At 24.1% G+C, this 115343-nt stretch carries 101 protein-coding genes, 5 tRNA genes, 3 rRNA genes and 1 other RNA gene (2 of these 110 cut by a window edge); 80 read left to right on the forward strand and 30 right to left on the reverse strand.

What is annotated here, in order from left to right:
- The 30 genes from CWO85_RS02795 to CWO85_RS02935 all read left to right on the forward strand — a co-directional run.
- Nucleotides 1-963, forward strand: the 3' portion of a protein-coding gene (locus CWO85_RS02795) for an ABC transporter substrate-binding protein (RefSeq protein WP_161554989.1). It extends 564 nt beyond the left edge of the window; 963 of the gene's 1527 nt are visible here — the last part of the coding sequence; its start codon lies off the left edge, out of view; its stop codon occupies nt 961-963.
- Nucleotides 964-1208: 245 nt separating this feature from the next.
- Entirely contained in the window at nt 1209-1373 is a 165-nt protein-coding gene (locus CWO85_RS03655; RefSeq protein ID WP_161554990.1) for a hypothetical protein, read from the forward strand.
- A gap of 621 nt (nt 1374-1994) precedes the next feature.
- Nucleotides 1995-2849, forward strand: a complete 855-nt coding sequence (locus CWO85_RS02800; protein WP_121464127.1) for a hypothetical protein — start codon at nt 1995-1997, stop codon at nt 2847-2849.
- On the forward strand, nt 2830-3027 hold the full coding sequence (locus tag CWO85_RS02805; protein WP_152031107.1) for a hypothetical protein: 198 nt from the start codon (nt 2830-2832) through the stop codon (nt 3025-3027). The genes CWO85_RS02800 and CWO85_RS02805 overlap by 20 nt, the downstream gene beginning before the upstream one ends.
- A 55-nt stretch (nt 3028-3082) precedes the next feature.
- Nucleotides 3083-4438: a pyruvate kinase gene (gene pyk, locus CWO85_RS02810; protein ID WP_236628357.1), complete on the forward strand. Its 1356-nt coding sequence runs from the start codon at nt 3083-3085 to the stop codon at nt 4436-4438.
- A 282-nt stretch (nt 4439-4720) separates the two neighbouring features.
- On the forward strand, nt 4721-5491 hold the full coding sequence (locus CWO85_RS02815; RefSeq protein WP_121464129.1) for a Bax inhibitor-1/YccA family membrane protein: 771 nt from the start codon (nt 4721-4723) through the stop codon (nt 5489-5491).
- Between the two features lie 47 nt (nt 5492-5538).
- Entirely contained in the window at nt 5539-5793 is a 255-nt protein-coding gene (gene rpsP / locus CWO85_RS02820; RefSeq protein WP_121464130.1) for a 30S ribosomal protein S16, read from the forward strand.
- Between the two features lie 4 nt (nt 5794-5797).
- A complete protein-coding gene (trmD, locus tag CWO85_RS02825) occupies nt 5798-6547 on the forward strand; it encodes a tRNA (guanosine(37)-N1)-methyltransferase TrmD (protein ID WP_121464131.1) in 750 nt (249 codons plus the stop codon).
- Nucleotides 6537-6890 (forward strand): 50S ribosomal protein L19, encoded by a 354-nt coding sequence (gene rplS, locus CWO85_RS02830; RefSeq protein WP_121464132.1) that lies wholly within the window; start codon nt 6537-6539, stop codon nt 6888-6890. Before trmD ends, rplS begins: the two co-directional genes overlap by 11 nt.
- Nucleotides 6891-6953: 63 nt before the next feature.
- A complete protein-coding gene (tyrS, locus tag CWO85_RS02835) occupies nt 6954-8210 on the forward strand; it encodes a tyrosine--tRNA ligase (RefSeq protein WP_121464133.1) in 1257 nt (418 codons plus the stop codon).
- Between the two features lie 64 nt (nt 8211-8274).
- Nucleotides 8275-8703, forward strand: coding sequence for a Fe-S cluster assembly sulfur transfer protein SufU (gene sufU, locus CWO85_RS02840; RefSeq protein WP_121464134.1), 429 nt, complete (start codon nt 8275-8277; stop codon nt 8701-8703).
- Nucleotides 8704-8861: 158 nt separating this feature from the next.
- Nucleotides 8862-9527, forward strand: coding sequence for an ATP-binding cassette domain-containing protein (locus tag CWO85_RS02845; RefSeq protein ID WP_236628358.1), 666 nt, complete (start codon nt 8862-8864; stop codon nt 9525-9527).
- 22 nt (nt 9528-9549) lie between these two features.
- Complete coding sequence (locus CWO85_RS02850; protein WP_121464136.1) at nt 9550-10545, forward strand: hypothetical protein; 996 nt, start codon at nt 9550-9552, stop codon at nt 10543-10545.
- A gap of 6 nt (nt 10546-10551) precedes the next feature.
- Entirely contained in the window at nt 10552-11286 is a 735-nt protein-coding gene (locus CWO85_RS02855) for an ABC transporter permease subunit (protein ID WP_121464137.1), read from the forward strand.
- A 117-nt stretch (nt 11287-11403) separates the two neighbouring features.
- Nucleotides 11404-12777, forward strand: coding sequence for a Wadjet anti-phage system protein JetA family protein (locus CWO85_RS02860; protein WP_121464138.1), 1374 nt, complete (start codon nt 11404-11406; stop codon nt 12775-12777).
- Nucleotides 12778-12925: 148 nt separating this feature from the next.
- Nucleotides 12926-13696 (forward strand): hypothetical protein, encoded by a 771-nt coding sequence (locus tag CWO85_RS02865; RefSeq protein WP_121464139.1) that lies wholly within the window; start codon nt 12926-12928, stop codon nt 13694-13696.
- A gap of 358 nt (nt 13697-14054) precedes the next feature.
- Nucleotides 14055-14645, forward strand: coding sequence for a ribosome biogenesis GTP-binding protein YihA/YsxC (gene yihA, locus CWO85_RS02870; protein ID WP_121464140.1), 591 nt, complete (start codon nt 14055-14057; stop codon nt 14643-14645).
- A gap of 104 nt (nt 14646-14749) precedes the next feature.
- Nucleotides 14750-17320, forward strand: coding sequence for a valine--tRNA ligase (locus CWO85_RS02875; protein WP_121464141.1), 2571 nt, complete (start codon nt 14750-14752; stop codon nt 17318-17320).
- Nucleotides 17321-17612: 292 nt separating this feature from the next.
- Nucleotides 17613-20417, forward strand: coding sequence for a cation-translocating P-type ATPase (locus CWO85_RS02880; RefSeq protein WP_201736611.1), 2805 nt, complete (start codon nt 17613-17615; stop codon nt 20415-20417).
- A gap of 38 nt (nt 20418-20455) precedes the next feature.
- Entirely contained in the window at nt 20456-21031 is a 576-nt protein-coding gene (gene pth, locus CWO85_RS02885; RefSeq protein ID WP_121464143.1) for an aminoacyl-tRNA hydrolase, read from the forward strand.
- A gap of 177 nt (nt 21032-21208) precedes the next feature.
- Nucleotides 21209-22741: ribosomal RNA gene (locus CWO85_RS02890) — 16S ribosomal RNA — on the forward strand.
- A gap of 109 nt (nt 22742-22850) precedes the next feature.
- Nucleotides 22851-22927 (forward strand) — tRNA-Ile (locus tag CWO85_RS02895).
- A 79-nt stretch (nt 22928-23006) separates the two neighbouring features.
- Nucleotides 23007-25868: ribosomal RNA gene (locus CWO85_RS02900) — 23S ribosomal RNA — on the forward strand.
- A gap of 43 nt (nt 25869-25911) precedes the next feature.
- Nucleotides 25912-26026: ribosomal RNA gene (gene rrf, locus CWO85_RS02905) — 5S ribosomal RNA — on the forward strand.
- The 16S, 23S and 5S rRNA genes sit together here with 3 tRNA genes alongside, the layout of an rRNA operon.
- 8 nt (nt 26027-26034) lie before the next feature.
- A tRNA-Val gene (locus CWO85_RS02910) sits at nt 26035-26110 on the forward strand.
- 15 nt (nt 26111-26125) lie between these two features.
- Nucleotides 26126-26201 (forward strand) — tRNA-Asn (locus tag CWO85_RS02915).
- Nucleotides 26202-26293: 92 nt separating this feature from the next.
- Nucleotides 26294-28435, forward strand: a complete 2142-nt coding sequence (locus tag CWO85_RS02920; protein ID WP_121464144.1) for a polyribonucleotide nucleotidyltransferase — start codon at nt 26294-26296, stop codon at nt 28433-28435.
- A 430-nt stretch (nt 28436-28865) separates the two neighbouring features.
- Nucleotides 28866-30137, forward strand: coding sequence for a hemolysin family protein (locus CWO85_RS02925; RefSeq protein WP_236628359.1), 1272 nt, complete (start codon nt 28866-28868; stop codon nt 30135-30137).
- A gap of 132 nt (nt 30138-30269) precedes the next feature.
- Complete coding sequence (locus tag CWO85_RS02930; protein WP_121464145.1) at nt 30270-33011, forward strand: cation-translocating P-type ATPase; 2742 nt, start codon at nt 30270-30272, stop codon at nt 33009-33011.
- 86 nt (nt 33012-33097) lie between these two features.
- Nucleotides 33098-33190, forward strand: a tRNA-Ser gene (locus CWO85_RS02935).
- A gap of 305 nt (nt 33191-33495) precedes the next feature.
- On the opposite strand, the gene CWO85_RS02940 is transcribed toward CWO85_RS02935, so the two are convergent.
- Together CWO85_RS02940 and ftsH are read right to left on the reverse strand one after the other, a co-directional pair.
- A tRNA-Leu gene (locus CWO85_RS02940) sits at nt 33496-33580 on the reverse strand.
- 152 nt (nt 33581-33732) lie between these two features.
- A complete protein-coding gene (gene ftsH / locus CWO85_RS02945; RefSeq protein ID WP_121464146.1) occupies nt 33733-35523 on the reverse strand; it encodes an ATP-dependent zinc metalloprotease FtsH in 1791 nt (596 codons plus the stop codon).
- Nucleotides 35524-36020: 497 nt separating this feature from the next.
- Between ftsH and CWO85_RS02950 the strand changes: the two genes are divergently transcribed.
- The 7 genes from CWO85_RS02950 (at nt 36021) to gtfA (ending at nt 43417) form a co-directional block, all read left to right on the forward strand.
- Nucleotides 36021-36248, forward strand: a complete 228-nt coding sequence (locus CWO85_RS02950) for a hypothetical protein (protein WP_121464147.1) — start codon at nt 36021-36023, stop codon at nt 36246-36248.
- A 632-nt stretch (nt 36249-36880) separates the two neighbouring features.
- The gene (locus CWO85_RS02955) at nt 36881-37189 is read left to right on the forward strand and encodes a hypothetical protein (protein WP_121464148.1); all 309 of its coding nucleotides are present in this window, start codon (nt 36881-36883) and stop codon (nt 37187-37189) included.
- A gap of 467 nt (nt 37190-37656) precedes the next feature.
- Nucleotides 37657-39222 carry a ribonuclease Y gene (rny, locus tag CWO85_RS02960; RefSeq protein WP_121464149.1) on the forward strand — a complete coding sequence of 522 codons (1566 nt, stop codon included), beginning with the start codon at nt 37657-37659 and terminating at the stop codon, nt 39220-39222.
- 20 nt (nt 39223-39242) lie between these two features.
- A complete protein-coding gene (locus CWO85_RS02965; protein WP_121464150.1) occupies nt 39243-40016 on the forward strand; it encodes a TIGR00282 family metallophosphoesterase in 774 nt (257 codons plus the stop codon).
- A 60-nt stretch (nt 40017-40076) separates the two neighbouring features.
- Entirely contained in the window at nt 40077-40973 is an 897-nt protein-coding gene (gene miaA / locus CWO85_RS02970) for a tRNA (adenosine(37)-N6)-dimethylallyltransferase MiaA (protein ID WP_121464151.1), read from the forward strand.
- Nucleotides 40966-41532, forward strand: coding sequence for an elongation factor P (efp, locus tag CWO85_RS02975; protein WP_121464152.1), 567 nt, complete (start codon nt 40966-40968; stop codon nt 41530-41532). Before miaA ends, efp begins: the two co-directional genes overlap by 8 nt.
- A gap of 421 nt (nt 41533-41953) precedes the next feature.
- Nucleotides 41954-43417, forward strand: a complete 1464-nt coding sequence (gene gtfA, locus CWO85_RS02980) for a sucrose phosphorylase (RefSeq protein ID WP_121464153.1) — start codon at nt 41954-41956, stop codon at nt 43415-43417.
- A 656-nt stretch (nt 43418-44073) separates the two neighbouring features.
- Here gtfA and CWO85_RS02985 read toward each other — a convergent pair.
- A complete protein-coding gene (locus CWO85_RS02985) occupies nt 44074-45021 on the reverse strand; it encodes a hypothetical protein (protein WP_121464154.1) in 948 nt (315 codons plus the stop codon).
- Between the two features lie 515 nt (nt 45022-45536).
- Between CWO85_RS02985 and CWO85_RS02990 the strand changes: the two genes are divergently transcribed.
- Nucleotides 45537-46787 (forward strand): hypothetical protein, encoded by a 1251-nt coding sequence (locus tag CWO85_RS02990; RefSeq protein WP_152031108.1) that lies wholly within the window; start codon nt 45537-45539, stop codon nt 46785-46787.
- 1125 nt (nt 46788-47912) lie between these two features.
- On the opposite strand, the gene CWO85_RS02995 is transcribed toward CWO85_RS02990, so the two are convergent.
- The 6 genes from CWO85_RS02995 to CWO85_RS03020 all read right to left on the reverse strand — a co-directional run bounded on the left by CWO85_RS02995 (nt 47913) and on the right by CWO85_RS03020 (nt 55340).
- Nucleotides 47913-48686: a DUF2963 domain-containing protein gene (locus CWO85_RS02995; protein WP_121464156.1), complete on the reverse strand. Its 774-nt coding sequence runs from the start codon at nt 48684-48686 to the stop codon at nt 47913-47915.
- A 2379-nt stretch (nt 48687-51065) separates the two neighbouring features.
- Entirely contained in the window at nt 51066-52469 is a 1404-nt protein-coding gene (locus CWO85_RS03005; RefSeq protein WP_121464158.1) for an ATP-binding protein, read from the reverse strand.
- Between the two features lie 1265 nt (nt 52470-53734).
- Complete coding sequence (locus CWO85_RS03825; protein WP_268876791.1) at nt 53735-53857, reverse strand: hypothetical protein; 123 nt, start codon at nt 53855-53857, stop codon at nt 53735-53737.
- A 181-nt stretch (nt 53858-54038) separates the two neighbouring features.
- Nucleotides 54039-54341: a hypothetical protein gene (locus CWO85_RS03010; protein ID WP_121464159.1), complete on the reverse strand. Its 303-nt coding sequence runs from the start codon at nt 54339-54341 to the stop codon at nt 54039-54041.
- Nucleotides 54342-54354: 13 nt separating this feature from the next.
- Nucleotides 54355-54609, reverse strand: coding sequence for a toprim domain-containing protein (locus tag CWO85_RS03890; RefSeq protein WP_121464263.1), 255 nt, complete (start codon nt 54607-54609; stop codon nt 54355-54357).
- On the reverse strand, nt 54546-55340 hold the full coding sequence (locus tag CWO85_RS03020; RefSeq protein ID WP_121464160.1) for a hypothetical protein: 795 nt from the start codon (nt 55338-55340) through the stop codon (nt 54546-54548). The genes CWO85_RS03890 and CWO85_RS03020 overlap by 64 nt, the downstream gene beginning before the upstream one ends.
- 1413 nt (nt 55341-56753) lie before the next feature.
- On the opposite strand from CWO85_RS03020, the gene CWO85_RS03030 reads away from it, so the two are divergent.
- The 26 genes from CWO85_RS03030 (at nt 56754) to CWO85_RS03150 (ending at nt 82778) form a co-directional block, all read left to right on the forward strand.
- Nucleotides 56754-57353: a sigma-70 family RNA polymerase sigma factor gene (locus CWO85_RS03030; RefSeq protein ID WP_121464162.1), complete on the forward strand. Its 600-nt coding sequence runs from the start codon at nt 56754-56756 to the stop codon at nt 57351-57353.
- Nucleotides 57354-57575: 222 nt separating this feature from the next.
- Nucleotides 57576-58421 (forward strand): DNA adenine methylase, encoded by an 846-nt coding sequence (locus tag CWO85_RS03040; protein WP_201736612.1) that lies wholly within the window; start codon nt 57576-57578, stop codon nt 58419-58421.
- Between the two features lie 33 nt (nt 58422-58454).
- A complete protein-coding gene (locus tag CWO85_RS03045; RefSeq protein ID WP_121464165.1) occupies nt 58455-58790 on the forward strand; it encodes a single-stranded DNA-binding protein in 336 nt (111 codons plus the stop codon).
- A gap of 184 nt (nt 58791-58974) precedes the next feature.
- A complete protein-coding gene (locus CWO85_RS03050; RefSeq protein ID WP_121463924.1) occupies nt 58975-59265 on the forward strand; it encodes an HU family DNA-binding protein in 291 nt (96 codons plus the stop codon).
- Nucleotides 59266-59294: 29 nt separating this feature from the next.
- On the forward strand, nt 59295-59582 hold the full coding sequence (locus CWO85_RS03055; protein ID WP_121463925.1) for a hypothetical protein: 288 nt from the start codon (nt 59295-59297) through the stop codon (nt 59580-59582).
- Between the two features lie 2 nt (nt 59583-59584).
- On the forward strand, nt 59585-60205 hold the full coding sequence (locus CWO85_RS03060) for a hypothetical protein (RefSeq protein ID WP_121464166.1): 621 nt from the start codon (nt 59585-59587) through the stop codon (nt 60203-60205).
- A gap of 56 nt (nt 60206-60261) precedes the next feature.
- On the forward strand, nt 60262-61455 hold the full coding sequence (locus tag CWO85_RS03065) for an AAA family ATPase (protein ID WP_121464167.1): 1194 nt from the start codon (nt 60262-60264) through the stop codon (nt 61453-61455).
- 3 nt (nt 61456-61458) lie between these two features.
- Complete coding sequence (locus CWO85_RS03070; RefSeq protein WP_121464168.1) at nt 61459-63081, forward strand: ATP-binding protein; 1623 nt, start codon at nt 61459-61461, stop codon at nt 63079-63081.
- 125 nt (nt 63082-63206) lie between these two features.
- A complete protein-coding gene (locus tag CWO85_RS03075; protein WP_121464169.1) occupies nt 63207-64040 on the forward strand; it encodes a coiled-coil domain-containing protein in 834 nt (277 codons plus the stop codon).
- Nucleotides 64041-64064: 24 nt separating this feature from the next.
- Nucleotides 64065-64409, forward strand: a complete 345-nt coding sequence (locus CWO85_RS03080) for an SVM family protein (protein ID WP_121464170.1) — start codon at nt 64065-64067, stop codon at nt 64407-64409.
- A 33-nt stretch (nt 64410-64442) separates the two neighbouring features.
- A complete protein-coding gene (locus CWO85_RS03830; protein WP_264081092.1) occupies nt 64443-64568 on the forward strand; it encodes a hypothetical protein in 126 nt (41 codons plus the stop codon).
- 24 nt (nt 64569-64592) lie between these two features.
- Complete coding sequence (locus CWO85_RS03085; protein WP_121463808.1) at nt 64593-64979, forward strand: SVM family protein; 387 nt, start codon at nt 64593-64595, stop codon at nt 64977-64979.
- A 174-nt stretch (nt 64980-65153) separates the two neighbouring features.
- Nucleotides 65154-65522, forward strand: a complete 369-nt coding sequence (locus CWO85_RS03090) for an SVM family protein (protein ID WP_121463809.1) — start codon at nt 65154-65156, stop codon at nt 65520-65522.
- A 231-nt stretch (nt 65523-65753) separates the two neighbouring features.
- Nucleotides 65754-67046 carry a hypothetical protein gene (locus CWO85_RS03095; protein ID WP_121463810.1) on the forward strand — a complete coding sequence of 431 codons (1293 nt, stop codon included), beginning with the start codon at nt 65754-65756 and terminating at the stop codon, nt 67044-67046.
- Nucleotides 67047-67123: 77 nt separating this feature from the next.
- Nucleotides 67124-67330 (forward strand): hypothetical protein, encoded by a 207-nt coding sequence (locus CWO85_RS03100; RefSeq protein ID WP_121463811.1) that lies wholly within the window; start codon nt 67124-67126, stop codon nt 67328-67330.
- Complete coding sequence (locus CWO85_RS03105) at nt 67314-67553, forward strand: hypothetical protein (RefSeq protein ID WP_121463812.1); 240 nt, start codon at nt 67314-67316, stop codon at nt 67551-67553. The genes CWO85_RS03100 and CWO85_RS03105 overlap by 17 nt, the downstream gene beginning before the upstream one ends.
- A gap of 2 nt (nt 67554-67555) precedes the next feature.
- On the forward strand, nt 67556-68185 hold the full coding sequence (locus CWO85_RS03110; protein WP_121464171.1) for a YqaJ viral recombinase family nuclease: 630 nt from the start codon (nt 67556-67558) through the stop codon (nt 68183-68185).
- A gap of 77 nt (nt 68186-68262) precedes the next feature.
- Nucleotides 68263-68901, forward strand: coding sequence for a dTMP kinase (gene tmk / locus CWO85_RS03115; protein ID WP_121463829.1), 639 nt, complete (start codon nt 68263-68265; stop codon nt 68899-68901).
- Nucleotides 68885-69034, forward strand: a complete 150-nt coding sequence (locus CWO85_RS03740; RefSeq protein WP_201736602.1) for a hypothetical protein — start codon at nt 68885-68887, stop codon at nt 69032-69034. The genes tmk and CWO85_RS03740 overlap by 17 nt, the downstream gene beginning before the upstream one ends.
- Nucleotides 69035-69071: 37 nt before the next feature.
- Entirely contained in the window at nt 69072-69695 is a 624-nt protein-coding gene (locus tag CWO85_RS03120) for a hypothetical protein (protein ID WP_121463830.1), read from the forward strand.
- 1 nt (nt 69696) lies between these two features.
- On the forward strand, nt 69697-71190 hold the full coding sequence (locus tag CWO85_RS03125) for a replicative DNA helicase (RefSeq protein ID WP_121463831.1): 1494 nt from the start codon (nt 69697-69699) through the stop codon (nt 71188-71190).
- An 11-nt stretch (nt 71191-71201) separates the two neighbouring features.
- Complete coding sequence (locus CWO85_RS03130; RefSeq protein WP_121463832.1) at nt 71202-72527, forward strand: toprim domain-containing protein; 1326 nt, start codon at nt 71202-71204, stop codon at nt 72525-72527.
- Nucleotides 72528-72681: 154 nt separating this feature from the next.
- Nucleotides 72682-73308, forward strand: a complete 627-nt coding sequence (locus CWO85_RS03135) for a phase variable surface lipoprotein (RefSeq protein ID WP_121463833.1) — start codon at nt 72682-72684, stop codon at nt 73306-73308.
- 416 nt (nt 73309-73724) lie between these two features.
- Nucleotides 73725-74663 (forward strand): IS3 family transposase, encoded by a 939-nt coding sequence (locus CWO85_RS03140; RefSeq protein WP_121463834.1) that lies wholly within the window; start codon nt 73725-73727, stop codon nt 74661-74663.
- Between the two features lie 1609 nt (nt 74664-76272).
- Entirely contained in the window at nt 76273-80730 is a 4458-nt protein-coding gene (locus tag CWO85_RS03145) for a hypothetical protein (RefSeq protein ID WP_121464172.1), read from the forward strand.
- A gap of 575 nt (nt 80731-81305) precedes the next feature.
- Entirely contained in the window at nt 81306-82778 is a 1473-nt protein-coding gene (locus CWO85_RS03150) for a leucyl aminopeptidase (RefSeq protein ID WP_121464173.1), read from the forward strand.
- Between the two features lie 174 nt (nt 82779-82952).
- Here the strand turns inward: CWO85_RS03150 and CWO85_RS03155 are convergent, their stop codons facing one another.
- The 4 genes from CWO85_RS03155 to CWO85_RS03660 form a co-directional block, all read right to left on the reverse strand.
- Entirely contained in the window at nt 82953-83192 is a 240-nt protein-coding gene (locus CWO85_RS03155) for a lambda-exonuclease family protein (RefSeq protein WP_236628360.1), read from the reverse strand.
- On the reverse strand, nt 83189-84052 hold the full coding sequence (locus CWO85_RS03160) for an ATP-binding protein (RefSeq protein WP_121463890.1): 864 nt from the start codon (nt 84050-84052) through the stop codon (nt 83189-83191). The genes CWO85_RS03155 and CWO85_RS03160 overlap by 4 nt, the downstream gene beginning before the upstream one ends.
- A complete protein-coding gene (locus tag CWO85_RS03165; RefSeq protein ID WP_121463891.1) occupies nt 84033-84449 on the reverse strand; it encodes a hypothetical protein in 417 nt (138 codons plus the stop codon). The genes CWO85_RS03160 and CWO85_RS03165 overlap by 20 nt, the downstream gene beginning before the upstream one ends.
- A 142-nt stretch (nt 84450-84591) precedes the next feature.
- On the reverse strand, nt 84592-84732 hold the full coding sequence (locus CWO85_RS03660) for a hypothetical protein (RefSeq protein WP_161554991.1): 141 nt from the start codon (nt 84730-84732) through the stop codon (nt 84592-84594).
- A gap of 171 nt (nt 84733-84903) precedes the next feature.
- Between CWO85_RS03660 and CWO85_RS03170 the strand changes: the two genes are divergently transcribed.
- A complete protein-coding gene (locus CWO85_RS03170) occupies nt 84904-85371 on the forward strand; it encodes a hypothetical protein (RefSeq protein WP_121464174.1) in 468 nt (155 codons plus the stop codon).
- A gap of 2106 nt (nt 85372-87477) precedes the next feature.
- Here CWO85_RS03170 and CWO85_RS03180 read toward each other — a convergent pair.
- The gene (locus CWO85_RS03180; protein WP_121464176.1) at nt 87478-87873 is read right to left on the reverse strand and encodes a hypothetical protein; all 396 of its coding nucleotides are present in this window, start codon (nt 87871-87873) and stop codon (nt 87478-87480) included.
- 483 nt (nt 87874-88356) lie between these two features.
- Nucleotides 88357-88797, reverse strand: coding sequence for a hypothetical protein (locus tag CWO85_RS03185; protein WP_152031109.1), 441 nt, complete (start codon nt 88795-88797; stop codon nt 88357-88359).
- A 4-nt stretch (nt 88798-88801) separates the two neighbouring features.
- On the opposite strand from CWO85_RS03185, the gene CWO85_RS03665 reads away from it, so the two are divergent.
- Nucleotides 88802-88951 (forward strand): hypothetical protein, encoded by a 150-nt coding sequence (locus tag CWO85_RS03665; protein ID WP_161554992.1) that lies wholly within the window; start codon nt 88802-88804, stop codon nt 88949-88951.
- A gap of 21 nt (nt 88952-88972) precedes the next feature.
- On the opposite strand, the gene obgE is transcribed toward CWO85_RS03665, so the two are convergent.
- The 14 genes from obgE to CWO85_RS03250 form a co-directional block, all read right to left on the reverse strand.
- Complete coding sequence (obgE, locus tag CWO85_RS03190) at nt 88973-90265, reverse strand: GTPase ObgE (protein WP_121464178.1); 1293 nt, start codon at nt 90263-90265, stop codon at nt 88973-88975.
- A gap of 11 nt (nt 90266-90276) precedes the next feature.
- Entirely contained in the window at nt 90277-90570 is a 294-nt protein-coding gene (rpmA, locus tag CWO85_RS03195) for a 50S ribosomal protein L27 (RefSeq protein ID WP_121464179.1), read from the reverse strand.
- A gap of 24 nt (nt 90571-90594) precedes the next feature.
- Complete coding sequence (locus CWO85_RS03200; protein WP_121464180.1) at nt 90595-90906, reverse strand: ribosomal-processing cysteine protease Prp; 312 nt, start codon at nt 90904-90906, stop codon at nt 90595-90597.
- A 7-nt stretch (nt 90907-90913) separates the two neighbouring features.
- Complete coding sequence (gene rplU / locus CWO85_RS03205; RefSeq protein ID WP_121464181.1) at nt 90914-91231, reverse strand: 50S ribosomal protein L21; 318 nt, start codon at nt 91229-91231, stop codon at nt 90914-90916.
- A 223-nt stretch (nt 91232-91454) separates the two neighbouring features.
- Nucleotides 91455-92387 carry an oxygen-dependent tRNA uridine(34) hydroxylase TrhO gene (gene trhO / locus CWO85_RS03210; RefSeq protein ID WP_121464182.1) on the reverse strand — a complete coding sequence of 311 codons (933 nt, stop codon included), beginning with the start codon at nt 92385-92387 and terminating at the stop codon, nt 91455-91457.
- 198 nt (nt 92388-92585) lie between these two features.
- A complete protein-coding gene (locus CWO85_RS03215) occupies nt 92586-93155 on the reverse strand; it encodes a hypothetical protein (protein WP_121464183.1) in 570 nt (189 codons plus the stop codon).
- A 61-nt stretch (nt 93156-93216) separates the two neighbouring features.
- Complete coding sequence (locus CWO85_RS03220) at nt 93217-93678, reverse strand: hypothetical protein (RefSeq protein ID WP_121464184.1); 462 nt, start codon at nt 93676-93678, stop codon at nt 93217-93219.
- 57 nt (nt 93679-93735) lie between these two features.
- Nucleotides 93736-96435 (reverse strand): PHP domain-containing protein, encoded by a 2700-nt coding sequence (locus CWO85_RS03225; RefSeq protein ID WP_121464185.1) that lies wholly within the window; start codon nt 96433-96435, stop codon nt 93736-93738.
- A gap of 53 nt (nt 96436-96488) precedes the next feature.
- Nucleotides 96489-97997, reverse strand: coding sequence for a lysine--tRNA ligase (gene lysS, locus CWO85_RS03230; RefSeq protein ID WP_121464186.1), 1509 nt, complete (start codon nt 97995-97997; stop codon nt 96489-96491).
- 286 nt (nt 97998-98283) lie between these two features.
- Nucleotides 98284-98711: RNase P RNA component class B (gene rnpB / locus CWO85_RS03235), an RNA gene on the reverse strand.
- A gap of 745 nt (nt 98712-99456) precedes the next feature.
- Nucleotides 99457-99720: a hypothetical protein gene (locus CWO85_RS03240; protein WP_121464187.1), complete on the reverse strand. Its 264-nt coding sequence runs from the start codon at nt 99718-99720 to the stop codon at nt 99457-99459.
- Entirely contained in the window at nt 99708-99848 is a 141-nt protein-coding gene (locus CWO85_RS03670) for a hypothetical protein (RefSeq protein ID WP_161554993.1), read from the reverse strand. Before CWO85_RS03670 ends, CWO85_RS03240 begins: the two co-directional genes overlap by 13 nt.
- 263 nt (nt 99849-100111) lie before the next feature.
- A complete protein-coding gene (locus tag CWO85_RS03245; protein ID WP_121464188.1) occupies nt 100112-101665 on the reverse strand; it encodes an N-6 DNA methylase in 1554 nt (517 codons plus the stop codon).
- 17 nt (nt 101666-101682) lie between these two features.
- Entirely contained in the window at nt 101683-101910 is a 228-nt protein-coding gene (locus tag CWO85_RS03250; RefSeq protein WP_121464189.1) for a hypothetical protein, read from the reverse strand.
- 659 nt (nt 101911-102569) lie between these two features.
- Here CWO85_RS03250 and CWO85_RS03800 point away from each other — a divergent pair.
- Nucleotides 102570-103427, forward strand: coding sequence for a hypothetical protein (locus tag CWO85_RS03800; protein ID WP_236628361.1), 858 nt, complete (start codon nt 102570-102572; stop codon nt 103425-103427).
- A gap of 1351 nt (nt 103428-104778) precedes the next feature.
- Here the strand turns inward: CWO85_RS03800 and CWO85_RS03260 are convergent.
- A complete protein-coding gene (locus CWO85_RS03260) occupies nt 104779-106083 on the reverse strand; it encodes an ATP-binding protein (RefSeq protein WP_121464190.1) in 1305 nt (434 codons plus the stop codon).
- A gap of 191 nt (nt 106084-106274) precedes the next feature.
- On the opposite strand from CWO85_RS03260, the gene CWO85_RS03265 reads away from it, so the two are divergent.
- The 13 genes from CWO85_RS03265 to CWO85_RS03320 form a co-directional block, all read left to right on the forward strand.
- Nucleotides 106275-106670, forward strand: a complete 396-nt coding sequence (locus tag CWO85_RS03265; protein ID WP_121464191.1) for a hypothetical protein — start codon at nt 106275-106277, stop codon at nt 106668-106670.
- The gene (locus CWO85_RS03270; RefSeq protein WP_121464192.1) at nt 106670-107530 is read left to right on the forward strand and encodes a hypothetical protein; all 861 of its coding nucleotides are present in this window, start codon (nt 106670-106672) and stop codon (nt 107528-107530) included. The genes CWO85_RS03265 and CWO85_RS03270 overlap by 1 nt, the downstream gene beginning before the upstream one ends.
- On the forward strand, nt 107527-108114 hold the full coding sequence (locus CWO85_RS03275) for a lambda-exonuclease family protein (protein WP_121464193.1): 588 nt from the start codon (nt 107527-107529) through the stop codon (nt 108112-108114). Before CWO85_RS03270 ends, CWO85_RS03275 begins: the two co-directional genes overlap by 4 nt.
- A 68-nt stretch (nt 108115-108182) precedes the next feature.
- Nucleotides 108183-108455, forward strand: coding sequence for a hypothetical protein (locus CWO85_RS03280; RefSeq protein ID WP_121464194.1), 273 nt, complete (start codon nt 108183-108185; stop codon nt 108453-108455).
- The gene (locus CWO85_RS03285) at nt 108446-108793 is read left to right on the forward strand and encodes an HU family DNA-binding protein (RefSeq protein ID WP_121464195.1); all 348 of its coding nucleotides are present in this window, start codon (nt 108446-108448) and stop codon (nt 108791-108793) included. Before CWO85_RS03280 ends, CWO85_RS03285 begins: the two co-directional genes overlap by 10 nt.
- Before the next feature lie 136 nt (nt 108794-108929).
- Nucleotides 108930-109091 carry a hypothetical protein gene (locus tag CWO85_RS03675; protein ID WP_161554994.1) on the forward strand — a complete coding sequence of 54 codons (162 nt, stop codon included), beginning with the start codon at nt 108930-108932 and terminating at the stop codon, nt 109089-109091.
- A 21-nt stretch (nt 109092-109112) separates the two neighbouring features.
- Nucleotides 109113-109523 (forward strand): hypothetical protein, encoded by a 411-nt coding sequence (locus tag CWO85_RS03290; RefSeq protein WP_121464196.1) that lies wholly within the window; start codon nt 109113-109115, stop codon nt 109521-109523.
- Nucleotides 109513-109839, forward strand: a complete 327-nt coding sequence (locus tag CWO85_RS03295; RefSeq protein WP_236628362.1) for a hypothetical protein — start codon at nt 109513-109515, stop codon at nt 109837-109839. The genes CWO85_RS03290 and CWO85_RS03295 overlap by 11 nt, the downstream gene beginning before the upstream one ends.
- A gap of 28 nt (nt 109840-109867) precedes the next feature.
- A complete protein-coding gene (locus CWO85_RS03300; protein ID WP_121464197.1) occupies nt 109868-110638 on the forward strand; it encodes a hypothetical protein in 771 nt (256 codons plus the stop codon).
- Entirely contained in the window at nt 110639-111535 is an 897-nt protein-coding gene (locus CWO85_RS03305) for a hypothetical protein (RefSeq protein ID WP_121464198.1), read from the forward strand. It begins immediately after the preceding gene.
- Between the two features lie 24 nt (nt 111536-111559).
- Nucleotides 111560-113704 (forward strand): ATP-binding protein, encoded by a 2145-nt coding sequence (locus CWO85_RS03310; RefSeq protein WP_121464199.1) that lies wholly within the window; start codon nt 111560-111562, stop codon nt 113702-113704.
- A gap of 33 nt (nt 113705-113737) precedes the next feature.
- Nucleotides 113738-114370: a hypothetical protein gene (locus CWO85_RS03315; protein ID WP_121464200.1), complete on the forward strand. Its 633-nt coding sequence runs from the start codon at nt 113738-113740 to the stop codon at nt 114368-114370.
- Nucleotides 114371-114972: 602 nt separating this feature from the next.
- Nucleotides 114973-115343, forward strand: partial view of a coiled-coil domain-containing protein gene (locus CWO85_RS03320; RefSeq protein WP_121464201.1) — the start only. The gene runs 1408 nt beyond the window's last position; 371 of the gene's 1779 nt are visible here — the first part of the coding sequence; it begins with the start codon at nt 114973-114975; its stop codon lies beyond the right edge, outside the window.

Consider the following 115343-nt stretch of genomic DNA (forward strand, 5'->3'; position numbering starts at 1 on the left):
ATTATGTTTTATAATAAAGATTTATTAAAATCTATCCATGATAAAATTCCTGAATTAATAAATGACAAAGGGGAAATAGCAAAAGATTCATTGTCATGGGTTCAAATGGATGAAATATCTAAAATATTAAAAGATTCAAATAAAAAAGATTTTATACCAATAGTTGTTGATAGCGAATCTAATTTATTTATAATTTCTACTCAACAAAAAGGAATAAATTACCCATTAACAAAAGAACAAACTCAAGATTTTTTACATAACTCTGAAGTTCAAGAATTACTGCAAGAATTTAAAACCAGATATGATAATAAACATTTAACTTTAGGAAAATTGACTGGCGAAGAAGATAAAGTTCCTGAACTTCTTATTAACAACAATATTGCTTTTTATATTACATCAACAAGAAGGTTAGACAATTTATGCATAGACAATGCTTTTATTCCTAAATTGGGTTATACAAATGTGCCTACTGTTAATTCTGAATCAAATAAAAATATTTTACAAGGTTCAAATGTTAATTTATTTTATTCTAAAAATAAAGACGAGATGTTAGCTTCTTGGTTTTTTTTAAAACATTTAACTTCTGAAGACGTTTATAAAGATTTTTTAAAAGAAAATAAATTTTTTAATATTACACGTCAAGCAAGCATAACACAAGTCAAAGATAGGATAAATGAAATAGAATCGGAAATAAATAAAAAACTAACAGATTCAAATAAAGAAGAAACAAATAAATTAAAATTAAGGAAAGAATTTTTGGAAAAATTTATTTTACAGAATGCAAATAGTCAAGAATCCCAAAAAAATTTTTTTACTATTTATGTTTTTGAAAATTCGGATTTTTTTATAAATATTATAGCAGATTTATTTATAGAAGTTTTAATGATTGACAAAAATTTAAATGATAAAGATACAGATGCACGAATTAAAGAATTATTGACAGAAGCTATCAACAGAATATAGAAATTGACAAATTAAAAAAATCATTTATATATTGATATATTTTCGATAAATATCACTTTTTCATTCAATTAAAATTATAAATTTTGTCAAAATCAAATAATATATAAATAATTCAAAAGTTATGCAAAATAAAAATTATTATTTTTTATATTTTTTTTATTATTAATATTGTATAATTATAATTGCGAAAGGCAGGGATATTAAAGAATAATTTAATTAAATTAAATGATTAATCGGGGATGTTTATGGAATTTGCCAAAACTAAAGAGTTTTTTATGCATATCTTGGTAACGCAAGTAAAAATGTTCGAGGTTAAAATAAATGGCAATACTAAACAAAAAGAAGTTCCTTCTGTAAATATGAATTTTATTCCTTCATTTGAAGGCGTAGGACAATTAGCTTTTGCTTAAAAAAAATTTATTTTTAATTCATTATTTTATTGAATAATCAATATAGATAAAGTTTTATTATAAATCCGAAAGCTAAAATTTTTATTTTTATATAAACTCAATTTTTTTAAATCTTGATATTATGTCAAGAAATTTAATTTATTATTTTATTATATAGACTACTATTAGTAGTTTTATAATTTGATATTATTTTTTATGATTCTAATCAGAATTATATTAATTTTTTTTATTAATTAGTTTGTTTGTTTTGAAAAAACAAAATAAGTATGTAGACATTAAAAAACGAATTAGTTTTGTACAGGGGTTCGAATCCCCTCATCTCCACCAATAAAATTATTAAATTTATTAATTTAAATAAATTTAATAATTTTATTGGTGATTTTTTTGTCAATGATAATTTTTTAAATCATTTTGGATATAATTATTAAATTAAAAATAGACTATTTATTATGTTTATATTAAATCAAAAAATATTTTTGTTTTTATTTTTTGTTTTTCTAACGATAAAAAGTTATAATTTTGAATGATATTTTATTTTTTTAAAATTAAAAAGTTTTCGAAAAGAAAAATTATATCTTAATTTTAATTTAAGAAATTAATTTTTAAGGAGTATAAAAATTGATGTTAGAACAAAATAATAAAAAAATTTTTTCAAAAAAAATTATATTATTATTAATTACTGTAATTTTAGCTTTTGTGGTTTTATTTATATGTAGTAGATTAAATGCTTTTACAGATGAAATAAAAGATGAAGTAACTAGTGTTTCGAAAAATATGAATGATTCAATTAATTCTTTATCTCAAAAATTGAATAGTACAATTGACAAATGGGATACCAAATTTCAAAAAGATGAAGAAGAAATAAAAGAAGAATTATTTAGTTTTTCAAAAAAATTGAATAGTACAATTGAAAAATGGGATACCAAACTTCAAAAAGATGAAGAAGAAATAAAAAAAGAATTATCAACTCAATTAAAAGAAGAAATAACAAAAATTAGCCAAAATTTAAGTAAAAATTTCCAAGATAAAATTTGGGAAATGAAAGAAGAATCATCAACTAAATTACAAAAAGAAATAGAAAAAATTAGCGGAAATATAAATACAATTTTACAAGATAAAATTGGGGAAATAAAAAAAGAATTATCAACTCAATTAAAAGAAGAAATAACAAAAATTAGTAAAAATTTAAGTAAAAATTTCCAAGATAACATTGGGGAAATAAAAGAAGAATCATCAACTCAATTAAAAAAAGAGATCCAAAAAACTAGCGGAAATATAAATACAATTTTGCAAGATAAAATTGGAGAAATAAAAGAAGAATTATCAACTAAATTAAAAGAAGAAATAACAAACAAAATAAAAAATTTTGGTTTGCCAAGTTTACCAAATCCGTTTAAAAATTGTAATCTTTTTGGGGCTAAAACAGATAAAAACACAAATGAAAAAACAGATAAAAATGCAAAAAAAAATAGATGAAAATGCAAATGAAAAAATAGATGAAAATATAAATGAAAAAACAGACGAAAACACAAATGAAAAAATAGATGAAAATATAAATGAAAAAACAGACGAAAACACAAATGAAAAAAAAGATGAATCTGTCATTTCAGGCGTAAAAAATTGGTTGTTTAGTTGGTTTCATAGTAGTCTTTAAAAATAAAAAAAATATTTAATGTTTTTAAAAAAATAAAAGAAAGTTTATTCAAAAAATGATTAATAAAGTAAAATTAGTATCTACATTAGGTCCTGCTTGTGATAAAAAAGAAATTTTAAGTAATTTAGTTAAAAATGGTCTTTGCGTGGCTCGTTTTAATTTTTCTCATGCTAATTATGAAGGTAGCGAAAGAATTTTACAAATTATTAAAGAAATTAATCAAGAAAATAATAGTTATTTAGGAACTATGCTTGACACTAAAGGACCTGAAATTAGAACTCATAATTTTGATGGAGCAGTTCAAATAGAAAAAGATTCTGAAATAAGAATTTGTTTTAATGAAGTTTTAGGAACTAAAGATAAATTTTCTTTAACTTATGATTTATATGATGATATTAAAGAAGGTAATTTTATTTTTATTGATGATGGTTATTTAACTTTAGAAGTGATTAAAAAAAATTCGCAAACGCGTGAATTAGTTGTTAAAGCTAATAATACTCATGTAGTGAAATCACGTAGAGGTGTTAATGTTCCTAATATTAGATTGCAAATGCCTTATATTTCCGAAAAAGATAAAAATGATATTTTATTTGCCTGCAAACATAAATATGATTTTTTAGCTCTTTCGTTTGTAAGAAGAAAAGAAGATCTTTTTGATGTTAAGAAACTTTTAGATTCTAAAGAAGAACATAATGTAAAAATTATTTCTAAAATAGAAAATCAAGAAGGTTTAGATAATTTAGATGATATTATTGAGTTTTCTGATGGTATTATGATTGCTCGTGGAGATTTAGGAATCGAAATTGATAGCGAATTAGTTCCTTCTCATCAAACAAATATAATTAAAAGTTGTTTAAATGCAGGAAAACCTGTTATTGTGGCTACTCAAATGTTAGAATCTATGCAAAAAAATCCTCGTCCTACTAAAGCAGAAACAAGTGATGTTTATAATGCTGTTTTAGAAGGCGCAACTGCTACAATGTTATCAGGCGAATCAGCTTCAGGTCTTTATCCAGAAAAAGCAGTTATGACAATGGCTAAAATACAAAAAGAAGCTGAAAAAAATGTTAATTACGATTTTATATCTCAATTGTATAATTCTGAAAAACTCGAAGATTTTTTAGCTTTTGCTGCGATTCAAATTTCTTTACAATATCCTATATCAGCAATTGTTGTTGATGATAAAAAATATGCTATTGCTTTATCTAAATTTCATTCTATAGCTCCAGTTTTTGTTAAAGTCGAAAATATGAGCGAAGCGACTTCTTTATCTTTAAATTACGCTAATATTCCTTTTTTAAACGAACAAGAGTTAAAAAATAAATTAGAACTTTTACAAAAAGAAAGTGATGATAAGAAGATAATATTAGAAATTAAACAAGATAGTTTAAAAATTATATCAGAAGAATAAAATATTTATTTTTATGTTTAAAGAAAATTAATTTATTTAATAAAATTTAATAATATTTTCATATTAATGATTTTTAATTATAAATTTCATTTAAAATTATAATTTATAATTAAAAAAATATTTTTTTAAGCAAATATTATAAAAAAAATATTATAATTAATATATAAAATAATATTTGTGTATTTTTTTATTTTTAAATTAATTGAAAAATGAATTATTCTTGTTTTTAAATCGGATAATAAAGAGGATTTAAAAATCGGATAATAAAGAGGATTTAAAAAAATGTTAAGAGATAAAATTAAAATAAGTGGTACTTTCGAAAGAATTAAAGATAATTTTTTCTTTACTTCTAAAACAAATATTATTTATCAAAATAGAGTAACACGTGCAGGAATAGCCGCGAAAACAATTATATTATTACTTGTTGTTTCTCTTTTTTCGGGTGTAAGTTGGTTTTTTACAGATTCTTTCAGGGAAGGAATAAAATCTATTATTTTACCATTATTTTTTATTTTTTCATTGATAACTTTTTTCGCTTCTATAATTGGAACTAAATCTGTTGAATTATCCAAGGTATGTTCTTTTGTTTATTCAGCATTTACAGGAATTTCAGTAGGCATTATGTTAAATTTATGCAAAGACACTAATGTTATGCCTATTTGTTTAATGGCTTTATTTGCTACTGCTTCGGTTTTTGTAGTTACATCATATTTGTATTATAAAGGATCTTTATTAGAGATTGACAATTCTCAATTAATCAAAAAAATGAGCTCTATATTTTTTGTATTGTTTATAATAGAACTTGTTGCATTGTTTTGTTGTAAAGATGCATTTTATTATGCTATGATATCTATTCCTATTAATTTATTTATGATTATATTTTCAACGTTGATATTAATTGAACATTTTCGTTATGTTGATAATGTTATTATGAACAGTATGCCTATTAAATATGAATGGCAATTATCTTTAGGTTTTTCAATGCTTTTTATTGCTATTTTTTTAAGAATATTTGAACTTTTAATGTTATTATTTGGTCGTAATAATGACTAGGTAAATAAAATTAAAATTATTAATTTAAGAAAGCGAGTTGTTTTAAAATGGCAACAAAAATACGTTTACAACGTTTAGGGAATCATAAAAGACCTTTTTATCGTATAGTTTCTATGGATTCTCGTAACAAAAGAGATGGTAAATTTTTAGAAATTTTAGGAACTTACGAACCGTTTCGTAATTTAATTGATGTAGATTTAGATAAAGTTCAAAAATGGCTATCAGTTGGTTCTCAAAAAACTAAAACCGTTACTAATTTATTAAAAAGAGCTAAAAGACAAAAAAATATTAATTTAAAATAAAATAATGCAATTCGATATTATTACTATTTTTCCTAATTTTTTTGATAATCTTTTTAATAATTCAATTATGAAAAGAGCCCAAGAAAAAAATAAAGTTCAAATTAATATTTATGATTTAAGAAAATACAGCCAAAATAAACATCATCAAGTTGATGATACTCCATATGGCGGAGACGATGGAATGTTGTTATCTTTTCCACCTTTTTATGAATGTTTACAAAAAATAAAAAGGACGAACAGAACAAAGGTAATTTTATTATCTCCCCAAGGTAATTTATTGAATCAATATAAAGCTATTAAATATTCAAAAGATTATTCACATTTAATAATTTTATGCGGAAATTACGAAGGCATAGATGAAAGAATTTTAAATTATGTTGATGAAGAGGTTTCAATAGGAGATTATATTTTGACTGGAGGAGAATTTGGAGCTATTATTTTAATGAATGTTTTGATTAGGCTTTTGCCAGGCGTAATCAAACAAGAATCTTATCTTCGAGATTCGCATCAAACTGGTTTATTAAAATATCCTCAGTATACTAAACCTAGAAATTATAAAGAACATAAAGTTCCTGAAATTCTTTTATCTGGGAATCATTCTAAAATTGATAAATGGCGCCAAAAAGAAAGTTTAAGAAATACTTTTTTTAAAAGACCCGATTTATTAGAAAAAATAAATTTAGATTTAGAATCAAAAAAATTGTTAATAGAAATTCAAAAAGAAGAAAATAAAGGAAGAGAAAATGAATTTTAAAGGGCAACAATTAATTCATTCAATTAATTCAAAAAATTTAAGAAACATCCCTGATTTTAAACCAGGAGATACTATAAAAGTTTTTGATAAAATTGAAGAAGGAAATAAAAAAAGAATCCAAGTTTTTGAAGGTATAGTTATTCGTCGTAAAGGAAGTCATATTTCTGAAACTTTTACTGTTAGAAAAGTTTATGCAGGAGTAGGAGTAGAACGTATTTTTCCAGTACATTCTCCTTGTTATGAAAAAATAGAGATTGTACGTCGTAGTATAGTACGTAGATCTAAATTATATTATATTAGAAAATTATCAAATAAAGCTATTAAGATTAAAGAAAAAAAATAATTTATTAATTAATTATTTTTTTTCTTTAATTTGTCAAATATATAAATAGATAAGAGGTTTTTTGTGTTTTTATTCCAAGAATTAAAATGGCGTAATTTGATTAAAAATTTGAGCAATGAAAAAAAATTAGAACAACTTTTAAACCAAGGGCAACTTAATTTTTATTGTGGTTTTGATCCGACAGCTATTTCTTTAACTATTGGTCATTTAGTTCAAATTATAACTATTTTATTATTGCAAAAGAAAGGACATAAGCCTTTTATTTTACTTGGGAGAGCTACTTCTTTAATAGGCGATCCGAAAGAAAAAGAAGAAAGAAAATTATTATCTTTAGAAGATGTTGAGAAAAATTTTTTTAAAATTAAAAAACAATTAATGAAAATTTTACCGGAAGATAAAGTTACTTTTGTTGATAATTATGAATGGATATCTAAAATTAATCTTATTGATTTTTTAAGAGATTACGGAAAATATTTTAATGTTAATTATATGATTTCTAAAGACAAAATAGCTAAAAGATTAGATAAAGGCATTTCTTATACTGAATTTTCTTATATGATTTTACAAGCTGTAGATTTTTATTTTTTATATAAAAAATATAATGTTAATTTACAATTAGGTGGTTCTGATCAGTGGGGGAATATTACTGCTGGGTTAGAATTGATTAGAAAAAAAAAATTTGATGAATCATCCGAAAAACCTTTTGGAATGAGTATGTCTCTTTTATTAGATAATAAAGGAGTTAAAATTGGTAAAAGCGAAAAAAATGTCATTTGGTTAGATGAAAAAATAACAACTTCTTATCAAATTTATCAATTTTTTTTAAATGTTGATGACCAAAATGTTATTAATCATTTGAAAATGTTAACCTTATTAGAAGTAGATAAGATTTTAGAATTAGAAAAAGAAGTCAAGATGAATCCTTCTTATAGGTTAGCTCAAAAAGAATTAGCTAAACAAGTTGTTTCTTTTGTTCATGGAAAAGAAATTTTCAAAGAATGTTTTGAAGTTAATAATATTTTGTTTTTTAATAAATCAAAAGCGCTAAATGAAAATGATTTTGTTTTATTAAAAAAACATTTAGTTTTTATAGAAGTTAAAGAAAAAGAAATTTCTTTAGTTGATGCTTTATTAGAAACAAAATTAGCTGATTCTAAAAAACAAGCTAGAACATTGATAATATCTAAATCTATTAAGATTTTTCATAAATCTATTGATAAAGTAGATTATGTTTTAGATTTTGACATAGCTTTATTTTCTAAATATATTTTGTTAACGAAAAAAAATAAAATTAATGCTTTGATTATTTTTAAATTTTAAAAAAAATAGAGATTTTCTTTTGATTTATTTTAATGAATATGCGGAAGGTTTTTTATTTAAAAAGATGAATCAATTATATCGTGATTTAATAGTTAAACATTATCATAATCCTTCTAATAAAGGTTTAATTAAAAATAATGAACTCATTAATTATTGTGTTATGAAAGAAAAAAATATTTCTTGTAGTGACGAAATAATTCTTCAAGTGAAATTCGAAAATAAAAATATTGTAGATATTAAATATGAAGTTAAAGGATGCGCTATTTTAATAGCTTCTGCTTCTTTAATGTCTATTTGCTTAAAAAAAAATGATTTAATATTAGCTATAAAAAAAATAAAACATTTTTGTAATATGTTAAAAAATGAAATTTTTGATCCACAATTATTAGATGACGAATTACTTGTTTTTGAGACGATTAAAGATTTTCCTGGCAGATTTAAATGCGCTAGTATTCCTTGGAAATTATTATTACAAATGATAAATATACAATAAAAAAATAAATAGTTAGTTAAATTATTTGAATTTTATTTTTTTGTATTTTATTTCAATAAAATACAAAAAAATAAAATATTATTTAAATTTCAATAAGAAAGACTTTATTATTTTTAGAAATAATGTTGAGAATAGAAAATCTTTATAAAACTTATTCAATGAATAAAAAAAATATTTCTATTTTAAAAAAAATAAATCTAAATATTTTTGAAGGACAAATTTTCGGTTTAGTAGGTAAAACCGGTTCTGGTAAAACTACTTTATTAAAAATAATGAATGGTTTAGAACAACCTGATAAAAGAAAAGAAACTAAAATTTTTAAAAATTTTACTTATCGTGAAAGTGGTACTATTTGGCAAAATTTTAATCTTTTATCTAATTTAAATGTTTTTGATAATATAGCTTTACCTTTAAAAATAAGAAATTATCCAAAAGAAGAAATTAAAACAAAAGTGTTAGAAATTATAAAATTTGCGGGATTGTCTGATTGTATTGAATTATATCCTAAACAAATTTCAGGAGGTCAGAAACAAAGGACAGCTATTGCTAGGACTTTAGTTTATAATCCTAAAATTATTTTTTGTGACGAACCTACTTCATCTTTGGATGAAACAGTTAACAAAAGTATTTTAAAATTATTTTATAAAATAAATAAAATAAAAAAAACGACTATTGTGATAATTTCTCATGATAGTTCAGTTATACAAACTTTATGTAATTCGGTTGCTATTTTGAATAAAAATCAAATAGAACAAATTATAGATTTAAAACCTTCTTATTATTTTAAATCGTTGTCTTATAAAGAAATTTTTTTAAAAAAATAAAAAATAGTTTGGGTAAAATAAAGTGAATAAAATACAAAAATTTTTGTATTTAAAAATCGGTTTTATTTTAATTATTATTGTTTTGATTATTTTTGGGTGGTGGTTTTTAATAAATAAAAAAGAACAAAACACTACAAAAACATTAAAAATAGCTACTGCTTTACCTAATGTAAAAGATTTTTTGACATTAGATGAGATTAAAAATGAATTACAACAAAAAGATATGGAGTTAGACATAAAATTTATTCCTCATGAATATACACAAACACATAAATTATTAATGAATGATGAAGTAATTGCTAAATTAGATTCTCATTTACCTTATTCTATTGATGAGAATGATACAGGACAATTTTCTGATTCGAAAATAATGGCAGTTCACCCTTTATATTGGGCTCATATTGGATTATATAATACCAAAAATCGCAGAAATAATAAAAATAAAATAAAAAATTGGGAAGATTTTGAGAGAATAAAAGAACAAGTAATCGAACCAATAAAGATTTTGATTTGTGATAATAAAGCTCAAATTAATATTATGTTACGTTTTTTAGAAAAATTAAAAATTATATCGAGAAAAGAAATTGCAAAAGATACTGAACAAAAAACAAAAGATAAAAAATATGTTTTAGACAAGAATGATTTTGATATTCCAAAAAATATAGAAATATGCATACCATCAGGAGTTACTTTATTGAGCAGCGTTCAATTATTTAAAAATAGCGATGAATATGATTTATTTATTAATTATCCCGCTGTCGCAGGAGTCTCAAATGGCGAAATAGATGTTATTCAAAAATACACAAAACCTGAAATTAATGATTTTGCTATAACTAATACAATTTCCTTGATAATAAAAGAAAAATATAAAGATGACGAATTAATAAAAAAATTAAAATTAATTTTAAGTAAACAGAAAATAATTGATCTTTTTCAACAAAAATATGAAAACGGAGATTTTATACCTTCTAACGAGATAGAAAAAATAACAAATAAAATTAATCAATATTTCACATAATTAATTATGAAAAATTTCTTTTTTTCTTTTTTTAAAGTTTTAAGTTATAGTCATAATAGTGATTCTTCTAATAGTAATTATTTAGTTTTAGAAGGGTTATTAGAAACTGTAAAATTAACTTTTTTATCTTGTTTTATTTCTTCTATTTTAGGTTTTTTATTAGCTATATATTTATATTTATTAAAAATAAAAAAGAAAACAAAAACTTATTTTTTAATAAATAATTTAATTAATATTGTTCTTTCTACACCATATTTGATGTTAGTTATTTTAATAACTAATCATTTTTTAGGACCTAATTTTAGATGCTATTATGGATTTAAAGCGGCTCTTTTTTGTTTAAGTTTTGTTTTAATTTTTGTGTTTGCGCGTAATTGTGAACAAATATTTTTACAAATGAATCCGGAAATTTATCAAACAGCTTACACCTTAGGAGCTAGTAAAAAACAATTTATTATATATTTTTTATTAAAAGAATCTAGATCCTTTTTAATATTAAAATTGGTTTCGCTTTTTATTTCTTCATTAGCTTATTCTAGTGTTTTGCATATTTTAGGTCAATCTGGGTTAAGTGGTATAATTTATACATATGGATGGAATAACGGTAATCTTAATTTTAAAAAAGCAGGATTTACTCAATTAGAACTAATTGTAACATATATTATAATCATATTTTTATTAGTTCAAATTGTAAATTTAATTGGTAATTGGATTGCTGATAAATTTGATAAAACGAGATAAATTTTTATCTCGTTTTTAATATATATAATATTTTTTAGAAATAAATATAAAATTATTTTTTACATTTTAATTTTTTTATTTATTTCTAAAAATTTAAATATTTAAGGAGGTAAATATATGTCTTTTTTATTTAAAATTATTCCTTCTAATTTTTTTCAATTATTGTCGTCTGTCAACAAAGATATTTATGTTGACTGTCTTATTCTTTTAGAGGAATTATTTAATGAAGATGATAATTTTGATATTGATAAAAATATAGCTTTAAATGTGTTAGAAAAATATTTCGATGAAAAGTCTGAAATTTTATTTCAAGAAGAAGACGAAAAAGAAATAATTACTAATAATCGACAAAAAGCTTCAAGAGTTATTGCTTTGTTTAATAAAAACGGTTGGTTAAGCGAAGAAAAAATTAGTTATAATATTATTAATTTAAATTTTTTTGATTATAGTTTAGAGATGATTTATTTTTTTAAAAAAACTCTTAATCATATCAATTCGGAATCTATCGGAAATATTTATAGTGTTTATTCTCTTTTAAAATCTTTTCTTACTGAAAAAAAGTATACTACTTTTCAAGAAGCTATTTTAAAAACAAAAAGTCTTGTTGCTAAACTAAAAATTTTAAAATCTAATATTTTTAGATTTTATAATCAATTAATTAATATTAATTTTAATTATAATTTGCAAAATATTTTAGAACAATTATTATCGGATTATAAAAAGAATTTTTTTGATTCTTCTTATTATATTTTAAAAACAACTGATAATTTTTTAAAATATTGTATTCAAATTGATTTCTTTATCGAAGAAATAGAAAAGAATCCTGTTTATTTTCAGCAAATGAAGGAACAAATAAAAAATATAAACAAGAACTCCAAAGAAGATATCAATAATTTAATTCGAAAACAAATTCAAGAAATTAAAACAAATTTATCATCAACAGATAAATTGATTCAAATTATAGATCAAAAGAACGAACAATATTTACAGACAGCTTGTGATAAAATTTTATTTTTTAGCAATCGAAAAAAAAATTTAGAAAATCTTTTGAACAATACTATTAAATTAATTTTAGATGATAAAATAAATTGTTCCTCTTTTTTTAATTTATGGAATATTAAAAATTTAGATGAATTTTCTTTTTATAAACCAAGAGCTCCAAAAAAAGAAATAACTTTATCTACATTGCAAACAATTCCGGAAGAAATAGAATTTAATTTGAAAGAAAAAAAAAGATTATTTTTAGATAAAAAAAATCTTTTTCATATTCAAAATATTAATGTTTTCGTTCAAGAACTTTTAGAGAAAAAAAATTCTTTTAAAGCTTCAGAAATGATTTTGAAAACTAATCAAGATATATTAAGGCTTATTTTGATTTATATTTATGCTCAATCCGATTCAAATAAAAATATTTATCGAATTCAGAAATTAAATATAAAAGCAAATTCTTATAATCTTTCTTTTCCTGATTTTTTAATTTTTAAAAAATAAAATTTTTTGTTGATAAAGAATAAATTTCAAGTTAAAATTGATTTTTATTTTTTTCATATCTTAAAAAGATTATTTTAATATATACTTATGATGGTTTATTTTAGGGATAATCTCTAAAATAAATTTAGAAAATAATTAGAAAGAAAATATGTACTCGAATCTAAAAAAAACTCATCTAAAAAAAACTCATAAATATTTTTTAAAATTTTTTGTCATTCTTATATTTTTTATTTATTTTAATTATAATATTTTTAAAATATACGCTGTTCATGAAAATCAAAATGTTTTTCCTTTTTTTGGCAAAATAAAAGATAATGATGAAAATATTTTCCAAAAAGATTGTTCATGGAATTATAAACCTGTTTTGAGATATAATGATCTAAAAGATAGAATAGAAATTATTTATAATTATGATTATCGAGGAAAAATGAGAGAAAAACATTATACAGATACAAATAAAATACATATTTATAAATATGACGACGAAAATAAAATTGTTTCGATACATGATTTTAAAAATCATGAATTATTAAAAACATTTGAATATAATGATCAAAATCAAATTATTATTTCGAGAGATCATAAAAATAAATTTCAAACGAAATATAAATATAATAAAAAAGGCCAATTAATGGCTAAAATAAAAGTTTTTTCTTTTGAAAATTATTCTTTAAAAAAAAGTATTTTTCATTATGTTTATAATGACGAAGGGCAAACAATTAATAAAATTTATTATGCCGATATTTTTAAAAGAAGAAATAAATTTTTTAGTTTTATAAATGGATTTAAAAAAAGAAATTTTGTTTTATGTACTTATAAATATAATAATGAAGCTCAAAGAATTAAAAAAATTAATCATCAGACAAGTAGTATTCATTCATATAAATATTACGACTTTTCACAAATTTATGAAATATAAAAATAAAAATCGAACTTATTTAAGTTCGATTTTTTTTATAATTTAAAAAATTTTATTTTTTAATAAATAAAAATAATTAGAAATCAAAAATTTTTTTGAATTACTTCAAAATAAATAATAATTTGATAATTACAAAAAAATAATATTATATATTTATCTATGTTGTTTATTTTTATAAATTTGATATAAATTAATTATTTAATAATTTTTTAGCATAAATTATTTTTAAAATAAATTAAATTTATTTTTTTTAATATATTAGTTATAAGAGATGTTATATATTATATAATTATTGATATTGATTAAATTTTATATATTCAAAAAATATTTAAATATTTAAATTAAGGTAAAAATTCGAGTGATTAACAATTCCATTTTTTTAAAAAGTATTACTGATTTAAAATATCGTCCCTTACCTCAACTATCAGAGATTTTTTTAATCGGAAGAAGTAATGTCGGCAAGAGTTCATTTATTAATGCTTTAGTTAATAATAAAAAAATGGCGTTAGTATCAAAAACTCCTGGTAAAACAATTACTTTAAATTATTTTTTATTAAATGATTCTTTTTATTTAGTAGATTCTCCGGGTTATGGTTACATGAAAAAAAGTTTGCAAGTTAAAAAAAGTGTTGTTAAAATGATTAATAATTTTTTACAAAAAAATTTGGATATTAAAATTCTTTTTCAATTTATAGATTTTAAAGTAGGGCCTACTTTTTTAGATATGGAAATATATCGACTATTAAGACAATCTCATTTCACACCTTATTTAATTTTAAATAAAAAAGATAAAGTTTCGTCCAATAAAGTTATAAACAGATTTAAAAAAATTCGACAAATTTTTGAACAATTAGGTTACAATGAAATACCAATGTATTTATTATCTTGTAAAACGAAAGACGGATTAAATAATATTATGGATTTAATTTATTCTAAAATAGATTTATAAATAATTTTGTTTTTTATTTTATAAATACTTAAAATTGTTTTTTATTTTATATAATAAATTTTAAAAGAGCTTAATTAATTTTAAATAGGATAAAAAAATATATTATGAAAACCAAATATTCTTTTCAAACAGTAGAAAAAGGAAGATATCAAAAGTGGTTAAATAAAGATTACTTTAGAACCGAAAATAATTTAACAAAACAAGTTTTCACTATTGTTATTCCCCCGCCGAATATTACAGGAAAACTTCATTTAGGACATGCTTGGAATAATACTTTACAAGATATTTTAGTTCGAAGAAAAAAAATGTTAGGTTATGATATTCTTTTTTTACCTGGAATGGATCATGCAGGAATAGCGACCCAAAATAAAATAAGACAAAAAATCAGAGAAGAAGGAATTTTAGACCAAAATTTAACTAAAGAAATTTTTTTAAAATATGCTTCTTTATGGAAAGAAGATTATTCTAAAATTATTCGTGAGCAATGGGCTTCATTAGGTTTATTTTTAGATTATAAATATGAAAAATTTACTTTAGATCCGCCTTTAACTAAAACAGTGGAAAAAGTTTTCATTAAATTATATAAAGATAATTTAATTTATCGCGATTATAAAATTATTAATTGGGATCCTTTGATGAAGACGACTTTATCTAATATAGAAGTTAATTATCAAGAAATTAAAGGGAAACTTTTTTATCTAAAATATTTTTTATTTAATGATTCTAATTTCTTTTTAGAAGTCGCCACTACAAGACCTGAAACTATTTTTGCTGATCAAGCTTTAGCTGTCAATCCTAAAGATTCAAGATATTGCGATTGGATTGGCAAAAAGGTTTTAATACCATTTACTAATAGAATGATTTCTGTAATTCAAGATGAATCTGTTGATATGGAATTCGGAACAGGAGTGGTAAAAATAACTCCTGCTCATGATGAAAATGATTTTCAAATAGGGAAGAAAAATAATTTAAAATTTGTTTTATGCATCAATGAAGACGGTATTATGAATGAAATAGCCGAAAAATATCAAAATTTAAGTATTTTAGAATGTCGTCGAAAATTAATTAATGATTTAGAAAAAATTAATTTAGTTTCTATGATAAAAGAACATAAACATATGGTAGGTTTTTCTAGCATTTCAGGATCTATGATCGAACCAAGATTATCTTTACAATGGTTTTTGAAAATGAAAGAATTATCTTCTTTTGTTTTAAAAAAACATAACATAAATTTTTTGCCTCAAAGATTTTTAAAAATTTTTAATAGTTGGTTAGTAAACGTTGAAGATTGGTGTATCTCTCGTCAATTATGGTGGGGTCATTCTATTCCTGTTTGGTATAAAAATGAAGAAATTAAAGTTCAAGTTGAAGATCCAGGAAATGGTTTTGTTCAAGAAACGGATGTTTTAGACACGTGGTTTTCTTCTTCTTTGTGGCCTTTGAATACTTTAGGTTGGAATCGAGAAAATAATGTTCTTTTTGAAAGACGTTTTCCAGTAGATGTTTTAGTTACTGGTTATGATATTTTAACCTTTTGGGTTACTAAGATGGTTATTCAAAGTTTTTATTTAACCAAAAAAAAACCTTTTAAAAATGTTTTATTACATGGTTTAGTAAGAGATTCTGAAGGGCAAAAAATGTCTAAATCAAAAGGAAATGGGATCGCACCGCAAGAAGTTATTGATAAATACGGGACAGACGCTTTAAGATGGTTTTTAACCACAAATGTTTCTAATGGTTCTGATTTATGTTATGATGAACAAAAAATAATTAATAATTGGAAATTTATTAATAAAATTTGGAATATAAGTCGTTTAATTAAATTAAATATTAAAACTTTAGAAATTGATTTTGATGAAGAACTTTTATTATTTCCTGAAAAAGCTTTATTAACTCATTTTTCGAAATTAATTAAAAAAATCGATTCTTTATATGAAAGATATGAATTTCATATTATAGGAGAAATGTTATATCACTTCATTTGGGAAGAATTCGGAAATTTCTTTTTAGAATTTTTAAAAGTTTTTTTAAAAAAAGAAAAAGAATATTTAAATACTCAAAAATTTTTATTTTTTATTTTGAAAAATATTTTAAAATTATTACATCCTTTTATTCCTTTTGTAACTGATGCCATTTATGAAGATTTAACTTTAGGAAAATCTATTGTTCATTCTTCTTGGCCGAAAATTGATTATTCGGATTTAAAATCTTTAGATGATATCCAAAGTTTAAAAACTTTAATTATTCAATTTCGTAATTGGAGACATTTACATAAAATTAACAAAAATAATTTGTTTACTTTGTATATCGAAATGATTTCGGAAAAAAATAAAGAGTTAAACATTTTTAGTTCAGTTTTAGAAACTTTTTTTCAAGTGAATAAAGTTCAAATTATTAATAGTTTAGATGATAATTATGTTTGTTTATTTTCTGAAAAAAACATATCCATTTGGATAGATAAAAAAAATTGGCAAAATATTAATAATACAGCTATTAAAGATAATTTAAAACAACAAAAAGAAATGCTTTTAAAAGAAATTAAGAGAAGTGAAACAATTTTAGGCAATAAGTTATTTATAGAAAAAGCAAATCCTAACAAAATCAAATTAGAAAGAGAAAAATATCAAAAATATTTAAATAAATATCAAAAATTAAATAAAAATAATACAAAATAAAAAAAATATTTTTTTGATCAATTAATTTGAATACGTTTATTAATGAAAACATTTCTTATATAGTTTGAAAAACTGTCTCTAAATCTAAAGTTAATGTTATTTTCGATAATTTTTTTATGATATAGAATCTGAAAAGAAATTATTAATTTTTTTATATAATAATAAAGATTAATTTTTTTTATATTTAAAATATTTATTTAATAATATTTTTTATATTTTAATACAAAATAAATTTTTTGTTTTTTAAAAAATTTATGTTTTTTTTAAAAAAAGAGGCAATTAGATAATAATAATGAAAAATAAAGAACTTTTAAAAATAAGTAGTTTATCTTCGGAAGAAGTTTTTAAACATTTTAATACAAATCAGAATGGTTTAAACAATCAAGAAGTAAAAAACAGATATCTTATTCATGGATTAAATGTTATTAAACCAAATAAAAATACAAATATTTTTAAACAATTTATCAAACATTTTACTTCTATGTTTGCTTGTTTATTATGGACAGCGGGTTTGTTAGCTTTTTGTATTAATGATAAACCAGTAGGTTTAGCGATTATTTTGGTTGTTATTGTTAATGGTGTTTTTTCTTTTTTTCAAGAACGTAAAGCTAGCAAGATTTTATCTTCTTTAGGAAGTATGATACCTAATAAAATTCAAGTTTATCGCGATGGCAAAATAGAATTTATTGATGTAATTAATTTAACAATCGGTGATTTAATTTTTTTAGATATAGGAAGTGTTATCCCTGCTGATGCTAGATTAGTAGAGGCTAATAATTTTTATGTTGATAATTCTATGTTAACGGGCGAAATCGTTCCTTTAAATAGAACTTGTGCTCCTAACATTAATAATATTGATGTTATTTCTGAAATTCCTAACTTGGTATACGCAGGAACAACTGTTTCACAAGGAAGTGCCAAAGCTATTGTTTATTCTATTGCTGGAAATACTCAGATTGGAGAAGTTTCTAATTTAGTACAAAATATCGATAAAGGTATAAGCACTCTTGAAAAAGAAATTCATAAAGTTATCAAAGTAATTAGTATTATCGCTTCATCTTTGGCTTTGTTAGTTTTTTTAATTTGTATATGGCGTTATAGTACTGATTCAAATCAAACTTGGACAAATATTTTTAAACAGTCTATGATTGTAGCTTTAGGCATGTTAGTAGCGAATATTCCAGAAGGATTATTGCCGTCTATTAATTTAAGTTTAGCTATCGGTTCACAAAGAATGGCCAAACAAAAAGCTTTAATTAAACAATTATTTTCAGTTGAAACATTAAATTCTACTACTGTTATTTGTACTGATAAAACAGGAACTTTAACAGAAAATAAATTAACTTGTCATAAAATATTATTTCCTGGAGGTTATGTTGATATTACCGGTAATGGTTTTAATAAAAAAGGCGAATTTAAAAATTTAGATAGAGTAAAAAATGATAAGGTTTTAAGCAAATTATTTATTTCTGCTATAATGTGTTCGGAAGCTAATTTAATCAATGATCCTATTAATAAAACAGATTTTCAAATAATAGGTAGTCCTACAGAAGGTTCTTTTTTAATCGCTGCTCGTAAATATAATTTAGACATAGAAGAAATTAGAAATAATTTTCAAGTAGAAAAAATGAATCCTTTTTCTTCGGAAACTAAAAAAATGAGTGTTTTAGTTAAGAATTTATCTCAAAAACATTATGATTCTAATGAAAGATATTTATTTATCAAAGGAGCTCCTAGTGTTTTATTAAAAGATTGTAAATTTCAATATAAAAATAAAAAAGTAATGGAATTTTCTCAAAAAGATAAAGAAGTTTTTGTTAATCATAATGAAGAATTAGCTAGCAAAGGTTACCGTTTATTATCTATTGCTTATAAAAAAATAGAATCTGAAACAGATAATTATGATGAAAAAGATATGGTCTTTTTAGGTTTTGTAGTAAATTATGATCCTCCTAAAATTGAAGTACGTGATTCAATTGAAAAATTATATAAAGCCGGTTTAAAAGTTACTGTTATTACAGGAGACTACGGACCAACAGCGATAGCAATTGGGAAGCAAGTAGGCATCGCAAAAGGCGATCAATATTTAAATGTAGATGGTGAAAAAATTGATAAAATATCCAAACAAGAATTACAAGATATTTTAAAAACTACTAAACCAATATTTTTCTCTCGCACAACTCCGCAACATAAATTAAGAATTATAGAAGCTTATCGTGCTAATGGTGAAATAGTAGGAGTTATCGGAGACGGAGTTAACGATATTTTAGCTATGAAAGCCGCTCATATTGGTATTGCAATGGGTAAATCTGGTAAAGACGTCGCTCGTAATGCAGCTGATATGATTTTATTAGACGATAACTTTTCTACTATTCCTAAAGCTCTTTTAGAAGCTCGTGGTATTTATGATAATATTAAAAAATTTATAACTTATGTATTTAGTTCTAATATTCCGCAAATTTTTCCTGTTATATTTATGGCAATGTTTGGAACTCCTCTTTATTTAACTGTTATGCAAATTTTAGCTATAGATTTAATAACTGATTTAATACCTGCTATAGCTTTAGGAGCGGAAAAACCTGATAAGGATTTATTAAACAAAAAACCTATTACTGCAAACGATCGTTTATTAGATAAAAAAGTATTAAAAAGAGGTTACGGTTTTTTAGGCTTAGTTGAAGGAATTTTAGCGTTAGTATTTTTCTTATCTTTTGTTTCGGGTAAAACTTTAAAACTAGGATTTGAAGAAGTATCAAAAAATGAAAATTTTAAATTTGCTTCTACCATGGCTTTTGGAGCTGTTATTTTTGCTCAGATAGGTAATGTTTTCGCTTGCAGATCTGACAAACTTCAATTTTGGCAAACTGCTAAAAAAAAGAATATTCTTTTATATTTCGGTATTTTATGTGAATTATTTTTATTTGTTCTTATTTCAAGAAAAATTGAGACATTAAATGTTTTTTTTGGAACAGCTGAAATAAAAAATATTTTATATTATATTTGTTTATTTTCTTGTATTTTTATAATATTATTTTTTGATTATATTTATAAATTTATTAATAATAGAAAAAAAGTTAAAAAAAATTTAAACCAATAGTTTAAATTTTTTTATTTTTTTAACGTAAAGGAAAGAAAATGAAACTTATTGTCGGTTTAGGAAATCCAGGTATTATTTATAATAATACTCCTCATAACATAGGATTTATGATGGTTGATTTTTTTTTAGATTATTTAAAAAAAAATTTAATTCCATTTAAATTAAAAAAAGAATTATTTAATTTGGTTTATCATGCTCAAATAAATAAGAAATCAATTATATTATTAAAACCTCAAATTTATATGAATAATTCCGGTTCAGCTATAGAAAAAATTGTTAAAAAATATAAAATTAATACACAAGATATTTTGGTTTTATATGATGATATTTATTTAAAAGCTGGTAATTTTAAATTAAAACATAAAGGGGGGCATGGCGGACATAATGGAATAAAAAATATTATAGAAACATTAAATACGAATCAATTCAAAAGATTAAAGATAGGTGTCGATAATAATTTTTTAATTCCTTTGAATGAATATGTTTTAAGAGTTTTTGAATCACAAATTAAAAAAGACATTCTTAATAATTTCCCAATATTCATTGATATATTGAAATATTTTATTGATGATGCCCCTTTTGAAAAAATTTTTAATTTTTTAAATAAAAAATGATCTTTTTTTAAAAAATATTTTTTTATATGTTATAATAAACGTGTTGTTATTTTTAAGATTTCAGCAAAAAATATTTTTATTTAAAAACTTTTGTTTTTGAAAACTGAAGATGATATTTTAATATTAATTTTTAATTAATAAAACAAGATTTTTGTTATTAAAATATCAAAAATTTTATAAACCAAGAGTTTGATCCTGGCTCAGGATGAACGCTGGCGGCGCGCCTAATACATGCAAGTCGAACGGAGACCCCTCAAAAGGTCTTAGTGGCGAACGGGTGAGTAACACGTAAGTAACCTACCTTTAAGACGAGGATAACAATCGGAAACGGTTGCTAAGACTGGATAGGAAATAAAAAGGCATCTTTTTGTTTTTAAAAGACCTTCTTCGGAGGGTATGCTTAAAGAGGGGCTTGCGCCACATTAGTTAGTTGGTGAGGTAAAGGCTTACCAAGATTATGATGTGTAGCTGGACTGAGAGGTTGAACAGCCACATTGGGACTGAGACACGGCCCAAACTCCTACGGGAGGCAGCAGTAGGGAATTTTCGGCAATGGAGGAAACTCTGACCGAGCGACGCCGCGTGAACGATGAAGTATTTCGGTATGTAAAGTTCTTTTATTGAAGAAGAAAAAATAGTGGAAAAACTATCTTGACGTTATTCAATGAATAAGCCCCGGCTAACTATGTGCCAGCAGCCGCGGTAAGACATAGGGGGCGAGCGTTATCCGGAATTATTGGGCGTAAAGGGTGCGTAGGCGGTTAGATAAGTCTATAATTTAATTTCAGTGCTTAACGCTGTCTTGTTATAGAAACTGTCTTGACTAGAGTGAGATAGAGGCAAGCGGAATTCCATGTGTAGCGGTAAAATGTGTAAATATATGGAGGAACACCAGAAGCGTAGGCGGCTTGCTGGGTCTTTACTGACGCTGAGGCACGAAAGCGTGGGGAGCAAACAGGATTAGATACCCTGGTAGTCCACGCTGTAAACGATGAGTACTAAGTGTCGGGGCAACTCGGTACTGAAGTTAACACATTAAGTACTCCGCCTGAGTAGTACGTACGCAAGTATGAAACTTAAAGGAATTGACGGGACTCCGCACAAGCGGTGGATCATGTTGTTTAATTCGAAGATACACGAAAAACCTTACCAGGTCTTGACATACTCTGCGAAGCTATAGAAATATAGTGGAGGTTATCAGGGATACAGGTGGTGCATGGTTGTCGTCAGTTCGTGTCGTGAGATGTTAGGTTAAGTCCTAAAACGAACGCAACCCCTGTCGTTAGTTACCAGCACGTAATGGTGGGGACTTTAGCGAGACTGCCAATTAAACATTGGAGGAAGGTGGGGATAACGTCAAATCATCATGCCCCTTATGATCTGGGCTACAAACGTGATACAATGGCTGTTACAAAGAGTAGCTGAAACGCGAGTTTTTAGCCAATCTCAAAAAGACAGTCTTAGTCCGGATTGAAGTCTGCAACTCGACTTCATGAAGCTGGAATCGCTAGTAATCGCGAATCAGCATGTCGCGGTGAATACGTTCTCGGGGTTTGTACACACCGCCCGTCAAACCACGAAAGTTAGCAATACCCGAAAGCAGTGGCTTAACTTCGCAAGAAGAGGGAGCTGTCTAAGGTAGGGTTGATGATTGGGGTTAAGTCGTAACAAGGTATCCTTACCGGAAGGTGAGGATGGATCACCTCCTTTCTAAGGACATACATATAAAAATCATCATCTTCAGTTTTGAAAGACTTAGGTTAAAATATAAGTTTTTCTTTTTACAAAAAAAAGTGTTTCTCTTATATAAAAGACCAAAGGGCCTATAGCTCAGTTGGTTAGAGCACACGCCTGATAAGCGTGAGGTCGGTGGTTCGAGTCCACTTAGGCCCACCAATTTTATATCAGGAAATTATTTACTTCGAAGAAAGTTCTTTGAAAAGTAGATAAACATGATTTGCTTAATTCAATTAAAGTTGAAGAAAGTAAGGGCGTACAGTGAATGCCTTGGCACTAAGAGCCGATGAAGGACGCAATTAACGGCGATACATCATGGGGAGTTGTAAATAAATGAAGATCCATGAATTTCCGAATGGGGCAACCTACTACAGTAAAATTGTAGTTTTTTGATTGTAAAATCAAAAAGGGAACGCAGTGAACTGAAATATCTAAGTAACTGCAGGAAAAGAAAGTAATAACGATTCCGCTAGTAGTGACGAACGAACGCGGAAGAGCCTTGGATACTATTAACTAGTTACAAAATAAAAAGCAACTTGAAGTTTCTGGAAAGAAACACCAAAGAAGGTGACAGTCCTGTAAGGGAAAACTTTTTATCTAGAGTATCCTACAAGTACGGCGAGACACGAGAAATCTTGTTGGAAGACAGGAGGACCATCTCCTAAGGCTAAATACTTCTTAGTGACCGATAGTGAACTAGTACCGTGAGGGAAAGGTGAAAAGAACCCCGAGAGGGGAGTGAAATAGATCCTGAAACTGTATGCCTACAATTAGTCAGAGCTCGTTAATGAGTGATGGCTTGCCTTTTGCAGAATGAACCGGCGAGTTATGATATAGAGCAAGGTTAAGTTTTAAGGAACGGAGCCGTAGCGAAAGCGAGTTTTAAAAGGGCGTTTAGTTGTATGTCATAGACCCGAAACTGAAGTGAGCTAGCCATGAGCAGGTTGAAGTTTAGTTAATCCTAAATGGAGGACCGAACCAGGACACGTTGAAAAGTGTTTGGATGACTTGTGGCTAGGGGTGAAATTCCAATCGAACTCAGAGATAGCTGGTTCTCCCCGAAATAGCTTTAGGGCTAGCGTTGATTAACAGTTTTTATGAAGGTAGAGCACTAAATAAGTGATGGCTTCACCTCGAAGTACTGATCTTAATTAAACTCCGAATTTCATAAAAAACAATCAGCAGTCAGACTGTGGGTGATAAGGTCCATAGTCAAAAGGGAAAGAGCCCAGACCGTCAGCTAAGGTCCCAAAATTAATGTTAAGTGGAAAAGGAAGTGAAGACGTTAAAACAGCTAGGAAGTTGGCTTAGAAGCAGCCATCTTTTAAAGAGTGCGTAATAGCTCACTAGTCTAATGACTTCGCACCGAAAATTTATCGGGGCTCAAACATTATACCGAAGCTACGGATATTAACGTAATGTTAAATATGGTAGGGGAAGCGTTCTGATATCAGTGAAGCCATAGCGGAAGCAGTGGTGGAGAGATCAGAAGTGAGAATGCCGGTGTAAGTAACGAAAAGATAGGCGAGAATCCTATCCGTCGAAAACCCAAGGTTTCCAGGGGAAGGTTCGTCCGCCCTGGGTTAGTCAGGTCCTAAGGCGAGGTAGAAATACGTAGTCGATGGCAAGCAGGCGAATATTCCTGCACTAAAAAAACAACTGATGGAGGGACAAAGAAGGCTAGGCATGCCCTTTATATGGATTAGGGTTGAAGGATCAAGTTTGAGAGAACAGGTAAATCCGTTTTCTTATTCCAAAAAATGAGATTCGAAGGTAAGATGACCGATGTCATACTTTCAAGAAAAGCTTCTAGGGTTAATTGTTTTTTTACCTGTACCGCAAACCGACACAGGTGGGTAGGTAGAGTATACTAAGACGCGCGAGAAAACTCTTGTTAAGGAACTCGGCAAAATTGCTCCGTAACTTCGGGATAAGGAGAGCTTTTGTGTAAAAAGCAAAAGCCACAGAAAAGAAGCCCAAGCGACTGTTTATCAAAAACATAGGTCTCTGCTAAACCGTGAGGTGATGTATAGGGGCTGATGCCTGCCCGGTGCTGGAAGATTAAAAGGAGATGTCAGGGTTAAACCGAAGCATTGAATTGAAGTCCCAGTGAACGGCGGCCGTAACTATAACGGTCCTAAGGTAGCGAAATTCCTTGTCGGGTAAATTCCGACCCGCACGAAAGGCATAACGATTTGGGCGCTGTCTCAACAAGAGTCTCGGTGAAATCAAATTATCGGTGAAAATGCCGATTACCCGCGACAGGACGAAAAGACCCCATGGAGCTTTACTGTAGCTTAATATTGAGTTTGAGAAATTAATGTACAGAATAGGTGGGAGACGGAGAACTTTAGACGCCAGTTTAAAGGGAGTCACCTTTGGGATACCACCCTTTAATTTTTTATGTTCTAACCTGCGTAAGTGTATTACGAGGGACAGTGTTTGGTGGGCAGTTTGACTGGGGCGGTCGCCTCCTAAAGAGTAACGGAGGCGTTCATAAGGTTCCTTCAGAATGGTCAGAAATCATTTAGAGAGCGTAAAGGCATAAGGGAGCTTGACTGCGAGACCTACAAGTCGAGCAGAGACGAAAGTCGGACTTAGTGATCTTACGATACCGCATGGAAGGGTCGTAACTCAACGGATAAAAGCTACCCTGGGGATAACAGGCTTATCGCTTCCGAGCGTTCACAGCGACGAAGCGGTTTGGCACCTCGATGTCGGCTCATCGCATCCTGGAGCTGGAGAAGGTTCCAAGGGTTGGGCTGTTCGCCCATTAAAGCGGAACGCGAGCTGGGTTCAGAACGTCGTGAGACAGTTCGGTCTCTATCCGTCGTGGGCGTTGGAAATTTGAAAAGAGCTGTCCCTAGTATGAGAAGACCGGGATGGATATACCGCTGGTGTTTCAGTTGGTTCGCCAGAGCCATAGCTGAGTAGCTATGTATAGAAAGGATAAACACTGAAAGCATCTAAGTGTGAAGCCTCCTTTGAGATGAGATTTCCCTATGAGATCCCTGAAAGACTATCAGGTAGATAGGCTAGAGGTGTAAGAAGAGTGATCTTTTAAGCTGACTAGTACTAATAGATCCATTGACTTTGATTTTATGAAGAATTAAAAAGGTTATGTTTATCTAGTTTTGAAAGATCCTTGGTAATTAATGAAAGGGGAAACACCTGTTCCCATTCCGAATACAGCAGTTAAGTCCTTTCAACCTGAAGATAGTTTTTGATTACAAAAGCGAAAATAAGATTCGCCAAGGTTTACTTTAAGAGGATTAGCTCAGTTGGGAGAGCGTCTGCCTTACAAGCAGAAAGTCGGGGGTTCAAGTCCCTCATCCTCTACCATTTTATTTATAAAAGGCCTATATAGCTCAGTCGGTAGAGCATCTGACTGTTAATCAGAGGGTCCTAGGTTCGAGCCCTAGTGTAGGCGCCATATAGTAATAAAAATATAAAAGTATTTTTTATGTAAATTATTTTATTTCGAAGAGTAGTTTTATATTTTTATTAGAAAAAAAGGAATCTTTAGTGAATTCGCAAATATTTAAAACTGTTTTTGAAAATAATCTATTAACTGTTGAAATAAGTAAATTAGCTAAACAAGCTAATGGTTCGGTATTATTTCGTTATAAGAATAGCGTTATTTTAACTGTAGTAGTTTGTAGTAAAAAAGATACAGTTTTGAATTATTTTCCTTTAACAGTTGTTTATCAAGAAAAACTTTATGCTGTAGGAAAGATACCCGGGAGTTTTACTAAAAGAGAAGGTAAACCGTCTGATCACGAGGTTTTAAATTCTCGTTTGATAGATAGAACTTTAAGACCTTTATTTCCTAAACAATTTAAAAAAGAAGTTCAGATAGTGAATACTATTTTAAGTAGCGATTACGATGGTAATAACGAAATATTTGCTATTTTTTCAAGTTCTTTATCTTTGTTAGTATCAGATATCCCTTACATAGAGTCTGTATCGGGAGTATGTATAGGAAAGATCAATAATCAATTTATTGTTAATCCTAATTCAAAACAAAGAGAAAAATCAGATTTTTTATTGACTTTGTCAGGTACTAAAAACAGTTTAAATATGATAGAAGCCGTTTGTAAAGAAACAACAGAAGAAGTTTTATTAGAGGCTATGATTTATGGTCATGAAATTATTAAAAAACTTTGTTTGTTTCAAGATGAAATTAAAGAAAAAATTAATCCTCAAAAACAGTTTTTGTTAGAATCTTATTGGAATGAAGAGTTATACAATCAAATAGAAAATAAATATCGAATTCAAATAAAAGATATTTTATATATAAACTCAGAGAATAAAAACGATTCTAAATCATTTAAAAATATTATAGATCAATTAAAAGAAAAATTATTAGCAGAATACCAGAATAATAATGATTTTTTATTAGAAAATAGACAAAATTTTCATCATATAGAAGATATTTTTTATGATTTATTACGTCAAGAATTTAGAAAAATGACTATTAAAGATAAAAAAAGAATTGACGGTAGAGAATTATACGAAATTAGAAAAATCGAAAGTCAAATAAGTTTGTTACCTAGAACTCATGGATCAGCTCTTTTCACAAGAGGGCAAACACAAAGTTTAGCTGTTGTAACTTTAGGAACCTTAAGAGAAAGTAAAATGATTGATGATTTAACAGAAGAAGAAGAAAAACGTTTTATTTTACATTATAATTTTCCTTATTATTCTGTTGGTGAGATAGGAAGGTATATGGCGCCTTCTAGAAGAGAAATCGGTCATGGAATTTTAGCTGAAAAAGCATTATTTTATCTTTTACCTTCGGAAGAAGAATTTCCTTATTCTATTAGAGTAGTTTCAGAAATTTTAGAATCTAATGGTTCTTCTTCACAAGCTACTATTTGTGCGTCTTCGATGGCTTTGATGGACGCAGGAGTTCCTTTAAAACAAGCTGTCGCAGGAATAGCTATGGGATTGTTTTTAGATGAAAAAGAATATGTTATTTTAACTGATATCCAAGGTTTTGAAGATAAAGAAGGCGATATGGATTTTAAAATAGCCGGAACTCAAAAAGGAATTACTGCTTTGCAAATGGACATTAAACAAAAAGGTATTAAATTCGATATTTTAAAAGAAGCTTTAAAAAAAGCACGTTTAGGAAGAATAGAAATTTTGAAACAAATGGGCGCTATCATTCCTAAACATAATGATGAAGTTTCTATTTTCGCTCCTAAAGTTCAGGTTATTCGTGTTAAAACTGATAAAATAAGGGATATAATAGGCACAGGTGGAAAAATAATTTCTAGAATTATTGAAAAACATGATAATGTTCAAATAGATATTAAACCAGATGGAAATATTTTTATAACTCATTATAATATTGATATTGTTAGAAAAACAGCTAATTATATTTTAAATTTAGTTAAAGAAATTAAAGTAGGTGAAGTTTTTAAAGTAACTATTTTAAAGATTTTAAGTGATAAACAAGGTCAATCTTTTGGAGCGGTAGCTGAAATTTGTCCAGGAATCGAAGGATTCATTCATATTAGTCAATTAGATAATAAAAAAACAGCAAAAGTAGAAGATGTTTTAAATGTAGGCGATAAATTATTTGTTAAATGTATTGAAATCAATAATAGAGGTAAAATTTCATTATCTTTAAAGGATTATAAAAATAAAATTATAAAATAAATTTAATTTAAGTTTTTTTAAATAATTTATTATTTTTTTAATATATTTATAAATATTATTTTGATCTCTTAGTTATATATATAAAACAAAAGATCTTGATTAAATAAAAAAAATCTTTCACGAAAATAAAAAAATATTTTTTTGATAGTTATTTTTAAAGATTTTTTTAAAAAACAAAAAAAATGTTTAAATTTTCGGAACATTTCACATTTTTTAATATAAAATAGAAAAAATTAATAATTGAATATATAATATTAATATGTTAAAATAATATTAGTTATCATCTAATAGTGTATACAAAATGATATAAATATAATAGGAGATTTAGTAAATTTATAGTTTATGGAAAAAAGTGATCTAGATGATTGTAATCATATAATATTTTGTAATCTGTTTTTTTTAAATTTAAAAAAAGAGGTTACGAAATAAAGTGAGTCCAACAGTTCCCAGTGGTATTATTATTGTTTCTTTAATTTTGTTAAATTCTTTTTTTTCTTCTATAGAAATAGCCTTAGTTTCTTTAAATCAAAATAAAATTGATTTAGAAGTCAAAAAAGGAAAAAAAAAAGCTTTAAAAATTAAAAAATTAAAAGAAAAACCTAATTTGTTTTTATCAGTTATTCAAATAATAATTCATATTTTAACATTTTGCCAAGGATTTTCAATAAATCATGAAAATCATGATTATGTCATTGATATATTAATTGTGGTAAGTTCTATTGTTTTAGGCGAATTAGTTCCCAAAAGAATTGCTTTGGCTTTTCCGCTTCAAACTGCTTATTTTTTTATTAATATTTTTAATATAATTTGTTTTTTAACAAAACCTTTTGTTTTTATTTTTAATCAAATTAGTAATTTGATTTTATTTATACTAAGAATTGATACTAACGTCAAAAAAGATGTCGTAGATGAAGATGAGTTAAGATTTTTATTAACTTCTTCTTATAAAACTGGCGTCATTAATAACAGTGAAAAAGATATGATTCAAAATGTTTTTGATTTCGATGGAACGTTAGTTTCAGATATTATGAGACATAGAACAGAAATTATCGCTATCAATTCTAATATTAGTAAAAAAGATATTATAGAATTTATTTCTCGTGAAAAATATACAAGATTTCCTGTTTACGAAGAGAATCTTGATAAAATAATAGGAATTGTACATGTTAAAGATATCTTTAAAGGGTTATTAGAAGAAGATAAAAAGAAAAAAAATTCTTCAAATAAAGAACAAGATTTCAATATTAATAAATTTTTACGTAAACCTTATTTTGTTATTGAATTCCAGAATATTAGCGAATTATTTAAAGAAATGCAATTGAAACAAAATCATATTGCGATCGTTGTAGATGAATACGGAGGCACTTCTGGCATCGTAACTATCGAAGACGTTATTGAAGAAATTTTAGGCGAAATAGAAGATGAATATGATAAAAAAAATAATGAAATTGTAAAAATTTCAGATAAAGAGTACATAATAAGAGGCACTACGCATTTACACGAAACAGAAGAACATTTAAAAGCTGATTTACCTATAGAAGATTACGAAACTTTAAGTGGTTTTATTTTAGGACAATTAAAAAGAATGCCTGATAAAAATGAAAAAATCAAAATTTTTTATAATAATTGGCAATTCGAAGGCTTAAAATATGACGGATTAGTAATTAATACAGTTCGTATCACTCGTATGATAGTTCAATAATTGATAAATTATTTTATATTATTCGATTATAATTAACAATAATAAATTTATATAGTTAATTTATTATTGTTACAATTTTATATTTAATTAATTTTTTTAATAAAAATTAAAATTAGAAAGATTTAAAAAAAATTGGATAAATTATTTATCCAATCCTCTTTAGAATTATTAGAAAAAGAGTTAAAAACTAATTTTAAAGAAGGATTGACACAAAAAAAAGTAGATCAAAAAATTTTAGAAAATGGTTTAAATAAATTAAAAGAATCCCCTAAAAAATGTTTTTGGAAAAAATTTTTTTATCAATTCGATGATTATTTTGTTTATATTTTATTAACGATTTGTTTAATTACTTTTTTGATAGGAATTATCGAAAACACAAAAGAAGAGTTAGTAGAAAGTTTTTTAATTTTAATAATTATTTTAAGTAACGCTTTTTTAGGAGTTTTCTACGAACATAGTAAAGAAAATTCCTTATTTCTTATTAATAAAAACACAAAACCTTACGCTAAAATATTAAGAGATAAAGAATTAAAATTAATTTTCAAAGAAGAAATAGTTGTCGGAGATATTATTTATTTAGAAATGGGAGATGTTGTTCCCGCTGATTTAAGATTAATAAAAACTAATGATTTAAAAGTTAATGAAGCTATTTTAACTGGGGAGACTTTACCTGTTATTAAAAATAGTTGTATTATTTCGAATAAATTTATTTTAAACAATTCTCCTAATTTAGTTTTCATGGATACTAATATTGTTTCAGGAAATGCTCATGGTGTTGTTATCGAAACAGGGGTAAATACTCAAATAGGAAAAATTACCCAATTGATATCTGTACAAAAAAAAGAAAAAACTCCTTTAGAGAAAAATATTCAACAATTATCGAAAATCTTAAGTTTTATTATTTGTATCTTTGTCATTATTAATTTTATTTTGAATTTATCAAAAAATTTTATATTACAAGGGCAAATAGATTTTTCGGCAATTAAAAAAATTATTTTATCTTCTATGATTTTAGCTGTAGCTGTTATTCCAGAAGGTTTATTAGCCATTATAACTATTATTTTAGCTTCAGGGATAAAAAAATTAATAAAGAAAAACGCTATTGTTAAAAATTTAAAAACTTTAGAAACTTTGGGAGCTATAAATATTATTTGTACTGATAAAACAGGAACTTTAACGCGAAATAAAATGACTATTAATAAATTATATTTAAATTATGAGAAAATAAAAATTAATACGAGTTTGATATCAGATCTAAATATAACAAGATTAGTGACTTATGGCGTTTTATGCAACAATAATTATTTTACTTCTGAAAAAGTAAATTATTCAAATAAGGAAATTTTTGTTTTTGATTCAGTTGATCAGTCTTTTATAGATTTAGGTAATTTATTGAAATTAAATATTCAACAACTTGTGAGAGAACATCAAAAAATAAAAGAATTTCCTTTCGATAGTACAAAAAAATTTATGGTAACGGTTCATCAAAAAGGAAATGATAAATTTTTAATAATCAAAGGAGCCGTTGAAGTTTTATTTAATTTATCTCATTGTATTCAATATAAAAATGAAATTGTTGTTAAAAATAAAAAAAATATTAAAAAAATAAAAACAGATTTAGATTTGATGTCTTCTGAAGGTTATAAAGTTTTAGGAATCGCTTATGCATCGATGAATTCTTATGATTATGATTTGAGCAATTCGAATTTAGAAAAAATATTAAACGAAATAAAATATAAAATTATTTTTTTAGGAGCTTTTGGAATAGAAGATCCGATACGTTCTGAAATTTTACCAACTATTCAAGAATGTCAAAAAGCTTTTATTAAAATTATTATGATAACCGGAGATCATCTTAAAACAGCTGTTAAAGTTGCTTCTGATTTGAAAATTTTTGATCCCTTAAGAGATTTAGCTATTGACGGTGAGTCTTTAGAACTTTTAAAAGAAGAAGAATTTAATATTAAATTATCTTCGATTAAAGTTTATGCCAGAACTACTCCTGAACAGAAATTAAAAATTATTCAATCATGGCAGAAAAAAGGCAAAATTGTAGGGATGATAGGTGATGGAGTTAACGACGCGCCAAGTATTAAAAAAGCTGATATAGGTATTTCGATGGGGATAACAGGAACTGATATTGCTAAAAATGCATCAGACATTATTTTAACTAACGATAATTTTGATACTATTAAAAATGCTATCCAAGAAGGAAGAAATATTTTTGATAATATTAAAAAAAGTGTTATGTTTTTATTAAGTTGTAATATTGGCGAAATAATTCTTATATTATTAAATACTTTATTAGGACATCTTTTTTTTGATAAAAATTTTATTATTTTGAACACTTTACAAATACTTTGGATTAATTTAGTTACTGATTCTTTGGTAGCTATTTCTTTAGGTTTAGAGCATCCTGAAACAGACATAATGCAAAGAAAACCACGTCTTATTCAAAATTCTTTATTAAATAAGAAAATAATTAAGAAAATTTTCAGTGAAGGCATAATGATAAGTTTTTTAAGTTTTTTAGCTGCTTTTATAGGATATCAAATGCATAAAAATAATCAACCTAGTCAATATGGGCAAACTTACGCTTTTATGGTTTTATCATTATCTCAATTAATTCATGTTTTTAATTTTAGAAGTTTTAATAAATCTATTTTTAGTTTAAAACCTAATTTTTATTTAAGAATTTGTTTTATTATTAGTTTTTTGTTGCAAATGACTATTTTAATAATTCCTTTTTTAAGAAGTAATTTCCAAATATCTTCTTTTTTGTATTATAAAGATATTATAATTATTTTTTTATTTTCTATGATGCCTTTGATTATTATAGAATTAAAGAAAAAAATTATTAATAAACTTAAATAAAAAGTAATAATTTTTAAATTATTACTTTTTATTTAAATATTTTAAATATTTATATTATAATTTAATAGTATCTTAATTTATATAAAGGAGTAGTACTCAAGTAGGCTATAAGAGGCGTCCCTGCTAAGGACGTAGTCCAATTTTTTGGTGCAAGGGTTCGAATCCCTTCTACTCCGCCATTTTTAAAAAATAGAAATTATGAATATTATTAAAAATTTTTTCTTTAAATAAAAAATATAATAAAAACAGTAAATAAAATTATATACAAAATTAAATTTTTTCTTTTGTCGTTTTTCGAGAATACAAAAAAAGACATTAATATAAACAAGTTAAAGAAATTAAATATTTTTTTAGTTAAAATAAAAAAAGTTATCTTTTAAAAGATAACTTTTTTTATTTTATAAGATTTAAATATTTTTTTATTTATTTAAAAAAATTAAAAATTTTAATATTATTATGTTTTATAAAAGATAATTTTTTTATTTGGTACTGATGGTCGGACTCGAACCGACATGAGTTGAACTCGTTTGATTTTGAGTCAAATGCGTATACCATTTCGCCACATCAGCCTTAATATAATTAAAAAATATATTTATATTAAATAAAATTAAATTTATTAATATTAAGTATATTTTTATTATATCATAAAATAATAATAACAATTTAAATTTTTATTTTTGAAATATTATAATATTTTTTAATATTTTAAGGAATAAATTAATTAAAATAATTTATCTAATTCTTCTTTACTAATATTTTCTTTTTTTAATAATAAATTAGCAATTTTATTTAATAAAATTTTATTATCAACAATAATTTTTTTAGCTTCTTGATAACATTCATTTATTATTTTTTTAATTTCTTCATCAATTATTTTAGCGTCAGAAAATTCTGTATTTTGAATAACTCCTAAAGAACTCATTCCGTATTTTATGACCATAAATTTAGATATTTCGTTGGCTTTTCTTAAATCTTCAGCAGAACCAGAGGAAATATCATCGAAAAATAATTCTTCGGCTACTATACCGCCTAAATAAGAAGTAATATTTGCTAACATTCTTTTTTTAGAAGAAAATAATGTTTCTTTATCAGGAATCATTAAATTATAACCACCGATAGAACCTCTTGGAATGATGTTAATTTTTTCTACTTTTGGAGCGTTTTTCAATTTTAAACCAATTACTGCATGTCCAGATTCATGATAAGCTACCATTTTTCTTTCTTCTTCATCGTATTTTATTGATTTTTTAGCCGGCCCCATTAAAACTCGATCCACAGCTTCTTCTAATTCTTTCATAGTAATTAATTCTTTTTTATTACGAATTGTTAAAATAGAGGCTTCATTTGCGATCGCTTCTAATTGAGCTCCATTCATCCCTGATGTTCTTTTTGCTAATTGATAAAAATCAATATTAGGAATTATTTTTTTATTTCGAACATGAACTTTTAAAATAGCTTCTCTGGCTTTAACATCAGGAAGCCCAATTTTAAATTTACGATCGAATCTACCTGGCCTTAATAAAGCAGGATCTAACATATCAGTTCGATTAGTAGCTCCTATAATAATTATTCCATTAGAAGAAGTGAAACCGTCCATTTCAGTTAATAATTGATTTAAAGTTTGATCTCTTTCGGAAGAAGAGTCTAAAATATCATTTCCTCTTTTTTTTCCTAAAATATCAATTTCATCAATAAAAATAACACAAGGAATATTTTTTTTTGCTTCTTTAAATAGTTTTCTTAATCTAGAAGCTCCTGTTCCAATGTATATTTCTACAAATTCTGAACCAGAAACAGCATAAAAAGGAACTCCTGATTCCCCAGCTAATGCTTTAGCTAAAAGAGTTTTACCTGTTCCCGGAGGGCCTTCTAATAAAATTCCTTTCGGAATAGAAGCTCCCATTGAAGAATATTTTAGTGGATTTTTTAAAAAATCAATTAATTCTTTCATTTCTTCTTTTTCTTCTTCGTTTCCGGCGATATCTTTAAAATTAAATTTTAATTTTTGTTTATTAGAAATTAAAGGATTGTTTTTCAATTTTCCTGATCGTAAAAGAAAATTATTTAAAATATAAAACATAAAAATAACAGAAGATAAATATCGGACTAAATTAATAAATAAACTTAATATTGGAATTTTATTTATTAATAAAAATAAATAATAAAAATCTGTTTTGTATTCGTATTCTTTTATATTAGGATATGTTTTGAATTTATTAATTATATTAACTGCATTAGGTTCTAAAATTTGTGTTTGAAAGAATATGTTATTCAAATCTTCAGCTTCTAATAAAAAATAATATAAATTAGTTATCGAATTTTTTCGCATTGTATATTTGAATTTTCTAATTAATTGACTATTAAATTTGTCTTGCATTTTTTGAAATGATATTTCTTTTCCTTTTGGAGTCCATTGATAAATATTATTAAAAATAAATAATAAAATTAAAAAAAATAAAATTTTTTTCTTTTTTGTAATTTTAAAAATATTAAAAAAAATATTTTTGGTCATTTATATTTTGTCAAATATCCTTATCTAAATTAAAAATAGTTATATATTCAATAAAATTTTAATTTTTTTTATATTATATTAAATTTAAAAAAATAGTTATTAGTTATTAAAAAAATAATTTAAAAAGTTTCATTTTTGAATCGAAATTATTTTTTTATAACTACTTTTAATTATAATAAGAAAAATTAATTTAATAAATTAATTTTTAATAAAATAAATAGGTATATAATAATGATTATTGTTTATTTAATTTATTTAAAAAAAATATTATTATTCACCAATATTCGTTATTTTTTTATATTTATATTATATAATATTATTTGATATTTATATATTTAATTATAAATATCAAAAGATAATTAATTTTTTTTATTAACGTTTTTATAATTTGAATTTTTGATAAAAATAAATAATTTTAATTAATTTCATTAAAATTAAAAAGTTAATTATATTAAGTTGTTTTAACATATAAACAAAAAGAAAGATATTATAAGAATTTGGACAAAACAAAAAAAATTATTATTTTTGTTTCTAGTTGTGTTTTCTTAATATTGTTTTTTGTTTTTTTGATTTTTTTTCTTAAATCAGATGATAATGAAGTAGTTTCTACAAATAATTCTGATAATTTAATAACAAATATTGAACCGATAGAAGATATAACGGTAAAAACAGAAGATTCAGAATCAATCAATGATAAAGTGCGCAAGTTCGAGCCTTTAATTTAGAGGGTATTAAGGGACCCTTTGGTATTGATAGATAGTATATCACATTATTGGATTCACCTGAGAATGAAAATTTAATAAGGGAAAATAGCATATCCAAAAAGCGTTGAAATAAAAAAATAAAGAATGCGAAATGAAGTTAGTAAAAGCATGAAATTCTAGGGAATTAAAGATATAAAATAATTAAATAATTAACGTTAATGTTATTTTATTTATTTCAAAATTTTTTTTAAAAAAAATTTATCAAATTAAGACTTTGATTATTTTCTTTATCGAATAATTAAACTATCTTTAATTTTTAATAATTTCTTAATTTTATAAAAAAATTTTTTGATAATAATTATTTTACCAATAATATCCATGCAAAATTAACATTTCCCAAATTAAAGAGCTACCTTGGAAAAGCTAAATAAAATTATTGTTATTTATAAATTTTATAATTTTAATTTTATATGCTTGCAGAGTTTTCATAGTACTCGTAAAATTAATATTTTACCAAGGAGAAGTTAATAACTTTTACAAGGGGAAGGAAAACAGAGAGAAAAAAATAATTTTTTTTCTAATTTAATAAAAAAGTATTAATTTTTTATGAATGAACTCGGAAAGCCGTATGCATAGGGATATGCCCGTGCGGTTTGGGCGAGGGTTTTATCAAAAGAATAATATTTTTATTAATTCTTGAATTAACAAAAATAAAAAAATATGATATTTTCTATTCGCATGAAAAAGGTTTGGAAGAAAAACAAAATGATGAAAATCCTTCAAATTTATTAAAAAAATTTACAGAAACAAAAGCTTTTAAAGGAGCATCTGATTCATTATACAAACTAGGAGAAAAAATAGGCGGGAAAACAATAGATAAAGTTGTTAATTCTCTTGCTAATCAACCAACTTTGAAAAAAATCATGAATCCTAAAATTTTAAAAAAAATAATAAAAATATAATTTTATTTTTAAAAACTAAAAATTTAATTTATAAATTTTTAGTTTTTTTTAATAAATAAACAAATATTTATTTATTTAGTCGAATATATATTCAAAATAATATTATTATTTGAATAATATGTAAAATTATAATATAATACATGCTAGATATATATTTTTACAAAAATTAAATATTATATATCAAAAAAATATATTAATTTTCATTATAAGAATTTATTTTTAAATAAGAAAATTATTTTTTATGTCCTTATAATATTTTCGATTATTTTTCTATTTAAAATATTTTTTAAATAAAAAAATAATCGAAAATATTATAAAAAATATTAAACAAATATTAATCGAAAATAAAAAAATTTAAATTAAGATAATAGACAAAATTAATATTAAATAAAAAAATATTAAATTAGAACTGATATAAATATTTTAATATTAAGAAAGGAAGAAATAATTTATTAAAAAAGATGTAAATGAATCATATTGATAACAGTTTCTTGTTTGTTTTATTTTTTATTTTTGCTGGATTAGTAATTTTTATATATTTTTTGTCTAAAAAAAAAATAAGTGAAAAAATAAGACAAACAGACGAAAGTATTGAAAAAAAAATATTAAAATCTCAATTACTTTCGGCTCAAATTATTTCAGAAACCGAAAAAAAAATTTCTTTATTAAAAAAAGAAACAGAAAACGATTTAAATCAAAGAAGAAACATAATTATTAATTTAGAAGAGAAAATTATTCATAAAGAAGAATTATTGGCTTCTAGATTTAAATATCTACATGAAAAAGAAGAATTTTTATATAATAAAGAACAAAAAATAAATATTAATAAAAAATATTTAGAAGAACTACAAAATAAAATCGAAAAAATAATGATACAACAACAAAACAAATTAGAACAAATTTCTTCTTTGACTCAAATAGAAGCCAGAGAAATTATTTTGAAACAAGTTAAAGAAAATTCTTATCAAGAAATAATAAATTACGAAAGAGAACAAGAAAAAGAATATAAATTTAAGATCAAAAATAAAGCAAAAAATTTATTAATTTTGACAATGCAAAAATTATCTAGAGACGTTGTTTATGAACATAATATTAGTATGATTTTTTTAGAACAAGATAGTTTAAAAGGAAGAATTATCGGCAAAGAAGGACGTAATATAAAAGCTTTTGAAGTTGTTACCGGTGTAGATTTAATAATAGATGATAATCCGAATACAGTTATTTTAAGTTGTTTCGATCCTATTAGAAGAGAAATTGCGAAAAGAACTTTAGAAGCTCTAATTATTGATGGGAGAATCACTCCTTCAAGTATTGAAAAAACATTTTTAAAAAAATCCGAAGAGATTGATGAGTTTATACAAGAAATAGGCGAAGAAGCAGTTTATGAAGCTAAAATAGGATTTATTGATGAAGAATTAGTAAAATTATTAGGTAAATTGCATTTTAGAACTAGTTATGGCCAAAATGTTTTAAAACATTCTTTAGAAGTATCTTTTTTAGCAGGATGTTTAGCTGCGGAAACAGGAGAAAATGAAATTATAGCTAGAAAAGCTGGTCTTTTACATGATATTGGTAAAGCTTTAGATTACCAAACAGAAGGAAGTCATGTTACAATCGGAGTTGAACTTGCTAAAAAATATAAAGAATCTTTAGAAGTAATAGACGCCATCGCTTCACATCATGAAGATCAAGAATCAACCACTTTAATAGCTGTTTTAGTTTCGATCGCGGATACAATTAGTTCTGCTAGACCAGGAGCTAGAAAAGACTCAATTGAGAATTATATTCAAAGAATAACTCAATTAGAAAATATTGCTGATAGCGTTGAAGGGGTATCAAAATCTTATGCCATCAGATCTGGCAGAGAAATAAGAGTTATTGTTAAATCTGAAGAAGTTGATGATTTAAATACTTTTTTAATAGCTAAACAAATTAGAAAAAAAATTCAAAAAAATATTCATTATAATGGTTTTATTCAAATTACTGTTCTTAGAGAGTTGAGAGTAATTGATATAGCTGAAATCAATAATTAATTAAAGGGGTGCTAAATATTATGAAAATTCTTTTTATTGGTGATATTTGTGGCACGCCAGGTGTTGATTATTTAATAGAAAAAATAAATTTTTTAAAAAGTAAATATAAATATAATATAATTATTGCGAATGCAGAAAATGTCGATAATGGCAAAGGTTTAGATTACGAACATTATAAAGAATTAATTCTTTCCGGAGTTGATATAATAACAATGGGTAATCATACTTTCGACAATAATTCCATTAAGAATTTTATTTCGTCTTCTAATATTGTTATACCTGTTAATTTAGATAGCGAATGTACTGCTAGTAATGGTTATAAAATAATAAAATATAAAAATAAAAAAATTCTTATAATGAACGCTTTAGGAAGAGTTTTTATAAATAATGATAATTTATCTTGCCCTTTTGAAAAAATTGAAAATATTTTGAATATTTGTCATAACAAGTATAATTATTCATTTTTAGATTTTCATGCACAAGTTACTAGTGAAAAAATTGCTTTGGCTCATTATTTTGATGGTAAAATTGATGCTATCGTAGGAACACATACTCATGTTCAAACTAATGATGATAAAATATTACCCAAAAAAACACTTTATATTTCAGATGTCGGAATGACTGGACCATATGAAGGGGTAATTGGACAAGATAAAAATATTATTATTAATAATTTTATAAATACAAAACATAAAAAAAAGCATAAAATTGCAGAAGGAAAAAGACAATTAAACGGAGTTTTATTAACTTTAGGACATCATAAGCAAATTACAAAAATAAATTTTAATGAGTAATTTTTTATAATTTACAATATATAAATTTATTTATTAAAATTTTATTTAGAATGGATTTATATGAAAAAAGTAATAGTTATTTCTGGGCCAACAGCATCCGGAAAAACTAGTTTGTCTATTGAATTAGCTCTTTTTTTTGAAGGGGAAATTATTAATGCAGATTCGGTTCAAATTTATAAAAAATTTGATATTGGTTCAGCTAAAATAAATATTGAAGAAACTAAACAAATAAAACATCATTTATTGAGTAAAGTTGAACCTGAAGAATCTTATAACATTTATAATTTTCAAAAAGATGTTAGAGAATTAATACCTCAAATAAAAACTCCTTTTATAGTTGGCGGAAGTGGCCTTTATATTAAAGCATCTCTTTTTGATTATGAATTATTTTCTGAAGATGAATTTTTAAATCATAAGATGAATATAGATAATTTAGAAATACAACAAATGTTGGAAATAATTAAAAAAAAAGATCCTAAATTAATTATAGATGAAAAAAATCCACGTCGTATTTTAAGCGCTTATAAACAAATTATTCAAAATAATTTAAGATCTGACAAGAAAAAAAAAGATATTCCTTTATTCGATATTTTATTTTTTTATCTAGATATACCAAAAAATATTTTAAAAGAAAGGTTAATATCTAGATTAGAAGAAATGTTAAAAAAAGGTTTTATTCAAGAAGTAAAATATCTTATCCAAAATCATCCAAAAGCAAATTTTAATATTATAGGATATCGCGAAATAAAAGCTTTTTTAGAAAAAAAAATAAGTTTTAACGAAGCTAAAGATTTAATTATTCGGAATTCTTTAAAATATGCCAAAAGACAAAAAACATGGTTTAAAAACCAAATTCAATTTTTACAAATTATAAATCCTTTAGATGAAAATTGGAAAGAAAAAATATTTTATATAATAAAAAATTTTTTAAAAAAGGAACCGAAAGATAATGATTAATACTAATGATTTTAAAATAGGTCAAACTATTAAATTAAATAATAATGTTTATCAAATTGTAGATTTTTTACATGTTAAACCTGGTAAAGGCGCCGCTTTTGTAAGAAGCAAATTAAAAAATTTAAAAAATGGTTATATTATTGAACATATTTTTAATGCAGGGGTGAAAATTACTAGAGCGTTAGTTAATAAAAAAAAATTGCAATTTTCTTACATTTTAAATGATAAATATATTTTCTTAGATCCAGATAATTATGAAGAATTTGAAATATCTAAAGATAAACTGGAAAATATCATTAAATATTTAAAAGAATCTATGTTAGTAGAATTTATGTTCGATGAGGAAGAAGAGATTTTATGTGTTACTATTCCTGATAAAATTTCTTTAAAAATAATTCAAACAGATTCTTTGACAACGTCTAATAATGCTCGTAAAACAACTTCATTTAAAGACGCTGTTTTAGAAACAGGTTTGATTATTAAAGTCCCTATTTTTATTGAACAAGGAGAAGAAATTATTATCAATACAGAAACGGGGTTATATATATCGAGAAAATAATAATTAGAAAACGACATATTTCCAAAAAATAATAAATTTTTTTTATTTTAGATATTTACATTTTTGTTTTTTCTCTTAAAAAAAGAATAAAAATTTTAATTATTTTAAAAATATTAAAATAAATGTAATTGATGAGTATGTTTTCAAAACAATATTTTAAATAAAAATTATGTTACAATTCATAAGTATAAATAATTTAAAAATAATATATTATTTTAGAATTTTAAAAATAATTATTAAAATAATTAATTAGAATTTTTAATATAAAAAATTAAAATTATAGAAATAATTAAAAAAATTATTTCTGTTTTTATAATTATTTAATATTAAATATTTAAAGCTTTATCATATCATTTTTTATTTGTGATTTGATAAATAATTATAAAATCAAAAGTTTAATTATAAAAAAGGGTCATAATCAATGAAAATTAAAAATAAAGCAATGTTAATAACTTATCCTGATTCATTAGGAAAAAATCTTAAAGATTTAATTAAAGTTTTAAAAGAAGATTTTGGAGATTCTATTGGCGGAATTCACATATTACCTTTTTTTCCGTCAACAAGCGATCGTGGTTTTTCTCCATCAGGATATGATAATGTCGATTCAGCTTTCGGAAATCGGAAAGATATTGAAAATTTAAGCGAAAAATATTATTTAATGTTCGATTTCATGATTAATCATATTTCTCGTGAATCTGTAATGTATAAAGATTTTCAAGAAAATCATGATAATTCTAAATATAATAATTTTTTTATTCGTTGGGAAAAATTTTGGGCTCAAAAAGAAGACAAAAAACCTACTCCTGAAGATATTGATTTAATTTATAAAAGAAAAAATAAAGCGCCTATACATTCTATTACTTTTAAAGATGGCACAGAAGAAAAACTTTGGAATACTTTCGGAGAAGATCAAATTGATATTAATATAAGCGATGTTGTAGCTAAACAATTTATTAAAAAAACTTTAGTAGATATGGCTTCGCATGGCGCTAGTTTAATTCGTTTAGACGCGTTTGCTTACGCTTGTAAAAAAATAAATACTAATTGTTTTTTTGTCGAACCTGAAATTTGGAATCTTTTAAAAGAAGTAGATAATATTTTAAAACCTTTAGAAGTCGAAATTTTACCAGAAATTCATGAACATTATACTATTTCTGATAAAATTAGCAAACATGGATACTTTATTTATGATTTTGTTTTACCATTGGTAATGCTTTATACATTATATTCAGGAAAAGTTAAAACTTTAGCTGATTGGTTAAGAAGATCACCGATGAAGCAATTTACTACTTTAGATGTTCATGATGGCATCGGAGTGGTTGACGCTCGTGGTATTTTAACAGATGAAGAAATCGATTATACTTCTGAAAAATTATACAAAATAGGAGCGAATGTTAAAAAAATTTATTCTTCAGATTCCTATAATAATTTAGATATTTATCAAATTAATACAACTTATTATTCTGCTTTAGGTAATGATGACGATGCTTATTTATTAGCGCGTGCTTTCCAAATATTTGCTCCAGGAATTCCACAAATTTATTATGTAGGTTTGTTAGCAGGAGAAAATGATATTAAATTATTAGAATCTTCGAAAGAAGGAAGAAATATTAATCGTCATTATTATTCTTTAGAAGAAATTAAATCACAAGTTCAACGTCCTGTTGTTAAAAATCTTTTAAAATTATTATCATGGAGAAACGAATGCCCCGCTTTTGATTTAGATGGGGAAATAATTATCGAAACAGATTCACAAGAAAATAAAATTAAAATAATACGTAAAAATAAATTAGGAACAAGCATAGCTTGCTTAACAGCTGATGCCAAAAACAAAACATTTGTTATTACAGAAAATGACCAAAAAATATTAGATAATTTAAAATAAAAAATTATTTATTATTGTTAATATTTTTATTATTATCCTGGTAAACTTGAAATTACAATTTAAAAAAAGCTAAACATGAAATTAAATTCGAAAATTAAGTTTGTGTTTTTTATGGATAAACTCGGAATATATAATTTAAATTATAACATAACAAAATATTTATTGATTTTTAAAAAAAAATTAATGAATATTTTTTTTATATAAAAATAAAAAAAGATTTAATAATGAGAATAAGATAATAATAAAGAGACAAAAGATATGTTAATGATTGAAACAAAGTTTCTAATTAACAATTAAAAAATGAATTCTCAATTTTTAAATTAAAATCAAATGATAAAAACAGAAGTTGTCGGCTTTATATATAAAAATGTTGATTATATAAAAAAATACGTTTGTTATTTTTTGGATTTTTGTAAAGAATACAATGAAGATAAATAAAATACAAAAAAGATAAAAAAATGATTTTAAAAAAAATTTTATTTTATCAAAGTAGACAATTAGTAAATATATTATTTTTATTATCATATTTTAATTCTTTTTATCCTCCCTTATAAAATACAATTATGGGTCCGAAAATATAAAAATTATTTTTGTTAATTTAATTAATTTAATAATTTTTTAAAAATGTTTTATTTTTATTTTAAAATAAATTTTTATTATCTTTTTAAAATATTTTTGAAAAAAATCTTACTTTTCTTTCTTTCTTCTTTATAACCTGTACTATAACTTGGTGTACCATATGATGAACCTGTGCTATGATCAGAACTACTATTATTATTTGGTTTTTCATTATAATTAGATAAATGTTCTAAAAAATTGTAAACTTCAGTCCCCTTAAATAATCTTTTCATAACATTTTGTTTGAAAGGGAAAGGGTACCAAAAACCTCCAAAAGATAAAGCTACAAGACCACAACCTATATAAACTAATATTAAATGTATCTTTTCTTTATTTAAGATTTCTTTTTTCATAAATAAAATTCCTAATACACAAGGGATTAAAAGTAAAAATCTTGAATAAAGTTGTAGTATATTGAAAATTATGTCTGATGTTTTATTACCCATTCCTAAAGAGCCAATACCTTTCCATTTTATACTTTCATGAATAAAAATATCTAATATTAATGTCTTACTTATTATATAAATTAAAGGATAACAAACAATGACAAATATTTTTTTCTTAGAAGGTGGCACATCTTTTGCTAAACATAAATAATAAAATATAAATAAAAAAGGTAAAATCAGAATCAACAAACGATATAAATACGAAAAAGGGTTGGTTCTATTATAAAATAAATCGTTATTAGTTGCAATTGCTGGTGAATGTTTTATATAACTCATACAACCTGTAATTAAAGTTATTAAATTCACCCAAGAATGAATTTTATTATTTTTAAATTTAGTTATATGAATGAAAAAAGTAATAAAACATAAAAAAACGAATATACAAATGTAATCAAATAAAAATTTAGATACTAAACCATCACAATTAATACTTGATACAATTAAAATTACGCCAACAAAACCAGACATAAAAAAACTACCTATAAAAAAAATTAATTCCGAAATTTTCTTAAAATCTAATTTACTTGAATTTGGCTTCATATTTTTTAACTCCTTAAATGTATAATTTGAATATATTTGTCGAAATAAATTGAAATACAAAACGATTATTATTAAAATTTTTTTAAAATTACATCATTATTAATAAATAAATACGAATTTAATTAAAAAATAAAAAAACTGTAATTCAAATGTAATTATAAAATAAAAAAAATTTTAACAACTTTTACATACATTATAATTATTTTGCTTTTTTCATTAATTTTATAAATTTATTTTAATATCTTTATTTATTTTTTGAAAGATATTTTTTTAAAAAAAATATTTAAATTAATTATTAGCGATGAATAATTTTTGATGTATAATATCAATGTTTTGTTACATAAAAAAATATCCCAAATATAATTTTTTAGTTTACAAAACAAAAATAATATTTTTTTAATTAAAATTTAGGAAATTTTTCGAAAATATATCCATAAATTAATTTTTCTTCGATTAGAAAGGCAAATTAATTGGAATTAAAAAAAAGTAATATATTTTATAAAATATTCTTCTTAATGTTATTTTTAGTTATACTTTTTATCATTTATAAAATAAGTGAAAAAAAAGAAAATATTAAAGAAGAAAATAAAGTATATGATTTGCCTAATGAACAATTAATAAACAAAATAACTTTAGAAAATAGTAATATTCAAGAATATGAACAGATGATAAAGGATTTATTAAAAAATAATATATCAATTAAATACGACGAATTAAATAAAAATATAATAAAAATAATTTCAACAAATAATATTCAATTGGAATATGATTATATTAAAGGAAAAATAATTAAAATAATTGATTCCAAAGGTAATATCAAAGAGTATGATTCAGAAACATATAATTTGATCAAAGAATTCTTTTTTGCATCTGATAACCAAAAAAAAATTTATAAATACCAAAGAAAATATGATTCAAAAAAAGGTTACTTATTAGAAGAAACAGATTCTGAAGGAATTATTAAAGAATATAATTCTTCTTTAAAAAAAGAAATTTTTCCTGATGGAACGATTAGAAATTATTCCCTTTTCGCTTGTCAAGAAATTTCTCCAGATAAAAAAATAATAAAAGAGTATAATTTAAATACTAAAAAATTAATTAAAATAACTTTTGATAACGGAAATATTAAAGAATATGGTTTATATACTCATAAGTTACAAAAAGAAATTTTGCCTAATGGTGATGTATTAATATATGATCCTTTTAATGAAAAAATAATTCGAAAAATTCTAAAGAACGGCACAACTCAAGAATATGATCCTTTTTCAGGTTTTATATTAAAAGAGATTACTCCAAATAAGGAAACATTCGAAGCAATCAAAGAATACGATAAAAAAAATAATAAATTAATAAAATTAATCTTACCTAATAAAAATATAATAGAATTTGAACCCGATTCTAATGAAATAGAAAATATAATTTATCCCAATGGAACAAATCAAAAAACAATTAAAGAATATGATCCAGATACTAAAGCATTAATTAAATTAATTTTACCAAATAAACATATAAAAGAATTCGAACCTAAGACGCAAAAATTGATAAAAGAAATTTTTCCTAATGGTGATATTAAAGAATATGATACAATGCAAAATTGTTTGATAAAAGAAATTTTTTTAAATGGCCCAAGTATTGTATACGAATATAATCAAAAAACAAATGAATTATTAAGAAGTATTTCTTCTGATGGTACTATAATTGAATATGATTTGGTTGAAGCGAGTCTAAAAAAACATTTGTTCGAAAATCAACAAATTAAATTGTAATTGCTCAAAAATAATTATCTATTCTTTTGTTTGAATCGAATTTTTTTGATTTTCTATATTTTTTTTAGTTGTCGTTTGAAATAAATTATCTATTACATGATAAATATTGATTAATTGACACATTTAAAAAATAATATATTTTTTCTATTGAGTTATTGTTTGAATTATATTTTTTATTTTATGATATTTCTAATTGGTCGAATGATCAAAATGGAACTTTTTATGCTCTATTTTTTTGTTATTTGAATATAATTTAGGTATATGTTTTATAATTTGCTATTATTTAAATAAAATTTTTTTAAAAAATTTGGTTTTTATTTTTTTTAATTTATTTTTGATTTGATTTTTAGTAAAAGGAAAAGAATCTTTTTTAAGAGATTATTTTAATTATTTGTTTTTTTTATTGTTGTTTTTTATTTTTAGAATTTTTTTTAATAATTTACTATTTTGATTTTTTAATTTAATTTTAGGGCATTTTTAATAGGAGTTTCACCTTTTGTCTTTTTGCGAACCAAACGCAATTTAATCAAAAAAATTGTAATTTATTAAAAGATAATTTTTAATTTAAATATTAATAAATAAATAAAAATAAATAACTATAAAGTGAGGAATAAAGAAAATGGTTCAAAATAATCAAAAACAATTAAATTAAAAAAGAAAGAAAAAATAAATATAAAATTTACTAATTAACAACAAAAAAATATAAATATAATTTATTTTTTATATTTAATTATGTTAATTATTTTATATTATTTTAAAAAAATAACATTAAAAGGAATATTTTTAGAAAAATTAGTATTTATGTTTTTGGCTAAAATAATGACAGTAGAAAAAAGATAAAAAATGTTTTTTAACGAAATATCTTTTAAAATCGAGGAATAAAGAAAATGATACAAATTCATAAAAGAAAAAAACTTAAAACAATTGTTGCATGACAGAATTCATAAAATTTCTTATAATTTTTATTCAACTATTTTTTTATTTATATTATGTCGTTAATGGGATTTTTATATACAAACATAAGACATGATATAAAAGAAATCGAAAATGATATATAAGAATAGATAATTTTTTATATATTTTTAATTTAATTTTAGGTATTTTTAATAAGATCCACTTCTTTTCTCATTCTCTAATAGAACCATCGGGATTGTAATAGGTTGTTTCGATTAAGTTTCCGGTATATGAATCGTATTTGTTGATATAATCTATTGTTTGGTCATGAGGTTGGAAAATAGTTTCTTTAATTTTATTTCCGTTAGATGGATCGTATTCATCAATATATTTTATTTTTTTGCCGTCAGATCGTAATTGAGTTACTTTGATTTTTGTTTCAGTAGATGGTTCGAATTTATTGATACAGTCTATTGTTTTCCCGTCGGAGCAGAAATTAATTAATTGAATTTTATTTCCAGTAGATTGATCGTATTCATTAATGACATTTATTGTTTTTCCGTCGGAATTGAATTCAATTGATTCAATTAAGTTTCCAGTAGATGGATTGAATTCGAGAATACAAAATATTGTTTTCCCGTCAGAACGGAAATAAGTTGATTTAATTAAGTTTCCGGTAGATGGATCGAATTCAATGATATTGCTTATTTTTTTTCCGTTATCTTGAAATCTAGTTTCTTTAATTCTTTTTCTAGTAAATGGATCGAAATAAGTTTCTTTAATTTTATTTCCATTAGATGGATTATATTCGTTGATATATTTTATTGTTTTTCTGTCAGGTTGGAAATGAGTTTTTTTGATTAATTTTCGAGTAGTTGGATTGTATTCATTTGTATAGTTTAATATTTTACCAGTGAAGTAGCAATAACCTAATATCAAAATAAAAATTACAAAGATTATCACAGGGGCTGTCCAAAGACATATTTTTTTTGTTTGAGGCTTCATATTTTAGGTTCGATTCCTTTTCTGATTTTCGTTTAATTTTAAGTTAAAAAATTTTTTTTAATTTTTCAAATAATAATTTTTATTATTTTATATAAAGATTTTAGTTAAAAAAAAAAAAAAACAAATTATATATAATTATTAAATAATAATTTTTAAATCTTTTTTTAATCTTAATTTATGTAAAAAAAAAAAAAGTTAAATTATTTATTTTTAAATAAACGATTTAACTTTTTAATTTTTATATTTTAAAAAGCTTTGTTTTGACAAAACGATGAAAATTTTTATTTTTACTTTTCATTTTTATAAAACTTATAAATATGAAAAAAATAAAGATTATAAATATATATTATTAATATATTTTGTTTTTTTATTATTAGTTGATTATGTAGGTGCTGTTTTTTTAGTTTCGTTATTTGTAATTCTAGTGTTTGCGATTGTGTTACAGAGTTCGAAAAATTTAAATATTTTTTTTGTTTTTTAAAAAATATTTACAAATAACTATTAAAAAAATAATTTTCATATTTTTTATAAAAATATTTTTAAAAAAATAAAGTAAATAAAATAGGGAAAAATATCACTGTCATATCTTTTAGGTTCGAATCCTACCTTTTAGATCATTATATAAAACAATATAAAGATTTTATTAAAATAATCCGTATTTTGAAATTTGAATATATAACATAATTAATACTTTTATTAAGTCGAAAATAGTATTCGAATCAAAGTATCCTATTATATAAAAAAATACAGATAGATAATATGTGTTTATGAGGAGTTTTTTGTCTCCCTTTTATTACAAAATGGCCACTGTCCAAACGGTACGAGCAAGTTCCCAAGCATACCGTTTTCCACAATTGTCTATGCTTTAATCAATCTAGATTACATCACTGCAACTTTCGAGGTTTTATTTCCAAAACTTCGTTGGTAGGTCTTCCGAGTTTATCGAGGTTATCACTCGCAGATTTCCGTAATTACTCCAGACAGTCTCTTCGTACTGTCAACAGATTAACAATTACTGAACCCTTTCGAGCTATGTATCGCTTTCCGATGCTTCTTGGCAGTGCGATTATCATGGATAATTCCGATCCACGTTTTACTTCTACTACTGACTGAATGGTCTCTTTACCTTGATTACCTCAATTATGTCTTTTAGAATTCTTAATTTTCCGTCTATAATGCTCTTTGATAGTTTTAGGACTATTCTTAACCATCTTTGAAACTCTTTCTTTCAAAAGCTGTTCTGTCTTGGCCGATTTATAACTGAAATTACTAACTTAATAACTGTTTATAATGAAAATATAAATGCATAACTTTTCATTTATATCGCTTTCAGTCTACACGATTGATTATTAGCTTACGTGTAGGTTTATTAATTATATGGATAAATCAAATGCGTTTATGGAGAGTTTTATGTCTCTCTTTTATTACAAATTGGTCCCCATCCAAACGGTACGAGCAACTTTCGAAGCATACCGCTTTCCACAACTGTCTACGCTTTAATTAATCTAAATTGCATTACTACAATCTTCGAGGTTTTATTTCTAAAACTCCGTTGGTAGGTCTTCCAAGTTTAGTGATTTCTCACAAGTTTCCGTAATTTCTCCAGACAATCTCTTCGTACTGCCAACAAGATTAACAGTTGCTGGCCACTTTCGCCTTATACATTGCTTTCCAATGCTTCTTGGTAGTGCGATTATCATGAATGTTCTGACTCATGTTTTGCTTCTACGACTACTAGGTGGTCTCTTTATCCTTGAGACCTATTGCTTTCTACCTCAATAGTTTAATTGATTTCTCAATTTGTCTTTTAGGATTCTCCAATTTCCGTCTATAATGTGCCTTAATAGTTTTAGGTTCTGTCTTAACCGTCTTTAAAACTCTGTCTTTCAAGAGAACCGTTCTACCTCGGTTGATTTATAACTGAAATCGCTAATTTAATAGCTGTTAATAATGAACATATAAGCACAATACATATTTACCCATATCGCTTTCAGTCTACACGGTTATTTATTAGCTTACGTGTAGGTTATTAAATTACTATTTGCTTTTAACAGTTTCACGAATTTACACCGTTTTCCATGACTATCTTAATCTTGCGAGAACATCTTGCCTATCTAATTCGGCTCATTTCGCTTTCGTGACTGCTGTAATTCCTCATTCTTTCGTTTAAAGAACCGTCGGGATTTCTCCTTTTACGTGATTTCATGCTATCATTACAAGCATGGCAATTGGCTAAATTACCCCATTATACCGTATATTTGCGCCCTGTATCTTAAATTAAAATATAAATCTTTTTTAAAATGAGTCTTCTTTTTTTATAAATTTTCTTTTTTTAAGATGCAAATTATATATAAAATTAACTTAGAATTATATATAAAATTAACTTAGATTATATAAATCATCTGGAATAAATAAAAGGTAGTTATTATTTTGAATTAATTTATCATCAAACCCATTTTTAGAAAAAAAACCTAGTTGAATATCGGTATTTAAGAAAAAATTTAATTTTTTCAGATGTTCTTTTTTTTGTTGTAATTGCTTGACGATTTTGAAATCAATTTTCGAATTACTCCATTTACATTCGAAAATAGTTGTTTTATTTTCGGTATCAGTTAAAATAATATCAATTTCGCAATGAATATTTTCTTTTGTATTGTTTGCCCAATATCTTCCAATCTTTTTAATTTTTTCATTTTGGTAATATTTTTTAAATAAAAAAGTTTGGCAAATTTTTTCGAATTCCAAAGAAATAAATTTTTCCAATTGAGGTAAAATAAACAATTCATAAAATTTATTTTCATTCATAATGATACTTTCAGATTCGTTTTTTTTAATAAAAAAATAATAAAATTTAAAAAAAGGATCTGCGAAAGAATAGTTAGTTTTTTTAGGTTTCTTTGAAACTTCTTCAAAAGAGATTTCTTTGTTTATTAATTTCATGTTTGTTAAAGTTTTCAGTAAATTAGTTATTTTAGGTATGTCTTGTTCTAATTTGTTAGCAATATACGAAATTGTTTTATTATTTCCGTAAGATAAAATTTTAAAAATAGGTTCATAAACAGAAGTTTTTTTGTTTTCATGCCCTAAAAGAGAAATTAAAACTTCTTCAATATTATTTTTTTCTTGTAAAAAAATAGTTTTAATATTAGATTTTAAATCCTTTTTAGGGTTAATTTTTTTCAAAACAAAAGGCATACCTCCAAAAATACTATAAAATTTAATTTTATCAATAGCATCTAAATCAGAAAAAAACAAAGATGCTTCTTTATAATCGAAAGGTAAGAGTTGTATTTTTTTAAAAGTAGTTCTATTATAAAGTGGATTTAGATAACTATCTATTGATTCCATTATTCCTAAATGACTACCTGATAAAATAATTTTTATTTTACTTTTAGAAACTATTTCTTCATATATTTTTTGAAAAATTGACATAATTGACTTATCGCTTTGTATCAAATAGGAAAATTCATCTATAATTAAAACGATTTCTTTTTGATTTGCTTTTTTATAAAAATATTCGAATAAATCATAATAATCTTCAAAAATATATTTCGGATCTTTAAAAAAAGTTGTAATTCGTTTTGTTAAAGTTTTTAAATTATTGGGCAATCCTGTTTGATCAGCTATAAAATAAATAACTTTTTTTGGATTTTGTTTTTGAATTTGTGTTAATAAAGCAGTTTTTCCTACTTGTCTAATTCCATATATAATACCGAATTCATGTTTAGGAGAATTAATGATTTTTTGCAATTTTTGAATTTCTTTGTTTCTTCCGATAAACATTTTGCACCTTTTTTCTTTTTTTTATATCTATAATTATAGCATTTTTTATTAATTTTTTTGACAATATTTTTGTTAATTTTAATTATTTTAGATGTTTTTTAGAGATAATTAATTCGAAACATACTCATTTACGTTTGAGTTAGATTTAAATGAGTCTTTTTTGGATTAAAAATAATTACTTTTAATAGCGAATATAATAATGGTAGTAATAAAAAAAATAAATTAATTTTTTATGTTGTTTATGTTGATAAATAAAAAAAATAATTTATAATATTAATAATTAGTTTTTGATAATTGCTTTTGGGTAATTTTAAAAAATGTTTATTCTGGGTCAGTTGCGGTTTATAATAAAAAAATTAATTTATTGGTCTTTATTTGCATTAAAGGCTTAATTTTTTTTCATTTTATAAACATTTTTTTATGTTTAGCCTTTAATTTATTACTTTTATAAATATTTTTTATGTTAAAAGTGGTTTTTTAACATTTTATAAACATTTTTTATGTTAAAGCTTTAATATTTAACATTTTATAAACATTTTTTATGTTAAAGCTTTAATATTTAACATTTTATAAACATTTTTTATGTTAAAGCTTTAATATTTAACATTTTATAAACATTTTTTATGTTAAAGCTTTAATATTTAACAATTTATAAACGTTTTTTATGTTAAAAAGCGTTTTTTTAACAAAAAACCGCTTTTTATTTATAAAAACAGTAATAAAACAGTTTTTGCATGTGTTTTGCACGTGTTATATTTAAAAAACAGTCTTTTTTTATGTTTTTATATAAATTTTTATATAAATTTATATATTTTTTATGCTTTTTATATAAATTTTTATATATTTTTATATAAAAACATAATTAATTTGTGTTTTTTTATAAAAATTTATACTTTTTTTATATAAATTTTCATATGTTTGTATAAAATAATAATGGTTTTAATGTTTGTATTTTGATTTTTACGTGTTTTTTATTGTAATTTTGCGAAAAGACAAAAGGTGAGGTGTGGGTCCTCATTTTTTTTGTTTTATATACTTTTTTTTATGTTTCCAATGTTTGTTTTCTTTCTTTTAATTCCTCCGCGTTTTTTTTTTTTTTTATCCAATATATACAATTTTGTTTTTATTCTTTCCATTAATTGTTTTATATGTTTATGCCCACCGATTAAAAACCATTTAAACTTGTAATCATCGCTTTTATAATTTCAATTTTTGTATAAATGTTTTCAATTTCTTTTATATTTTGTTTGTTTCGTTCGTTTATTTTAATTTTTGTTAATATTTGTTTTAATTCTATTTTGTATTTGTTTATTTTTTGTATTAATTCTTGTTTTGTTTGTTTGTTTGTTTATTCTTTCTAATGGTTTATAATCTTTTTCATTACACATTTTTTTTAATTCTCATTACTTATTTATATATTTTTAAATCCTTAATAGGATTTTTTTTATTTTATAATCCCCTACGCGTTTTTTTTTTTTTTTATTGTAATTTTTAACTTTAAATTTTCTTTTTTTGTTATTTGTATATATATTTTATATACTTTTAACCCCTCCGCGTGTTTTATCTCTCTCATTTTGCATTTTGTATTTGTTCTTTGCTTTCTCGTTCTTGTTGTTCTTTTTCTTTGATTAATTCAATTAAAAAAATATCATTAATTACATTTTTTATAATTTTTATTTTTTCGCTTTCTATTTTTCTTAGTAATTTTATACTCTCATCGCATATCGGCTGTAAATTGTAAAATGCTTTTATTTTATATTTTAAAAATCTTTTATACTTTTTTAATGTTTTTTTGTCCCCTATATGTTCTCGTTCCGTTTTAATAATTAATTTTAATTTGTCCCTATATTGTTTTTGTTTCGTTTGATTCAAAATATATATTCTCTTAACTTTCTAAAAATATTTTTTTATATGTTTTAACATCATAATTTTTTAATACGTCGTCGGCGTCTTTACAATTGTAATGACTGCTGATTTTTTTTATTTCATTTGTTATATGTTCGCTGTTTAATTGTTGTTTTATGCGCTGTGCGTTCTTTTCTCCGCTCTCGTCGTTATCTAATGCGATTATAACTTTTATGTTATTTTTTTTAAAAAATTTATCATATACAAACTTAATAATTTTGTTATTGTAATTAATCCTACCGCGTTTTTTATTTTTTTATCATGACAGCTGATGACATCAAAAAATCCCTCGTGGATGATGGCCGTTTTTGTTTCTAAGATTGCATTTTTGGCCTCACTGAATCCATAACAAATATAAAAAATATCGGTCTTGCTAAAATTAATTTGTGCTTTGTATTTAGGATTATATTTGTTTATTTCTTTATTATGATTATGCTTGTAAAAATGATATGTGTTGTTATTGTGTATAACTGGTATTACTATACAATCACACAGTGCATCATATAACGAATGTGTTTTTTGATTTTCAAATAATAAATACGTTCTTAAATATCCCTTAATATTTAAATTATTTTTTGTAAGATAATTTAATAATTTTGTACTGTCTTTATTGCTATAACCTAATTTAAATTTTTTGATTGTTTCCAATGATAATTTACGTTTGTTAATTAAATAATTTAACGCCGTTTTATTTTTCATTAATTCCTCATGATAAAAATCGCTTACGATGTTAAAAAACGGACTGCACTCTCTCATGATTTGTTGTTTGATCGCTAATTGTTCGCTGTCGCTTTTTATTTTCTCGGCTTTATGTTCTCCGCTTGTTGTTTTGTTTTTTATTCTTTGTATTTTTTGTATTTCTTGTTTTTCATAAAAACATTTTATTTTTTCCGTTTTATAAATATTGTTATAAATATAATCTAATTGAAAAAGGGCGGTTTTAAAATCTTGATTGGTCTTCTCCATGTATATATCTATAACATCCCAGCTTTTATTACCACCCCCCAGTAAAAAACCTTATTTTTATTGTTTATATCACAGCTGGTTTTGCTTTTGCTTTCATGATATAAACAGTTTATTTTTATATCTCGCGTGGCGTCTTTTGATACAACGTTTAAATGTTTTAACAATATTAACATATTTATTTTTTTAACATTTTTTATATTGTCATTAATTATTTTTATTATTTCCATTTTTTATTTATTCCTTTTTAATAAAAAAAAGTTTGTATGGTTTTCCATACAAACTTTTTTTTTTTTTTTAAATCAATTATTACTCGGTCGAGTTATTACTGTATTTTATTTCAATTTTTGATGATTTTTTAATTGGCGGGCATAAACATATAAAACAATTAATGGAAATAATAAAAACAAAATTGTATTTTTTGAATAAAAAAACAAACGCGGAGGAAATAAAAAAAAGTAAACAAACATTAAAACAATAAAAAAAGGTATATATAAACAAAAAAACGAGCCTAGCCGCTCGTTTTTAAGAAATAAAAAATAATTTGTTAGTTGTTTTTATAAAAAAGGCTTTATTTTAGATACTTTGTTTTTGAATCTTTCATAAAAAACCACTTTTTATATATAAATTATACATTGAAAAGTAAAAATCACAACAAAAAAACACATACACGACCAAAATACGAACGTTAAACATATTTATTTTTTACAAACAAACGAAATTTTATATAAAAAAATAAAACACGCGTAGGAAAATAAAAAAATATGTTCAAAATAAAAAAAATATATAAGGAATAAAACGAATTATGCAAATAAAACATTTAATATATAAAAAAAATATTCAAAACATAAAATTTTATATAAAAAAATATTAAAAATATATTCAAAACATAAAAATTTATATAAACATTTATTAAAAAAAATAAATTTATATAAAATTTTATTAAAAATATATTTTAAGTTAAAAAAAAGATAAAAACATATGTAAAACGTAAATTTATATAAAAATTTATTAAAAATATATAAATTTATATAAAATTTTATAAAAAAAATATAAATTTTGATAAAAAAATATTAAAAATATATAAAAATTTATAAAAAAAATAAAAATCTATTGAAAACATATTGAAAATCTATTGAAAACATATATTTTGAAACAAAATATATATAAAAATATATGTAAAACGTAAAAAAAAGTAAAAAATTTATTAAAAATATACAAAAATTTATTAAAAATATATAAAATTTTATAAAAAAATAAAAATATATAGTTAAAACTGAACTGTTCCAAAACTTTAGACACTTTTTATTTTTTAAAAATTCTTTAAGGCTAACTATTAAGTTAGTCTTTTTTTCTTTTCAAAGACTAAAAAATAATTTCCTATCTTTTCTAAAAATATTTTTAGAAAGGAATTAAATGTTAAGAGAAAAATTATTTAAAGATTTTTTAAAAAGTAAAAAGAATTTAGAAATGCGTAATCAATTAATCGATTTACATTTGCCCTTAGTAAAAAAACTAGTTTCTAAATTTAAATATTACCCATGCGTACTTCAAAAAGATGATTTATACCAAGAAGGGGTTTTAGGATTAATCAAGGCTTTAGATAATTATGTAGATTTAGGTTATGACTTTATCGCTTATGCGACACCAACTATCAAATCAGAAATCAGAGAATTAATAAGAAAAAGTCATTCACCTTCCGTTCCTCAAAAGATTCATAAAACTAATAATCCTTCTTTTCAAGAAGAAAAACATACATGGCATTGTCAAATTCTTAACCCTCATCAATTATGGTTAAAACAAGTTAATCATGAAATTTTTTTAAAAAAAATGAAAGTTAAGTTAAGCAAAACCGAATTCAAAATTATCCATTTAAGTTTTGGTGTTCCTTTAGGGAATATCAATGAAGATTATCAAAGATGTTATACCAACACCGAAATTGCTGAAAAACTTAATTTATCTTTAAAACAAGTAAAAAACATTAAAAACATCGCCATCAATAAATTAAAAAAATAAAAAGACCCGAATAAGGTCTTTTTTTATTAAGAAAGGAAATATAAATGAAGTTGAATCCTAAAATTATTTTAACTATCTTAAGTTTCACCTATATTGGTTTTATAATTACAAATCTTATGACGTTATTTTTTGATTTTAATTTAGGAATCAAAGCTAACACAACGATAAGCCTTATATCGGATATTGTCTTTTTATTTTATTTATCGATTAAAGAGAACAAAAATGCAAAAATTCATTAATTGGGTTGGTTGTAAAAAGAAATTATTACCACATCTTTTACCTTTAATTCCTAAAAAATTTAAAACTTATTACGAACCTTTTTTAGGGAGCGGCGCCTTATATTTATCCTTAATGCCTAAAAAAGCCATTTTAAACGATAATGACACACAACTCATCCAAATATGGAAAAGTATTTTATATAATCCTCAAGATTTTTATAATAAAGCATTAGCTTTTGAAAACTTTATTTATCAATATCCCAAATCGCAACAAAAACAACAAAAAACAGCTTTTGAAAACTTATTAAAACAATATAATCATTTATTAACTAAAAATAAAAATAGATCAACCAAAGCATCACTTTTCTTTATTTTAAGTAAATATTGTTTTCGTGGCATTTTAAGATACAAAGATAATACATCCTTATATACAACTTTTGGTTATAAGTCTAAATATAAAACTAGCCTATTAAATTTAAATGATTTATTCTTCTTACAAAAACATTTTCAAAAAAACAAACATCTCTTATTGTGTACTGATTATCAAAAAATAATTGCCAACGCCAAGAAAGATGATTTTGTATTTATTGATCCACCTTATTACAACGGCAAAAACATCACTATATCATCTTTTTACAAAGGAGTTTTTGGTTTTACTGAACAAGTGAAATTATTCAACTGTCTCGAAAAAGCCGATAAAAGTGGAGCTAAATGGTTATACACCAATTATGATACTCCCGAAATTAGAGCATTATTTAAAAATTATTACTTCCAAAGTATCAAATCTAGTACTAGCCATAATTTGACAAATAAAAACAATAATCATGAAATTATTATTACCAATTATTAAAAAATTTAAAAATTAGAAAAGAGAAATAAAATTATGTTAAACAACGTTCAATTAATAGGTCGAATTACACATGACCTTAAAAAAGAATATATTCAAAGTAACAACGAACAAGTCCCTAAAATAGATTTTCAATTAGCTGTTAACCAAACCAAAGACAAAGTTCAATATATTCCTTGTGTAGTTTTTAGAACCCAAGCTGAAAATTTTCATAAATACTTACATAAAGGGGCCAAAATATATGTCGAAGGTATCTTATCCGTCCAAAAATATACCAATAACGAAGGTCAAAAGAAAACAAATACAAAAGTGATCGTCCATAAAGTCATCTTTTTAGATAATAAATCTCAAACTGATAATTTACCATTTTAAAACAAAAAAACATTAATATTGAACATCTTAACTTTTCAAAAAAATCAAAATAAAAGGAGAATAAAAAATTATATGAGCGACGCCATGACTGAAATATACCGTGGTACTTACTTCAAAGACCGCAGCAAATTAAAACCCAAAATTAAAAATAATAATAAATCAAATAAAAAGGAGAAACCCAAAAATGACTAAAAAAGAATTAATTAAAAAAATCGCTTTATCCAACAAAACTTCTGCAACTAAAACAGAAGAATTTTATAACTCATTTGAGAACGCTCTAATTGAAGCTATCACATCCAACGAAGAAGTAATTTTATCCCCTCAAATTGGTAAATTCAAATTAAAAGCAAGAAAAGCATATGTAGGTAAAAACCCCAAAACAGGAAAAAAACTAGAAATACCTGCAAAAACGGTAGTAACTTTCAAATTATCTAAAACCATTAAAGATAAAGTGAAAGATTTAAAATTAGAATAAACAAATATCAAACAAAAGGAGAAAAAAATATGAATAAAATCATTAAGAAAAAACCAAAATCTAATACTAACGAAACAAATCACAACCAAAAAATAAAAACAATGACTAACCCTAAACAAGAAAATATAACTATTGTCCCAACAAAAAAATGCAATTTATTAAAAAAAATCACTCACACAACTATGTTTATTTTATATTTTATGGCAATTACTTTCTATTTTATGGTTATTTACTATGAAAATAAAATTCCTTGGTTTACTACAGGAATCAATAATTTTATCAACTTAATTAAATCAATAATCCCAGGAGGAAAATAATTATGAAATCACAAACAAAAAAACAAACAAAAAATAAAATTTTTACCATTTTAGTAGTTTTTATTAGTTTATTTTTTACCATCGTTTCAATTACTGCTTTACAAAATTACTTCGCCCGACAAAGAAAAGAAAAAATTTCATTGTTAGATAAATTCCCTTTGTTTAATGTTGAACGAACTAAAGGAAATAACGAGGATAAAATTCTTATACCTCTTCCTATACCAAACTTCAAACCAAGCAAATATCAACATTTAATCGAAATGGAACATAAAGCTGTACTTAACACAAATGGAGTAGAAATGGATCCTTTATATTTAAAAATAACTTCTTCATATGATACTAAAACAACTTTTGAAAATCCGACAAATTTTTTTAATTTATCAATGAAAGTTAATAATAATGAATATGATGAATCTCAACGTCCTTTAATGGCTTTAAAAGAAGGAAATGGAACTATAACAATCCAAATCGGTATCGAACAAAAAGAAATTATTAAAGAAACTATCGATGGAAAAAAACCTGAATTAGACTTAATTTTTGATTACGAATTAGTTGATTCTCAAGGCAAAGCTTTCAGTGGTGGCAGTCAAACAATCAAAAATAAAATTACTAATTTAGCATAATAAAACATCAAAAGACCAATTATTAATTGGTCTTTTTTTGTTAGAAAGGAACTAAGATGACTATCAAAAACAAATCAAATAAAAATTCAACTAATTTAATCATAATCATCATAACATCTATGGTCTTATTTTTAGGGACTTATGTTTGGATTCATCATCAAACTTTAACAGAAACTGAAACAAACCTCATAAGCCATCATAAAAAATTAGAAATCCAAAATAAAAATCTCCAAGAAATGAAAGACAAACTACAACAAAACAAAGATATAATCCAAAACCAAATTACCAATACAAATAAAGAATCACAAGAAACAACAAACACTAATTTACAACAATTAAATAATCAAGAAGAATCAAACTTTCATCCTTCTAATAATCAAAAATTTCCTTCTTTCGACCAATTAATTGGTTTCAAAGAAGAAAAACAAGCCGTAGAAGGTTTTATTGATTACCTTAACAATAAAGAAAACTATATCAATATTGGTGAGGTTGATTCGCCCTTAGGCATCTTAATGTATGGTATTCCTGGTACAGGTAAAACAACCTTAGCTAGAGCCTTAGCCAAAGAAACCAAACTCCCATTCTTTGAAGTAAGTAGCTCTTTATTTTCACAAAAATATAAAGGCTTAGCTCCGCAAATGGTCAAAGATTTATTTGAAGCAGCTAGAAAAGAAGCTGCAAAAAACAATGGCGCCATTATCTTTTTAGATGAATGCGAAACTATTTTTACAGATTTAGGTACCTTAGAAGCAGGGTCTGAAATTGCCAATGTGGTTAATCAATTTAAAACCGAAATGACATCTTTTGAAAACAATCCTGAAAAACCAATTTTCATTATTGGCGCAACTAACCACATCGACCAAATCGATGAAGCTATCAAATCAAGATTCACTTATAACATCGAAGTCAAACCAGGTAATAAAGAAGAAAGAAAGGAATTCTTAGAATTCTTAATCAAGAAACGTAAAAACCCTTACAGTGAAGAAGCAAAACAATATTTATATGAAGTAATTAATGAAGCTTTAGAAAGATTACCAGTTAACCAAGAATTCAAAAAAGTCAATCGTACTTTAGAAAACCTGTTAAAAACAACTGTCACTATCTTCGCTAAAAACCGAGGCCAAGGAGAAACACGAAGAAACCAAATCAATCAAGAAGATTTAAAACAAGCTTACAAAATGATAATCTCACAAGATGACACTATTTTAAACACCATCGAACAAGAAATTAAACCAAAAGGAGACGAATAATATATGTTATCACCATTAGACCTAATTAAAACTTATCTAACCTTTAAGTCTTATTTCACTTGGTTTTTAATGGCTTCCGCCATCTTTGGCATCGTCCTTTTCTTTAAAAGAAAACTTTCCACCAACCAAACAACATACAAAAACCATACTTGGAAAGGCTATTTAACTTATTTTTTAATTATCATGGGTATTTTAAGTTTCATTTACTTATGTTTCTTTCATAAACCAAAAGAACCATCAAGTAAATACGCCAATCAATTAATCGACCAAATCGATAAAGCAATTGACAAATACGATGAAACAATTAATAATTATCACGGCCTTAAAGGCGACTGGGAAAAAGAATTAAACAAAGTTGAAACCGAATTAAAAGAATTATATAAAGCCAAAGAAATAACCCAAGAGCAAAAAGAAAAAATAAAAGAAGCCTTAGATAAAAACGAAGGAAAAATTAAAGAACTAAAAGAACAATTAAAAGATAATACAGGTAATATCGCTATCCTAAAAGGTAAACTTTTACAATTAGAACAAGACAAAGAAGCCAAAGAAAAAGAAATTAAACAAAAACAAGAAGAAGAAAAATTAGCATCCCCCGATGACAAAATAAGATTACAAGCCAAAATCTCTAAATTACAAGACGAACGAAATGAAATAATGGAACAAATAGCACAAGTTTCAACCCAAATCGGCAAATTAGAAGCCGCCCAAAAAAAGTATGAAAATATGCTATCTAACGCTATCAAACTAAAAGAGTCAATACAACGCGATTTTAATGAATTAACATCAGGCGAACAACAACTTTTCACTAAAATCAAAAACGAGGAGGATCGTAGAGCTGAAATTCAAAAAAACATTGATGAAATCGATGTCAAAACAGCAACTATCGAAATAGAAAGAAAACAATTAGAAATTTTACGACAAGGCGCAGACGCATCCAAAATCGCTCTTGATGACTGGGATAAAAAACACGAATTTAGTTTTGGTAACCTTCGAGACGCCCTTTTCCAAGGTGCCGAATTATATATGGATGCTTTTGGTGGGCGCGGTTTCTTAAAAGCAGTAGCAGGCGGAGTTACTAAAAAAGTCGCTGGAACTATTGCCAAAGCGGGTTTAGTGGTCCATGAAACTCATCGAGTAATTAATTTAGCCAAAGATATATTTGTGAATAAAGATGGAACACCTAAAATGATGTCAAAAGAAACTTATGACTCTATTTGTTCTCGTATTGACCGCGAAACAGACAAACTTGATGCCGATTACAAAGACTATAAAAAGAAAAAAGAAGAATATGAAACTCGTCAAGAAACTGTAAATTTAAAGAAAGAAATACAAACAGAGAAAAACCAATTAACTGAATTTAAACAACAAGACGAATCTGTAATCAAAGAATACGAAACCATAACCGAAGATTTAACAAACAAACTAAAAGAAGTTTCGAATCCAGAAGATTTATTTAAAAAACACGTTAATTTAAAACAACAACTAGAACAAAAAAACGAAGAAATCGAAACCGCAAAAGAAGAATTAAAACAAAAAAATCCTAGTTACGCTCGCGCTCAAAAACGCTACGAAGAAAAACAAAAAGAAAAACGATATGCTAAATTTTGTCAACCAATTACTAATTAATAATCATTAAATTTAACCTAATAACTTTTTTATTGGACATTTAATATATAAAATTGTATAATAGTGATATATTCATATTTCAATATTTGATAATAATCACTATTATCGGAAAGGAAATGAAATTTATGAATAATAATTTTTTTAAAAAATGTTTAGTAACTATCGCGATTATTTCACTTCTTGGATTGTTATTATTAATTTGTCTTTACCAAAGAACTAACGATATTAAAAAAGAACGAGAATTAGGAAAATCACCATCATTAAAACATGAATTTAATCAATCAACACCTTCAAGACCCCAACGCGAAACCGAACCTCCAAAACTTAAATTTAAAACAACTCAATCTCATTTCAACCAAGTTGAAGCTTATGTTCTTTCAGAAACTGATGACAAATCTTTATTACCAAATAATCTTTCCCAAGAAGAAAAAATAGAAATTGATAAAATTAGAAAATCTTGGGAACAAATTTTAGGATTTATAAAACAAGATCAAAAAAACATCGATGAATACCAACAAAAATGTGATAATTATAATCACGAAATTAAAGAAATTAAAGATAAATTTCCTTCATTAAAAACTCAACAAACTAATTTACAAAAAAAACACGATGACAAAGTACAAGAAATCAATCAAGTAAAATCACAATTACAAAATAAAAAATCACAACTACAAACTCAAGGAATATCAATTTATAATAATCCTGAAATTGATAAATTACAAGCTGAAATATCTAAATTACAAGACGAAGAAATTGAAATAATCAAACAAATTAGACAAGTTAAAATTGAAATCGGCAAATTAGAAGCCGCCCAAAAAAAGTATGAAAATATGCTATCTAACGCTATCAAACTAAAAGAGTCAATACAACGCGATTATGATAAATCTCAAAAAGATTATCAAAACCAAACAATCACCGACCTTCAAAAACTTTACGACATCACCTCAGACGAGGGATAAAAAAATTAAAGGAGTTATGAATTAATGTTGAAATTAAAAAAACAATTATACTTATTTAAAATAGTTTTATTCGTTTTTTTAGGATTATTTTTAATTGCTAACAATCATCAAGTCATGGCAATGGAAAACAACAAAGGAAAACAAATTTTAAATGATGAACCGAGCGATCAAGAAATTAATAATTTTTTTAAATTAGTAAAAAAAAGTCAAGAAAATATCAAACAACTAAAACAAAAATACCCTCATTTAAAAAATGCTTCCATAAAAGAAATAGAAAATTTCTTATCTTTTAACATAAACCAACAACAAACAAATAATAACAATAAAAAACGAAAATTAGATTTAAATACAATTCCAGAAGAAAACTAAAATTTTAATAGACTCTCATAAAGAGAGTCTTTTGTGTTATCTCAATTCAAACTAAAATATTCAATAAAACACAATTATGATAAATCTCAAAAAGATTATCAAAACCAAACAATCACCGACCTTCAAAAACTTTACGACATCGCCTCAGCTGAGAAATAAAAAAATTAAAGGAGTTATAAATTAATGTTTAAATTAAAAAAACAATTATACTTATTTAAAATAGTTTTATTCGTTTTTTTAGGATTTTTATTTGTTATAAATAACAATAATTATCAAATTATGGCGATGGATGATAATAGTTCTTCATCACAAAATAATAATTACATTTTAAATAATTCTTGTGATTTTTTTTTAGAAACGCAATCAGTTTTTATTAATGAACGAAATTGGCAACTCGCTGGAGAATGGAAAAAAGTAGTTTTAGAGATGCAAAATATGAATAAAAATATCAATCCAGAATTATATCAAAAGTTATTTGCCTTATCGATGAAATTGGGTTCATTAATTCAAATTACAGAACAACAAGGAAAATTAATTTATGAATTAAAAGAAATTAGAAAAAAATTATAACCTCAATAAACATGAGACAAAATCCACAAGATTTATTAAAACAAGAAGAAGAAAAACACGTTAAATTCCATGACTTAGATAAACAATTTTTTTCAATTAAATAAATATTATAAATAATAATTTTGCAAAAAAAAGCAATTAGAAGAATAAATAAATAAGGAGTTATAAGTTAAAATGATGCAAATAAAAAATAAATTACATCTTTTACCATTATTTTTAATGAGTTTTTTAGGATTATTCGCTTTCATCAATATTAATCCAGTTATGGCAACGGATCCAAAACTTCCAGAAACTAGTAGCAGGCAACCTGTTAATCAGAACTTTACTATTGAAGAAAACATAATTAATTTAAAACAGAAAATTTATGATAATGCAACCAAAATAACAAACATAGATAAAGAATTACAAGGAAGTATCACTGATAATCAAAAAGAAAATCTCTTAAAATTAAAAGAAAATTACAAACAATTAATTGATAATCAAAAAGAACAATTAAAAACTTATAAAAACCTTTTAAACAATTTAAATGATGAAAATAACTAAAAATATTATCAACATAAAAATTATCTTTTTTATAAAAAAACCCCTTTCCAAAAGGGGTTTTTTTATTTAACCATACTTACTCATCCAAATAACAAGACTTCTTTAAACAAGAGTCTTTTTTTTATCCCTTTTTACCATTTGTCAGGCAAAAAAAAATTAAAAAAGAATTAGGAGGTTATTAAATAATGTCTAAAGTAATTAAAATTCCCTGTATCTAAAAAATTAATAATTATGTTATTAATTATTAATTTCAATTTTGTCCTTTCCATCAATGCTCATTCTTCTTTTTTTCATAATCAAAACGAAACCAAAATTAAATTAGCGGATTACCAAACCCTCCAACAAGAATGGTTAACCTTCCAACCTAAAATGAAAAGGTATGATATCAGCGTTTTATCCAAAGAAAGTATCCCTGAAATCCTAAAATATTTCAACATTGAATTTGATGAACGTGATTTACCAGAACCTGCCTACAATGATTATGCCGAAGGTTACTTCTGGTGGTTCCTAAAAGATCCTCCTTCAGGACTATTGGGTGTCTATTTTAAACCCCGCTCTAATCCCTTTAATATTAAATATCCTGCTGCAGACAAAAAACACACCTTAGAAGACCTTTTAAAATACGAAATCGCTATCGAAGAAGCTTTCGTATTTTGGGATGCTCAACAAAAAACTCAGGAAGAAAAGTGCAATGTGCAATTAATCAACATCAATCTCTTTGTTGATCAAAGTAAAGAAGAAGCGATTAATAATTACTTAATCCAACAGAAAATCATCCAAAAACCCAAACTAATTAAATTAGGTTGTTATAACCCCACTCCTAACACTGGTTTGGTTGTTCCTTTCCCTTTAGGTGGATTTCTAAGTTTTGAATTTGAGGCTATTTATTTCGATGATGGAATTCGCCTCCTCCCCCAACTAACTTATACCATTGAAGATTTGCTGAAATTATCAAATGGTGCTAAAAATGTTTATCTTTTCACTTTTAGCACCCAAAAAAGAATTAAAAGCATCGAATTACCTGATGCTATTGATCCTTACCAAGCCATTCGAACATGGAAAAGAGATAATAATTTATTTGATTATGAAGGTGAATTTATACGCCAAACTGATAGCATGAAAGTGGTATTGTCAGCATCTCCAAATAGAAAAGAGACTATATCGTGTGAACTTCTCCAACTTAAAAATATTTTTGAAACCGAAAAGGAAAAATTTATTATTTCTTGTAAAGATGAAAAAGTAAAATTGCGTATTTTCAATAATTATAGTTCTGAATATATTAATTGGTTAAGGCAATGTTATATTAAACCTGGCATTTATTATACAGGCGACGAAGTCCGAGATAAATTTGGACGTTTTTGCAAAACCATTTATGATGAAAATGGTAACACCCATTATTATCAATATGTTTCGGGATTTTTCTTTGATAATTGGTATATTGACGGCAATGAATGCGCTCGCACATATTACCATTTTTTAGATACTACACCACCACCCAAAAAACCAGATATCCTCGATTCTTAATTAAAATATCATCCAAAGACCCTTCACAAGGATCTTTTTTATTACCCAATACTTAAAAAAGAAAGGAACCATTAAATATGTTCATTAAAAAAATATTACCATCTTTATCCATTAACATCATTATCTCTATTTTATTAACACCTTTAATTTTTATTAATTATTTAATCAAATTCTATCTTTTTACTTACCAATTAAGCATCCAAAGATTAAAGAAAGGTATCGTAGTTAGATTTTATCAATATCTAACCACTATTAAAACTAATAATCATGTGGAACCGCATTAATACTTGGTTAACAAAATTAAATAATTGGTTTGTTGCTATAAGTAATTGTTTTTTTAATAATCAAAACCAATGGCTTAATTTAGTTTTATTAACCATTATTTTATTATTTTTACCTCATCTCTTATGTTTAATTGATTTTCTTTTTAAATTTTTACATTATATAATTAAATTTATTTATTATTTAGGCCAATATATCATCTCATTATTTAAGAAAGAAAAATAACCATGCAAATCACATTATCCCAACGCACCAAAGAATGGTACCAACATCGAAAAAAATATATTAACGCTTCCGAAATCGGCAGTATCACAGGTAATGATAAATTCCGTTCTTTAGAACAATTAGTCCATGACAAACTCTTTGACACTACTTTCACAAGCAACAAATACACCGAACACGGAAATAAAACCGAACCAATCGCTCGCGCTTTCTTTGAAAAAACAACTCAATTAACTTATCCTGATACCATCTTTACGGATGACAAAGAAAAAATTTTTTCTGCCTCACTTGATGATTATAATGCTAAAACCAACACTCTCTTAGAAATTAAATGTCCTTATGTGGATGAAAACAATAACATCTCCTCCACTTGGAATGGCTTCTTTTTCCACCAAGAAGTCCCTATTAACTACTGGGCCCAAGTCCAATGTCAACTTTATTGTTCCCAAGCAACATTTGCCTACTTTTTAGTTTATTTTAATGATAATGATTATCATGTAGTCAGAATTTACTTAGACAATAATTTTATTACCAAAATGATTCAAGATAGTCAAAAATACTTAACTCTTTTAACCAAAGCCAAAAACGAATTAGAAAAAACCACTTATTTAAAACAATTAAGCAAAATCAAATAATTAATTCATACTTTTAGACCTTCAAATTGAAGGTCTTTTTTTTATACCCAAATTGAAAATTAAAGGAGAAATCAATCATGAAATTAATCGTTTTCGAAGGACTTGACGGGAGTGGAAAAACTTCTCTTATTCACGCCCTTCAACCCCAATTAAAAACCCCTCATCAACTGTATCAAGGTTTAGGGAGTAGTTCACTTGGGAAGGAAATTAGAGATTTATTTTTAAATTTTCAACAAGTAGATTATATCACTCGTTTTTATTTAAGTCTGGCTAATATGTCTCAAATCCAAGCGGAATTAATTGTTCCTCAATTAAAAAATAACCAATTAATTATCTTAGACCGTTGGTTACCATCTACTTATGCTTATCAATTATTTCCCTTTTCTAAGGAAAAGAAACAACTTTTACCTTTAAAAAAGATCTTTAAGATAAATCATGAAACTATCTTAAAAAAACCTGATTTATTAATTTATTTAGACATTGACCCTCTTATCGGAAGAACCAGAAAGAAAAATCAAAAAAACCATCAAAGAGATCTCATTGAAAGACAATCATTAACTTATTTTCAAAATGTTCGCCAAGGATATGATCATTATATCACTCATTATACTAGTGGAGTTAATAAATTAATTTTAAACGGAAGTGATTCTATCAAATCTAATGTCAAACAAATTATTAAACAAATAGGAGTACTATCAAATGGCGATCATAACTAAAAAGACCTGCCAAAATGGCAATACTTACATCTATTTTTCTAATGGAAAAATCAAAACCATTCATAAAGATGGCATCATTACCTGGAAAACAAAAAGAATTTTTAAAACTAAAAAAACCAACAAAAGACCTTAATTTAAAGGTTTTTTTTATTTAAAGAAAGGAATATCAAATGTTAAATAACCAAGATTTTTTTAATATTCAACAATTTAATACTAATATCCAAACTGTGGAAATCTTAAAATGTTTTTTTAAAAAAACTACCTTTAATCTTTCTGTTGACAAGTATATGAAAACCAATTACCAACAATTAAACCATTATTTTAACCAAAATAACATCAACTCTCAAAGTCAAAAAGTCATTTGTGGTAAAATCAATGAATATTTAATTTTATTATACTTAAACAATAAAGGAATCACTAATTTATACCCTCAAGTAAATTTATTTTTTATCCCTGACATTAAATTTGATTTAGTTTTATTTACTAAAAAGAAAAGAATCATCGCTTTTAATTTTAAAACATGTCTTCGTGAACGCTATAAACAAGCCATGATAGAGGCCCAACAACTCAAAAAATTAGATACTCGTTTTGAGTTTTATTTATTAATCAACAACGAACCAGAAACTCAAAGACTAAACAATAAAATCAACCAAGGAAAAATCCAAGGCATTAATCAAGTAATTAACTTATTTTCCAATTCAGCCAACAATTTCTTACAAAACTTAATTACCCGTCAATTCATCCCTTTTTCTAACATCAACATCATTAAAAAAATAAAAAAGGATTTAATATAAAATGTTAACCAACGAACAAAAAGCGTTAAAACAAATCATTTCCTATATGAACCAAAATAAAGCTGAACAATTAAGTTTTTATTTTCAGCTCATTGATCCACAATCTTTTTTAGATAAACAACATACAAAAATCTTTCAGGCCTTAAAATATTTAACTTTAGGAAAAATAACTAATCATCCCTTTGATAAAATAAAGTCTCAAAATGAGATAATCGAAGAATTACTCACCTATCTTCAAACCTATTTCCCCCAAGATAACTTTACTAAAGAATCATTATCTTTTTTAAGTGATGATTTTAGTAAGGAAAATAACCTTAATTTCTTAGATAACTTAAAACATACCTATACCCAAGAAAAACTGTTCCGACAACTCTTAAAATTTATTAGTCCTTCTTTTGAAAATCAAGATCCTTACACTAAAAACTTATATTACCAAGAAATCTTTGATAAATTAAGAAAATTTATGACTTTGATTCCTCACAAATCAGACCAAACCTTATTAACTTTAAATCAAATGTCCTCTTGTCATCCTGAGTTTTTTAAAACCGATCAACAATCCAAACAAAAAATCCAAGAAGAATATTACCGCTTATCAAAAACTTTCCGAGGCTTAAATCAAGCCACAAAAGGATTTAAAAAAAGTCAAATCATCACCATTGGGGGCTATACTGGATTAGGTAAAACCACTTTTGTCTACAATCTTCTTTTAGATATCGCCAAAACCAAACATCAAGAAACTAAACATTATCCCCATATGTTAGTTTTTTCTTATGAAATGACCTTAGAAGAAAATTTAAGTCGATTATTAGCCCACCAAACTCAAATTCCTCTAGATGTTATTTTAGATAAAAATTTGAAAGATTTAAACATCACACTACTCAAATACACGGAAAGGATGAAACAAGCCAAACAATTTTTTGTTAACATTAATTTATCGTTTAGTTATGACAAAAGTAAAAACATTGATTATATCATTGATTTAGTTTATCGCCTTCATTTAGAAAAAAAAGTTGAAATGATTGTCATCGATCATCTTCAAATTACAAAAGCCACAAATCATTTAGAAAATGACCGTCTAGCCATTGACGAAATTATGACTAAACTCAAACAATTAGCCATGGAATTAAACATCGTTATTATCATTCTCTCACAATTTTCGAGAGATACTTATAGCCATTACCAAGGAAAATCCCCTGAAATCACCGCTTTAAAAGGAAGTGGTGGTATCGAAACCAACTCCGACATCGTCTTAATGATGTCTGAATTCCAACCCAAACTATCCAAAGACCAAGAAAAACCTTTGAATATCTATAATCAAAATTGTAATCAATTATATTTAGCATCAAAAAACAATGAATCTCAAAAAATCATTGAATTATCTATTAAAAAGAATCGAAGTGGTACTAAAAAAAACTTAGTTTATCACTTTGAAATGACCACCCAAACCTTTCAAGAAATAGGTTATATCTTACCTTATCTATTAGAAAATTATTAAGGAATTTATCAATGAATTATCAAGAAAAAATAAAACACATCCAAATTCATTTCCCCATGTCAGTTTTATTAAAAAAATTAAATATCATACCACCAAACTTCAACCCCAAATATCGTTTCCCTTGTCCCATTCATCAAGGAAACAATCCTACTTGTTGTCATTTCACTTCTACTAACAAAATTCATTGTTGGAAATGTGGTCGAGATTACGATCTGATTGATGTTTATATGACTATCCGTCAAATTAAATCTTTTTCTAAAGCGATTCAAAGAATAGAAGGATTTATGAATTCTTTCGAATTTAAAACCTTAATCCAACAAGAAAAAGAAACAACGCAAACAACTACTAACCCTTTTCAACAACCATATCATCCAATTAAACCAAAACAACCAGTTGACGAACAGGAAATTAATATCAAAAAGAAACAATTATTTAAAAAAATCTCACCCTTATTCAACCAAATTAGAGATTATTATCATTATTTATTAACCATTAATCGCAACAACGAAAGTCAACCAGGAATAGAATATTTAACTCAAAAAAGAAAACTCACTGTAGAAACTATTAAAGAATTTAAACTAGGCTATGCCCCATTATCTGATAAACCTTTATCTTTTCGGTTAGTAAATTACTGTCAAAAGAAAAATATTAATATCGATAAATTATTAGAATATGGTTTTATCAAAGAAAAAACTAATCAACAAAGAAAAAAATATTATCATGATACTTTCCATGGTTCAATTATTATCCCCATTGAAAATGGTTATCATCAAACTTTTCATTTTTATCAAAACCATTTTCGCGAAGTTTCTTATTTCCAACCTAAATATAAATCCCTCAATAATTTTAGTCAAACACCTACTTTTCATTTCAGTTATCGTTTTTTTGAAGCATTACCTTTTATTAAACAAACGAAAACCATCATTATTCATGAAGGTTTTTTCGATGTCATTAGTTGTTGGCAAAACAATATTAAAAACGTTGTCGGTCTCATTTGTGTCACTCAACTACTTTCTAAATCACAAATAGAAATTCTAAAAAAAGAAAATATCAAAGTAATTATTGCCTTAGATAATGACGAAACAGGCCGAAAACGAAGCGAAGCCTTAGGAGAACAACTAACCTTACAAGAAATCCCTTATGAAATTAGAAGAATTCTACCCCCTTATGATCAAACTTGTAAAGATGTCGATGATTTAATCGGTCAATACGGAAAAGAAGCATATCAAAAATGTTTTTTAGCTCCATATATTACTTATGAAGAGGCCAAAAAGAAAATCATCGTCGATTTAGCGGTTCATTTCTTTGGCGAAGACAAAGTTGAAGTAATTAATTAAATTATTTTTTTACACCAAAATATATAACATCTACACATATAAATATATCAACATACCCCAAAATAAGCGCATATACCCTAAATTTTGCGATTTTATTTTTCGCAAATTCGGGGTTTTTTATTTTTATAACAAACCAAACAAAAGGAGAAAAGAAATGAAAAACGACACTAGTCAAGAAATTAGAATCGGGGGCTGGAACACAAAAACCACCCCTAATGATTTAACCCAAATTAAAAAATTTTTAAAAATATTAAAAGAAGATTTAATTAATCTCACTATTATTGCTCATTCCAAAAAGAAAAATACTTACCAAGAAGCTAATTACCGTCCCAAAAACCAAACTCTCTTCGTCGATCCTCAAATCTTAGAAGAAATGAAACAAACAAAAATCACCTTAATTAATGATAATTTTTCTTCTAGTAATAGCAAACTATTACTTTCTGATTTAACCCCGCTTAAAAGACAAAATAACTCCCTTAAATACCTATTTAATATCTTCCAAATCAATTATAAAAATGAATCTAAAAATATCATCAAAAAATTAATTGGCAAAATCAATCTTCATAAACTAGAAAACTTACAATTATACCAACTAGACCCTCAAAAACTGGATAAATATCATAAACCCATAAAAACAAACTATAAGAAAGGGTTAAACATCATCTATTATCGCCAAGAAGATTTAAAATACATTCAATCTTTTTTAACAAAAGATAAACAAGGTTATCGGGTTAAAAAGCTACATCCCAAATATAAATATATACCTAAACAACAAGAATGACACTTTTATGACACTTCATTGACGCTTTTATGACACTTTATTGACGCTTTTATGACACTTCACTGACACTTTTATGACAATTTGACTTTGAAAATAATCTATATAAAGATTAACTCATTGAAGGAGTGATATTTGATATTTTATATCGATAATGATAATGATACTCGATATTTGATATTATCGCATTATCATTTTTTATATCATTATTATTTATCGATATCATAAAAACCTCTTTTTAGTAATTTTATTTTTTTAATTTATTTCAATCATTAAATCAACTTTAATTTTTAAATTAATTGCCTTCCCAAGTATTGATTATTATCTATGAAACAAAAAGATGCACGCGCTGAAGCGCTTATTTAGAGTTATAATAGTTGATATATTTAAAATAATTTATAAAGATAATTGGTATTAAGATGCAAAAATTAAAACAAAAAATTAAATTATTACAAAAAATGATTGAAAAAATTAAAAAAATTGATAAAAAAATGGTTTTTCATTTAGTTAAGCAATTCAATCAAACCCTGAATTTAACCACCATTTTAAAAACAATTCAAATTAAAAGAAGTACTTATTATTATTGGTTGAAAATAAAAGCTAAACTAAAAGAAAAAGAAGAAAAATACCTGTTACAACAAAAACGGATTAAAGCTTTATGTTTCCATTATCAATATTTTTACGGTCATCGGAAAATCACTGATTTATACCAAAAAATCTTTAACGAATTCATCACCAAGAAAAAAGTTTATCTCATCATGAAAAAAAACGACATTAGTTGTCGTTTAAGAATCAAAAAAAATTTTACTTACCATAATTTAAAAAATAATCTCCAAATAATTCCTAATTTAATCAATCAAGATTTTATGGCCACCAAACCCCTCCAAAAACTCTTTACTGACATCACTTATTTCAAAACGAATCAAGGTTTTCTCTATTTTTCTTGTATTATCGACTCTTTTAACAACCAAATAATTGCTTCACATGTTTCAAACCAACAAAATAAAGATTTAGTTTTAAATACTATTAAAAAACTTCCAAAATTAAAAGAACCTTGTATCATTCACTCCGATCAAGGAAAAGTTTATCAATCGCTCAAAATTCAACAAACTTTAACAAAAAAAGGTTTTTTAATCAGCATGTCAAGAAAAGCTACCCCTCGTGATAACGCCATCATTGAAAACTTTTTCGGCCAAATGAAAACAATTTTACAACATCAAAATCCTTTTTTATTTCAAAAATCTCCTGATAAAATGAAAAAATTAATTAATCATTTTCCTAAATTTTGGAATAATAAGTGGATTTTAAGTAAATTAAACCATTCAACTCCATCTCAATATATTCAAAAACTAAGATAAATTTTTAGTTGAATGAACATAAAATAATATAACCTTGAAAAAGGTTACTTTAGTGCGCTTTTTTTACCTAAAAATAGTAAAATTTAAAAAAAATATCATTTTCTTTCATTTTGTTGACGAGTTTTTAACTTTTTTTACCTAACTATATAGTGAAGGGTTAAAATATTAAAAAAATATCTTTTGAAACTAAAGAATTATCAAAAAAAGTTTAGACACTTTTTAATTCAACAAAATATTTCCTTAGTTTGAAAAGATAGGAAATTATCTATTAATTTTTAGTCTTAAAGAGTCATTTTAAAAATTAAATTTGTTTAAAAAAAGGAAACAGCTCAAACACAACTAAAATACAAATAAACACAGCTAAAACATAACTAAAACACAGTTAAACAACTAAAATAGAACTAAAAAGATAAAAACGCCCATAAAACCAAGATTAAACATATTTTATGTGTTAAAAAAGATAAAACACGCGTAGGAAAATAAAAAATACGCGTTAAAAAAATAAATTAAATAAGAAAGAGGCAAAACATGCAAAATTACATATATAATGCATTAGAAAGTTTTTATTATAACAACCAAGACCGCGAAATAGCATATGGGAACAATTTCAAAGCGTTATTTAATCGGGGTTGTTAAATGTTCATGAACCATTCCAAACAAAAATTTTTATCATCTCTTGAAAATTAGTAATAATCAATAACAATTTTTAAACAAAAATAAAATTAAAAGAAAGACATGAATGAAATCTAAAAACCTAATTAAAAATAAATATATGTGTAGAAACGAGTTTTGAAAATAAAAAAAATAAAACTCAAATTTTATTTTTGAGTTTTATTTTTAGTATTTATTTTGATTATTTCATTTTTTTAAGCTTGATAAGGGATTCGAAAAACAACTCATATATGTTTTTATATATGTTTTTTAAATAATAATTTGATGATGATTCTTATATTTATTTAGTTTCTGCATTTTAAAAAAATTAGCAATAACAGGAAATAAAAACGATAACAAGTGTAGAATCACAAGTTCTTTTTTGAAAAATAAATAGATTTACTTTGTTTAATTTCTAAATATTTTTTTCTTCTAAAATATAAACATCATTTGAAACAACTTTTTTTATTTTTATTTAGCACAATATATAAAAAATATCCTTAATTTAAGTAAAAAAATAGAGTTTAAGTTTCAAAGTTAAACTCTTAAAAATTAAAATTGTTTAAATTACCTATGACATTACGCTACATAATCATCGACTAACAATACAAAAAAACAAGAACAAAATACATTGATAATAATATTTATAATCTTTATTTTTTTCATATTTATAAATTTTATAATGATTTGAATTTTTTCTTTGACATAAGATAAGATTAAAAAAAATTCAAAATTATTATTTAAAAAGCATATATAAATTGTTTTTTTTTTTTTTTGTTTAAAATTTTTACATGAAATAATAAAATAAAATTTAAAATTATTATTTTAAAAGTTAAAATTTTTTTTAACTTAAATAGAAATTAAGAAAGGTATTAAAATAAAATTTAAAATTATTATTTTAAAAGTTAAAATTTTTTTTAACTTAAATAGAAATTAAGAAAGGTATTAAAACCAAAATATGAAACTTCAAACAAAAAAAATATGTTTTCGGACATTCCACGCGATTATCATTATATTTTTTACATTAGGATATTGTTTTTTTAATAATTTAATAAATATCCAGGCGGATCCAACGCAAGATTCAACGCAAGCGGATCCAACGCAAGATTCAACGCAAGCGGGTCCAACGCAAGATTCAACGCAAGCGGGTCCAACGCAAGATTATATAAACAATATAAAAACAACAGAAGAGGCACGCAAGACATCAGAAACAAGCCAATTAAAAATAAAAGCACCTTATTATGTACCACCTTCACCTACTCAACCAGAATTATCTACTGATTTAAAAAATACAAACTTAGGTGAAATTGTAGATAAAGAAAAATCAACTATTGAAGCTAAAGTTAAACAACAAAATGCTAATTTACAAAACAAAAATATTCAAGCTACATCAATAGAAGATACAAAAGCTAAAATTACATCTGATAGTTATAAAGGTGAAGTAGAAGTTCAATTTACTGTTCGACCAGAATTATCTACTGATTTAAAAAATACAAACTTAGGTGAAATTGTAGATAAAGAAAAATCAACTATTGAAGCTAAAGTTAAACAACAAAATGCTAATTTACAAAACAAAAATATTCAAGCTACATCAATAAAAGATACAAAAGCTAAAATTACATCTGATAGTTATAAAGGTGAAGTAGAAGTTCAATTTACTGTTCAACCAGAATTATCTACTGATTTAAAAAATACAAACTTAGGTGAAATTGTAGATAAAGAAAAATCAACTATTGAAGCTAAAGTTAAACAACAAAATGCTAATTTACAAAACAAAAATATTCAAGCTACATCAATAAAAGATACAAAAGCTAAAATTACATCTGATAGTTATAAAGGTGAAGTAGAAGTTCAATTTACTGTTCAACCAGAATTATCTACTGATTTAAAAAATACAAACTTAGGTGAAATTGTAGATAAAGAAAAATCAACTATTGAAGCTAAAGTTAAACAACAAAATGCTAATTTACAAAACAAAAATATTCAAGCTACATCAATAAAAGATACAAAAGCTAAAATTACATCTGATAGTTATAAAGGTGAAGTAGAAGTTCAATTTACTGTTCGACCAGAATTATCTACTGATTTAAAAAATACAAACTTAGGTGAAATTGTAGATAAAGAAAAATCAACTATTGAAGCTAAAGTTAAACAACAAAATGCTAATTTACAAAACAAAAATATTCAAGCTACATCAATAAAAGATACAAAAGCTAAAATTACATCTGATAGTTATAAAGGTGAAGTAGAAGTTCAATTTACTGTTCAACCAGAATTATCTACTGATTTAAAAAATACAAACTTAGGTGAAATTGTAGATAAAGAAAAATCAACTATTGAAGCTAAAGTTAAACAACAAAATGCTAATTTACAAAACAAAAATATTCAAGCTACATCAATAGAAGATACAAAAGCTAAAATTACATCTGATAGTTATAAAGGTGAAGTAGAAGTTCAATTTACTGTTCAACCAGAATTATCTACTGATTTAAAAAATACAAACTTAGGTGAAATTGTAGATAAAGAAAAATCAACTATTGAAGCTAAAGTTAAACAACAAAATGCTAATTTACAAAACAAAAATATTCAAGCTACATCAATAAAAGATACAAAAGCTAAAATTACATCTGATAGTTATAAAGGTGAAGTAGAAGTTCAATTTACTGTTCAACCAGAATTATCTACTGATTTAAAAAATACAAACTTAGGTGAAATTGTAGATAAAGAAAAATCAACTATTGAAGCTAAAGTTAAACAACAAAATGCTAATTTACAAAACAAAAATATTCAAGCTACATCAATAGAAGATACAAAAGCTAAAATTACATCTGATAGTTATAAAGGTGAAGTAGAAGTTCAATTTACTGTTCGACCAGAATTATCTACTGATTTAAAAAATACAAACTTAGGTGAAATTGTAGATAAAGAAAAATCAACTATTGAAGCTAAAGTTAAACAACAAAATGCTAATTTACAAAACAAAAATATTCAAGCTACATCAATAAAAGATACAAAAGCTAAAATTACATCTGATAGTTATAAAGGTGAAGTAGAAGTTCAATTTACTGTTCAACCAGAATTATCTACTGATTTAAAAAATACAAACTTAGGTGAAATTGTAGATAAAGAAAAATCAACTATTGAAGCTAAAGTTAAACAACAAAATGCTAATTTACAAAACAAAAATATTCAAGCTACATCAATAGAAGATACAAAAGCTAAAATTACATCTGATAGTTATAAAGGTGAAGTAGAAGTTCAATTTACTGTTCAACCAGAATTATCTACTGATTTAAAAAATACAAACTTAGGTGAAATTGTAGATAAAGAAAAATCAACTATTGAAGCTAAAGTTAAACAACAAAATGCTAATTTACAAAACAAAAATATTCAAGCTACATCAATAAAAGATACAAAAGCTAAAATTACATCTGATAGTTATAAAGGTGAAGTAGAAGTTCAATTTACTGTTCGACCAGAATTATCTACTGATTTAAAAAATACAAACTTAGGTGAAATTGTAGATAAAGAAAAATCAACTATTGAAGCTAAAGTTAAACAACAAAATGCTAATTTACAAAACAAAAATATTCAAGCTACATCAATAGAAGATACAAAAGCTAAAATTACATCTGATAGTTATAAAGGTGAAGTAGAAGTTCAATTTACTGTTCAACCAGAATTATCTACTGATTTAAAAAATACAAACTTAGGTGAAATTGTAGATAAAGAAAAATCAACTATTGAAGCTAAAGTTAAACAACAAAATGCTAATTTACAAAACAAAAATATTCAAGCTACATCAATAAAAGATACAAAAGCTAAAATTACATCTGATAGTTATAAAGGTGAAGTAGAAGTTCAATTTACTGTTCGACCAGAATTATCTACTGATTTAAAAAATACAAACTTAGGTGAAATTGTAGATAAAGAAAAATCAACTATTGAAGCTAAAGTTAAACAACAAAATGCTAATTTACAAAACAAAAATATTCAAGCTACATCAATAAAAGATACAAAAGCTAAAATTACATCTGATAGTTATAAAGGTGAAGTAGAAGTTCAATTTACTGTTCAACCAGAATTATCTACTGATTTAAAAAATACAAACTTAGGTGAAATTGTAGATAAAGAAAAATCAACTATTGAAGCTAAAGTTAAACAACAAAATGCTAATTTACAAAACAAAAATATTCAAGCTACATCAATAGAAGATACAAAAGCTAAAATTACATCTGATAGTTATAAAGGTGAAGTAGAAGTTCAATTTACTGTTCAACCAGAATTATCTACTGATTTAAAAAATACAAACTTAGGTGAAATTGTAGATAAAGAAAAATCAACTATTGAAGCTAAAGTTAAACAACAAAATGCTAATTTACAAAACAAAAATATTCAAGCTACATCAATAAAAGATACAAAAGCTAAAATTACATCTGATAGTTATAAAGGTGAAGTAGAAGTTCAATTTACTGTTCAACCAGAATTATCTACTGATTTAAAAAATACAAACTTAGGTGAAATTGTAGATAAAGAAAAATCAACTATTGAAGCTAAAGTTAAACAACAAAATGCTAATTTACAAAACAAAAATATTCAAGCTACATCAATAGAAGATACAAAAGCTAAAATTACATCTGATAGTTATAAAGGTGAAGTAGAAGTTCAATTTACTGTTCGACCAGAATTATCTACTGATTTAAAAAATACAAACTTAGGTGAAATTGTAGATAAAGAAAAATCAACTATTGAAGCTAAAGTTAAACAACAAAATGCTAATTTACAAAACAAAAATATTCAAGCTACATCAATAGAAGATACAAAAGCTAAAATTACATCTGATAGTTATAAAGGTGAAGTAGAAGTTCAATTTACTGTTCAACCAGAATTATCTACTGATTTAAAAAATACAAACTTAGGTGAAATTGTAGATAAAGAAAAATCAACTATTGAAGCTAAAGTTAAACAACAAAATGCTAATTTACAAAACAAAAATATTCAAGCTACATCAATAGAAGATACAAAAGCTAAAATTACATCTGATAGTTATAAAGGTGAAGTAGAAGTTCAATTTACTGTTCAACCAGAATTATCTACTGATTTAAAAAATACAAACTTAGGTGAAATTGTAGATAAAGAAAAATCAACTATTGAAGCTAAAGTTAAACAACAAAATGCTAATTTACAAAACAAAAATATTCAAGCTACATCAATAGAAGATACAAAAGCTAAAATTACATCTGATAGTTATAAAGGTGAAGTAGAAGTTCAATTTACTGTTCAACCACAACCACAAACAAAAGAAGATAAACCAGTTTATAAAGAACCATGGTTCTGGATAACATTAACAATTTCAATAATTGTGATTATATCAGTCATATTTGCCATTCGCAAAAAAAACCAAGCATCTAAATAAAAAAGACTTTTAAGTCTTTTTTATTTTTAAATTTTTAATTTTTAAAAAACATATTATAAATGATAAAATATATCATTAAAAAATAAAAAAACCAAAATTTAAAACCAAATCGTTTATAAAAAATAAACAATTTGGTTTTTTTATTTTATCTCAAAAATATAATCTAATTAAATAAAAAAAATTATCAAAAAAATAAATTTTAAATCTTAATTTTTAACAAAACAAAAATATTAAAAAATGATAAAATACTTATATGTTTGTATTTAAAATTCTTATTTTTAGTTTCTATTTACAATAGTTATAATAAAATAAATAATTTTATTTTAATTTGTAAAAAAAATAGAAAAGAAAGATAAATAAAATTAATTTTATTTAAATTAAAATTTAACTTCAATAATTTGCGTTCATCTTAAGATAATACATTTCCAAAATATCTTTTAAATATGAAAATAAATCTTTTGATTGAATTTAAATAATATGTTATTATAAAAAATATGTAGAATAATACTATATTTAAAATAAATATTTTTGAACTCTAAATATATAATAAAATAAAGAAAGAAGAGATATAAAAAATGAATATAAATTTTTCTTTTTCAAAAGAACCAATTTTAAATGGAGATGTAGCTATTTTATTAAAAACAACTCAAAATAAAAAACCTTTTGGTTTAAAAGAAGTAGACCCACAACAAACTATTTTAAAGGTGATGTCTTTAGAAGGTTTTAAAGGGGAAGAAAATCAAAAAATAGAACTCTTAGTACCTCATGGTTCCTCTTTCGATCGACTTAATATTTTGGGTTTAGGTGATGTATCTTCTCAAAAAAATGATTTTTGGGTTAATACAGGTGGTAAAGTTTTTGATTTAGTAAAAAAAGCTAAAAAAGTAGTTATTTTTTTAGATTTAGAAGAAAAATCTGTTGATCGTGATCAAGTAAAAGATTTTTTAATAGGTTTTATGTTAAAAAATTATACTTTTGATCGTTATTTAACGAAAAAAACAGAAGATAACGAAAAAGTTTTTATTCACATAGTAAATCAAGAAGCGGATAATTACCAAAAAGTTTTACAAGAAGCTAAAGCGGTTGCGGAAGGGGTTCATTTAAGTCGTGATTTAGTCAATGAACCAGCTAATGTTTTAGGAACAGAAGAATTTTTAGATCAAGCTCAAAAATTAAAAGATTTAGGAATTATAGTAGAAGTTTTAGATAAAAAAGCGATGACTGATTTAGGCATGAGATCGCTTTTAGCTGTTTCTCAAGGTTCTTCCAGACCTCCTTTTTTAGTAATCATGCGTTGGGAAGGCGGTCAGAAAGAAGAAACTCCTTTAGCTTTTATAGGAAAAGGAGTAGTTTTTGATACTGGTGGAATTTCTATCAAATCATCTTTAGGAATGGAAGATATGAAAGCTGATATGGGCGGAGCTGCTACAGTAGTTGGTTTAATGCGTCTTTTAGCTACTCGTCAAGCTAAAGTTAATGTTGTCGGAGTGATTGGGTTAGTTGAAAATACCCCTAGTTCTACCGCTCAAAGACCAGGAGACATTGTAGTTTCCATGTCAGGCCAAACTATTGAAGTTATTAACACAGATGCCGAAGGAAGAATGGTTTTAGCCGACGCTTTATGGTATTGCGAAACTATTTTAAAACCTAAATTAATGATTGATTTAGCTACTTTGACAGGAGCTATTTTAGTAGCTTTAGGTCAAGAGCATGCTGGTCTTTTCTCTAATGAAACTAAATTAACTCAACAATTATTAGACGCTGGTAAAAAAACAGGAGAAAAATTGTGGCCAATGCCTTTAAGTAAAGAATATGATTGTTTAATTAATAGTAAAAACGCTGATATGAAAAACTCCGCAGGTCGTTACGCTAGTTCCATTACGGCGGCTCAATTTTTAAAACGTTTTGTACATCATACTCCATGGGCTCATTTAGATATCGCAGGAACTGCTATGGGAACGAAACCTAATTCCATTAATAATTCATGGGGAACAGGTTTTGGAGTACGTTTATTAAATGAATTTATTAAAGCTAATTACGAAAAATAATAATTTTTTTCTAATTTAAATATAAAAAAACCAAACTTAAAAGATTAAGTTTGGTTTTTTTATTATTTTGCAAAATTCAAAAACTTTAAATACTTTTTTTATTTTTTAAAAAAATCTTTAAACTAATATCAAAAAATAATTTTTTTTATTTTAACGACACTTTTTTATCTTTTTTTATATATATAATATTTTTGTTTTCACTGAAAAAAATAAATTCGCTTTTGGTTCGGTTTTTTTACCATGTTCCATCGCGGGATTAGAAATAAAGGAACTACCAAATAATTTTTTTTTAATTAAGTCTTCTTTGGTTTCGTAAGGATTGAGACCCATAATGGTTCCTATTTCAGAAGCGTTCACAAAATTTTTACGATGTTGAAACCAGGCCCAACTATTCTGTTTTAAATTAATTTTCATTTTAAAACTCCTTTTTGAGATTGATTTAAATTATTATGAGTCAAATCTAAATTATAAAATTGGCACATTTTTTTGAGTTTATTAATGATACGAAGGGCTTTTAGAATTTGATTATTATCATTAGTAATTTTTAAATGTTCTGACAATTGTGAAGGATTTAAATTACTACTAATAAAAGTAATTAATCCTTTTTCTTGACGAGCGTTTAAAAGAGGATATAAAATATCATCGCGAAAATAAATGCTTAAATTTTCCGCTCCCAAATCATCTAAGAATAAATAAGGAATATTTCTTAAATGATCCATTTTGTTATTTAATTCTTCATCAAACCATCCTGGCTTAAATTGTCTAGGTAAATCTGGAAGGAAAAGAAACAAAAAATCTTTTTTTTCTTTAAGAAAATATTGCATTATTAATTTAAAGAAAAATGTTTTACCAGTATTAAAATCGCCATAAAGATATAAACTAGGTTTTGTTTGTTCACTTTCGAAATAATTCCAATATTTTTTAATAATCTTGTTATTTGTAAAATTGGCTATATTCATCGTTTTTAATTTTTCTAAATTCAAACTTTGATTAAATAAAGAATGGATTTTTTGAAGCTTATTTTGAAAATGATAAAATATAATTTGATCTGTCTCTTTATAAAACATCTGCATATATGATTTCTTTTTTAAAATCAATTGATAACCAAAAGGTGTTTCTTTTTTAGCTTTTAAATATTTTCCGATAGTGATTAAATCTTCTTCATGATAATCTTTACCATAAACCCAACCTTTTAATTCAAGTGAAGTTTTGATTTTATTTTTAATTTCTTCTTGATAAGAAAGAATGATTTGATTATTTTGTGTTTTTGTCATCAGATATCATTATCTCTCCAAAAAGTTTTTTTCGGTTTCTTTCAATTAAATCATCCCAACCATCTTCTTGAGGTGCTTCTCCAAAAACTTGTTGATATAATTTTTCATTTAAAGCGACCATTGTATTTATTTCAGGTTCTTGTTTTAAATATAAAATTTTCTTTTGAAGATCAAAAGTATATTTCTTAGTCATTTGTAAATTCATTTGAATTTTAAAAGGTGGACTTTTTATTTTTTTCAAAATTACCAGTATTTCATAAAGGTCAGCATAATTAAGATATAAAGTTTGGTTATTCACGTTATAATTAGTTTTTTGATTAAATAAACGAATTTTAAAATAATTTTGTTGAATTAAAAAATTAATGATTTCTTTTAAACCATATAAATATTTATTCATTTTTGAAATCTCCTTTTTCAGTTTGACTTATTTCGAAACAAAAAAAATAAGTCAAACTATTTTTTTAATAAATAGTTGACTTATTTTAACTTTCCAACTGGTTCCATTTTAGTGAAGCGGGACAAAGTGACAAAAAAGAAAATCAAGATGAAACAGCAACAAAATCAGATGAAGATTTAAGCGCAAAAATAACAAAATTAATTAAAACAGTAGAAGGCCAAGGCACAACATTAACTAATTTAAATACAACAGTAAACAACCAAGCATCAACAATTAAATACATTAAATGCAACAGCAAACGAACAAGGTTCACAAATCAGTTCATTAACTACAAATATAAATAAACAAAACACAACATTTAATGGCGTTATAGAAAAAAATAAATGAAAATATAGAAACAGAAAATCAAAATATAAACAACCAAATCAAAAAATTAAATGAAATAGAATCAACAGTGCAAGGTCAAACAACAAAATTAACTGATTTAAATACAACAGTAAGCGGCCAAACAGAAAAAATAAAAAAAATAGATGAATTAAAAACAAAAGTAGAAGGCCAAGATACAAAAAGCGATTTATTAAAAGAAGATACAAAATTACAAATCTCAAAATTAGATTATATTATAACAGCCATAAATAACGGTATGGAAGCAGCAGAACAAAAAACAAACAACGCGTTGGAAGCTATAGACGAAGAACAAAAAAAACAAGACACAGCAATAGAAGAACACAACAAACATTTAGGTCAAATTGACATAAAAATTACCGGAATAAAAAGCGAACAAGAAGGCCAAGCTAAAGAAATAAAAGACAACAAAGAAACAGCAGCAACAGAAACAGCAAAACTAGGTGAAGTCGTAAAAGACAACAAAGAAACAGCAGACGCAAACACAGCACAACAAGCTAAACACAATAGAAGATAACAAAAAAGAAACAGACGCAACAGCAGCAAAACAAGCTAAAGACATAAAAGACAACAAAGACAAAGCAGACGCAGACACAGAAGCAGGGAAAAAAATCGCGAATGAAACAAACAACCGACTTGACAACACAATAGACGGAATAAATAAAATTACAGCACGTCAAGAAGACATTAATGTTGGTTTAAGAGACCAAAATAACAACAATAATACACCAGGTGCACCAAGACAATAATTAGTTGATAAAGCTAATAAAAAGAATTAGAATATAGATACATTCAATGTATCTATATTTTTAAAACAAATTAAAAGCTGTTATATAAAAAAAATCCTAATAGGATTTTTTAAGCAATACAAAAAAAATAACAAAATAAAAAAAGCTATATAACAAAAAAACGAGCCCGCACGCTCGTTTTTAAGAACCAAAAATTAAAGATGAATAAAATAATTGATTAATGCAAATACAAAAGTATTTGAAAGTATTATTATTTTATAAAAAGGGATTTAGAAAGATATAAAAAAAACCTTTTTATACTTACATTATATAACAAACAAAATAAAAAACAAAATTAAAAGAATACAATAACAAAATTAAATTTTAATTCAAAAAGACCTTTATTATTTTATATAAAAAAATAAATTATATATACAAATAAAGAAAAACGGAGGTAATATTATTAAAAATTATAATAAAAAAAAGGAGAATATACGTTTTGAATAAAAAAGAACGCAAAGAATTTATAGATAAATTAAAATTAATTATTAAAGAAAAAAACAACTCTTAGGAAATAGTGAAACTTTACAATTTTTCAAAAGATATATTAAACATAAAATAAAAACAATTTACGATTTACAGCCAATATATGATGAGAGTATAAAAATATTAAGGCATCATTGATAAATAAAATAAGGAGTTCCTACTTTAATAAAATAAAACTTTTTAAAATAACTAAATTTTGAAACCAAATTATTTATTAAAAAATACATATTTTGGCTTTTTTTCTTTTATATGTAGAAAGTTAAACAAGAAAAGAGGGTTAAAATATCAAAAGTGATTAAAACAGTATAAACATTAGAAAAAAACAACAGTGAATACCAAAATGAAAAATTTAAAATCGAAAATGATGACGACAAATCACAAGTGGGTATACAAGAAACTATGATATCAGTTAAATTAAATAATAATACAACAAAAATGTTGAAAAAGAACAATGTCTTGTTAACATACATGTCATCTGATTTTAACAACTGCAAATATATTTAAAAATTTGAACCAGTCTTTTAAAATAAGGCCTTTCCTATTTCCTGTTTATTAATTGATTTTTTTTTTTTTTTCTCTTTTATTTTTTGAGTTTAGGAAATAAAAAAAATCAAACTCAAATTTTAATTTTTGAGTTTGATTTTTAATGTTAATTTTGTTTTTTTTTTTTTTTTGAATTAAAAGTTTTTTTATAAAATAAATTAAAACAAATAAGCTATTATTTGTATAGTTAAATTAAATTTATGTTCAATTTAATTTAACTAAAATAAAAGTATACATAATTGACATTATTTTTATTTAATTATAAAATAATAAAAACATATAGAATAGGTTAAAAAATGAAATTAAATTCATATTTTTTTTTTTTTTTATTATAATCATTTTATATTTTTTATTTCATACTAATGTTATAAAATCCAATTTATTTAATAATAAACCTATAGAAACTATATCTAATATCGTAAAATATGATAAATTAGAAGAATTTGAATTTGAATTTGGAAAAATTTACCTTAACAAAAAAATTTTAAAAAATTTAATAAAAAAATTTCCTTATTTATTAGGTGTAAGTTCGCATGAAATAGAACAACAATTGCATAAAAATTATTATATTATATATTCAAATGATCATATTCAATATGATGAAAAAAAACGAAAAATAATGGTCAAAAATATACAAAATTTACTAAATCATCGTATTTTTTTTGCTAAAAATTATATCAAAATTAATCCAGGTTTTTATAAATTTAGAGATATTTATTCAATTAGTTTACGTATTTATTTAAAATTTATAAAAAAAGAAAATAAATACATTATAAAAAAAATAATTAAAATAGTTAATTAAAATATTAAACAATGTATATACAAATATCACCATTACTTTTTGTTTCGTATTTTGGGTTTTTTCTCGGAGGAATTGTGGATATTTTTTTCCAAAATATAATCATTTTTGATGGTGAGGAATCGTATCTCTCCGCTTTTTCTTTTAACTTTTCTAATGTCATAATTTCGTCTTTTGTTTCAGGTCTTATTGCCACTTTTACTGCTCGAAAATAAACAGCTATTGGTGCATATTCTTTCTCGTTCTTTTTATCTCTCTTAAATTTAGTTATACAATCCCTGTTACATTCTGAATTATACCCACATGACAAAACTTTTATATTTTCGTCATATCTCTTTTTTAAAATTTTTTCTACTCTTGCTGTTGTACCGTTTTTCTCAAAATATACATCTATTTTTTGCATTTAGAACACCTCTTAATTTTTTTTAAAAATATATTTTTATTTTTGGGTAGTTTTTTGATAATTTAGAACTTTTCAAAGATTAATAAATTTAAAAATTAAAATTATTAATTTTATGCTCTGATTCTAACACAAAAAAAATAAATATCCAATATAAAATAAAAAAAATTTTAAATTTTTAAAAACAAAAAAACAAAGAAAAAAGAACTAAAAAACAAGACTACAAAATTTTATATATAAATTATTGTAGTCTTGTTATATTTTATTTTTTTTATTAACAAATAAAAAAAGGGTTACTTTTGCCGTTGAATTATTTTTATTTATAAAAATCAATAATTTTTTTAAAAATTTTAATTTTTTTTATTTTTTGACATTTATTTTTAGTATTTATTATAGAATATTTAAAACAGTTTTATTTTATAAAAATCGAAAATTATAAAAAACAAATAACTTATATCAATCTAAAAAAATATTATAATTTAAAAATTAAAATAATGATAAAAGTTCTTTTTTGACTCTTTTATAAATAAAGGCAATAATAAAAGATAATATAAACAAAGAAACAAATTTAATAAGTAAATTCCAAAAGACGAATCTCTTGAAACCAAAAACATTTGCTTTCAAATTTAAAGAATAATTTTTATCTAAAAAAACAAATTTGATCCAAGCCATGCTAAGAAGTTGATAAAAAATAAAATGCATAATAAAAATAAAAGTTATAGAAAAATAAATTCTCAATAAAGAATCTTTTTTTTTAGTTAAAATAAAACCAGGTAAAATACCCCAAATCAAACCATAAATTAAACTTAAAATAGGATTATATACCCAACGACTAGCACGTGCGCTATACCAAAATGCAATACCCTCTGATAAAAATGCTCCTATAAAAGCGAAATATTTTTTTGAATATAAAGGGATAATAAGCAAAGGAATGAAACATAAAAAATCTACAAAAACAATTGATCCTAATGTTTTTGTGAAAATCTTACCTTTAATGTATTTATTAGAAACAATTTTTATTAGAATAGATAAAGCAGATAATATAGATGCTAGAATGATTTGCCTCAAAATAGATTCATAATGATCGTATTTTTTGTGAATTTTATTTTTCGTAAAAAAATTCTTCATTTACTAATTCGAAGACATAATCACAAATTTTAACTTTATCTTTATCTTTCATACCTTTTTGTTTTAATTCTTTCTCTATCCCTATTTTTTTCAATGAATAAGAAAACTTTTTTAATGATTCGTAATTATTCAAATCTGTTCTATGAAATAATTTTTCTATTTTTGGTCCTTTAACTATAAAATAATTTTGTTCATCTTTATAAATATTAAATTTATCTTCATCTTCTAAGGTAAATAATTTATAACTTTGACGAAGATGTTTATCATCTTGATTTTGGTTATTTTGGTAATCAATCAATAAATCTTTTATTTTGTATATTAAAATTTCTAAATTAAAATGATTCCAAACAGAAGAAGGGATGATTTCTTTATCAATTAAATTATTTTTAAAAGAAGCTAATTTAGCTTCAGCATCTGGTAAATCTATTTTATTGAACAAAATAATTTGTGGTTTTTCTAAAATTTTAGGATTGTATTTTTTTAATTCTTCATTTAATTGACAATATTTTTCGTAAACATCATTATGATCGGCGCTACATATATGTATTAAAACTTTACACCTTTCAATATGTTTTAGAAAATCAATTCCCATACCACGACCTAAATGAGAATCTTTGATTAAACCAGGAATATCAGCTACTGTAAAACTAAAATCTTTTCCACTAACTACCCCTAAAAAAGGTTTTAAAGTTGTAAATGCATAAGAAGCTGCTTTAGATTTGACATTAGAAATAGCAGAAATCAAAGAAGATTTGCCTACATTAGGAAAACCAATTAAACCGACATCAGCTAAAACTTTTAATTCTGTCCTAATAGTTAAGTTTTCTCCTAAATCTCCTTTTTCTGCAAAAGAAGGGATTTTATTTTTAGAATTAGCTAAAGAATAATTTCCTCTTCCGCCCTTACCACCCTTGGCAATAACCAATTGGTATCCATCTTCTAAAATTTCACCAATAAATTCTTGATTTTCGTTATTATAAATTAACGTCCCTAAGGGGACTTTTATAAAAGAATCAAGGGCCTTAGATCCATTCTGGTTTTTGTTTTTACCGTTTTCGCCATTGGAAGCTGTAATTTTTCTTTGATATTGTAATTTAAATAAAGTATTAATTCCTGAATCACCTACAAAAATAACAGAACCGCCATGGCCTCCGTTACCACCTGAAGGTCCTCCGTAAGGAACATATTTTTCTTTTCTAAAAGAAACAATTCCGTTTCCGCCGTTACCAGCTTTCACGAAATTGATTGCTTCATCTATAAAATTCATTTATTATTTTTTTAATTAACTTTTTTTTCGACAAATTGCATAGAAACTTGTTTTTTATTTTTACCTTTAATTTGGTATTTAACTACACCACTAATTAAAGCGAATAAAGTATGATCTTTGCCCATACCTACATTATCACCAGGAAATATTTTAGTTCCTCTTTGGCGGAAAATAATAGCCCCTTTATGTGCATATTGCCCATCAGATAATTTAGCGCCTAACCTTTTAGAATGAGAATCGCGTCCATTACGAGTAGCACCTACACCTTTTTTTGAAGCAAATAATTGAATATTTAATTTTAACATTATATAAAATACCTCTTTAATAAATCAATCTTTAATTTCTTTTAAATATTTAGGATAATTTTTACTTAAATCTTTTAAGTTATATTCTAAATTTAATAATAATTTATTAATTATAGAATCAAATTTTAATAATTGAAGAGAAAAAGAACCTTTTTTTAAAGAATAATTAATATTTGATTGTAATTCGAAAATTTCAATAGCATTTATAGTTATTATGATAGCTGTCGAAACAGAAGCACAAACAATATCATGATTTTCAGGAGCATATAAAGCATGCCCTTTAATGCTTATTTTTTTTATTTTTTCATCTTCTTTAATAAAAAAATATTTGATCATATCGAACTTAAACAATAATTTTAGTAATTAACAATTTAGTATATAACTGTCTATGACCTTGTTTTAAACGATATTTCTTTTTTTTTTTATATTTGAAAACAATAATTTTTTTATTTTTACCCTGTTTAATTACTTTAGCTTCTATTTTAGCCCCATTTATAAATGGAGTTCCTAAAACGCTTTCATTTTTTTCATTATCTTCTATAGCTAAAACTTGATCAAAAACATGTTTTTGATCTACTTCAAGAGGTAATTTTTCAACAAAAATTTCTTGACCTTCACATATTTTTAATTGTTTATTTCCAGCTTTAATAATAGCGAACATAAATAAATACCTATAATTCTTTCTAATTAATAATTTTAGTAATTTTTGTAAATAATGTTTTATTCAGAAAAAATAAATAAAAAAAGACAATAAACAACAAATGATATTGAATTTTTTCTATATAATATATAAATTATTATATAATATAAAATACAAAAAATCCATAGTTATCTTAATAAATTAAATAATATTAATTAATATATTCGTTTAATATTATTGAAAATTAATCTGTTTTATTTAAATTTTCTTTATTTTTCGATAAATAACGATTATTTTTATTTAGACTGCATTCTAAAGAACAACTACCTAAATATTTAATTTCATTTTCTTCACTGCACAAAATTTGTTTATTACAACTAGGATTACCACAATTGATATATCTTTCGCAAGGTTTCTGATCGAAAAAATCTCTTCCTACTATAATATTTTCTTTTTTGTTAACTTTAGTGGCTATTCTTTGATCGAAAACATAAACTTGGCCATCAAATAATTGACCCTGAACTTCTGGTTCTTGGCTATATTTAATAATACCACCTTTTAATTGATAAACTTCATCTAATCCTTTAGAACGTAATAAAAGAGATGCTTTTTCACAACGAACTCCACCAGTACAATAAGTTAAAACTTTTTTATTTTTAAAAAAAGATAAATTTTTGTCAACCCATTCTGGAAAATCACGAAAATTAGAAATGTTAGGGTTAATAGAATTCCTAAAATGACCTAAATTATATTCATAATCGTTTCGAACATCTAAAACAACTACATCTTCTTCTTTTAACGCTTGAAAAAATTTTTTAGGTTCTAAATAACTATCAGAATTACTTTCAGGAAATAAATCTTTATCCAATTTTAAAGCTACTATTTCTTTTCTTACTTTGATAGATAACCTAGGAAATACATGTTTATGATGCGTATCTATTTTAAAATCAATATTTTCGAAACCTTTTATTTTTTTTAAATCTTCCATGTATGTTTCGATGTCTTCTTTTAATCCTGACAAAGTACCATTGATTCCTTCAGAAGAAACAATAATTCTTCCTAAAAGATTTAATTTTTGACAATAATTCCGATGTTCTTCTTTGAATTTTTCAGGGTCTTCGATATGAATATAATTATAATATAAAATAATGAAATAATTTTCTTTTTTATTAGACATTTTAAGATCGCAAATTCCTTATCTTAAAAAAATTTAGATATTATAAAATTTTTTTAAATTTAAAAACATAAATTTATTGTATAAACGCTATATTCATTATAATATAAAAAAGTAATTCTAAAAGAAAAATTTTTATTTAATAAAGGTAATAAATAAAAATATTTAAATTTGATAAAAAAGTAATTTAAAATTTTAAATTTATTTATCAAAAATATCTTTTAATCGATTTTTTAAATAAAAAACACAAAAACCTCCTATAAACAAATTAGTTATGAAAGGAGTTAAATTGAATAATAAAGCTGAAATCAAAATATTTTGTTCTGAAATATGTTTTTTTAATGATTCTCTATAAATAAAAATACTAGATAAAGAAGTAGATAACATTCTTAAAAAATTAATTAATAAAAAAAACAAAAAAAACTCTTTTTGATTATTTTTTTTATAAAAACAGAATCCCGAAAGACTAATAATTAAATTAGGTAATATGTAATCCAAAAAAATAGAAAAATAAATTTGAGTATTATTAAAATTTAAACTTTGGGCTAAAATTGTGAAAGAATAAAAACTTCTTATTAAATGCCAAAGAGTATAAAAAATACAAATAATCAAGCCATTTAAAAAACCTAAAAAATAACCTCCTAAAAAAAGAACAACTAAAGTTAATTTAAAAAATTTTATTTGAAAAATTGAAAAAAAAATATCAATTAGTATTGATATACTAATAAAAAAAGAAGTATCGATTATTTTATATAAAGAAGTTCTTTTCACGAATAAAAACCTCAAGAAGAATATTTTTTAATAATTCTTCTTTTTCTATTAGTTTATTTTTTTAATTTTTGAAAAATATTTTTCCAGAAAAAACAAATTCTAAAAAATAAACAATGGAAGGGATTCCGATCGAAATCCAAATGCCAATACAAGCGCCTACTAAAGTTCCTAAGCTAATTCCGTTAAATCCTTTTTTTAAAACAAATAGAACAACAAAAATAATAATCCCGATAAACATTCCTTTAAAATTAATAAAACTTTGTTCACTTATTTCTGAATTATCTATTTTTTTATCTTGATGTTGTTCAATTTTTTTTGTATTATCTTTAAAAATATCTGAAACATCTTTAAATCCATTATTATCTTTCCAAATTGATCTATTTTCAACATTAAAAGAGACTGTAAAATAAAAAAATATAAAACCTAAAATAATAATTAAAAAACGAAAATATTTATTTTTACGAGAACAATTAGGAACAATTTTATCTTTGAAAAATAAAGTTAATTTCTTACATAAATTCATTATAAATGATATTTTCCTATTTCTATAATTTTTGATATATTATATTTAAATAATATATTAATTCAGAACAACATTTAAATTAAAACCAAAAATTCTATAAATTTCTTTTTTTAAATATTCTTCTGGTAATTCATCTAATAGAATTTCTTTTTTGAAAGAAAGCAAATATTGTTCATGTTCTAAATAATCTAAATTAGATTCATTTAATAAAGTGTTTTTATTTAAACCAAAATCATCAAAAACACCTGCTAAAACTAAATCTTTTAATAAATCATTATTTAAAACCTTTTGGCATCTATTTTTAAAATCAAAAAAATTAACAAATTTTTTCTTAATTCTTTCATTTATGAAAAATGAAGCTATTTCGTTATTTACATTTCTAATCAAAGTCAAAGGTAATACAAGTTTTTCTTTTGATAATTCATAATCTACACCACTAATAAAAATATTAGGAGCAATAATTTTAATTTTATTTGTGTTTTTTATTTTTTTTAATAACATTTCTTTATCATAAGAAATATTTTGATTTTCATTTAAAATAACTGTTAAAAAAGGAACAAGAAAATGAGTTTTCAAATAAGCCATACGATAACTAATTAAAGAATAAGACACACTATGACTTTTATTAAAACTATAATTAGAAAATTTTAAAATATAATCATAAATTTGATTTGCTAATTGTTCAGAATGACCTTTTTGTTGACTGCGTTTGACAAATTCTGATTTAATTAAATTTTTGTCATTATCTGAAATAACTTTTTGAATGATATATTTCATGAAAATTTCTGCTTCGCCAAAATCATAACCAGCAAAGGAAACAGATATTTCCATTATTTGTTCTTGATATAAAATAATTCCATATGTATTTTTTAAAATATGTTCTATATAATTATAAACTGATTTTTCAATTAAAAAATTTTTTTCTGCCTGTTTATTGCGACAATAATCATTAATATAATTGATTTGACCTGGTCTATTCAAAGCTAAAACAGCATTCAAATCTTCAAAATTTTGAGGTTTAATTTTTCTTAAGACCTGTTTGGCCGCTGAAGATTCTAATTGAAAAATATATTCTGTATCTCCTTTTTGTAATAATTGATAAGTTTGGTAATCATTTAAAGGAAATTGTTGCCAAGATATTTTTTCTTCTCTTTGTTTGTTGATTTCTTTTAAAATTTTATCAATTAAAGATAAACTATTCAAACTTAATAAATCTATTTTGGATAAACCTATCTTTTCTAAATAATTAGCATCTAATTGAGTTTGATATTTGAAAGGAGAGTTAGCATGAGGATTTTTTTGAATTGGAATATTTTCTAATAAATTTTTATTACTGATAATAACACCTGCTGGATGTGTTCCTGTAAATTGAGGCATTCCTTTTAATTGAGAAAGAATTCTAATTTGTTTCGGATCAGATTTATTAACTTTTAGATTTTTTTTCAGATAATTAATATAATTAGCATTTCTAACAAAAGATTTAGTAGTTAAAGTGTTAAAAGTGATTATATTAGCCGTATAATTTTCTCCATATTTTTCATAAATATATTTTAAAATAATATTTATTTTATCATCTGGAAAATCTAAATCAATATCTGGTTTTTTATTTCTTTTAGGATTCAAAAACCTTTCGAAAAGCAGATTATAATATAAAGGATCTGCCTCTGTAATGCCTAAACAAAAACAAACTAAAGAACCAGGAGACGACCCTCTTCCAGAACCTAAAAGAATTTTTTTTTCTCTTGTATATCTTACTATATCAAAAACAATTAAAAAATAATCTTCATAATGCATATCTTTGATAATTTTTAATTCTTTTTGTAATCTCTTTAAATAAAGAGGAAATTGAGAAGAAGAAACAGAAATTTTTTGTTTCAAAAAAGAATTTGTTATTTCTTCTAAATATGCAAAAGAATTTTTTGTAGAAGAATCTTTCCATATAGGAAGTCCAATGTCAGAAGGAAAAAGTTTATTATATTGAATTTTATCCATGAAAGAATTTAAATCTAGAAAACATTCTCGATAATCACTATCATTATAATAATAATTATATTTATTTTGAATTTCTTTTAGATTCAAAAATTGAAAAGACATCTTTTCATCTGAAGAATTTTGTGAATATTTCCAAGGATTATTTAATTCCAATAATAATTTATGCCCTTCTTCTTGTTCAGGTTCCAAAAAATTAGTTTTATGAGCTGGAACTACAAAAATTTTTAATTTTTTTATTAAAGGTAAAAAAATATCAACAAACATTTCTAAATTTTGTGATTGTAAAGACAAGCCAACAAAGAAAAAATTTAAATTATTTTTTAATTGAGTTAAAATTGGTTCTATTAATATAGGATAATTTATATTAGAAAGTTCGAAATCTATATTAGATAAAACAAAAAAGAGACCTTCTTGAAATTGTTTTAAAATTTCTAAAGTGATATTTTCTTGTTTGATTTTGATTAAATTAGATATTTTAATTAAATTATTAATTCCTATATCATTTAGAGCATAAATTAAGAAATTAATTCTTTTATCTTGATCAATAATTTCTTTTAAAGATAAAAATATTTTCATTCCTAAGATGGGTTTAATCTTGTGTTTTTGACAAAGTTCAAAAAAATTAACCATTCCATGCAAATTTTCATGATCACTTAAAGCTAAAAATTGATATTGATTTTCTTTTGCTTTTTTAACTAGAGATTCTAATGAAGGAATACTTTCCATAATACTATAAAAACTTTGAAGATAAAAAACACCTATCATTTTGGAACCTCTAATGAAATAATTTTTTTGATAATTGCAAAATAAAAAGAATTTTAAATATCTTTTATTTTTTTGATTTTTGTATTATTAGCGAAATGTGGGAATAAAATCACATCTCTAATATTAGAAGTGTTAGTTAACAACATAACCAAACGATCTATTCCTAAACCTAAGCCTCCTGCGGGTGGCATTCCATATTCTAAAGCTTCGATAAAATCTTGATCTAACTCTTCGGCTTCACTATTTCCTAATTGTCTTTCTGCTAATTGTTCTTGAAAACGTTTTTCTTGTTCTATAGGATCGTTTAACTCACTAAAGGCATTAACTAATTCTTTCCCAGCTATAAATAATTCAAATCTATCCACTAATGCTTCATTTTCAATATTTTTTTGTGCTAAAGGACTTACTTCATAAGGATAATTATAAATAAAAGTTGGCTGAATTAAATTCTTTTCAACAAATTCTTCAAAAAAAGAAACTATAATATGACCTTTAGTATGAAAAGATTTTACTTCAATATTATTTTCTTGAGCTAATTTTTGGCATTGTTCTAAAGTCATTTCTTGACGAAAATCAATACCTGTTTTTGTTTTGATTATATCAATCATATCAAATTTATCAAATTTATTAAAATTAATCGAATGTTCTTGATAATCAAATTCTAAACGTCCTAAAACTTCCATACAAATCTCTTTTAAACAAGATTCGATTAATTCCATAAGATCTTTCATATTTGAATAAGCTAAATATGCTTCTATTGTTGTAAATTCTGGATTATGAGTAGCATCAATTCCTTCATTTCGAAAAACTCTACCTATTTCATAAACAGCATTTATCCCACCGACTATTAATTTTTTTAATGGTATTTCGGTAGCTATTCTTAAATAAAAATTAGATTCTAAAGCATTATGATAAGTGATAAAAGGTTTAGCGGCTGCTCCACCAAAAACAGAATGTAAGATAGGTGTTTCTACTTCTAAAAAACCTTTATTATCGAAAAAATTTCTAATCATTTTTATTATTTTTGTTCTTATAAGAAATTTTTTTCTAGTTTCAGAGTTTATAATAAGATCAATATATCTTTTCTTTCTAATATACTCTTTATCTTTTAAACCTTTATATTTATCTGGCAAAGGCATTAAACTTTTGCTTAAATGAACTAAATTAAAAGCTTTTACACTTAATACTCCCGTTTTAGTTTTGAATAAGCAACCTGTAACTCCTACAATATCACCTAAATCTATTTTTTGATAAATATTAAAAGCTGTTTCAGAAACTAATTTTTTATTTAAATAAATTTGAATAGAATCATCAAAATTTTGTAAAAGAAAAAAACCTGCTTTTCCTTGGCTTCTATTAGTAACGATTCTACCTGCGATATCAACTTTAATCTCCTTTACGGATAATTCATCATGACTACAAGATTCATATTTATTTAATATATCTAAAATATTGTTTTTAACAGCAAAATAATTACGAAAAGGGTCTACATTTAATTTTTTTAATTCTTCTATTTTGTTTCTTCTAATGACATATTGTTCTGTTTTCTTTTTTATAATCATAAACTTTATTAATAACCTTTTTTATTTTTTTAATAAAAATAATGAATTCGAATATATTATGTTATTTATATTTTTTTATTTAATTATTTATTAAATTAAAAAATTCGAAATAATGATAATTTTTATTTATTAAAAAAATAAAGATCATTTTTTTAATAAATAAAATTCAAATATCTATTCATATATAATTATAAATTATAATATATTAATTGTAATTATTTTATATTTAATTCTGAATAAACAAAAAAAGAATCTTTTAAAAAAAGATTCTATTTTAAAAAATAACACGAATAAGCCATGTTCTGTTCTTGTTTTTTTATCAAAAACAAGTGTGATCATTTATCTCTACTTTTATTTCTAAAAATAGTATAAAAACCAATTATAAAAATTTACATTAGGAAAAACTGATTTTTATATGCTCCTACCATAATTTTGGATTGTTAGCTTGAGGGGTTTACCGCGTTTCACTTAATTATTTCTAATTAACTCGTCTCTGTGGCACTTTATTTTTTATTTTCATAGACTTTATTATAAACAATATATAATATGTCTTTAGAATTTAAAAAGCCGTTGCTTGAAAAAAATCAAACACCTTAAGTTATTTTTTCCTTAAGCACAAACACTACATGCTTTCCTACGAACATGTGCTAACATGGACTTTCCTAAACTTAATTTTATCACTTGAATAAAATTAAACTTCGATCACCACTTTGTTATCTTTTAACAATAATATTGTAACAAAAATTTATATAAAAAAACTATTTAATTTTTAATTATTGTAATTTTAATTATATATAACAACGAATAAAGATTTTTTTCAAAAAATCTAAATAAAAAAATAATACAATCAATTAAAACTGAACTGCCATTCTATATTATATACGGTATTGTAAAAATAATAATTTTGTTTAATCAATATAAAATACGTACTATTTATCAACAACTATTTTTAATAAATAATACAAAAACGAACGTTAATATTTTTTTCACCTTATTCAATTTATTTTTTGAATATTTTTTGCTTTCTTTTTATAGTTAAACAATATTCGCGACCGTTTAGATTACATTAATATTCCGAATTTAATATTTATAATAAAAAAGTAAAATTAAATATTTTATTTTTATTTTTTTATTAAATTTACATATATAAAATATAATTTGATGTTATAAATTTTTTTATTTTAATCTTTTAAGAATATAATGAATATCCTTAAAAAAATCAAAAAACAGAAATACTTTTTTTTATATAGAAAAAACTTATACTTTTTAACTATTTTTTTAGTTTAAAAAATATTTTATTTGGTTTTTAGGAATAAATAAATTACAAAATTTTAATTTTGTTAGTTTTGTATGAAAAAACATTACTTTTTCATTAATTTTATTTTTTAATTATTGTTAAAATAGAAATTATGAAAAATAAAATAAACAATAAAAAAAATTGAATTATTACAAAAGTTTTCTAACTTATTAATTTTTCTAATAAAATATTATTTATTTTTTCTTTAACTTCATCAACTTGTTTTTTTAATTCATTGAATTTTTTTAGTTCTGGATTTAAATAATTATTATATTGGAATAGTTTTTCTTTAGAAAAAGGAATAACGGCGTTTAAAAAAATTTCTTCATGAACTCGTGTTTGAGCTGTGCCTTTGTCATTTTTACGAAAATATTCAATCAACAAAGGTGTATTTAAAAGGTGAGTTAGTAAATTTAAACTAACCATGAATAATTAGGATTTAATTTAAAACAAACAAAATCTCTAGAATAAACACCTCCGCGTATATCATTATTAATTTTTCCAAAAGCTCCATTACAAGCTCCTAATTTAGAATAACAAAAATTTTCATCCAAAATAATAAATCTGGATTTTTAACCTTTTTTTCCACCTATATCTTTGCCTTTTAAAAATTTATTATTGCCTCTTTTTTTAATTCCGTACCCATTACTTTGAATAGTGATTTGAAAATACTCTTTTTCTGATTCAAGTTTAATAGGAACTCGTGAAATAGTTAAAATATCTCGAAGAAATACGGAATCAAGAGTTTTAATTTCAAATAAAGGTTGAAAAGAAAAATCTTGTTGTGCTATTTTATCATAATTAAAATTTTGGCGATTTAAAGATGTTGGATCTTTAATATTTTATCTAAACTAAATCCAACATTATCAATATAAATAAATTCTAAATTACCTTTTATTCCTTGATATTCTAAATATAAAATACATGTCTTAGCATTAGTATAAGGTTCGAAAACACCTTGAGGTAAGGAAAAGATTTTTACATCATAACTACTGATAATAAATTTCCTTGTATCTTTTAGATTTTTATGAAAAATAAATTGTTCAGGAACAATAATACAAGCTCGAGAACTTAAATTTTTACTTAAAGCGTCTAAACAATGTTGAACACAAATAGAATTACCATTATTACTCGAAATATCGTATAAATTATTTGTATTATTGCCAAATTTCATATTAAAAGGGATATTGGTGATGACGATATCATATTGATTAGTTCTTTTGTGAATTAAAGAACCGCCTTTTTGTTGAACAACATTAGCATGACCATCTCCTACTAAAATCATATTCATTTTAGCTACATAAGCTATTGAATTAATATCAGCACCATAAATAGAATTTTCTTTTAAATTTTGTAAAGCTTTTTTGTCATTTTTGTCTATTTGTTTTTTTATATATTCAAAGACATTGATTAAAATTCCGCCTGAACCACAAAAAGGATCATATATTTTTTCTCCCGGTTTCAGTTCTACTAAATCACACATAAAACGAATAATATTACGAGGAGTAAAATATTGAGCTAAATCATCATTTAAACCACGATAACCTAAAAAAAATTCAAAAGCACTCCCTTTAACGTCAAGTGATGTGTTTATAAAATCAATTTCGCTTAATTTTTCGACAATATATTTTACTTCTTTAGCGTGATGTTTAACATCCAGTTTTAATTCTTCTCCGTATTTATTCATTTGATATTTTTTATTTAATTTTTTTAAATTTCCATTAATGATATGAATAATATCTTCTTGAGAAGCATTAACAATATTTGTCCAAATATTATTAATCTTGTCTTTTTCAGAAATTAAACGCAAAAATAATATTTTACAAAATTCAGTAAATCTTTCGTCTCCTTTTTTTAAACCTGTTGCCCAAAGAACATCTTCTAATTTTTTTAATTCTTGAATAAATTGATTTTCAGATTGAATTTTTTTACCAAAATTAAAATTAATTTTATAGTTATCGACAAATTTTTCTAAATCTTTTTTTTGCACAAAATCAACTAAAGGAGTGTCGCCAAATTGAAGTTCTTCATTAAAGAAAAGATGTTTAGAAAATAAACGATATCCATCATAGCTAAAAATTAATTTAATTCCTAATTTTTTAGCATATTCTTCTGCTTGTTTTTCTGCATTTAACAAATTAGAATTTGGCTTTTTAGTTTCAATAATAGCTAAGGGTTCGTTTTGTCGGGAATAAATAATAAAATCTGGTTTTCTGCCAGCTAATTTTTTTGATTCCTCTTTATATTTAGGTTTTTGTAAATAAACATCTTTATCAGGATTTTGTATATCAGTGATATATCCTAATGATTCTAATTTTTTAATAACTTTATTTTCTACATCACGTTCAGTATTATTTAAGTAAATTGACATATTATTTCATCATCTATCTAATTTTTAGTTTGTTTAATATTAGATGATTCAAGTTTTGTTTTAGGAGATTTAGTTTGTTCTGATATATTTTTTTCTTCGACTGTTTCTTCTGTAGTAGTATTTCTTAAAGTTTGTGGATATTCAAGAGTAGTTGGCTTATTGAAGTTCCGATATACTGATGAAAAAATCGCAATGATAGCTGTATGGGTTCTCCTAATTACATTTTTTTTTGTTTGATATTTCATATTTAGAGTTTTAATACCTTTTCTGAAGTTTATTTAAGTTAAAAAAAATTTTTTAACTTTTAAAAATAATAATTTTAATTTTTTTATTATTTTATATAAGAATTTTAGAAAAAAAAAAAAAAAACAACTTATATATATTTTTTGAATAATAAGTTTGAAATATTTCTTAATCTTATCTTATACAAAAGAAAAAAGTCGAATCAGTTATTTTTAAATAAATGATTTGTCTTTTGGCGTTCCCTCTAGCCAAAAATAAACGTTTTTTTTAAATTGATGAATAATTTTTTATTAAAAGATAATGAATTTTTATACTAATTGATTATAGATTTTTTTATTTTTAAAAAATTTTCGAATAACACTTTTCTTAATATTATCTTTTTTAATATTTTTATAAAATATATGAAAATTATTTTTTTAATAATTAGTTTTGAAGATTTTTAAAAAAAAATATTGAAATTTTTCGAATCCTAAATTTTTTAAAAATCGATGATTTGACTTTTTTTCTTTTACATAAGATAAGATTAAAAAAGATTTCGAAATTATTATTCAAAAAATATATATAAGTTGTTTTTTTTTTTTTTTGTTTAGAATCTTTATGTAAAATAAAAAAATCTTTTTTAATTTACATAAAATCAATAAAAGGTATTAAAACTCTAAATATGAAACCTCAAAAAAAAATATATCTTTGGGCAGTATCTGCGGTTATTGTCGTAATTTTTGCATTAGGATATTGGCACTTCACTAAAACAACGACTCCAAATAATCCTAATACAAAAAAAATAGTTGAAAAGCAAAATAAATTAGAATCACCAAACGCTGAAATACAAAACCCACAAGAACCACAAGAAACACAAAGTCCACAAGATTCAAAAGAAAAACAAAACCCACAAGAAATACAAGAAACACAAAGCCCACAAGATTCAAAAGAAAAACAAAACCCACAAGAACCACAAGAAACACAAAGTCCACAAGATTCAAAAGAAAAACAAAACCCACAAGAAATACAAGAAATACAAAGTCCACAAGATTCAAAAGAAAAACAAAACCCACAAGAAATACAAGAAATACAAAGTCCACAAGATTCAAAAGAAAAACAAAACCCACAAGAAACACAAGAAATACAAGAACCACAAGAAACACAAAGCCCACAAGATTCAAAAGAAAAACAAAACCCACAAGAAATACAAGAAACACAAAGCCCACAAGATTCAAAAGAAAAACAAAACCCACAAGAAATACAAGAAACACAAAGCCCACAAGATTCAAAAGAAAAACAAAACCCACAAGAAATACAAAGTCCACAAGATTCAAAAGAAAAACAAAACCCACAAGAAACACAAAATAAACAACCTAAACATATAAAATCGGGCAAGAGCGGATTCATACGTTCTTTAACAAACTTATTCAAGACACCCAAAAACAACAATACAAACAAGGAGCAGATAGAAACCAAGGAACAAAAGACGACCAACAATTACCAGACAGAAACCAAAAGAAACAAGACCCACAAGAAATAGATAGAAAAATAGTAATTCAATCAACACAAAATAAACAATCTGACTATATAACAAAGGCGACATCATACATTCTTTAAAAAACTAAAGCAAAAGTAAAAAAAATAACGTTGAAATAACAATTGAAAAATCAAACACAAAATATTTAAAGATAGCCCAAAATATTTAAAATTTTTCGACAAAACTAAACCAACAATAACTAAAAATATTTATTTAAAACAGTTAAGTAAATTTAAATAATTAAATATCTTTTAAAGATCTTCAAACGGAAGGTCTTTTTTTATACCTAAATTTATTATCAAAGTAACGTTAAAAAATTAAATTAATCGTTTTCAAAGAAATTAATAGTAGTAAGAAAAAGCACTTTTATTTTTTAATACAATTTTCTATTTTAAAATTGTTCTGAAATGCTTAAAATTAAGTTGGGTTGTGTTCCATCAAAATAGAACCAGTTGGAAAGTTCAAAAATTAAAAAAGTAAACTATTTATTAATTACTATTATCGTAACATAAAAAAAATAAAATGTCAAGTAAAAATTAAAAATTTTATAAATTTATTTTAAAAAATTTAACTAAACAAAGAAAAAAAGAAAAAGAAAGAACCAAAGAAAAAGAAAAAAAGAAAACATATGTTAAAAAAAAAAAAAAATAATATATATATATTATTTTTAAAAATCTTTAATCTTGTTTTTTTATTATAACAAAAAATATATATTTTGTCAAATATTTTTTTTAAAAAAATTTAAAAAAAAGCAAGATTTAAAAAAAAAAAAAAACAAGATTCAAGATTTTTAAAAATATTTAAAATTTTAAAAAAAACAAGATTCAAGATTTTTAAAAATATTTATTAATCAATTTTTTTTATATAAATTTGATTAAAAAAATTAAATAAATAACAAAATAATTAAAAATGGCGGAATGTTCGGTCTAATTTTAAGATATCATCAAAAATGACAGCTTTAAAGGTGTCTATTCTTTATTAAAAAGTATCTAGTAATAGTATTCTACTTAAAATTAAAAAAAATGTCTTATTTAAGTTATTTTGCCTCTCATAGAGAGAATTTATAGTTTATTTTAACCTCTATTTTATTGTTTCTAAATTTTTTATGAAAATTAAATTAAATTTTTTTGTTTTGGCTGAATATTTTTTTCAATGAGGTATTCAAAAAGAAAACCAACAAGTCAAGCCCTCATTATTATTTGAGAGCGTTTTGTTGGTTTTCTTTTTGATATTTAAAATGGTAAAACCACAAAAAGCCTCTATTCTCTTTTAAATCAAAAATCTTTTTTTATTATAAAGGAATTTTTGATTAAAAGTTGTTTTTTTTCATCTCTCTTTTTGTGGTAAATTGTTTTTATTTTTCTTTGGTATTCATTTTCTCTGTATATAAAGTAATATATTGTTTTTTTGGATTAAAGTGAAGGTAGTAAGTAGCGTTTCTACCTTTTTCCCATCTTTTATTTTGTTGTAAAGGACATCGAACTTCATTGACGTAAAAGTCTTTATCTTCTTCTAATAAATATTTAGGACCTTTGTATTTCATTTGGATAGTGTCGTCGATACTGATAAAAGAATTGTTAAATTTAGAATCTTCCTTACTTAAACTATCTATATCAAACTGTGAACATACAAAATAACTCATTTCACTACCTCCAAGACCTTTATAAGGAGGCATTTTATTTGTATAATACCAATTATTGAAAGGTTCTCTAATAAAAGGCGCTAAATCTTTAGGAATTTTATCTTTGTATTGACATTGATCGAAACCGTTGAAACGACTCAAAATATAAGTTTTTTGAATAGGTGTCTTATCTTTATTTGGTTCTAAATATTTTAAAGTTCCTTGTTTCCATTCTTTATATTGATCTTCGCATTCTTTACGATAAGCTAAGATTTCTCCTTTAGTTTTCTTAATTCCTAAAAGATTATCTAAGGCTTCATCTAAATCAGAAGATAACATGACTTCATGATTTTGATTTTCAAAGGCGAAACGGTCATAATTCGTAGCCGCTTCCGTTACTAATTTAACCCAATCACGATTGGATAAAGTTTTCTCTTTGATTTCTATATTTATTTTATGTTTTTGAGCTTCTTCTTGAGCTTCTTTTTGAGCTTCTTCTTGAGCTTCATTATTAATTTTTTCTAAATGCTTATAAGCTCTTGTCACTAAACTTTCTAAATGATTAACAGCGTGATAACTTAAACGATAATTATTTTTTAACATAAACCATTTTAAAAAACCAGGTGTTTCTTCTTTTTTAAAAGAATCTATTTTAATTTCTTTTTGAAAACGACTTCTTAAAGCGCCGTCAATTTGTTCTAAATGGTTAGTACCACCCATTAAAATAATTTTTTTATCAGTTCTTTTAAAACCATCTAATTTTAATAATAAATTATTAATAATGTTTTTAGAAGTTTGATTAGCGTTTTTATCTTCACGATTCGCTAACCCACTAATTTCATCAATGAAGATAATTGTTTTCTCATGGGATTCAGCTTCGGCCCAAATCTTTTCTAATTCTTCATTACCTTCTCCGACATAGGTTTTATCAAATTGAGAAGGATCGACAGAAATATAATGAGCGTCTACTTCACCGCTTAATGCTTCCATTAAATGACTTTTTCCTGTTCCAGGAGGTCCATATAATAAAATACCCATGGGTTTTAAATTCCGATAACCAATAATATGTTTTTTGGCATTAAAATAATGAATAATATTAGCGAATTGTCCCGCTCCACTAAAATGGAACCAGTTGGAAAGTTAAAATAAGTCAACTATTTATTAAAAAAATAGTTTGACTTATTTTTTTTGTTTCGAAATAAGTCAAACTGAAAAAGGAGATTTCAAAAATGAATAAATATTTATATGGTTTAAAAGAAATCATTAATTTTTTGATTATAAATAATTATTTTAAGATTTATTTATTCCATCAAAAAACTAATTTTAATCTAGATAATCAGACTTTATATCTTAATTATGCTGACCTTTATGAAATACTGGTAATTTTTAAAAAAATAAAAAGTCCACCTTTTAAAATTCAAATGAATTTACAAATGACTAAAAAATATACTTTTGATCTTCAAAAGAAAATTTTATATTTGAAAAAAGAACCTGAAATAAATAAAATGGTCGCTTTAAATGAAAAATTATATCAACAAGCATTTGGTAATTCTGAGTCTCAAGATGTTTATGCTGATTTAATTGAAAGAACCCGAAAACAACTTTTTGGAAATAATGATTTCTGATGAAAAAAACACAAAATAATCAAATCATCCTTACTTATCAAGAAGAAATTAAAAATAAAATAAAAACTTTCCCTGAATTAAAAGATTTGATTTATGGCCAAGATTATCATGAAGAAGATTTAATCACTATTGGAAATTATTTAAAAGCTGAAAAAGAAACATCTTTTGGTTATCAATTAATTTTGAAAAAGAAACCATATATACAGATAGTTTATAAAGAAACAGAAAAAAGTGTCTTTTATAGATTTCAAAATAAACTTCAAAAAATTCATACTTTATTTAATCAAAGTTTAGATTTTCTAAATTTAAAACAAATTAATATTGAAATTTTGAAAAGAAAAATAGTTCAAAAATATTGGAATGATTTTGAAAGTGAACAAACAAAACCTAGTTTATATCTCTATGGTGATTTTAATACTGGTAAAACGTTCTTCTTTAAATTAATAATGAAATATTTTTTAAAAGAAAAACAAGATTTTTTGTTTCTTTTCCTTCCAGATTTACCTAGACAATTTAAACCAGGATGGTTTGATGAAGAATTAAACCATAAAATGGATTGTTTAAGAAATATTCCTTATTTATTTCTAGATGATTTAGGAGCGGAAAATTTAACGGTTTATTTTCGCGATGATATTTTCTATTCTCTTTTAAACGCTCGTCAAGAAAAAGGATTAATTACTTTTATTAGTAGTAATTTAAATCCTCAACAATTGTTAGAACATTTGAAAATTAATAACGATAATAACCAAACTATGAAAGCTTTTCGAATCATTAATAAATTAAAGAAAATGTGCCAATTTTATAATTTAGATTTGACTCATAATAATTTAAATCAATTTCCAAAAGGAGTTTTAAAATGAAAATTAATTTAAAACAGAATAGTTGGGCTTGGTTTCAACATCGTAAAAAATATGTTAACGCTTCTGAAATAGGAACCATTATGGGGTTAAACCCTTATGAAACAAAAGAAGATTTAATTAAAAAAAAATTATTTGGTAGTACCTTTATTTCTAATCCCGCGATGGAACATGGTAAAAAAACCGAACCTCAAGCGAATTTATTCTTTTCAGTTAAAACAAAAAGAAATTATGAGCCAACAGTATTTACAAGAGATATTTTTTCCGCTTCTTTGGATGGTTATCATGCAGAAAGTAAGACGATGTTAGAAATAAAATGTCCTTTGGATAAAAATAGTTCCTCATGGAAAGAATTTTTCGAAAACGACATTATACCTCCTTATTATTGGGCCCAAATCCAATGTAGTTTATTTTGTTCCGAAAGTAAAAGTGCCTTTTTTTTAGTGTACTTTAATCCCCGAGAACATTATCTCCAAGAAGTATTTTTAAAATCTTCTTTTATTGAAGAGATGAAAATTAAAGCTCAGGAATATCAAAAAATTTTACAACAATATCAAACATTAATGAAAGCAGGAAAAGAAGATTAAAGATGACAAACACAAAACAAAATATAAATAAGAAAATAATAAAAATAAAAGGAGTTGAAAAATAAATTATGATAGGGCCAATGTTAGAAATTATTTTCGAAGATAACCAAAACACTATTAAAAAAGAAGAGAATTTTTATTTTGAAAGCTTACTTTTAAAAAAATTTTTATACAACAATAATAAAATAACTAAAGTATTCGAATATAAATATAATGATAAACGTATATTACAGGATACAAAAGAATACGATTATAATACTTATTTTCAATTTTATAATTTAGGTTTTAAAGAAACAAAAAAAAGAAAAAGAAAAAAAGAAGGAATTAAACCATGTCTATAAAAAACAACAAAAATAATAAAAATAAAAAAAAAGAAGAAGCAAAATTTCGTTTTACGAAAGCCGATTTAATTACAAAAATAGCTAAAGAAGGCGGAGTTACTATTACAGAAACAGAAATTTTTTATAACATCTTTGAAAAAGTATTAACAGAAGCGATTACTCATTATTCAGAAGTCATTTTGTCAGTAGGTTTAGGAAGATTTGTCTTAAAAACTCAGCCCGCTGGAAAATTAACAAATGTTAAAGGAAAAAAAATTTATTATCCTGAATCTACAGTTGTCAAATTTAAAATTTCAAATACTTTAAAACAAGCGGTTAAAAAAATTAAATTAACTTAATTTAAATAAATCAAAATAATTTAACTTTTCCGCTTTATAAAAGAATATAAGGTTTTTTTAAACTAAAAAAAATCTCCTTTTTGACTTTATATTCTTTTATAAAGCGGACAAGTGAAAAAGAAAGGAAGGAAAAAAAATGCCTTTTGTAAAAAAAATAAATAAGTCAATAAATAAACCTGCAACAAAAAATATTAAAAACAAGAAAAAAACCCCTTTGAAAACTCATCATACTCAAACAGTAAGCAGTAATTCTCATATTGTAACACAAATTGAAGTACTGTTAAAAAAAATTAAATAAATCAAAGGAAATAAATTGATTATGTGGCTTTTAACTCCTTTGTTGAGTGTGTTTACCTTTATGAAAGATTGGTTTCATGGTTTTACAGTAGTGGAAATTTTAGATCGAAGATTAGATTTTATCGCCACTAATATTTTAGTAACCAGTTTTTTAACTGGTTTTAAACCTCTTATTGTTTTCATAACTAATCTTTTTTTATACCCTATTATGTTTGTTATCGGTTTCTTCAAACCAGAAATCAAAAAAAATTATTATAAAAAAAAATTTTACAAACTATTAATGAAACAAAATAAATTAGAATCTCAAAATCAAAAATTAAAAACCAAAAAAGAAAAATTTGCAGGGAAGATATCTAAATTAGAAAAGAAAATGGGAATTGTCAAAAATAATCTTATTGAAGAAAGTGAGGATAGAGAAGAAGATGATGAATAATTTTGCTTTAGGTTTTATTATTGGTAGTCTTTTTAATTTATTTGTCATCTGGTTTAATAATAAAATTTATCAACCTAAAAATCATGATACTTCCAAGGAAAAATCTTTTAAAAAGCTTTTAAAAGAAGTAGAAGAACAATTGCGTCAACAAAAAGACCAACAATTAAAAGATTTTTCCAAAGATTTATCTTTAACTATTAAAAATCTCCATATTAATCCCCACAAAAAAGAAAATAAAAATGTTGTTGATCCAAACCAAGAAAAAGAAAAAAAAGAACATTTTTCTTTAATTCATCATAATCAACAAGAATATTAAATAATTAAAAAAAGAAAAGGACAAAAAAATGCAAAAAATTATGAAAATAAAAAGAATACCGAAAAAATTATTCTTATTTATTAGTTTCTTATTTATTCTTTTAACTATCACTACAGGCAGTTATCATTACTTTACTCACAAATCAATAGAAGAAATTAAACCCGTAAATGTCTTGTGCGAACAAGAAAATAAGGATTTAACTTCTTTAGAAATTAAAATGAAAACTCTCCAAGAAGAATTAAACAAAGAAAATTTAACTCCTGAAACTAAAAATAATTTAGAACAAATTATGAAAAAACAACAAGAAAAACAAACAAATTTAAAAAATTTCATTACTTTTCAAACTTATATGAATCATTTAGAAACTGATATTCAAGAATGTGAAAAAGAATTAAAAGAAAATGAAGTTAAAAAGGAAACTTCTTTAGCTAAAAAACATCAGCTGGCGGAAAAAAAATTAACTAAAGAAAAAGAATTTTTAGCTTTAAAAGAAAAACAAAAATTATTCACTGAAAAAGATGAATTACAAAATGATATTTTAAAAGATTTAAAAGAAAAATTAAAAAAACCTAATTTAACTCCTGCCGATAAAACTCCTTTAGAAACCAAACAAACAGAAATTGAAAAACGTATAATAGAAATCAATCAAGAAATTAATAATTTAATTACTAAAATGCAATTAAAAAATAAAATTGAAGCTTTAACAGAGGACATAGAAATGGAAAAAGATGAAGCTTTAAAACAACTTTTTATCAAACATAAAGAAATTTGTCAACAACAATTAGAAACTTTAAATTAATTGAAAAACAAATTTTCTTTTTGGTTGTCTCTTTATAGTTTATGTTTCTGTTTTTATTTAGGCATTGGAATTGCTTATTATTATTTATCTCCTCAAGAAAAAATAATATCTCCAAAAACTGTATTTTCTGAGATTTCAAAAGAAAAAGAAATACTTTTAAACAATAATTTTCAACCAGCTTCTTCAGAAATTGATCGTTTTTATTATCAATCCGTTATACCTATTAAAAAAGAACACTTAGAACATTTAGAAGTTTATGATGTTTATTTAGGTGAAAATACAGGGATGAAAGAAGTTTTGGGTTGGTTAAAATATTTTTTTCCTTATAAAAAATTTGAAACTCATTTTAGTTATGCTTTATATAATACTTCTGATATTGATAACCAAGTATCTTTTAATTTTCGGATTAAAGAACCTCCTCCTGAAAAATTTTTATTAGCTTATTTTGAAGGAGGAAGTAGAGAGGGTCAAAATGATAAGTATACTTTAGAAGATTTAAAGAACATGGGTAATGGAGCTTCTCATTTATATTTCTTTTGGAGTATGAATAAACCTTATTCTCCCCAACCAATACCTTTTATTCCTGAAAATTACCATTTAGAAATTATTTATGATAAAGGAACTAATTTTGGAGGACCAAGTTATTTGGCAATCGATAAAATCGTTATTAAAGATATTCAAAAAGATAAGATTGTTGGTGTTTATCCGATTAATCAAAAAATTAAAGAACCTTTCGTCATCTTTAATTATGATTTTAAATTAAAATTTCCTTTTTATAATTACGAACAAGAAGGCGTTTTATGGAATACTAATCATATTAAATCTTTAAAAAAAATTGATTTATATGAGAAAAGAACAGGACAACATCGAACTTTATATTATGATGTCGATGAATAATTCAAAAAAGAAAGGAGGCTTTATATGACTCTTATGAAAAAAATTTATTTTAGTTTTTTAATTTTTTTAAGTTTTTTAATTATAGGATTGAGTCTTTATTATGGGTTAAATACTAACAAGGTTGTTACTAACAAGAATACATCTCCTCTTAATAATGTTGAAAATCAAGAAACTTTATCTTTGTTAGAAAAAAGATTAAAAGATTTAGAAGCGGAAAATCAACAAAAAATAAATGAAGCAGAACAAATTAATACTCAAGATAAGCTTTTATCAGAAGAAATCCGTTTAAAAATGGGTCAATTAAGAGATTATATGGTTCAACTAGGTTATTTACAAAAAGCAATTCAAACTCAAGAAGAAGAACTTAAAAAAGAATTATTATCGGTTGATGAGAAAAAAATTTTAGAACAAAAAATGAAAGATTTAAAAAGTCAACATGCCGACATTCAAACTAAGAAAGACCAATTAAATCAAGCAACTTTGACTTTAATCGAAGAAAGAAAAGCGTTGCATCAAAAGAAAACTGAAAATGAAACAACTATTAAGGAACAAAAAAAAGTTTTCACTCAAGTAACTCAATTAAAAGACTTTGAAGAAGAAATTAATCTTTTAACTGAGGCCATGAATTATAATGAAGCGGAAAAAAAACAAATTCAAAGTTTATTAATTCAAAATGAAAATAATGATGAAGAAATTAAAAAATTAAAAAAATATCAATTATTTTTAGATCAACAATTATTATCTTTTGATCAAAGAATTAAAAAAATTGAAAGAGAAATGAAAGCTTTCAAAGAAAATACGCCTCTAGAAGAAAAGAAAAAGAAAAAAACATTTCAAGATGTTTATGGTATGGAAGAAGAAAAAGAACAATTCGCTAATATTATTCATTATTTTAATGCCAAAAAACATATTATTGGTTATCGGAATTTAAAACCCATGGGTATTTTATTATATGGACCTCCTGGAACAGGAAAAAGTCATTTAATGGAAGCATTAAGCGGTGAAGTAGACGCTCATTATATTTCTGTCGATCCTTCTCAATTTGATAAAACCTATGTCGGAGAAGGTAATGAAGAATTAGAAAAGATTTGGGCCGAAGCTGAATCCCATGAGAAAACAATTATCTTCATTGATGAAATTAGTGGGTTAGCGAATCGTGAAGATAAAAACGCTAATCAAACTTCTAAAAACATTATTAATAATTTATTATTAAAATTAGATGGTTTTAAAAGAACTGATAAAAAAATTATTTTAATGGGTGGTACTAACCATTTAGAACAAATTGACGGCGCTTTAAGAAGTCGTTTTCAAAAAGAAATTAAAATAGATTCTTTTAAAAAAGAAGAAACACCTGGTTTTTTAAAATGGTTTATGTTAAAAAATAATTATCGTTTAAGTTATCACGCTGTTAATCATTTAGAAAGTTTAGTGACAAGAGCTTATAAGCATTTAGAAAAAATTAATAAAGAGAAAACTTTATCCAATCGTGATTGGGTTAAATTAGTAACGGAAGCGGCTACGAATTATGACCGTTTCGCCTTTGAAAATCAAAATCATGAAGTCATGTTATCTTCTGATTTAGATGAAGCCTTAGATAATCTTTTAGGAATTAAAAAAACTAAAGGAGAAATCTTAGCTTATCGTAAAGAATGTGAAGACCAATATAAAGAATGGAAACAAGGAACTTTAAAATATTTAGAACCAAATAAAGATAAGACACCTATTCAAAAAACTTATATTTTTAATCGTTTCAACGGTTTCGATCAATGTCAATACAAAGATAAAGTTCCTCAAGATTTAGCGCCTTTTATAAGAGAACCTTTTAATAATTGGTATTATACAAATAAAATGCCTCCTTATAAAGGTTTTGGAGGTAGTGAAGTAGATTATTTTATGCCTTCACAGTTTTTTATAGATGTTTTAAGTACAGAAGATTCTAAATTTAACAATTCTTTTGTCAATATCGAACACACTATCGAAATGGAATACAAAGGTCCTAAATATTTATTAGAAGAAGATAAAGACTTTTACGTCAATGAAGTGAAATGTCCTTTACAACAAAATAAAAGATGGGAAGAAGGTAGAAACGCTACTTATTACCTCCACTTTAATCCAAAAAAACAATATATTACTTTATATACAGAGAAAATGAATACCAAAGAAAAATAAAAAAATAAATAAAATAGAAAGAGAAAAAATAATATGGCTTTTAAACCAAAATCAAATAAAACAAACAAGCAAATCAAAAAAATTCCTACTAAACTAAAACCAAATAAAGGTTTTATAAAAAAAGAACGTGTTCCTTTAGAAAACAAAATTATTTTAGAACATAACCCTGTTGAAAAACAAACTTGGGGCCAAATCACTAAAAAGTTAATAGGTTATCTTTTACCATTAATCTTCTTAATCTTTTTATCTTGGTTGATGTTTTATAAAATCGTTCCTCAAATAGGAGCGGCTATTAATCAAGCTGGCACTAAAGCTTTAGAATACACCAAAGATAAAGCTCACGATATCAAAGAATATTTCTACCATCATTTTAAAAATAAATGGAATTGTCCCGAATGGTTATCAAAAACAGGTAGCATTATCACTCCTATTTTAATTGGTTTAGCAATAGCCGCTGGTTGTTTATCCATTCCAGTCATTGGTCCTTTTTTAGGAGGTATAGTTCTTGTGGGTACAATTGTTATAGGAAGTTTCATGCTTTTTACTGATAAAACTACTCCTCCAATTCAACCTCCCAAAGAAGATGTCGTAGTCATAGACCATAACAAAGACAAACTAAAAGACAAAGAGGCACAAAACCAAGATACCACAAAAAAGTTGAATTAAAATTAAAGAAAGGAGAATCAATTTATAAACAAAAACCAGAAATTAAAAATTCAATTGAAGAAGAAACATTAAAAAATAAACAATTATCAGAAGAACAGCAATTTTTAAAAGTTAATCTTCAAGTTCAAGAATTAGAGTTAATAAACTTAAAACAAGAAAAAGAAAATTTAGAAAATCTGTTAAAAACAAAAGAAACATTAATTTATAATAAACCAGAAGGCAAAGAAACTTTAACAAAAGAAATAACCGAAATTAAAACTAAATTAACTTCTCAAGAAACTTTAATTGAAAACAAAAACGAAGAAATTAAAGGCAAACAAGAACAAATTCAAAAATTAACTAATCAATTAAAAGAGAAAGAAGAAAATTTAGAAGCTCTACAAAAAGACATTCATACTAAAGAAGCTTTATTAAAAGAAAAAGAAAAAGAATTAATAGAAACTAAAAATATATCTTCTGAAACAAAAAACACTTTAACATCAGAAATTGAAACTTTAAAAACAGATATTAACCAAAAACAAATTCATTTCGATCAACAAATATTATTAAAAAACAAACATATCTCCGTTTTAGAAGAAAATAATACCCAATTACAAAAAGAATTGAATGTTAAAAAAGAAGAAACTCAAAATTTAAGAGATCAACATGAAAAAACTTTAGCAGAAATTCAAAAACAAATTGAAAATTATCAAACTCAAATAACTAAATTAGAAAAAGAAGCAGAAGATTTAAAACAAAAAATAACAGCTAACAATGAAAAAGCCGAACAATTAAAAACTGATTTAACCGCTAAACAAAAACAAATTAATACTTTCAATCTTCAATTAGGAGCTTTACAAAATCAAAAAGCTTCTTTAGAACAAGAAGTCAATACTTTAAATAAAACTTATGAAGATTGGTTAAAGAACTGTGAAATTAAAAAAGATAAAATAACATACGTTAAATATAATAAATTATATTCAGGTGATCCAAA

Source organism: Candidatus Phytoplasma ziziphi (assembly GCF_003640545.1).
Taxonomy (GTDB): domain Bacteria; phylum Bacillota_I; class Bacilli_A; order Acholeplasmatales; family Acholeplasmataceae; genus Phytoplasma; species Phytoplasma ziziphi.

Coding starts and splice junctions, on each gene's coding strand:
- CWO85_RS03655 (WP_161554990.1), top strand. CDS start 1,209: ATGGAATTTGCCAAAACTAAAGAGTTTTTTATGCATATCTTGGTAACG.
- CWO85_RS02800 (WP_121464127.1), top strand. CDS start 1,995: ATGTTAGAACAAAATAATAAAAAAATTTTTTCAAAAAAAATTATATTA.
- CWO85_RS02805 (WP_152031107.1), top strand. CDS start 2,830: ATGCAAAAAAAAATAGATGAAAATGCAAATGAAAAAATAGATGAAAAT.
- pyk (WP_236628357.1), top strand. CDS start 3,083: ATGATTAATAAAGTAAAATTAGTATCTACATTAGGTCCTGCTTGTGAT.
- CWO85_RS02815 (WP_121464129.1), top strand. CDS start 4,721: ATGTTAAGAGATAAAATTAAAATAAGTGGTACTTTCGAAAGAATTAAA.
- rpsP (WP_121464130.1), top strand. CDS start 5,539: ATGGCAACAAAAATACGTTTACAACGTTTAGGGAATCATAAAAGACCT.
- trmD (WP_121464131.1), top strand. CDS start 5,798: ATGCAATTCGATATTATTACTATTTTTCCTAATTTTTTTGATAATCTT.
- rplS (WP_121464132.1), top strand. CDS start 6,537: ATGAATTTTAAAGGGCAACAATTAATTCATTCAATTAATTCAAAAAAT.
- sufU (WP_121464134.1), top strand. CDS start 8,275: ATGAATCAATTATATCGTGATTTAATAGTTAAACATTATCATAATCCT.
- CWO85_RS02845 (WP_236628358.1), top strand. CDS start 8,862: ATGAATAAAAAAAATATTTCTATTTTAAAAAAAATAAATCTAAATATT.
- CWO85_RS02855 (WP_121464137.1), top strand. CDS start 10,552: ATGAAAAATTTCTTTTTTTCTTTTTTTAAAGTTTTAAGTTATAGTCAT.
- CWO85_RS02860 (WP_121464138.1), top strand. CDS start 11,404: ATGTCTTTTTTATTTAAAATTATTCCTTCTAATTTTTTTCAATTATTG.
- CWO85_RS02865 (WP_121464139.1), top strand. CDS start 12,926: ATGTACTCGAATCTAAAAAAAACTCATCTAAAAAAAACTCATAAATAT.
- CWO85_RS02875 (WP_121464141.1), top strand. CDS start 14,750: ATGAAAACCAAATATTCTTTTCAAACAGTAGAAAAAGGAAGATATCAA.
- CWO85_RS02880 (WP_201736611.1), top strand. CDS start 17,613: ATGAAAAATAAAGAACTTTTAAAAATAAGTAGTTTATCTTCGGAAGAA.
- pth (WP_121464143.1), top strand. CDS start 20,456: ATGAAACTTATTGTCGGTTTAGGAAATCCAGGTATTATTTATAATAAT.
- ftsH (WP_121464146.1), bottom strand. CDS start 35,523: ATGACCAAAAATATTTTTTTTAATATTTTTAAAATTACAAAAAAGAAA.
- rny (WP_121464149.1), top strand. CDS start 37,657: ATGAATCATATTGATAACAGTTTCTTGTTTGTTTTATTTTTTATTTTT.
- CWO85_RS02965 (WP_121464150.1), top strand. CDS start 39,243: ATGAAAATTCTTTTTATTGGTGATATTTGTGGCACGCCAGGTGTTGAT.
- miaA (WP_121464151.1), top strand. CDS start 40,077: ATGAAAAAAGTAATAGTTATTTCTGGGCCAACAGCATCCGGAAAAACT.
- efp (WP_121464152.1), top strand. CDS start 40,966: ATGATTAATACTAATGATTTTAAAATAGGTCAAACTATTAAATTAAAT.
- gtfA (WP_121464153.1), top strand. CDS start 41,954: ATGAAAATTAAAAATAAAGCAATGTTAATAACTTATCCTGATTCATTA.
- CWO85_RS02985 (WP_121464154.1), bottom strand. CDS start 45,021: ATGAAGCCAAATTCAAGTAAATTAGATTTTAAGAAAATTTCGGAATTA.
- CWO85_RS02990 (WP_152031108.1), top strand. CDS start 45,537: ATGTTATTTTTAGTTATACTTTTTATCATTTATAAAATAAGTGAAAAA.
- CWO85_RS02995 (WP_121464156.1), bottom strand. CDS start 48,686: ATGAAGCCTCAAACAAAAAAAATATGTCTTTGGACAGCCCCTGTGATA.
- CWO85_RS03005 (WP_121464158.1), bottom strand. CDS start 52,469: ATGTTTATCGGAAGAAACAAAGAAATTCAAAAATTGCAAAAAATCATT.
- CWO85_RS03825 (WP_268876791.1), bottom strand. CDS start 53,857: ATGTGTAATGAAAAAGATTATAAACCATTAGAAAGAATAAACAAACAA.
- CWO85_RS03020 (WP_121464160.1), bottom strand. CDS start 55,340: ATGGAGAAGACCAATCAAGATTTTAAAACCGCCCTTTTTCAATTAGAT.
- CWO85_RS03030 (WP_121464162.1), top strand. CDS start 56,754: ATGTTAAGAGAAAAATTATTTAAAGATTTTTTAAAAAGTAAAAAGAAT.
- CWO85_RS03040 (WP_201736612.1), top strand. CDS start 57,576: ATGCAAAAATTCATTAATTGGGTTGGTTGTAAAAAGAAATTATTACCA.
- CWO85_RS03045 (WP_121464165.1), top strand. CDS start 58,455: ATGTTAAACAACGTTCAATTAATAGGTCGAATTACACATGACCTTAAA.
- CWO85_RS03050 (WP_121463924.1), top strand. CDS start 58,975: ATGACTAAAAAAGAATTAATTAAAAAAATCGCTTTATCCAACAAAACT.
- CWO85_RS03055 (WP_121463925.1), top strand. CDS start 59,295: ATGAATAAAATCATTAAGAAAAAACCAAAATCTAATACTAACGAAACA.
- CWO85_RS03060 (WP_121464166.1), top strand. CDS start 59,585: ATGAAATCACAAACAAAAAAACAAACAAAAAATAAAATTTTTACCATT.
- CWO85_RS03065 (WP_121464167.1), top strand. CDS start 60,262: ATGACTATCAAAAACAAATCAAATAAAAATTCAACTAATTTAATCATA.
- CWO85_RS03070 (WP_121464168.1), top strand. CDS start 61,459: ATGTTATCACCATTAGACCTAATTAAAACTTATCTAACCTTTAAGTCT.
- CWO85_RS03075 (WP_121464169.1), top strand. CDS start 63,207: ATGAATAATAATTTTTTTAAAAAATGTTTAGTAACTATCGCGATTATT.
- CWO85_RS03080 (WP_121464170.1), top strand. CDS start 64,065: ATGTTGAAATTAAAAAAACAATTATACTTATTTAAAATAGTTTTATTC.
- CWO85_RS03085 (WP_121463808.1), top strand. CDS start 64,593: ATGTTTAAATTAAAAAAACAATTATACTTATTTAAAATAGTTTTATTC.
- CWO85_RS03090 (WP_121463809.1), top strand. CDS start 65,154: ATGATGCAAATAAAAAATAAATTACATCTTTTACCATTATTTTTAATG.
- CWO85_RS03095 (WP_121463810.1), top strand. CDS start 65,754: ATGTTATTAATTATTAATTTCAATTTTGTCCTTTCCATCAATGCTCAT.
- CWO85_RS03100 (WP_121463811.1), top strand. CDS start 67,124: ATGTTCATTAAAAAAATATTACCATCTTTATCCATTAACATCATTATC.
- CWO85_RS03105 (WP_121463812.1), top strand. CDS start 67,314: ATGTGGAACCGCATTAATACTTGGTTAACAAAATTAAATAATTGGTTT.
- CWO85_RS03110 (WP_121464171.1), top strand. CDS start 67,556: ATGCAAATCACATTATCCCAACGCACCAAAGAATGGTACCAACATCGA.
- tmk (WP_121463829.1), top strand. CDS start 68,263: ATGAAATTAATCGTTTTCGAAGGACTTGACGGGAGTGGAAAAACTTCT.
- CWO85_RS03740 (WP_201736602.1), top strand. CDS start 68,885: ATGGCGATCATAACTAAAAAGACCTGCCAAAATGGCAATACTTACATC.
- CWO85_RS03120 (WP_121463830.1), top strand. CDS start 69,072: ATGTTAAATAACCAAGATTTTTTTAATATTCAACAATTTAATACTAAT.
- CWO85_RS03125 (WP_121463831.1), top strand. CDS start 69,697: ATGTTAACCAACGAACAAAAAGCGTTAAAACAAATCATTTCCTATATG.
- CWO85_RS03130 (WP_121463832.1), top strand. CDS start 71,202: ATGAATTATCAAGAAAAAATAAAACACATCCAAATTCATTTCCCCATG.
- CWO85_RS03135 (WP_121463833.1), top strand. CDS start 72,682: ATGAAAAACGACACTAGTCAAGAAATTAGAATCGGGGGCTGGAACACA.
- CWO85_RS03140 (WP_121463834.1), top strand. CDS start 73,725: ATGCAAAAATTAAAACAAAAAATTAAATTATTACAAAAAATGATTGAA.
- CWO85_RS03145 (WP_121464172.1), top strand. CDS start 76,273: ATGAAACTTCAAACAAAAAAAATATGTTTTCGGACATTCCACGCGATT.
- CWO85_RS03150 (WP_121464173.1), top strand. CDS start 81,306: ATGAATATAAATTTTTCTTTTTCAAAAGAACCAATTTTAAATGGAGAT.
- CWO85_RS03155 (WP_236628360.1), bottom strand. CDS start 83,192: ATGAAAATTAATTTAAAACAGAATAGTTGGGCCTGGTTTCAACATCGT.
- CWO85_RS03160 (WP_121463890.1), bottom strand. CDS start 84,052: ATGACAAAAACACAAAATAATCAAATCATTCTTTCTTATCAAGAAGAA.
- CWO85_RS03165 (WP_121463891.1), bottom strand. CDS start 84,449: ATGAATAAATATTTATATGGTTTAAAAGAAATCATTAATTTTTTAATT.
- CWO85_RS03660 (WP_161554991.1), bottom strand. CDS start 84,732: ATGTATTTAATTGTTGATGCTTGGTTGTTTACTGTTGTATTTAAATTA.
- CWO85_RS03180 (WP_121464176.1), bottom strand. CDS start 87,873: ATGCAAAAAATAGATGTATATTTTGAGAAAAACGGTACAACAGCAAGA.
- CWO85_RS03665 (WP_161554992.1), top strand. CDS start 88,802: ATGAAACATAAAAAATCTACAAAAACAATTGATCCTAATGTTTTTGTG.
- obgE (WP_121464178.1), bottom strand. CDS start 90,265: ATGAATTTTATAGATGAAGCAATCAATTTCGTGAAAGCTGGTAACGGC.
- rpmA (WP_121464179.1), bottom strand. CDS start 90,570: ATGTTAAAATTAAATATTCAATTATTTGCTTCAAAAAAAGGTGTAGGT.
- CWO85_RS03200 (WP_121464180.1), bottom strand. CDS start 90,906: ATGATCAAATATTTTTTTATTAAAGAAGATGAAAAAATAAAAAAAATA.
- rplU (WP_121464181.1), bottom strand. CDS start 91,231: ATGTTCGCTATTATTAAAGCTGGAAATAAACAATTAAAAATATGTGAA.
- trhO (WP_121464182.1), bottom strand. CDS start 92,387: ATGTCTAATAAAAAAGAAAATTATTTCATTATTTTATATTATAATTAT.
- CWO85_RS03220 (WP_121464184.1), bottom strand. CDS start 93,678: ATGAATTTATGTAAGAAATTAACTTTATTTTTCAAAGATAAAATTGTT.
- CWO85_RS03225 (WP_121464185.1), bottom strand. CDS start 96,435: ATGATAGGTGTTTTTTATCTTCAAAGTTTTTATAGTATTATGGAAAGT.
- lysS (WP_121464186.1), bottom strand. CDS start 97,997: ATGATTATAAAAAAGAAAACAGAACAATATGTCATTAGAAGAAACAAA.
- CWO85_RS03240 (WP_121464187.1), bottom strand. CDS start 99,720: ATGGTTAGTTTAAATTTACTAACTCACCTTTTAAATACACCTTTGTTG.
- CWO85_RS03245 (WP_121464188.1), bottom strand. CDS start 101,665: ATGTCAATTTACTTAAATAATACTGAACGTGATGTAGAAAATAAAGTT.
- CWO85_RS03250 (WP_121464189.1), bottom strand. CDS start 101,910: ATGAAATATCAAACAAAAAAAAATGTAATTAGGAGAACCCATACAGCT.
- CWO85_RS03800 (WP_236628361.1), top strand. CDS start 102,570: ATGAAACCTCAAAAAAAAATATATCTTTGGGCAGTATCTGCGGTTATT.
- CWO85_RS03260 (WP_121464190.1), bottom strand. CDS start 106,083: ATGGGTATTTTATTATATGGACCTCCTGGAACAGGAAAAAGTCATTTA.
- CWO85_RS03265 (WP_121464191.1), top strand. CDS start 106,275: ATGAATAAATATTTATATGGTTTAAAAGAAATCATTAATTTTTTGATT.
- CWO85_RS03270 (WP_121464192.1), top strand. CDS start 106,670: ATGAAAAAAACACAAAATAATCAAATCATCCTTACTTATCAAGAAGAA.
- CWO85_RS03275 (WP_121464193.1), top strand. CDS start 107,527: ATGAAAATTAATTTAAAACAGAATAGTTGGGCTTGGTTTCAACATCGT.
- CWO85_RS03280 (WP_121464194.1), top strand. CDS start 108,183: ATGATAGGGCCAATGTTAGAAATTATTTTCGAAGATAACCAAAACACT.
- CWO85_RS03285 (WP_121464195.1), top strand. CDS start 108,446: ATGTCTATAAAAAACAACAAAAATAATAAAAATAAAAAAAAAGAAGAA.
- CWO85_RS03675 (WP_161554994.1), top strand. CDS start 108,930: ATGCCTTTTGTAAAAAAAATAAATAAGTCAATAAATAAACCTGCAACA.
- CWO85_RS03290 (WP_121464196.1), top strand. CDS start 109,113: ATGTGGCTTTTAACTCCTTTGTTGAGTGTGTTTACCTTTATGAAAGAT.
- CWO85_RS03295 (WP_236628362.1), top strand. CDS start 109,513: ATGATGAATAATTTTGCTTTAGGTTTTATTATTGGTAGTCTTTTTAAT.
- CWO85_RS03300 (WP_121464197.1), top strand. CDS start 109,868: ATGCAAAAAATTATGAAAATAAAAAGAATACCGAAAAAATTATTCTTA.
- CWO85_RS03310 (WP_121464199.1), top strand. CDS start 111,560: ATGACTCTTATGAAAAAAATTTATTTTAGTTTTTTAATTTTTTTAAGT.
- CWO85_RS03315 (WP_121464200.1), top strand. CDS start 113,738: ATGGCTTTTAAACCAAAATCAAATAAAACAAACAAGCAAATCAAAAAA.